Annotated in this window: 88 protein-coding genes (1 of these 88 running past the window's edge); 68 read left to right on the top strand and 20 right to left on the bottom strand. The window is 46.4% G+C overall.

Features of this window, described 5'->3' with window-relative positions; translation table 11 throughout:
- The 3 genes from MHH93_RS18530 to MHH93_RS18520 all read left to right on the top strand — a co-directional run.
- Positions 1–1225 carry the 3' portion of a helix-turn-helix domain-containing protein gene (locus MHH93_RS18530; protein WP_500055215.1) on the top strand. It extends 362 nt beyond the left edge of the window, so the window shows 1225 of its 1587 coding nt (coding positions 363–1587); the start codon falls outside the window, past its left edge; the stop codon is at positions 1223–1225.
- 167 nt (positions 1226–1392) lie between these two features.
- Positions 1393–3891, top strand: coding sequence for a beta-mannosidase (locus MHH93_RS18525; protein WP_500055344.1), 2499 nt, complete (start codon positions 1393–1395; stop codon positions 3889–3891).
- Positions 3892–4120: 229 nt separating this feature from the next.
- Positions 4121–4348 carry a hypothetical protein gene (locus MHH93_RS18520; protein ID WP_442030834.1) on the top strand — a complete coding sequence of 76 codons (228 nt, stop codon included), beginning with the start codon at positions 4121–4123 and terminating at the stop codon, positions 4346–4348.
- 117 nt (positions 4349–4465) lie between these two features.
- On the opposite strand, the gene MHH93_RS18515 is transcribed toward MHH93_RS18520, so the two are convergent.
- Positions 4466–5581: an FAD-dependent monooxygenase gene (locus MHH93_RS18515; RefSeq protein ID WP_500055213.1), complete on the bottom strand. Its 1116-nt coding sequence runs from the start codon at positions 5579–5581 to the stop codon at positions 4466–4468.
- 271 nt (positions 5582–5852) lie between these two features.
- Here MHH93_RS18515 and MHH93_RS18510 point away from each other — a divergent pair, with 271 nt between their 5' ends.
- On the top strand, positions 5853–6335 hold the full coding sequence (locus tag MHH93_RS18510) for a MarR family winged helix-turn-helix transcriptional regulator (protein ID WP_036609579.1): 483 nt from the start codon (positions 5853–5855) through the stop codon (positions 6333–6335).
- A gap of 97 nt (positions 6336–6432) precedes the next feature.
- Here MHH93_RS18510 and MHH93_RS18505 read toward each other — a convergent pair whose 3' ends face one another.
- Positions 6433–6732 carry a hypothetical protein gene (locus MHH93_RS18505; RefSeq protein WP_433752608.1) on the bottom strand — a complete coding sequence of 100 codons (300 nt, stop codon included), beginning with the start codon at positions 6730–6732 and terminating at the stop codon, positions 6433–6435.
- 214 nt (positions 6733–6946) lie between these two features.
- Between MHH93_RS18505 and MHH93_RS18500 the strand changes: the two genes are divergently transcribed.
- The 5 genes from MHH93_RS18500 (at position 6947) to MHH93_RS18480 (ending at position 11930) form a co-directional block, all read left to right on the top strand.
- Positions 6947–8971: a Na+/H+ antiporter gene (locus tag MHH93_RS18500; protein ID WP_500055212.1), complete on the top strand. Its 2025-nt coding sequence runs from the start codon at positions 6947–6949 to the stop codon at positions 8969–8971.
- 121 nt (positions 8972–9092) lie between these two features.
- The gene (locus tag MHH93_RS18495) at positions 9093–10034 is read left to right on the top strand and encodes an aldo/keto reductase (RefSeq protein ID WP_500055211.1); all 942 of its coding nucleotides are present in this window, start codon (positions 9093–9095) and stop codon (positions 10032–10034) included.
- Between the two features lie 63 nt (positions 10035–10097).
- Positions 10098–10886 (top strand): polysaccharide deacetylase family protein, encoded by a 789-nt coding sequence (locus tag MHH93_RS18490; protein ID WP_500055210.1) that lies wholly within the window; start codon positions 10098–10100, stop codon positions 10884–10886.
- Positions 10887–11103: 217 nt separating this feature from the next.
- Positions 11104–11310, top strand: a complete 207-nt coding sequence (locus MHH93_RS18485) for a YwbE family protein (RefSeq protein WP_500055209.1) — start codon at positions 11104–11106, stop codon at positions 11308–11310.
- 20 nt (positions 11311–11330) lie between these two features.
- Positions 11331–11930 (top strand): DUF4269 domain-containing protein, encoded by a 600-nt coding sequence (locus MHH93_RS18480; protein ID WP_500055208.1) that lies wholly within the window; start codon positions 11331–11333, stop codon positions 11928–11930.
- 202 nt (positions 11931–12132) lie between these two features.
- Here the strand turns inward: MHH93_RS18480 and MHH93_RS18475 are convergent, their stop codons facing one another.
- A complete protein-coding gene (locus MHH93_RS18475) occupies positions 12133–13578 on the bottom strand; it encodes a hypothetical protein (protein WP_500055207.1) in 1446 nt (481 codons plus the stop codon).
- A gap of 390 nt (positions 13579–13968) precedes the next feature.
- Here MHH93_RS18475 and MHH93_RS18470 point away from each other — a divergent pair, with 390 nt between their 5' ends.
- From MHH93_RS18470 to MHH93_RS18375, 20 genes are all read left to right on the top strand, one after another.
- On the top strand, positions 13969–15750 hold the full coding sequence (locus tag MHH93_RS18470) for a sensor histidine kinase (protein ID WP_500055205.1): 1782 nt from the start codon (positions 13969–13971) through the stop codon (positions 15748–15750).
- Positions 15743–17356 (top strand): response regulator transcription factor, encoded by a 1614-nt coding sequence (locus MHH93_RS18465; RefSeq protein ID WP_500055204.1) that lies wholly within the window; start codon positions 15743–15745, stop codon positions 17354–17356. Before MHH93_RS18470 ends, MHH93_RS18465 begins: the two co-directional genes overlap by 8 nt.
- A gap of 177 nt (positions 17357–17533) precedes the next feature.
- A complete protein-coding gene (locus tag MHH93_RS18460) occupies positions 17534–18520 on the top strand; it encodes an ABC transporter permease (RefSeq protein WP_500055203.1) in 987 nt (328 codons plus the stop codon).
- Positions 18521–18537: 17 nt separating this feature from the next.
- Complete coding sequence (locus MHH93_RS18455; RefSeq protein WP_440388153.1) at positions 18538–19446, top strand: carbohydrate ABC transporter permease; 909 nt, start codon at positions 18538–18540, stop codon at positions 19444–19446.
- Positions 19447–19579: 133 nt separating this feature from the next.
- Positions 19580–21115 (top strand): ABC transporter substrate-binding protein, encoded by a 1536-nt coding sequence (locus tag MHH93_RS18450; protein ID WP_500055202.1) that lies wholly within the window; start codon positions 19580–19582, stop codon positions 21113–21115.
- 177 nt (positions 21116–21292) lie between these two features.
- A complete protein-coding gene (locus MHH93_RS18445; RefSeq protein ID WP_500055201.1) occupies positions 21293–21991 on the top strand; it encodes a hypothetical protein in 699 nt (232 codons plus the stop codon).
- Positions 21992–22287: 296 nt separating this feature from the next.
- Positions 22288–24057: a sensor histidine kinase gene (locus MHH93_RS18440; protein WP_500055200.1), complete on the top strand. Its 1770-nt coding sequence runs from the start codon at positions 22288–22290 to the stop codon at positions 24055–24057.
- Positions 24058–24113: 56 nt separating this feature from the next.
- Positions 24114–25742, top strand: coding sequence for a response regulator (locus MHH93_RS18435; RefSeq protein ID WP_500055199.1), 1629 nt, complete (start codon positions 24114–24116; stop codon positions 25740–25742).
- A gap of 123 nt (positions 25743–25865) precedes the next feature.
- The gene (locus MHH93_RS18430) at positions 25866–27551 is read left to right on the top strand and encodes a type 2 periplasmic-binding domain-containing protein (protein ID WP_500055198.1); all 1686 of its coding nucleotides are present in this window, start codon (positions 25866–25868) and stop codon (positions 27549–27551) included.
- Between the two features lie 189 nt (positions 27552–27740).
- Entirely contained in the window at positions 27741–28631 is an 891-nt protein-coding gene (locus MHH93_RS18425) for an ABC transporter permease (protein ID WP_500055197.1), read from the top strand.
- 29 nt (positions 28632–28660) lie between these two features.
- Positions 28661–29539 carry a carbohydrate ABC transporter permease gene (locus MHH93_RS18420; protein ID WP_440388161.1) on the top strand — a complete coding sequence of 293 codons (879 nt, stop codon included), beginning with the start codon at positions 28661–28663 and terminating at the stop codon, positions 29537–29539.
- A 32-nt stretch (positions 29540–29571) separates the two neighbouring features.
- A complete protein-coding gene (locus tag MHH93_RS18415) occupies positions 29572–30657 on the top strand; it encodes a glycoside hydrolase family 53 protein (RefSeq protein ID WP_500055196.1) in 1086 nt (361 codons plus the stop codon).
- 127 nt (positions 30658–30784) lie between these two features.
- On the top strand, positions 30785–32857 hold the full coding sequence (locus tag MHH93_RS18410; RefSeq protein WP_500055195.1) for a beta-galactosidase: 2073 nt from the start codon (positions 30785–30787) through the stop codon (positions 32855–32857).
- Between the two features lie 208 nt (positions 32858–33065).
- Positions 33066–34505, top strand: coding sequence for an NAD-dependent malic enzyme (locus MHH93_RS18405; RefSeq protein WP_500055194.1), 1440 nt, complete (start codon positions 33066–33068; stop codon positions 34503–34505).
- 1 nt (position 34506) lies between these two features.
- Complete coding sequence (locus tag MHH93_RS18400) at positions 34507–35178, top strand: HD domain-containing protein (protein ID WP_500055193.1); 672 nt, start codon at positions 34507–34509, stop codon at positions 35176–35178.
- A gap of 297 nt (positions 35179–35475) precedes the next feature.
- Entirely contained in the window at positions 35476–36543 is a 1068-nt protein-coding gene (locus MHH93_RS18395) for an FUSC family protein (RefSeq protein ID WP_500055192.1), read from the top strand.
- Positions 36544–36694: 151 nt separating this feature from the next.
- Complete coding sequence (locus tag MHH93_RS18390; RefSeq protein WP_500055191.1) at positions 36695–37156, top strand: pyridoxamine 5'-phosphate oxidase family protein; 462 nt, start codon at positions 36695–36697, stop codon at positions 37154–37156.
- A 244-nt stretch (positions 37157–37400) separates the two neighbouring features.
- A complete protein-coding gene (gene helD, locus MHH93_RS18385) occupies positions 37401–39776 on the top strand; it encodes an RNA polymerase recycling motor HelD (protein WP_500055190.1) in 2376 nt (791 codons plus the stop codon).
- A 314-nt stretch (positions 39777–40090) separates the two neighbouring features.
- Complete coding sequence (locus MHH93_RS18380; protein ID WP_500055188.1) at positions 40091–41950, top strand: adenine deaminase; 1860 nt, start codon at positions 40091–40093, stop codon at positions 41948–41950.
- Between the two features lie 382 nt (positions 41951–42332).
- Positions 42333–43253 (top strand): hypothetical protein, encoded by a 921-nt coding sequence (locus MHH93_RS18375; RefSeq protein WP_500055186.1) that lies wholly within the window; start codon positions 42333–42335, stop codon positions 43251–43253.
- Between the two features lie 59 nt (positions 43254–43312).
- On the opposite strand, the gene MHH93_RS18370 is transcribed toward MHH93_RS18375, so the two are convergent.
- Positions 43313–44233, bottom strand: a complete 921-nt coding sequence (locus MHH93_RS18370) for an AraC family transcriptional regulator (protein WP_500055185.1) — start codon at positions 44231–44233, stop codon at positions 43313–43315.
- Between the two features lie 173 nt (positions 44234–44406).
- On the opposite strand from MHH93_RS18370, the gene yicI reads away from it, so the two are divergent.
- The 4 genes from yicI (at position 44407) to bcbE (ending at position 52161) form a co-directional block, all read left to right on the top strand.
- Positions 44407–46725 carry an alpha-xylosidase gene (yicI, locus tag MHH93_RS18365; protein WP_500055184.1) on the top strand — a complete coding sequence of 773 codons (2319 nt, stop codon included), beginning with the start codon at positions 44407–44409 and terminating at the stop codon, positions 46723–46725.
- 74 nt (positions 46726–46799) lie between these two features.
- Positions 46800–47810, top strand: a complete 1011-nt coding sequence (locus tag MHH93_RS18360; protein ID WP_500055183.1) for a phosphotransferase family protein — start codon at positions 46800–46802, stop codon at positions 47808–47810.
- Between the two features lie 19 nt (positions 47811–47829).
- Positions 47830–50700 carry a glycoside hydrolase family 3 C-terminal domain-containing protein gene (locus MHH93_RS18355; protein ID WP_500055182.1) on the top strand — a complete coding sequence of 957 codons (2871 nt, stop codon included), beginning with the start codon at positions 47830–47832 and terminating at the stop codon, positions 50698–50700.
- A gap of 159 nt (positions 50701–50859) precedes the next feature.
- Positions 50860–52161, top strand: coding sequence for a bacillibactin exporter BcbE (gene bcbE / locus MHH93_RS18350; protein ID WP_500055181.1), 1302 nt, complete (start codon positions 50860–50862; stop codon positions 52159–52161).
- Between the two features lie 158 nt (positions 52162–52319).
- On the opposite strand, the gene MHH93_RS18345 is transcribed toward bcbE, so the two are convergent.
- Both MHH93_RS18345 and MHH93_RS18340 read right to left on the bottom strand, forming a co-directional pair.
- Positions 52320–53663 (bottom strand): MFS transporter, encoded by a 1344-nt coding sequence (locus MHH93_RS18345; protein WP_500055180.1) that lies wholly within the window; start codon positions 53661–53663, stop codon positions 52320–52322.
- A 30-nt stretch (positions 53664–53693) separates the two neighbouring features.
- Positions 53694–54140 (bottom strand): MarR family winged helix-turn-helix transcriptional regulator, encoded by a 447-nt coding sequence (locus MHH93_RS18340; RefSeq protein ID WP_500055179.1) that lies wholly within the window; start codon positions 54138–54140, stop codon positions 53694–53696.
- Between the two features lie 230 nt (positions 54141–54370).
- Between MHH93_RS18340 and MHH93_RS18335 the strand changes: the two genes are divergently transcribed.
- Complete coding sequence (locus MHH93_RS18335; RefSeq protein WP_500055178.1) at positions 54371–54844, top strand: RbsD/FucU family protein; 474 nt, start codon at positions 54371–54373, stop codon at positions 54842–54844.
- 4 nt (positions 54845–54848) lie between these two features.
- On the opposite strand, the gene MHH93_RS18330 is transcribed toward MHH93_RS18335, so the two are convergent.
- Genes MHH93_RS18330 through MHH93_RS18315 form a run of 4 tightly spaced genes read right to left on the bottom strand, consistent with a single transcriptional unit; the run spans position 54849 to position 58820 of the window.
- Positions 54849–55970 carry a GerAB/ArcD/ProY family transporter gene (locus MHH93_RS18330; RefSeq protein WP_500055177.1) on the bottom strand — a complete coding sequence of 374 codons (1122 nt, stop codon included), beginning with the start codon at positions 55968–55970 and terminating at the stop codon, positions 54849–54851.
- Positions 55971–55972: 2 nt separating this feature from the next.
- A complete protein-coding gene (locus tag MHH93_RS18325; RefSeq protein ID WP_500055176.1) occupies positions 55973–56191 on the bottom strand; it encodes a hypothetical protein in 219 nt (72 codons plus the stop codon).
- Positions 56192–56229: 38 nt separating this feature from the next.
- On the bottom strand, positions 56230–57378 hold the full coding sequence (locus MHH93_RS18320) for a Ger(x)C family spore germination protein (RefSeq protein ID WP_500055175.1): 1149 nt from the start codon (positions 57376–57378) through the stop codon (positions 56230–56232).
- Positions 57375–58820: a spore germination protein gene (locus MHH93_RS18315; protein ID WP_500055174.1), complete on the bottom strand. Its 1446-nt coding sequence runs from the start codon at positions 58818–58820 to the stop codon at positions 57375–57377. The genes MHH93_RS18320 and MHH93_RS18315 overlap by 4 nt, the downstream gene beginning before the upstream one ends.
- A 186-nt stretch (positions 58821–59006) precedes the next feature.
- Here MHH93_RS18315 and MHH93_RS18310 point away from each other — a divergent pair, with 186 nt between their 5' ends.
- Positions 59007–59564 (top strand): GNAT family N-acetyltransferase, encoded by a 558-nt coding sequence (locus MHH93_RS18310; RefSeq protein ID WP_500055173.1) that lies wholly within the window; start codon positions 59007–59009, stop codon positions 59562–59564.
- A gap of 78 nt (positions 59565–59642) precedes the next feature.
- Positions 59643–60263, top strand: a complete 621-nt coding sequence (locus tag MHH93_RS18305; protein WP_500055172.1) for a TraX family protein — start codon at positions 59643–59645, stop codon at positions 60261–60263.
- An 87-nt stretch (positions 60264–60350) separates the two neighbouring features.
- Here the strand turns inward: MHH93_RS18305 and MHH93_RS18300 are convergent, their stop codons facing one another.
- Positions 60351–64025 carry a non-ribosomal peptide synthetase family protein gene (locus tag MHH93_RS18300; RefSeq protein WP_500055343.1) on the bottom strand — a complete coding sequence of 1225 codons (3675 nt, stop codon included), beginning with the start codon at positions 64023–64025 and terminating at the stop codon, positions 60351–60353.
- 79 nt (positions 64026–64104) lie between these two features.
- Positions 64105–65847, bottom strand: a complete 1743-nt coding sequence (locus MHH93_RS18295) for a methyl-accepting chemotaxis protein (protein WP_500055342.1) — start codon at positions 65845–65847, stop codon at positions 64105–64107.
- A gap of 510 nt (positions 65848–66357) precedes the next feature.
- On the opposite strand from MHH93_RS18295, the gene rpiA reads away from it, so the two are divergent.
- The 14 genes from rpiA to MHH93_RS18225 all read left to right on the top strand — a co-directional run bounded on the left by rpiA (position 66358) and on the right by MHH93_RS18225 (position 80744).
- Positions 66358–67029 carry a ribose-5-phosphate isomerase RpiA gene (rpiA, locus tag MHH93_RS18290; RefSeq protein WP_500055170.1) on the top strand — a complete coding sequence of 224 codons (672 nt, stop codon included), beginning with the start codon at positions 66358–66360 and terminating at the stop codon, positions 67027–67029.
- Positions 67030–67054: 25 nt separating this feature from the next.
- Positions 67055–67654: a GNAT family N-acetyltransferase gene (locus tag MHH93_RS18285; protein WP_500055169.1), complete on the top strand. Its 600-nt coding sequence runs from the start codon at positions 67055–67057 to the stop codon at positions 67652–67654.
- Positions 67655–67669: 15 nt separating this feature from the next.
- A complete protein-coding gene (locus MHH93_RS18280; protein ID WP_253433574.1) occupies positions 67670–68131 on the top strand; it encodes a MarR family winged helix-turn-helix transcriptional regulator in 462 nt (153 codons plus the stop codon).
- A gap of 282 nt (positions 68132–68413) precedes the next feature.
- Positions 68414–69508: a cobalamin B12-binding domain-containing protein gene (locus MHH93_RS18275; protein WP_500055168.1), complete on the top strand. Its 1095-nt coding sequence runs from the start codon at positions 68414–68416 to the stop codon at positions 69506–69508.
- A gap of 15 nt (positions 69509–69523) precedes the next feature.
- A complete protein-coding gene (locus MHH93_RS18270; protein WP_500055341.1) occupies positions 69524–71233 on the top strand; it encodes an ATP-binding protein in 1710 nt (569 codons plus the stop codon).
- Between the two features lie 36 nt (positions 71234–71269).
- On the top strand, positions 71270–72232 hold the full coding sequence (locus MHH93_RS18265) for an alpha/beta hydrolase (protein ID WP_500055167.1): 963 nt from the start codon (positions 71270–71272) through the stop codon (positions 72230–72232).
- A 54-nt stretch (positions 72233–72286) separates the two neighbouring features.
- Entirely contained in the window at positions 72287–72640 is a 354-nt protein-coding gene (locus tag MHH93_RS18260) for a hypothetical protein (protein ID WP_500055166.1), read from the top strand.
- A gap of 18 nt (positions 72641–72658) precedes the next feature.
- The gene (locus MHH93_RS18255; RefSeq protein ID WP_500055165.1) at positions 72659–73372 is read left to right on the top strand and encodes a class I SAM-dependent methyltransferase; all 714 of its coding nucleotides are present in this window, start codon (positions 72659–72661) and stop codon (positions 73370–73372) included.
- A 64-nt stretch (positions 73373–73436) separates the two neighbouring features.
- The gene (locus MHH93_RS18250) at positions 73437–74423 is read left to right on the top strand and encodes a BadF/BadG/BcrA/BcrD ATPase family protein (protein ID WP_500055164.1); all 987 of its coding nucleotides are present in this window, start codon (positions 73437–73439) and stop codon (positions 74421–74423) included.
- A 63-nt stretch (positions 74424–74486) separates the two neighbouring features.
- Positions 74487–74924: a GNAT family N-acetyltransferase gene (locus MHH93_RS18245; protein ID WP_500055163.1), complete on the top strand. Its 438-nt coding sequence runs from the start codon at positions 74487–74489 to the stop codon at positions 74922–74924.
- A 215-nt stretch (positions 74925–75139) separates the two neighbouring features.
- The gene (locus MHH93_RS18240; protein ID WP_500055162.1) at positions 75140–75598 is read left to right on the top strand and encodes a MarR family winged helix-turn-helix transcriptional regulator; all 459 of its coding nucleotides are present in this window, start codon (positions 75140–75142) and stop codon (positions 75596–75598) included.
- Positions 75595–78762 carry an MMPL family transporter gene (locus MHH93_RS18235; RefSeq protein WP_500055161.1) on the top strand — a complete coding sequence of 1056 codons (3168 nt, stop codon included), beginning with the start codon at positions 75595–75597 and terminating at the stop codon, positions 78760–78762. The genes MHH93_RS18240 and MHH93_RS18235 overlap by 4 nt, the downstream gene beginning before the upstream one ends.
- A 201-nt stretch (positions 78763–78963) precedes the next feature.
- Positions 78964–79590 carry an SGNH/GDSL hydrolase family protein gene (locus tag MHH93_RS18230; RefSeq protein ID WP_500055160.1) on the top strand — a complete coding sequence of 209 codons (627 nt, stop codon included), beginning with the start codon at positions 78964–78966 and terminating at the stop codon, positions 79588–79590.
- A 92-nt stretch (positions 79591–79682) separates the two neighbouring features.
- On the top strand, positions 79683–80744 hold the full coding sequence (locus MHH93_RS18225; protein ID WP_500055159.1) for a phosphotransferase: 1062 nt from the start codon (positions 79683–79685) through the stop codon (positions 80742–80744).
- A 114-nt stretch (positions 80745–80858) separates the two neighbouring features.
- Here the strand turns inward: MHH93_RS18225 and MHH93_RS18220 are convergent, their stop codons facing one another.
- The 3 genes from MHH93_RS18220 to MHH93_RS18210 form a co-directional block, all read right to left on the bottom strand.
- Complete coding sequence (locus MHH93_RS18220; RefSeq protein WP_253433605.1) at positions 80859–81536, bottom strand: tetratricopeptide repeat protein; 678 nt, start codon at positions 81534–81536, stop codon at positions 80859–80861.
- A gap of 14 nt (positions 81537–81550) precedes the next feature.
- Positions 81551–83542: a GTP-binding protein gene (locus MHH93_RS18215; protein WP_500055158.1), complete on the bottom strand. Its 1992-nt coding sequence runs from the start codon at positions 83540–83542 to the stop codon at positions 81551–81553.
- 141 nt (positions 83543–83683) lie between these two features.
- Positions 83684–84559 carry a helix-turn-helix domain-containing protein gene (locus tag MHH93_RS18210; protein WP_500055157.1) on the bottom strand — a complete coding sequence of 292 codons (876 nt, stop codon included), beginning with the start codon at positions 84557–84559 and terminating at the stop codon, positions 83684–83686.
- A 191-nt stretch (positions 84560–84750) separates the two neighbouring features.
- Between MHH93_RS18210 and MHH93_RS18205 the strand changes: the two genes are divergently transcribed.
- A complete protein-coding gene (locus MHH93_RS18205; protein ID WP_500055156.1) occupies positions 84751–86268 on the top strand; it encodes a tagaturonate reductase in 1518 nt (505 codons plus the stop codon).
- Positions 86265–87779 (top strand): UxaA family hydrolase, encoded by a 1515-nt coding sequence (locus MHH93_RS18200; RefSeq protein ID WP_500055155.1) that lies wholly within the window; start codon positions 86265–86267, stop codon positions 87777–87779. Before MHH93_RS18205 ends, MHH93_RS18200 begins: the two co-directional genes overlap by 4 nt.
- 106 nt (positions 87780–87885) lie before the next feature.
- On the opposite strand, the gene MHH93_RS18195 is transcribed toward MHH93_RS18200, so the two are convergent.
- From MHH93_RS18195 to MHH93_RS18185, 3 genes are all read right to left on the bottom strand, one after another.
- Positions 87886–88572 (bottom strand): AlkZ-related protein, encoded by a 687-nt coding sequence (locus tag MHH93_RS18195; RefSeq protein ID WP_500055154.1) that lies wholly within the window; start codon positions 88570–88572, stop codon positions 87886–87888.
- Between the two features lie 46 nt (positions 88573–88618).
- Entirely contained in the window at positions 88619–89563 is a 945-nt protein-coding gene (locus MHH93_RS18190; protein ID WP_500055153.1) for a helix-turn-helix transcriptional regulator, read from the bottom strand.
- 438 nt (positions 89564–90001) lie between these two features.
- Positions 90002–92029 carry a beta-galactosidase gene (locus MHH93_RS18185; protein WP_500055152.1) on the bottom strand — a complete coding sequence of 676 codons (2028 nt, stop codon included), beginning with the start codon at positions 92027–92029 and terminating at the stop codon, positions 90002–90004.
- 161 nt (positions 92030–92190) lie between these two features.
- Here MHH93_RS18185 and MHH93_RS18180 point away from each other — a divergent pair, with 161 nt between their 5' ends.
- From MHH93_RS18180 to coaD, 15 genes are all read left to right on the top strand, one after another.
- On the top strand, positions 92191–92991 hold the full coding sequence (locus MHH93_RS18180; protein WP_500055151.1) for an AraC family transcriptional regulator: 801 nt from the start codon (positions 92191–92193) through the stop codon (positions 92989–92991).
- Between the two features lie 143 nt (positions 92992–93134).
- The gene (locus tag MHH93_RS18175) at positions 93135–93923 is read left to right on the top strand and encodes an alpha/beta hydrolase (RefSeq protein ID WP_500055150.1); all 789 of its coding nucleotides are present in this window, start codon (positions 93135–93137) and stop codon (positions 93921–93923) included.
- Positions 93924–93959: 36 nt separating this feature from the next.
- Positions 93960–94622 carry an SGNH/GDSL hydrolase family protein gene (locus MHH93_RS18170; protein WP_500055149.1) on the top strand — a complete coding sequence of 221 codons (663 nt, stop codon included), beginning with the start codon at positions 93960–93962 and terminating at the stop codon, positions 94620–94622.
- Positions 94623–94637: 15 nt separating this feature from the next.
- Complete coding sequence (locus MHH93_RS18165) at positions 94638–95519, top strand: SMP-30/gluconolactonase/LRE family protein (RefSeq protein ID WP_500055148.1); 882 nt, start codon at positions 94638–94640, stop codon at positions 95517–95519.
- Positions 95520–95913: 394 nt separating this feature from the next.
- Positions 95914–98994: a cellulose binding domain-containing protein gene (locus MHH93_RS18160; RefSeq protein WP_500055147.1), complete on the top strand. Its 3081-nt coding sequence runs from the start codon at positions 95914–95916 to the stop codon at positions 98992–98994.
- Positions 98995–99266: 272 nt separating this feature from the next.
- Entirely contained in the window at positions 99267–100814 is a 1548-nt protein-coding gene (locus tag MHH93_RS18155; protein WP_500055146.1) for a response regulator transcription factor, read from the top strand.
- An 18-nt stretch (positions 100815–100832) separates the two neighbouring features.
- A complete protein-coding gene (locus tag MHH93_RS18150; RefSeq protein ID WP_500055145.1) occupies positions 100833–102602 on the top strand; it encodes a cache domain-containing sensor histidine kinase in 1770 nt (589 codons plus the stop codon).
- A 350-nt stretch (positions 102603–102952) separates the two neighbouring features.
- Positions 102953–104236, top strand: a complete 1284-nt coding sequence (locus MHH93_RS18145; RefSeq protein ID WP_500055340.1) for an extracellular solute-binding protein — start codon at positions 102953–102955, stop codon at positions 104234–104236.
- Between the two features lie 143 nt (positions 104237–104379).
- Positions 104380–105270, top strand: coding sequence for a carbohydrate ABC transporter permease (locus MHH93_RS18140; protein WP_036610887.1), 891 nt, complete (start codon positions 104380–104382; stop codon positions 105268–105270).
- Positions 105263–106093 carry a carbohydrate ABC transporter permease gene (locus tag MHH93_RS18135; RefSeq protein WP_500055144.1) on the top strand — a complete coding sequence of 277 codons (831 nt, stop codon included), beginning with the start codon at positions 105263–105265 and terminating at the stop codon, positions 106091–106093. The genes MHH93_RS18140 and MHH93_RS18135 overlap by 8 nt, the downstream gene beginning before the upstream one ends.
- Before the next feature lie 163 nt (positions 106094–106256).
- Positions 106257–109304, top strand: a complete 3048-nt coding sequence (gene lacZ, locus MHH93_RS18130) for a beta-galactosidase, LacZ type (protein WP_500055143.1) — start codon at positions 106257–106259, stop codon at positions 109302–109304.
- Between the two features lie 171 nt (positions 109305–109475).
- The gene (locus MHH93_RS18125; protein ID WP_062833752.1) at positions 109476–109781 is read left to right on the top strand and encodes a hypothetical protein; all 306 of its coding nucleotides are present in this window, start codon (positions 109476–109478) and stop codon (positions 109779–109781) included.
- A gap of 368 nt (positions 109782–110149) precedes the next feature.
- On the top strand, positions 110150–110587 hold the full coding sequence (locus tag MHH93_RS18120) for an Imm44 family immunity protein (RefSeq protein WP_500055142.1): 438 nt from the start codon (positions 110150–110152) through the stop codon (positions 110585–110587).
- A gap of 299 nt (positions 110588–110886) precedes the next feature.
- A complete protein-coding gene (gene rsmD / locus MHH93_RS18115; RefSeq protein WP_500055141.1) occupies positions 110887–111495 on the top strand; it encodes a 16S rRNA (guanine(966)-N(2))-methyltransferase RsmD in 609 nt (202 codons plus the stop codon).
- Between the two features lies 1 nt (position 111496).
- Positions 111497–112003, top strand: coding sequence for a pantetheine-phosphate adenylyltransferase (coaD, locus tag MHH93_RS18110; RefSeq protein WP_085981453.1), 507 nt, complete (start codon positions 111497–111499; stop codon positions 112001–112003).
- Here coaD and MHH93_RS18105 read toward each other — a convergent pair.
- Positions 111981–113318, bottom strand: coding sequence for a nucleoside recognition domain-containing protein (locus MHH93_RS18105; protein WP_500055140.1), 1338 nt, complete (start codon positions 113316–113318; stop codon positions 111981–111983). The two genes, coaD and MHH93_RS18105, sit on opposite strands and share 23 nt — an antisense overlap.
- Before the next feature lie 211 nt (positions 113319–113529).
- On the opposite strand from MHH93_RS18105, the gene MHH93_RS18100 reads away from it, so the two are divergent.
- Entirely contained in the window at positions 113530–114570 is a 1041-nt protein-coding gene (locus tag MHH93_RS18100; RefSeq protein ID WP_500055139.1) for a SepM family pheromone-processing serine protease, read from the top strand.
- Positions 114571–114783: 213 nt separating this feature from the next.
- Here MHH93_RS18100 and MHH93_RS18095 read toward each other — a convergent pair whose 3' ends face one another.
- The gene (locus MHH93_RS18095; protein WP_500055138.1) at positions 114784–115329 is read right to left on the bottom strand and encodes a nucleotidyltransferase family protein; all 546 of its coding nucleotides are present in this window, start codon (positions 115327–115329) and stop codon (positions 114784–114786) included.
- Positions 115330–115343 lie beyond the last annotated feature (14 nt).

The raw sequence follows: 115343 nt of genomic DNA, 5'->3' as shown, positions 1-115343 counted from the left end.
GATCACGGAACGTTGGGCAGAGAAGTCCAGAGAGGGACAGCTTATGCGGGAGAATCGGGAGCGGTTATTTGCCGGTTGGATCATTGACGGTGACACCGCTTCGGGCCAATTTCCTTCATTTCTGCGATCTGATGCTGGAATAGAGGCAGCGGATGATGGCCTTGATGATGAACAGATTCGCAGACAAGTCATTGTTCTTCGAGCAGAGGGTTGGGATCGATCCTCGGATGCGCTATTACGATTTGCGGTGCAGAATACACTGGAGGATATGCTACCGGGTGCCATTGCACATGTAGAGAAACAGCAAATTATATGTGTAGTTTCATGGCCACCTGTGGATCTGGAATATCCGTTCAGGCTGGAGAGTGCATTATGTCGGGTGGAGCAATTACTGAAGTGCACCCTGCGTGCAGCGGTGGGCCTGCCTGTGCGTGGATACGCAGATCTGCATGAAAGCTACAGAACGGCTTCAGTTGCATTCCGATATCGGAGTTTGATGGATGATAAAGTATGGCATTATGAGCACATTCAGGATCGTCAAGGTGGCAAAACCGTACTTACGCACGAAGAGGAGACCACACTTGGTACATTATTGCTGGATAATGATTCAGTCACGTTAACGACATGGACGCGGGAACTTGTGGCTAATTTGATTACAGAACCGGAGGTCACGCCAGAATCGTTCAGTGCTTGTCTGCACTCTGCGGTCATTGCAGGTCATCGCTGGCTTACCCGCACAATGCGAGCGACAGGGCGTGAAGAAACCGCAAGGCTCGAACCCTGGTTGCCGGAACCGGATGCCGAAGCCGTAGATCTTGGAGATATGTTGTTCCACCATCTGTATGGTCTGATGCATGTGTATCATAGCCGAATGGGTCAGGGACAAGCCGCCCATGTGCAAAAGGCTATTGGTTATATTGAGTCATCACTGGCACAGGATGTTAATCTACAGCAGGTAGCTGGACATGTTCATTTGCATCCAGGTCACCTCAGTGAACTTTTTAAAAAAGAAATGGGTGTGACCTTTGGAGATTTTGTCACCGATATGCGTATACGAAGAGCGATGGATATGCTCGCGGTGTCTCCAGCGAAGGTCAGCGAAGTAGCTGCCATCAGTGGCTACGAGGACGTGAAATATTTTAGCAGACTGTTCAAAAAACATACGGGAAAGACCCCGAGTGAATATCGCGAAGAGGCAATGTCGTTCAAGCCTTCGGGAAGTTAGAAATGAGCAGATTAGGATACATGCATTGCTTTTCTGCAAACGTTTTCGATAGGGTATTACTCAGGGTTATTGGAGAGTGAGGGCGTATTGTGAAGACACATCGTTTAATTCAGGATTTATCGGGACAATGGAAGATACAACATTTTGAAGTTGGAGAGAAGCGGGCAATGGATGTGGCAGCTGCTGCGCTGGATGACCGTTTCTGGATTGGGGCTGAAGTACCTGGGGATGTACATGCTGCACTGATTGAGCGCAGTATCATTGATCCGCCCTATTACGGACATAATGATGCCAAAAGTCGCTGGATTGAGCAAAAGGAATGGTGGTACCGTACAACCTTCAATCTGGTGAGAGATGAGGAGACGGAAGAGCACTTTGAATTGGTGTTTGAAGGATTGGACACGTTTGCAACGGTGTATGTGAATGGCCATGAAGTTGGAAAAACGGCGAATATGCTTATGTCACATACATTTAATGTAACATCTCTGGTTCGCAGCGGCTGGAATGCGATTGCTGTCAAGTTCGATCCGCTTCATCTGCATCACCGGGACAAAGAAACCTTTGATTGGTCCTCGTATACAAAGGAACGGCCATGGTTGCGCAAAGCAGCGATGAACTTTGGCTGGGACTGGGGGCCACGCATGGTGACGGTGGGAATCTGGGGTGCTGTACGGCTGGAAAAACGAACAATAGCCAAGTTGGAAAGTGTCTATGCTCGAACGGAATCAGTCCGTACAGAGCTTGCTGTCTTACGTGTCACGGCAGATGTGAAGTCCGTCTTGTCTTTTCGAAGCAGACAAAAACGTGAGCAGGCTGTGGTTACGTCCTGTAATGTTCGTCTGCTGGATCGCAACGGACACGAGGTTGCAGGTGCCACTGAACTGCCTGTAGAAGGTGGTAAGGCAGAGACCACGTTGAACGTCACGTCACCTCAGTTATGGTGGACTCATGATCTGGGTGAGCCGTATCTATATACCCTGGAGGTTACATTACACGCAGATGGCATTGAGGTGGATCGTTACAGTGAGCCTTATGGGTTACGAACGATTGAGCTGGCTCTTCACAATGAACGGGGTGAAGATGCATTTACGTTTATTCTGAACGGAGTCAAAGTATATGCCAAGGGTGCCAACTGGATTCCGGCTGATCATCTGATTGGTGCCATCCCAAACTCCCGGTATCGTGAGCTTGTCGAGCTATCGGTAGAAGGACATATGAACATGCTGCGTGTCTGGGCTGGTGGTATATATGAGAAGGATGTCTTCTACGATGAGTGTGATCGGCAAGGGGTGTTGGTGTGGCAGGATTTTGCATTCGCGAACGCACTGTTCCCGGATTTCAATCGTGATTTCATGGATAATGTACGGCAAGAGGTAGAAAACAATGTCTTGCGCCTGCGTAACCGTGCCTCGCTTGCCCTCTGGTGTGGGAATAATGAAATAGATTGGCTCTATGATATGAAGTCGGCAAGTGGAGATATTACCAGCCCGTTCTACGGCGAACTGATCTACCATGAGCTGATCCCTGAAGTGCTGGAGCGATTGGATCTGTCTCGTCCGTACTGGCCTTCTTCGCCGTTCGGGGACAGCAACGGTCAGGACGCGAATGATCCCGATGTCGGGGATCGTCACAACTGGCAGGTATGGCATGGCTCGGTCTATCCAAGGAAGCATGGAGAGCCGCCGTTGCTGGACTATAGTATTGAAGGTGTGACATTCAAAAATTACAAAAAGGATTATGCGCTTTTCAGCAGTGAATTTGGTATGCATGCCTCGGCTAATCGTTACACGCTGGAGAAAAATATGCCCGCAGGGCAGTTCTACTGGGGCAGTCCGGAGATGGCCTACCGTAACAAGGATACCAACCACCAAAAAGGCATTCTGTTGATGGAAGGTTACACAGGCATTCCACAAAATATAGAGGAGTACATGAACTATTCCATGTTGACTCAAGCAGAAGGATTGCGCTATGGAATAGAACATTTCCGACGTATTAATCACCGTAACAACGGTGCACTCGTGTGGCAATTAAATGATAGTTGGCCAGGAACAAGCTGGTCCATGATTGATTATGAACTGCTGCCGAAGGCATCCTTTTATTACGGGAAAATATTCTTTCATCCTGTCTTGTTGTCACTGGAGCATGAGCCGGGGGAGCCGCTTGCGTTGTGGGTCGTAAACGATACACGGGACGTACTGAAAGGCGAGCTTCGATTCAATGTCTATGAATTACATGGAGAGAAGATCTATTCCAGCGTACATGCTGTTGAAGTAACATCTCAATCCGCATTATGTATTGCCGAATTCACTGAAGTAGAGGTGTTACGGGGCAGACGTGCGGAGGAAGTAATGGTTGAGTTGGTATCCGAAGGGTTTGCGGCGCCGATGAATCGATATTTCTTGCGTGATCCTAAGGATGTGACCTTGCCGAAATCTCAATTGAGTGTACATGTGAATGAAGAGGAACAGTCTGTGACGGTTACGGCCAGTGGTGCAATTGCACGCTTGGTGAAGCTGGAGCTCCCTCTTGGGCGTGTCCGATTCAGTGACAATTATTTTGATCTGCTTCCCGGCGAGAGCCGGACGGTAAGACTTCGTCATCCAGAGCAATCGTCTTTGCCTCTGACAGAACTTCGGGTCAGTGCCATGAACGGCAGAGAAGGGTAAAATAATAATAATAGACTTCGATACTTATCCGAGGTTCAAGGTTCAAAATTCAAGGTGGTAATCCTGATCAGGGATGCCACCTTTTTTGCTTTTGCAGCAGGTGAGTTCATGTCGCTGTGTCAGGTGATCTTGTGCTTATTCCACAAGCTAAAATTCCAATCGGGTTCACATCTTGGATCATTAAGGTTAGTATGATAGAAAGAAATCGTTCTCAAAAGGAGGTGAATTCATGTCGTTTGTCTTTTATCCGGAGATGATTATCTTCATTTTGATGTTGATTCTGCTGATTATTGGTATCGTATATATTATTCGTAAAAGCAAACAAGTACTGCGTCGTATAAGCAATCTGGAGAAAGCGATATATGAAAAAGATAACATCTCATCCTATCCGAAGGACGTTGATACTGTACAAGAAGCACCCAGAGAAGACACGTTTGCTCCACGCAAACGAAAATGAAGAAGGCCACGGAATTACATAAAAAAGATAAACCAACAAACCAACAGCCGATTCTTCTCTAATGAGGAAGTGATCGGCTGTTTGGGCATATAGGCATTTTATCCGTATTAACTGGGTTTAGAGAAAGGATTCATAACGCTGTTGGAAAGAGGATTCCATCTCCACTTGTCGTGCAAGTTGCTGCTGTACCTTTGCACCGCGAATCTTCTGAAGTTTCTGTAGTTGTGCAGTGGAACTGAATTGATCTGTAGCCATCTGAACAAGTAATTCCGAGAGCACATCCGCATCTTCGAGCGCGGCATTAAGTCCGAACGCACCCGTTGGGGTCATGGTATGAGCGGCATCACCGATGAGTACAACATTGTCTTGTGCCCACGACTGGCAATAGCTGCTTTCGACAGATAACAGTACGAAGTCACTCCAGCTCTGAATGTTGGCAGCTACAGAATCAGACAGACAAGGAAATGCGGAGACAAGTTTGTCTACAAAAGGAGCAATCGGCTGCTCTCGCAGCTTGGAGTATGCTCCTTCGGGGATGTTCCATCCAATCTGAACATAACCGCCGAATTGTGAGAACAGGGCAAGCTGTTGACCATCCATGCTGGCCATTCGAACAGCAGGTTCCCAACCCATAGGTGCCGGAATGCGCGCCCACAGCAGATCATACCCATGCTTGCGAATTTCGGGGGTCAAACCGGAATGTTTGCGTACAGCAGAGTATCTGCCATCAGCACCGACAATAACGGATGCTTCGATGGAGGCAGGCACGCCGTTCTGCCGAATGTTAATACCAACGATATGACCGTTCTTGTCTCGTAGCATACCCGTCATAATTGTATTGAATCGTACTTGTTCGTTTGAACTGTGCTGCTCAGCATGCGACACGATGGCTTCCAGGAGATGATCTTGCGGTACATGAATACCCACATGAGATTCTCCATTGCCTGGTGAAACGGTATGAATAATGTGCCCGTTCTCCCAATACTGTATCTGCTCCAATGGCAGTGCTCCACGTTCCTGAATGAGTGAATATAAACCATGTTTATTTAAAATCGCTTCTCCGTCGACATTAAGCAGCTCCCCGCGAAACGACTTGTGCAGGTGGGGCTGCCGCTCTATAAGCATCGTGGAAATCCCTTTTTGATTCAGTAAATAAGAAAGTAAGGCACCGCCAGGGCCAGCGCCCACGATGCAAACATCCGTTTTTAATGGTGACTGTAAATTCTGATTCATGTGCATAAGTCCCTTGCAGTATAGTGGTAACTATTGTTTACTTTATAACAACAAATTTATTAAAATCATTAAGTAACTAAAAGTAACTTTTAAGATATAGGTTATTATAAACAAACCTGTTGCCATAATGCAATAGGTGTAACCCAAAATAAAAACTTAAGTCTTCTGATTGTATAAAGCTTGTCCAATACAAGCGTATTTTTCACAAACAACATAGTGTAAATATGTTACAATATGAGGTAGGTTATGAACAAAGGCAGGAGGAACGTTTATGAGCCCGGATACGGAGCGAAACTCTCAATTGGCAAATGTAGATCAATTGTTGGAGGCCTTCTTCAGATATAAAAATAAAGTATTGGATCAGCAGCAGAAGACCGAAACCAACTGTAAACTGAATCCGACAAAAAGTCATATATTGGGCATGATTTTACGTGAAAAACGCTGCATGGCAGTGGATGTAGCCAGACAACTCAGTTTGTCTTCCGGCGCAACCACCATTGTACTGAATCAACTGGAGACGGAAGGGTTGATCCAGCGTGTGCGCAGTGAAGAAGATCGCAGAATTGTGTGGCTGTCCTTAACGGATGAAGGGGCACAGCTTGCGAAGACGCTTAATGCGAATCGTGGCCGAATGACGTGGGAATTGTTGCAAGCACTTTCCGAAGAGGAGCAACAGCAGATGTTCGGTATGCTGAAGAAAATTGAACTTAAACTGCTGGAGAACATGAAGTCGTTTGAGCAGATCCACCGATAATGCATATATGACTTGATTCCTTGAAGACGTCAGTCCTCATGAGTTCGTCCCTAATTGCGGGGGGATGAGCCTTGAAGACTGGCGTTTTTGAGTTGGTTTACAAATGAAAGCGAACCACATGTTCCATCAAGCCTTCCTGAATCAAAACTTCCTTTTGTTTGCGGCCCATCAGGTCAAAGTGGGGAAATGGCTGCCGTTGATGAATATATCGCGGGTCCAGCCCGTGATCGTGACACCAACGCTCAAGGCGTTCCAGATCTGCACAGCCAACTTTGGTGACACTGGTGATGCCAGGGAATCGGTTGTCAATCCAGAAATGAGTGAGGTACGCAATCTCACCGCGAGCCACTTGTTCTTTCCACGCAGCAAGCTCCTGTCGTTTAATTCCAAATGCCATAGATGAAAGTTCCTTTCCAAACGGGTATTGTCCTGAGCATATTGTAACATCTTATATACAGAATCCATCAGAATTCTTCAATTTAGACTAGTCTGAGAGCAGTTAAATGGGTATAAGAATATGACAACATTTTTATAACAAAGTTTGGATTATGTTAAAATAAACCTATACAACAAAGGTATCACCACATCTATTGCGGAAAGGAACTGTCATCATGGAAATATTTATAGCCGTACTTGTCTTACTGGTACTCATCGGTTTATCAAACATCCTGAACCGGTTTGTACCTTTTATTCCCGTTCCGCTCATTCAAATCGTGCTTGGTGTAGCCATAGCTCTACTTCCTGCCGGGGTACATTTGCCGTTGAATCCGGAATTATTCTTTGTGCTTTTCATCGCACCTTTGTTATACAACGATGGGAAGCGAACACCAAGGAATGAATTATGGAATCTGCGTGCACCGATACTTCTGCTTGCGCTGGGACTTGTGTTCGTGACGGTGGTTGTAGCGGGATATGCCATTCATTGGTTGATTCCTTCGATTCCGTTACCCGCGGCTTTTGCTCTTGCAGCCATACTGTCCCCGACAGATGCAGTGGCCGTTGGCGCCATGGCTGGACGGGTCCATCTGCCCAAAAGCATACATAGGCTTCTTGAAGGAGAAGCATTAATGAATGATGCATCCGGCTTGGTCGCCTTCAAATTCGCGATTGCAGCCACGGTTACAGGTGTGTTTTCCCTCGCCCAGGCTACTTTCAGTTTTATTCTGATTGCGATTGGTGGACTACTCGTCGGTGCCTTGTTATCTTTTCTGTTAATCAGGCTCGGGGTATGGATTCGCAGGTTGGGTATGGAAGATGTAACGATTCACATGCTGTTGCAAATATTGACCCCGTTCGTTATCTATCTGGTGAGTGAAGAAATTGGCGTATCAGGAATTCTTGCGGTAGTGGCAGGCGGTATTATCCACGCCATTGAGCGTGACCGCGCTGAATCGGTTCAGTTAAAAATGCAGGTCGTATCTGCGAGCACATGGTCAGTCATTTTATTTATATTAAATGGTCTGGTGTTCGTTATTTTGGGTGTACAGGTCCCGGATGTTTTGAGTACCATTTTCGAAAATGTTTCGTTTAATAATCTGCAGGTGCTGGGCTATGTTGGCCTGATCTCGGTGTTATTGCTGGTTCTGCGCTTTCTCTGGATATATCTGTTCTGGCAGGGGAATGAACTGCTGCGAACCAAATCCTCCATCGGCCGACCGCGGTTTAAGGAAATCACGATTATTTCTCTCTCTGGCGTGCGGGGGGCCGTGACATTGGCGGGTGCCTTTTCGATTCCTTACGTGCTCCAGGATGGATCACCTTTCCCTGAACGGGATCTGATCATTTTCCTGGCGGCAGGAGTTATCCTCTTCTCCTTGATTGCGGCGAGTGTGTTTCTTCCTGTTCTGGCCAAAGAGGATGGAAAATCCACTGAGGAAACCCCTCAGAAGTCCGAACGAAAAGCACATGACATTATGCTGAATGCGGCGATACGAGCTGTCAAATCCGAAATGAATGATGAGAACAAAGCTGCGGCACTTGCGGTTGTCTCCGACCTGTCCAAATATATCAGGCAAGCCGCAGGTCAACTCACCGCCGATAAACGCAAACATATCCAGAAACAGGAAACGGCTATTAACCTGATTGCTACCCGTGCGGAGCGCAAAGAAATCGAAGCGATGCTGGATGAAAATGAAATTGCATCCGATGCCGCCTTCAAATGTGACAGCTGGCTGGATCGCAAGGAAATGATGCTGTCCAATCGCGCCAACACTCAGATGATGACCTCAATCAACGAGATCGGGCGTGTGTTGGGTCATCTGTTCACCAATCGATCCCAGAAGCCCAGTCAACCATTCATGCTTGAAAATGCAGAACTGTTCCGTCAGGTGAAGCTACGTACCTCTGAAGCGGCAATCAAGGCTATTCGTGCCCATATGAATGATGGGAATCGAGTTGTAGCCTTATCGGTCATCGCCAAGTATGAGCGTGTAATTGCCAAATTGCGAACCTGGAACCAAGGGAAAACAGAAGATCCGTTTAATCAGGAGAAGCTTGAATTGCAGATGGTGGCGATTCAGGAGCAGCGCAATACAGTGCAACAATTATATGAAAACGGAGAAATTAATCGTGATGTGGCTGCCAAGCTACGCCGATTCATCAATGACGTGGAAGCAACTGCGTTGAAAAATACCTAGAATGTTTGCTAATCCGATAAACCCGATATTTTAAATATGCTAAACAGTTTGATATAATATGGGGCAAGTAAAATGTTACGACCAGATTGTACTTATTCGATCAGCGAGGGAGAGATAAGACATGGCAGAACAGCAAATACGATTGGGCAAGACGGATCTCATTGTGAACCCCATTGGACTGGGGGCGAATGCAGTAGGTGGACATAATATCTATCCGGGCATGCTGAATGATGAGACAGGCAAGGAAGTAGTTCGAACCGCCTTGAAACAAGGTATTAACTTTCTGGATACAGCATATATCTATGGACCTGAGCATTCCGAGCGATTGATCGGCGAAGTATTGAAGGAAACCGGTCAGCGTCAGAATACGATCATTGCAACCAAGGCAGCTCATACATTTGTAGATGGCAAGATTGTTATCGATAACTCACCGGCTTTCCTAAAAACGGCTGTAGATGAGGCATTAAACCGACTGCAAACCGATTATATTGACCTGTTCTACATCCACTTCCCGGATGAGCACACGCCTAAGGATGAAGCGGTAGCTACGTTAAAACAATTAAAAGACGCTGGCAAAATTCGTGCCATTGGCGTATCTAATTTCTCCATTGATCAGTTACGTGAAGCCAACAAAGACGGGCATGTAGACGTATTACAATCTGAATATAATCTGTTCAAAAGAGAAGCGGAGAAAGAGCTGTTGCCGTATACGGCTGAGCATCATATATCTTTTGTTCCCTATTTCCCACTGGCAGCGGGACTTCTGGGCGGTAAATATAATCGTGATACAACCTTTCAAGATGGACGGGCGAAGAATCCACTGTTTACAGGTGAAGCTTTCATTAAAAATTTGGATAAAGTGGAGCAGCTGCGCAGCATAGCCCAATCAAAGGATGTTGAAGTTGCTCATCTGGTTCTGGCCTGGTACCTGACTCAGCCTTCGATTGATGCATTAATCCCTGGTGCCAAGAGACCGGAGCAGGTCATTAACAATCTGCAGACATTGAATGTGGAATTAACTGCTGAAGAAATTGCAGTTGTGGATCAGATCTTTCGTTCATGAGTTCGGGTGATTCGGGAAATGCTAACAGGGAGTTTACGTATGAAGACAAAGTGAGGACACCACATGAACCTGAAGGCAGCCCGAGTCATCGGAATGTTCACGCTAATTATTTTGCTGGGTAGCAGTTCTGCCTATGCGAAGCCTGTACAGAAGAACCGTCAGTATTATGAGGAACGAGGAGAGATCGTTTGGGAGGTTCCCACACAGGATAAACTCATCGCCCTGACCTTTGATGATGGACCAGATCCGATTCAGACTCCCCAGATTCTGGCATTGCTTCAGCAATACCAAGCCAAAGGAACCTTTTTTGTACTTGGCAAATGGGCAGAGAAATTTCCTGAACTGATTAGGCAGGAACAGCTCGAAGGGCATGAAATCGCCAATCATACGTATGCGCACACGTATGCAGTCCGATCGACACGTGCGGACAAGTACATGAAGGATATGAACGCAGCGGAAAGTTCCATCATTGAAGCAGGAGCGGAGCGCCCCCTGTTGTTCAGGCCACCGGGCGGCTATTATAATGACATGGTCATTCAGGCTGCCAAACAAAAAGGGTATACCATTGTACTCTGGTCCTGGCATCAGGATACACGGGACTGGGCTTCTCCAGGTGAAGCGGCTATCGTTAAAAAAGTATTAAATAACGCACGTAATGGGGATATTGTACTCTTCCATGATAAGGTGGAAGGCAAGTCCCATACGGTGGCTGCACTCAAAACGATCCTGCCGAAGCTACAGCAGCAGGGATATCGATTCGTGACGGTATCTGAGCTGCTTGCTGTGAAGGCACGTGAAGCTGCGAAAGATGGAACGTCACCTTCTTCTTCGTTGAAGCATGTGAAGCCCTAGATATCGCAATTCAATTAGAAACCGCAGGCCTCGGGATATAGAGACCTGCGGTTTCTTTATATTTGATTTCCATATGAAACATGAAGCCAGGAGTGTAAGGTTGTTGTCTGTCTCCCTTTTGTTTTGAAACCAAAACGTCTACAATAGATGGAGCTTTGTGTTTAAGGGTTATATAGTATACAAGATATGAATGACGACATAGAGGAGAGCGAATACGATGAATGGACAACAACGAGTGAATATTAAACCGGGTCTTGAAGTGGATATTGTACTGAAGCAGGACCAAGCTACTGGCAAATTGACCCGGGGCATTGTGAAGGATCTGTTAACCAAGTCCCCTACACATCCACACGGAATCAAAGTACGACTGACGAGCGGCCAAGTGGGACGTGTGAAACAGGTCATTACCGAAGGTTCGAACTAACTGTGGCCCAAGGCGGTGAAATGAGCACAACCGCTGAAGTCATGGCACATCTGGCTTCGGGTAATGCACGTCAACAAGACGCGTATCACGTGTTACAGAGTAGTGGATTGCTTGAACTATTAGCTGCCTACCATCCCTATCCGGCGGGGACAGTACCGATTGATATTGATGTTCAGGGCAGTGATCTCGATCTGCTGTGTTATGCGGAGGATTTGGATGTCTTTGAAGCTGAAATGTATGATCAGATCGGAGCGATTGGTGAGTTTCAATGTGTTCGTGGTGGGAATCTTCCAGGCCAACATCCTTATGTGACTTGTAATTTAAAAGTGGGACATTGGCCAGTGGAGATTTTTGCCCAATCCGTGCCAGTTAACAGGCAGAATGCATACCTACATATGATCGTTGAATGGAGATTGTTGCAACTGTGGGGAGACGCGGGACACCGTGAGATCCGTAGACTGAAACAGGCAGGGTGGAAGACGGAGCCTGCTTTTGCTTCTGTACTTGGATTACAGGGAGATCCATATGTGGACATGCTGCATCTGGCCGAGATGAAACGTGAAGATCTCTGGAGATGGGCGCGTTCACGCACGTTTTTTAAAAATGTCTATTTGAGATGAACTAATCATTTACACGATAACGGAGAGGACAGAAAAAACCTGAAAAAGCGAAGCGTTCGCCTAAAAGCTTTCTGAAAGAAAGCTGCATCGGAAGCATACGCTATTACCGGATTTTCCCTTTATCAAGGGAATCAAAAAATCTGGGAATAACAGCGATTGGAAGGTGCTTCTGTCATAGTAGTGTCAGTGTAATAACCTTTGCTCAGATCAGAAAGATAGCTACAATCGTCGTTACTGTGAGTCCCAGCACGACTGGCTTCAGGTTGCGTCTTGCAAGTTCAAAAGGGCTGACTCCGCAGATTGCAGCAGCAGGGATCAATGCCCATGGAATCAAGGTTCCACCACCTACCCATATGGCTGCGACCTGACCTAGTGCTGTCAGTACAGGGGCGGAATCTGTCGAACCTGCGAACATGGACGCAATCGAGCCAACCAAGGATATCCCCGAGAACCCCGAACCATCCATTCCGGTCACTGCTCCGGTCACCGTCATTGTAATTGCGCTCACCGTATCATTCAAGGGCACCAGTCCAGCGAGTGCGACCCCAAGATCATTCACAATCCCATGTGAACCTTCAGGAAGAGGGTTGATGAACAACTCCGTAATGGCAGCATCTCCTAAGTAAAAAAACGCGGCTATGGGAATAACCGGTCCAAACACCTTGAAACCGAACTGAAATCCTTCTATTAAATAATGGGTCGTTTTCTCTGGTCCGGCCTGACGATGTGCGGCAAGGGTAACAGCAATCAGTATGACCACAGCGGTTCCGCCAATCAGAGCAGTTGCGTCGCCGCCTTGCAACTTTAATACAAACATCAGAACCACATCAACTGCGAATAACAGAGGAATAAGCAGTGCGAAACCTTTTTGCAGACGGGGTGACATCACTTGACGTTGAGCAGGCTGATTAGCGGGTAGGGTGGTGGTGGGCACAGTCTCAGATGAGGAAGAAGGTTCCGTACTCACGGTACCTGATATGGCATCTGGGGAGTGAACAGGTGAGCCTGATCTCATCTCTTTGCGCAGCATCCAGAAGGCTGTAAGGGTAGATACGGTTCCCATGACAATAACTAAAGGAATGCTTGCCGTCATGACGGAAGTAACGGGGAGACCAGCTGCATCAGCCGTAAGTTTGGGAGCCCCTTGAATAATGTAATCCCCTGACAGTGCAATCCCATGTCCGAACAGGTTCATGGCAATGGCAGCTCCAATCGGAGGAAGTCCCACTCGCACCGCGACAGGAAGAAGTACAGCACCAACCAGTGCTACGGCCGGAGATGGCCAGAAAAAGAGCGATACGACCATCATAATCAATCCGATCCCCCAATATGCGACTTGAGGAGAACGGATAAATCGGGTGACGGGTGTCACCATGACCTCATTAATGCCAGTTCTGATTAGAACACGGCTCATTGCCACAATAATCGAGATGATAAAGATCGTACTTAGCAATTCTTTCGTTGCATAGATAAAACTGCTGAAGATGCCGGCAACTGAGCCACTTAAGGTTTCCGTTGCCAGAAGTCCAATGGTCATAATACCCGCGACACAGATGATCGTGGTGTCCCTGCGCCGAATCATTACGGCGATGATCAAGACGATATATGCCATATAGACATAGTGCAACGCAGTGAGTTGAATATTCATCGAACAGGCCTCCCTACATCCTGGTGACAAATCCCTAGGAGTGATATATCGTATGCATGTCAAGATCGGGCGTTCGTGGAGTCCGGGGCTTGCCGCAGCATTTATTTTCAGGGAGAAGCTTCTGAGCTATAAATGAAGGATTTTTTTTACAACTGGAGAATTTATTACAATATGAAGCGCGTTATCCAAACTTGGAGCGGATGAAAGTCACCAGAATTGATATATGAAGGTCACGTGGCCCCATAGACAATGGCAAGCAGGGGTGATTACAATAAACATGCCATCATAAGGAAGAAAATAGAAAAACGATGTGAACTAAAAAGTGTGTGTTCAAAAAGTATGGTTTTTATTTTTTTGAACCACCTCTAAAAGGGCGGGAATCCATAATCCATGAGTATGATCCGTTCACTCCGTTTTAAATTTATTGTGGGTCTTACATTGATCATGCTACCATTGTTCATGCTGCTATATTACAACAATGTCTACGCCATGAAAGTCGTACGTGACAAGGTATCCCTCACCAATATGAATCATCTCGCCAAGAGTGTAGAGCAGAACGAACGAGTATTACAGGAGACGAATCGGTATTTATATAGTCTGGGCGAAAGGGACCCGGATATTATCTCTCTCTTTTTTCTGGAATACGGCAGCGGCGATTATATCATTGCCAAGCAACGGATTATGAACAAATTCATGACAGATATTGGTTTCTATAATCTGATTGATTCCTTTTTTCTATATGATGCCGTGAATGATGATCTGCTGCTCGCCACTTCAGGCAATTATGATGTCAAAAAGTCGGTTGTGCAGGAGAGCATGCCAGTCCAGATGCAGCAATTGGAAGGGGACATCCAGAAGCCGGAATGGAGCATTGTACGTGGAGGAACGTGGAATGCGCTCGTGAAAACGGTGCGAATCAACCAGCAGTTCTATGCAGGTGCCCTTGTCGATATGAACGCACTGAACCATACACAACAATTCACTGAATCCGGAGATCGGGGAGGCGCAGTTATTGTTGGAGCGGACGGCGGGGCATTATCAGATTCCACATTGAATACGGCACAGATTCAGCTGGCTGCAGCGCATCTTCCCGGCCTGGAGAATCCCTATCAGGTTATCTCTGAAGTGGTGAACAAGGGAGAAGCACGTCAATATCTGATGTTGGGTATTGCCTCGGCCATGTCCCGGATGAATTATATTGTGCTGCTGCCTGAGGAAGACATGATGCGTAACCTCCCGTTCTTCCAGCAGATCATTCGTTTACTTCCCATTGGTGCGGCAGTAATTCTGGTTACTGCACTGATCTTTTTGCGGCATCTGTTATTCCGCCCGATGAATGCATTGATCCGAGGCATGAGAAGGGTGAGTCGTGGAGATCTTGATGTGAAGCTGGACCCGCCCTCTTCTTCGGAACTCGAATTCATGACACGAAGTTTTAATCAAATGACCAGTGAGATCAGGCATCTGAAGATTGATGTGTATGAGGAACAGTTGAGGACGCGGGAGGCTGAGTTTAAACAATTACAGATGCAGATCAATCCTCACTTTTACCTGAATTCACTCAATATTATTCATAGTCTGGCTTCTTTGCAAAAGCATGAGTTGGTGCAGCAGATGGCTGGTCATCTGGCCGATTATTTTCGATTCAGTCTGCGTGCAGGTAAACGTGTTATTCATCTGGATGAAGAGCTGGAGCACATTCGTCATTACTTAGAAATTCAAAAGCTGAGGTTTCCAAGCAGATTCGATTTTGAACTGGATGTCGAACCGAATTTGGGACATTATGTAATTCCTCCATTAACCATTCAGCCCTTTGTCGAGAATGCCATTATCCATGGATTTCAGCGCCGGACGCACGCCTTTGTCATTCGGATCGTGGCGCGCCTTGAAGAGACATCATCCGTTCATGTCGATGGAACGGTGCTTCAACTGATGATTATCGATAATGGTGTTGGATTTGATGAGGAATTGTTGGAGCGTCTGCAACATGGACAATACGCTGAAGACCCGAGTGGACAGCATATCGGTATATGGAACGTGGCTCATCGGCTTCTAGTGAAGTATGGTGATCAAGCCAGTTTGCAGTTTGGAAATGAGGCGGATCATGGCGCCAAAGTCATCATTGATTTACCCGCTCAGACCGAAGAGGAAGAAGGGGGAGCCCATGCGTAACCTGTTGATCGTGGATGATGAAGTATATGCATTACAAGCGATGGTGGAAGGAGTAGACTGGCAGGCAGCTGGTGTCGACCAGGTATTCAGTGCTTGTGATGCAGAAGAGGCAAGAAAAGTTCTGAAGGCAAGTTCCATCGATATTATGATCTGTGATATTGAGATGCCTGGCGAAACCGGACTTGATCTGCAGAGCTGGGTACTGAAACATGATCCAGGCATGCTGACCATTTTCCTGACGGGGCATGCGTTGTTCGATTATGCCCAGACGGCAATTAAGCTTAACAGCTTTGATTATGTACTAAAGCCTGCTCCGGCCGATCAGTTGATCAAGGTGGTAAGCCAGGCGGTGGAGAAAATCAAGGATGGAGAGCAGCGCACCCGTACCAACGAAGTTTATGAGACCGTATACAAACGCTGGAAAACGCATAAACCGATACTGACAGAACGTTTCTGGAAAGATGCCATCTCTCAGCGTATCACGTTAACTAAGCAACGACTGCAAGAGCTCGCAGAATTATATGGTGCCGAGATTGATCCGCAGGCCCGTGTATTACCTGTAGTGATCTCGGTAGAAGAGTGGGTGCGTGAATTTGATTTGCGAGATGAAGAGGTATTAGAGTATGCCCTTCGTAATGCAGCCAGGGAAATGTTGCTTGGCGACAAACCGGGTGAAGTGTTTCAGGATCATGGTGGATTAAATATTGTTCTTGCTTACGAGCAAGACGGAATCATACCGAGTGTTAGTGAAGTGGCACAACGCTGTCAGGATTATATTCGGAAATGTGGTACGTATTTCTATTGCCGGTTGTCCTGTTATGTGGGTGCTCCGGTTGCTGTAACGGAGCTGCAAGGCATGTTGAATGAACTCATGGATATGGAGCGGCGCAATATTAAGGAGCTTGAAGAAGTTTTTGTCTATGATGAGCAAGGCAGAGTTCAGGAAGATCGCTTTTTGCCTATTCCTTGGTTCTCGGAGTTATCCATCCTGTTTGAGACGGGTAAAGTAGGGGACTTGCGAGAACGTGTGGATGAGATTTTTGAATTGCTTGCTGCCCAGGAGGGATTGTCTCCCGAAATGCTGCATCTCTACTATCATGCCATGCTGCATGTGGTCTACCCGCTGCTGCATCAGAAAAACGTGTCCATACGCAGCCTTTATCCGGGTGAACGGGAGCCGGAAGAGAGTGTTGTGACGAGATCGCTACCACAGTTGAAGCAGTGGACGTCGGATCTGATTGATCGTGTTATCCCGGTGTTGTACCCGGACGATCATAGTCCCATGACCATTGTGGATCAGTTATGTGTTTATATTGAAACTCATATTGGTGAAGAACTTATGCGAGAGGAACTTGCAGCTTTTGCCGGATTCAATCCCGCTTATCTATCCCGTCTGTTTCGGAAAGAAAAGGGGATGTCCCTATCGGAGTTCATCCTGCAGGGCAGAGTAGCTAAAGCGAAGACGCTGCTGTCCCAGTCCACCGTCAAAGTGACGGATATCGCTGGCAAGGTAGGGTATTATAATTACTCGCATTTCACCAAAATGTTCAAAAAGTGCACGGGCATAACGCCACAGGAGTTTCGTAAACAGTCACGTACCGTATAGTTCAGGGCGCAGCATGCTGCGTCTTTTGCTTTTTTTTCGGATGTCATAATTTGATAAGTCAACAGGTCACCACAGCAGATAGAGGTCTTACCCGCCCCGCCGTATACTTGAACCACAGGAGCCGCAACGGAGCTTCATCCTGAGGAAGAATTCAAGAGGAGTGAGGGAGAACACGTTATGAAGACACAACCCCAGGCGGGTAAGGGAGTACGGATATCGGAAATACCGGAAGGATCAGTCCGAAAGCGCAAGTCTGTGTGGCACAATCTTGGCAAATTCAAGGTGCTGTATCTCATGTTCTTGCCAGGGGTCCTGTTTCTGCTGGTGAACAACTATATGCCGATGTTCGGCGTTCTGATCGCATTCAAAAATGTAAACTATGCTGATGGTATTTGGGGGAGCCCGTGGAGTGGATGGGACAATTTCAAATATTTGTTCTCAACCAGTGATGCTTGGGAAATTACCCGAAATACACTCGCGTATAACACCGTGTTTATTGCACTTAATCTCTTAGTCGGTGTTGGGCTCGCTATTCTGCTCAATGAAGTGAAGAACAAGGCAATGTCGAAGTTATATCAATCACTTATGCTATTGCCATATTTCCTGTCTATGATTGTAGTCAGTTATCTGGTGCTGGCTTTCCTGGGCAAGGATTCAGGATTCATGAACTCAACGATTCTGCAGATGTTCGGCGGTCAGCCGATCGACTGGTATTCAGAGCCGAAGTATTGGCCGTATATTTTGCCACTGGTGAACACATGGAAGAATATTGGATACTACGCCGTCATCTATCTGGCAGCTGTTGTGGGTATCGATGAAGAATATTATGAAGCAGCTGTGCTTGATGGAGCAACCAAATGGCATCAGATCCGCTTCATCACCATTCCGTTCCTCATACCACTGATCGTCATTATGACGTTATTGCAGATTGGCCGTATATTCTACGCAGACTTCAGCCTGTTCTACCAGGTTCCATTGGAATCCGGAGCGCTGTTCCCTGTAACAAATGTACTGGATACCTATGTATATCGTACGTTCCTTATCGGTGGAGATATAGGAATGTCATCAGCAGCCGGTCTATATCAAGCCATCGTCGGATTTGTGCTGGTTCTTGTATCCAACACTATCGTAAGGCGAATAGATAAAGATAATGCATTATTTTGAGAGGGGGCAAGTCAGCTGTGAAATCACATGATCCACTAGCCGTATCGAAGCGTTCCGCATCCGTTATTCATGCGATGTTTCTATTCTACGCCATTGCCTGTATCGTGCCGATCCTGCTTGTCTTTGCCATCTCATTTTCGGACGAGACAACTGTAATTGCCAATGGATATAAACTTATTCCAGAGAAGTTCAGCCTGACGGCTTATGAGTTTCTGTTCAGAGATATGGATCAGATCCTTCACTCGTATGGTATCTCCTTCATCGTTACTGTCGTAGGTACCATTACCAGTGTTGCGCTGACCGCACTGTATGCATATCCGCTCTCGCGAAGAGATCTGCCTTACCGGGGTTGGTTCGCCTTCTTCATCTTCTTCACGATGTTGTTCAATGGAGGTCTGGTACCTTGGTATCTGGTCTATGTCAACGTATTGGATCTGAAAAACTCCATACTGGCACTCATTCTGCCACTACTGCTATCCCCATTCTTTGTACTGGTTATGCGTACATTCTTCGCGAACTCCATCCCGGTCTCCATTCTGGAATCGGCTCGGATTGATGGTGCGGGAGAATTGAGAACGTTTGCACGTATCGTACTTCCGCTCTCTCTTCCCGTAATGGCAACCGTCGCGTTGTTCAGTACATTGAATTACTGGAATGATTGGTACCTTAGCATGATTTTTATATCAGATAACCGGACGATCAGCCTTCAGTACCTTATGTACCGGACGCTGCTCGATATTCAATATTTAACAACCAACTCCAACGTCTCTTCACAGATTTCGTCGCAGGGTGGATTGTTGAATCTGCCTAACAAAACTCTGCAAATGGCGATGGCTGTAGTCGGTATTGGTCCAATCGTACTGGCATATCCGTTTTTCCAGCGTTATTTCATCAAAGGTCTTACGGTTGGCGCTGTGAAGGGATAACTCTGAACCGGTTAGCAGAGAGGGAAAGGGAAATGAAGATGGACTGAAAGGGCATATACAGAAGTAGCTATAGGTTTAATTGTGAATTGGGGAAATCGGTTGTAGGGTTCAACACATGACAGGAGGGGTTCAATTGGTAAGATCATTAAAGGTATGGTCACGCATGATGGCAACGGTTATGGCGCTGAGCCTGGTGCTGGCAGCTTGCTCATCAGACAAAGGTGGAACAACAACAACACCTGGCGCAGAAGGCGGAGGAGCAAGTGAAGGTGGGGGCAAACCCTATGAAGTGACACTGTTCTATCCAGGGACACCACAGAAGGATGTCGCTCTGGTGGAGGCCGAGATTAACAAAAAGATGGAACCGAAGATCGGGGCAACACTTAAGATCAATGCGATTGACTGGGGACAGTGGGATAACAAGTTGAATCTCATGATCTCCTCGGGTGAAAAATCAGATATTATCTTCACAGCAGCTTGGCAGAACTACACGGTGAATGTAGCTAAAGGTGCATTCTTGCCATTGAATGATCTGCTTGATGCACATGGTCAGGATATCAAGAAAAACCTGGATCCTGCCTTTCTGGAAGGTTCCCAGGTGGACGGCGTGAATTACGGTGTTCCTACGAATAAGGAACTTGCTGCGACACGTGGTGTGTTGGTACGTAAAGACCTGGCCGACAAGTATAAGCTGGACCTGACAGCTGTAAAGACTTGGGCTGATCTGGAGCCACTTCTCAAAACAATCAAGGAAAACGAGCCAGGCATTACTCCATTCTATATGTCCAACACCAATGGTAACGGGCTATTGGAGAATCTGGATTGGGATTATCTCGGTGACGCTTCCGTACCTGGAGTGATCTCCAAAACAGCAGGCGGAACAACGGTGCTGAATGAAGTGGAGACTCCTGAATTCAAAGAAGCTGCTGAACTCGCCCGCAAGTGGTATCAAGCAGGATATATCAACAGTGATGCTGCTACGTCCAATGTGTTCCCGAAAGACCAGGCGAAGGCTGGAAAAGCGTTTCTCTGGACCGATGGCATGAAGCCAGGCAAGGATAAAGAAGAAGAAGGGTATGTGGGTTTCCCACTGACTCAGATTGAGATGACACAGCCGACGATCACGACAGGTGATGCATCTGGAGCGATGCTTGCGATCTCCCGTTCTTCCGAGCAACCGGAGAAAGCGATGCAGGTCATTAACCTGCTGCATTCTGACAAGGAAATTAACAACTTGCTGAACTTCGGAATTGAAGGCACTCATTATGTGAAAAAAGACGGACAGGATAATATCATTACTCTTCCTGAGGGCGTTGATGCCAACAGTCGTACCTACAACCCAGGTGCCCAGTGGCAGCTTGGTAACCAGTTCCTGAACTTCCTCTGGGATAATGAAGACCCGCAGAAGTGGGAGAAGTTCAAAGAATTTAACGCCAAAGGTGTGAAGTCCCCAGCACTGGGCTTTACGTTCAACAGCCAATCTGTCAAAAATGAAATTGCTGCGGTCAACAACGTGAACAAACAGTTCAAGCCGGGCATGACATCGGGCGCGGTTGATCCGAATGAGATGATTCCGAAATATCTGGAGAAACTGAAAGCAGCGGGAATTGATAAAATTATTGCAGCCAAGCAGGAACAACTGGATGCATTCCTTGCCAAAAGTAAATAATCATTAGCTATCATAGAGGGACTTGTGATCTACAAGCTCTTGTCGGTGGCAAATATGGAGGACGTTTTCGGTGAACAACCGAAGGCGTTCTTTTTATTGTTATTTTTTTGATTTGGATTTTTAATCATAATTAGGAAAAATATGATATAATCAGGTGGTTGATTAGGGGGTGTTCGTGTGTCGAGGACCAGACTTGTGTTCTCAGGGGCTTTATTGCTATTTGCTATCATCTTTACATTTAACCATCATCTTGGTTTTTCGGTTGGAGATACAATGCTGTCAGCAATAGGTATATCACCGTATACTACATCTTACTTAAGTGGTGTACATATCACACTTTTCCTCGGATTGGGGATCTTCGCCTGTGGCTTTTATCTTACTCGCAAAGAGATTGGTCGGTCGTTTCCGGGACTTGCAAAAGGGTTGTGGATTGTCGTTCTCGCTCTTGTTCTCAGCTACTCGTACATGACGGATAAATTCATGTATATAGCCAATTGGGGAGCTAAAGGCATAGATGCAGTATCCTATGTACAGAACGCAAGCTCTTGTACCTTTAACGTGTTGAAGACGGGGGAGACCCGAGCAACCTGTGAGCTGAAACTCAAAAATTACGGCAGAGATCCCGTATCTGCTCTGTTATTGCCTGATCTCGCACGCAGTTATAAGTTCAAGGACGATCCGTTATTGGAAGCCTTGCGGTCTGTCCAATTAGGGCCAGTACATGTTGAGATCGAACCCCATGGAACGTTTACAGGTGAATTGGATTTTTATGGGAAAGCAGAATCCCCACTGTACGTCAGTGGGAAACTTAAGGATATTGTACTGGATGTAGGCGTGGATGGAGCGAATACGGTATTTGATTACGATATGCCATAGTTGTTATTTTTATAGAAATAAAGAATTACATAAACAGAAGTGGAATAAGGTTAATCTAAATAGAGCGTTCAAAGAGATAAATTAAAATCAGATCGAGAGCTGGCTAATGGCTGGCTCTTTTTGTGCGTGGAAGTTGCAATTAGTGCTGAAATATTGGTTTTATCTCCTTCCCCCTTGAATTGGTAACGCTTACGCTAGATAATGAATCGGTTTGTCTCAAAAAAAATAGTTTGTCTTTAGCGCTTACATCATTAAAATTAATGTCACGACAAATTAAGACAAGGTGAGATGAAAAGATGTCATATCGGACAAACCTGTTTTCCAAAATGGTCATTCTTATTCTGATTATGCTGATTCCTGTAGTGCTTTTGTACTGGTACTCCAATCACAAAACAACAGCTGTTCTCAGAGATGAGTTGAATCGATCGAATAGTAACCAGCTTGAATTTTTCCAAAATCAAGTGAACACACACATCGAACTGTTATCCTCATGGCCGAATCTGCTCATACATGATCCTGATATTGGCAGCTTCCGGCGAATCTATGCGGACAGTAACTACTTTGATCTGGATACGATCAACCTGGTCAAACGTATCCAGAATAAGCTGAGTATTCAGGAAAGCTCATCTAATTGGGCCACGAAATTATATCTGTATTCTCCTTCGCTGGGCAGGGTGGTTTCCGAAAGGGACGCACGTTCTTACGATAAAGAAGCGCTAAGGGAAAATATCATTTCCGGCTGGGATGTACGCAAAATTCAGGATGGGGAAGATGATCGGTTCATGTTTAGCTGGATTACGGTATCCCCATACGGTATTAAAGACCCGGCTAATAATGCGGAAACGATTATTAAACTGGAGTTTGATAGCGATAACATTCGGGATATGCTGGACAAATTCAAGGACGATGGCAGGCATGACCCCTTCTATTTCCGTGAAGAATCGGGAGTTATCTATAACCGGACTTCAGATCGTTCATTAACGAATCAGTTGATGGAAGAACTGTCCATTCATAAACTTCAGGACGTTGATAATCGTACCGTGGTGATCGGGAACGAGCCTTACATGGTCAACACGGTGAAATCCAGTACAACAGGCTGGTATTTGGTGGACTATATGCCGCTATCAGATATTCTGAAGCCCATTCATCAATCAAATATGCTGTTCTATTCTTCCATGATTTGTTTGGTGTTAATGAGTTTTGGTGTGGCGTATTTGTTCTATGTTCAGGTGCAGGTACCAGTGAAACAACTCATTCGCGGGTTCCAGCGGTTGAAGCAGGAAGATTATTCAGTGAGGATCAAGCCAAAGGGCCGCAATGAATTCAGTTTCCTTTCGGAACGTTTTAACTTGATGGTGGAGCAGATTCAGCAGTTATTTGAACACGTTTACCTGGAACAGATTCATGTGCGTGAAGCCCGGTTGAAGCAGCTGCAATCGCAGATTAACCCGCACTTCTTCTATAATTGTTTCTCCTTCATTACGAGTATGGCGAAGCTGAAGCGTATGGACGCCGTTGTAGCGATGTCGCATAACCTCTCCCGATATTATCGGTATACGACAAGACAGGAGCGGGACGTGGTACCGTTGACAGAAGAGATTGAATTTGTCAGTTGTTATCTGGAGATCCAACGAATGCGTATGGACCGGATTCATTACAAGCTTGATCTGTCCGAAGAGATGCTGAGACAGGAAGTACCGCCGCTGATTGTGCAGCCACTGGTGGAGAATGCGGTGATTCATGGTATTGAAGCGGATGCGGAAGCTGGAGAAATAAGAGTGTCTGGAGAAAAACAGGGTGGTGTCATGGTTCTTGTCGTTGAAGATGATGGGCAAGGCATGACACAGGAGGCACGTGAGGCACTTCTGATTAAACTCAGGGGAACGATGGATCAGGAGATGGGCTGTGGCCTGTGGAATGTGAATCAGAGACTACAGCTTCGATATGGGGAGCAGGCAGGGCTTGATATAACGGAATCGGAATTTGGTGGATTACGGGTTACACTGTCGTGGCCTGCTGAGAGAGAGTTTCTCCCCGATAGCCAAGATAACATCGATAACATGTGAGAGCATGGTGGGACATTGAATGTAGTGCATAACGAACGAGATAGGGAGTGACTTGCTTGATAGATATACTGCTAGTAGATGACGAAACGTATGTAACAGAAAGTCTGGAACTTACAATCCCCTGGGGAGAGCTTGGAGTAACCACTGTACTTCGTGCCGCTTCCGGTAAAGAAGCGCTGGAGATTATGGAGGAAAATGCAGTAGATATCGTGGTAACCGATATTCGCATGCCTGGTATGTCGGGACTGGATCTGATTGCAGAGGTAAGCAAGCGTTGGTCCCATATTCGCTGTATCTTGCTGACGGGTCACAGCGATTTTACTTATGCGAAGAAAGCCATTCAATTGCAGGCAGCAGATTATATCCTGAAACCTGTAAACGATGATGAATTTATGAGTTCCGTGTCGGCAGCCATCACATCTCTTCGTGATGAGTGGGATGAATTCGACAAATATCACCGACTCTTATACAGTCGAAAGTCTGACTATAAGATTTTACGGGAAAATCTGATGCATGATCTGCTGCTGGGTCGTGAGATCACGGCGCGGGCACTTCGGGAACAACTGCAACAATATGAGATTCATATTGATCCGGAACAATCCGTTGTCATGATGCTTATTCGCCTGACAGGACGCTTCTCATCAATGGACCAGCAGTCTCTGGATCTGATGGATTTTGCGGTAGGTAATATCGCAGAGGAAGTGCTTGGAGAGCAATTTAATGTATGGTTCGGTCGCGGACCTCATGAGTGTTTGGTCATGTTTTTACAGAATCAGGGACAGATCGAAGCTTCGCAGATGGACTTGGAGACGTTCAGAACCTCAGCTGAAACTTTCCGTGAGCATGTCATTCGATATTTACAGGGAGATCTGTCCATGGTCGTTACACCGTCATTTCCCTTTAATGAATTGACAGCGGCTTATCGAAAAAGTCTGGGTTCCCTTGTCCTTTCAGGACCGGAAGAACACAAGATTATATATATGAACATGGATCAGGCACTCGGCAAAAGACCGGAGAATGATGCGACGCAGGCGCTTGAAGAGCTGTATAAACCGCCTGTGCTTCCGCAACTGCTTGAGACCAAGCAATGGGAAGCGGCGGCGCGTAAGCTGAACATGGTCTTTGATGCGGCAGAACAGGTACGATTGTCCAGAGAACATGTGTATGAGATGTATCTGTCCGTAACCAATGCATTCATGTATATAGCCCATAAACAGGGGCATCTGGTACATGAGATTGATCATGCGGGATTCGACCTGCTTCTCGCTCATCAGTTGATTCAATCCCCTGAGAAGCTGCGACGCTGGGCAACCGAGATGCTGTCCAAGCTGCAGGAGGAATTGTCGGATCAGGAAGGTGTGCAGAGCCGCAGACATGTGATCAAGCAGGTTCAGGAACTGGTGACAAGAGACACCGGACAGGATCTGTCGGTGAAGATGATCGCCGACAAGGTGTATTTGCATCCCGTATATCTATCAAAAATTTACAAGGCAGAGACAGGGGAAGGTCTTGGGGACTACATGATTCGTATGCGCATGGAGCGTGCGCTGTATCTGCTTAAGAATAGCAACAAAAAAATATACGAGATTACGAGTGAACTTGGCTATCAAAATCCGCAGTATTTCAGCAAAATGTTCAAAAAACATTATGGTATGACACCCAATGAATTTCGGGATCAGTCATAATTACAACAACATTCCAGAATATAGGTTGGCAAAGGTGCAGAAATCTTGATTTCGTATCATAGGCTCAAAGGCCTGGTCAGCCTATAATGAAAGGGTAACCAAAACGATTTAAGGGGGAACAACATGAGAGCGCAATCAACGAAAAAGAGATTCTTGACGCTTCTCGCTACAACGCTGAGTCTAACTGTCGTTCTTGCAGGATGTTCAGGAGACAGTGGAAGCGGAAATAGTGCAACACCAAGTACATCTGGAACCCAAAACGAATACAAAGAAAAGTATGATCCGGAAGTAACCATTACAACAGCATGGGGAATCGACCCTGAGTTGAAGTTTAAAAATGGCGAATCCATGGAAAATAACGTGGCTACCAAGTGGGCCAAAGATCAATTCGGGATTAACATTAGCTCGCTCTGGTCTGTAACGGATACGAATGGCGCATTTGCAACCAAACTTCGCCTGGCGATGTCTTCTGGTCAGGATATGCCTGAAATTGTAACGGTGGGTGACAACTTGCTTGCTCAGGATCTGATTGATTCCGGCATGTATCAGGAAGTTGGTCCACTGTTCGACAAATATGCTTCAGACACATGGAAAAAAGCAATGGAGCAAGATCCTAACGTATGGAACCAATATAGCCGTGATGGTAAAAGAATGGGTATCCCTGTTCTGGACTATGCCTACAACAATGATTACTTGCTCTGGATTCGTCAGGATTGGCTGGATAAGCTGAAGCTGGAAGCTCCAAAAACAATCGATGAGCTGGAAACCGTTATGGAAGCATTCAAAAACAATAACCCGGACGGATTGGCTCCTGAAAAAGTCACTCCGCTCAGCATTGGTTTCAAAACATCCATGAATACATGGATGGGAGACCCATCCTGGATTTTCGGAGCATACGGAACATTACCGTTCCAATGGAATCTGGCTGCGGATGGCAAGCTGGAGTATGGTTCCATCAATCCAGGCATGAAGCAAGGATTGGTCAAATTGAGCGAATGGCTCAAAAAAGGGTATATCCCGCAAGAAGCAGCGCTATGGGATGAGAACAAAACAGCAGAGCCAGCAGTTGCAGGCACCGCTGGTATTATCCCAGGTCCTTACTGGATGAGTGGATGGCCGTTGACTGACACAGTGAAGAATTCGCCTGGTGCCGTTTGGAAACCGATTGAAATTCCAACGGGTCCTGAAGGTAAAGCAATGCGTCATGGAACACAATTCGTAAACGGTGTTACGTTGATCAAAGCAGATATGGAACACCCTGAGGCGTTCTTCACGTATCAGAACTACCTGTTTGACAATTATGCTGATCCTGCACCGGGTAGCCCGTATGATAACGGTCTATTCGACGGATATGACTACCAGCTGGACGCGAACGGAAAACAGAAAAAGCCAGACGAAATTGATGGCGGATATGTCAATGTCGTACGTTACCTGTTAGTTCGTGATGGTGCACGTATTCCAGATGCACAGATGAAAGCGTTGCTTAATTTGGCTGATGGCAAAGAGCCTGAAAGCAAGCTGGAAAAAGACGTGGCCGTAAACTATGGACCAGAAACTCCTGCAGCAGCGAAAGTGTTGCTGAGCCAAGAAGAAATTTCCTTCAAAAACATGTTCACAGGTCCAACAACACAGACGATGAAATCCAAGTTGGACTATTTGAATAAAATCGAGAATCAAGCATTTAACGAAATTATCTATGGCAAAAATCCGGCTGATGCGTTTGATACTTTTGTACAAACGTGGAAATCCGGTGGTGGAGATCAAATCACACAAGAGGTCAATGCGTGGTATGACGGTGTGAAAAAATAGTTTTAAGCAGCGCCCAGACGATATCGTCTGGGCGCTTTTTTATGTTAATTCAAGCTGAAGCAAAGTGGTTGAATTTGTGCCATTTATATTGCTTTTATGTGCTGTTTGGACCCCGTAAAAGGTTGATATAATCGCTTTATAAGCCACTCAGGGAGTACTTGAGTAGGAAGAAATACAGGGGGAGCAATCATGAGAACTTTGAAACGTACTTGGCCATTCCACGTAATGCTGCTGCCAGCGATCGTCTTTCTGATCATCTTCAGTTATGTGCCTATGGGCGGGATTGTTATGGCATTTCAGAACTATAAGCCATGGCTTGGAATTAACGGATCTGAATGGGTCGGACTGGACAACTTTAGATATTTGTTTGAACGTGAAGACAGCTTACAAGTTATCTGGAATACATTGATCATTGCTGTGCTTAAACTGATCTTTAACTTATTTGTTCCATTTGTCTTTGCCATTCTTTTGAATGAAGTTCGCAAGATGGCGATACAGCGAACGATACAGACGCTTGTCTATTTACCTCACTTCTTGTCCTGGGTCATTCTGGGCGGGATTCTGATAGATCTTTTGTCAACAGGCGGCTTGGTTAACCGGGTTCTGGGGACCTTCGGACTTGGGCCATACTTCTTCCTCGGGGATAACAGTTACTTCCGTTCTACGGTCATTCTGACAGATGTGTGGAAGGAATTTGGCTATAACATGATTGTCTTTCTGGCTGCCCTTGCCGGAATTAATCCAGCATTATACGAGGCAGCAGAGATTGACGGAGCAGGGCGCTGGAAACAGACACTGCACATTACAGTTCCTTCGCTTGTCCCGATGCTGATGGTTGTAGGAACACTGGCACTTGGTAACGTACTGAATGCGGGATTTGACCAGATTTTCAACCTGTATAACCCGCTCGTATATCAAACGGGTGACATCATAGATACCTTCGTATATCGTTCTGCGATGCAAAACGGTGAGATGGGCTTCGCAACCGCGATCGGATTATTCAAATCGGTCATTAGCATGATCTTGATTCTTGTATCGTACAGCTTAGCCAAAAAATACGCTGGATACCGCATATTCTAATCGAATGAACAGAGAAAGAAGGGACCACGATGTACCATAAATCATTGCCTTATCGCGTGTTTAATATAGTCAATACCTGCTTTCTGATTCTAGTTGCCATCATGTGTATCATACCGATGGTTCACGTACTGGCGGTATCCTTTAGTACAAAGGCTGCTGCGGATGCGAATCTGGTCAATCTCTGGCCCGTAGGTTTCTCACTTGAGGCATACAAAAAGACGATGAACAATCCAATTTTCTTGAACTCCCTCTGGATCTCACTGTTACGTACAGTAATTGGTACAGCTATCACTTTGCTGATTACGTTCCTGGCGGCGTATCCGTTGTCCAAAGAAAATAGTGAGTTCAAAGGCAGAACGATTTACTCCTGGATTTTTGTATTCAGCATGATTTTCAATGGAGGATTGGTTCCATTCTACATGGTTATCCAGAAGATCGGGTTGATGGATTCCTTCTGGGTACTTGTACTCCCAGGGGCGGTTAATACATTCCTGGTCATCCTGATGCTGAACTTCTTCCGTGGTATTCCGAAAGAGCTGGAGGAAGCGGCGTTGATGGACGGTGCTAACCACTTCAGAACACTGTTCAGTATCTTCCTGCCGATCTCTTTGCCGTCGATTGCAACGATTGCATTGTTCAGCATGGTGTTTCATTGGAATTCCTGGTTTGATGGATTGCTGTATATGAATAATGCCAAGGATTATCCACTGGCTACCTTTATGCAAACCGTTATTATCGGACGTGACATGAGTAGCATGAGCATGAATCCCAAAGAGATGGAATCTCTCTCTCAAACGACGGTAAGAGCGGCTCAGATCTTCATTGGAAGTGCACCAATCTTGATTGTGTATCCTTTCCTGCAACGTTTCTTTGTCAAAGGTATGACGTTGGGCTCAGTTAAAGGCTGAGCCTGTACCCCAAATTAATGGAGGTTGATACAGTGAGCAACTTGACGGAAAAGACATTCGTTCTGGGAATGGATGTGTCTTTTATGGATGAAATTGAACAGCATGGCGGGAGTTACAGTGATGTGGATGGCAAGGAACAAGACTTGCTGTCCATCCTGAAGTTCAATGACACTAACGCGATTCGACTTCGAATCTGGAATGATCCTGTTGGTGGATTCTGTAATCTGGAGCGCACGGTGGAGATAGCCAAACGGATCAAGAAACAGGGATTGCAATTTTTGCTTGATTTCCATTACTCTGATCGCTGGGCTGACCCAGCCAATCAATGGAAGCCAAAAGCATGGGAGAATCTGTCCTATGAAGAGCTTCAACGTGCGGTATGCATGTATACGGCTGATGTCCTCAGAACGTTGAAGGAACACGATGCGCTTCCAGACATGGTGCAGGTCGGCAACGAGATTACGCCAGGCATGTTATGGAATGAGGGGCGTGTCGGTGGAGAAGAGCATGATACGGATGAACAGTGGGAGCGTTTTGCCGGCCTTGTGAAGTACGGAATTGCTGCGGTCAAATCCGTTGACCCGGATATTCAGATCATGATACATATTGATCGTGGTGGAGATAACGCCGAGAGCCGTAAGTTTTACGATCGCTTTGAAGCACTGGGTGTGGAGTTCGATATCATTGGTCTATCGTATTATCCTTGGTGGCACGGTACACTTGATGCATTACGCGACAATCTTCATGATCTGGCTGAGCGTTATGGCAAACCTATCAATGTGGTTGAAACCGCTTATCCGTGGACGCTGGAGCAGCCGGAAGGCATTGAATGGATTCTGAATCAAGAAGAATTGTTGTTGCCAGGATACCCTGCAAGCGTAGAGGGACAGACCAAATATCTGAAAGATTTATTGCAGATTATCCGTGAAGTTCCGGGTGGATTGGGGCACGGATTCTATTATTGGGAACCTGCCTGGATACCAAGTAAAGAAGAGTGGTCTGTCGGACATCCGAATAACTGGGGCAACCTCACCATGTTTGATTTTAAAGGTCGCAAGTTGGAATCGTTTACAGCGCTAGCTACTACAGAAGAATCGGATGTCGTGACCTACGTGTAATATCATACAGGTTATCGGTTGTATCTGATGAGAATATGAAGTCAATGCCAGATGATGCTGGATAATTTGAGCCGTGAATCTCGTTGTATTAATAAAAATTGTAATCAAAAGCAAGGGAGTTGTCCTTATGACATACAAATTTCCACCTGTAAGTTCCAAAGCCCCGCACATGTTGCATGGCGCAGACTATAACCCGGAGCAATGGCTCCATTATCCTGAAGTTTTGGAAGAAGATATTCGCTTGATGAAGCTTGCCAAGTGTAACGTAATGTCCATCGGTATCTTCTCGTGGGTATCTCTTGAGCCGGAAGAGGGCGTGTACACGTTTGAATGGCTGGATCAGGTGTTGGATCGTTTTGCAGCAAACGGCATCTATGCCTTCCTGGCCACACCAAGTGGTGCGAGACCTGCCTGGATGTCCGCGAAGTACCCGGAAGTACTCCGCGTATCCGAGAAACGTGTCCGCAATCTGCATGGCTTCCGTCACAACCACTGTTATACTTCCCCCGTATACCGTGAGAAGGTTACTGCGATCAATACAAGACTGGCAGAGCGTTATTCGGATCATCCGGCTGTGATCGGCTGGCATATCTCGAATGAGTTCGGCGGAGACTGTCATTGTGATTATTGTCAGGAAGCATTCCGTGGTTGGGTTCAGAAGAAGTATAAAACACTCGATGAACTGAATCATTCGTGGTGGACCACATTCTGGAGCCATACTGTTACAGATTGGAGTCAAGTGGAATCTCCGGCTCCACATGGAGAGACACAGGTACACGCGATGAATCTGGATTGGCGCCGTTTTGTTACGGATCAGACAGCTGATTTTATCGTGCATGAAACGAAACCGTTGAAAGCTCAGAATCCCGATCTGCCAGTCACAACCAACCTGATGGAATTCTATGGTGGTCTGAACTATTGGAAGTTCGCTGACATTCTGGATTTCCTCTCCTGGGACAGTTATCCGACTTGGCATGATGCAGATGACGATGCAAAACAGGCATCCCGAATTGCAATGATGCATGACATCGTTCGTTCCATCAAAGGTGGTCAGCCGTTCTTGCTGATGGAGAGTACGCCAAGTTCGACGAATTGGCAAGATGTCAGCAAGCTGAAAAAACCTGGCATGCATCTGCTCTCTTCTCTCCAAGCTGTGGCACACGGTTCAGACAGTGTTCAGTACTTCCAGTGGAGAAAGAGCCGTGGGTCCAGTGAGAAGCTCCATGGCGCAGTCGTAGACCATGTTGGAACGGAACATACTCGCGTGTTCCAGGATGTGACGGATGTAGGTACGGCTCTTGAAGGCATGGAAGCGATTGTCGGAACAGCAGTTCCGGCAGAAGTTGCGATCATTTTCGATTGGGAAAACCGCTGGGCCGTTAACGATTCGCAGGGTCCGCGCAATATCGGTGTGAAGTATGAGCAGACGGTGGAAGAGCATTACGAAGCGTTTTGGAAAAAGGGAGTCGCTGTAGACGTTATTGATATGGAGGCAGATCTGTCCAAGTACAAGCTGCTGATTGCACCAATGCTCTATCTGGTACGTGAAGGTGTTGGGGAACGCATTGAGAAGTTTGTAGAACAGGGCGGTACGTTTGTAGCAACTTACTGGTCTGGTATTGTTAACGAAAACGATCTGTGTTTCCTGGGTGGATTCCCGGGCCCACTTCGTAAGACACTTGGTATCTGGTCCGAGGAAATTGACGGATTGCATGATCGTGATCTGAACGGAATTATCCCGGAGAAGGGCAATGAGCTTCAGCTCAATACAGCGTATGATGCAATTGAACTGTGTGATCTGATTCATCTGGAAGGCGCGAAGTCCCTGGCTACGTACCGTTCTGACTTTTATGCCGGACGTCCGGCATTGACGGTTAACCAGTTGGGTTCAGGAAAAGCATATTATGTAGCGACACGTCTGAAAGCACCATTCTATGATGATTTTTATGCGAAACTAATCGCTGACCTGAACATTGAGCGTGGACTTGAAACCGAGCTGCCTGCCGGAACAACGGCACATACGCGTACAGATGGTACGGCTGATTATGTGTTTGTACAGAACTACACGCCAGATGAGAAGCTGATTGAACTAGATGGACAGTCCTATACCGATCTGCTCAGTGGTGATGCCGTGGAAGCAAGTCTCAGTTTGAAGCCATATGACATTTGTGTTCTGCGCAGACCGGCTGCCCGGAAATAATATAGGTTCATCCTTACTTTATAAACGGAGTGAAGATGCAAAAAGAGTGCCTTGAACGCCTGAAATTGGTGTTCAGGGCATCTTTTTTATTTTATGTATTTGGCTGTTGAACCACTTTTTCTGGACAAGATAAAGGATAAACGTGTCCGCGTATCGAAGACAAACACGTAACTTGTAACTCAAGACTTTCAGTCTGGGAGGAATGGAAATGAATCAAAGAAATCTGGATGGTAACAGCATTATTATTCGACTGGAAATGACAACTAAGGATATCAAGTTTGGCGAAGTGGCCTCGGCCATCTCGGAAGCTGGGGGAGACATCATTGCCATCGACGTGATTTCCACCAATCAGGATGTAAGCGTGCGCGACTTGACGGTCGCCGTTACAGATGCGCAAGATAACAGTAAAATTATAGAAGGGGTGCGCCAACTTAAAGGTGTGTCCATTATTAACGTATCGGATCGGACGTTCCTGCTTCATCTGGGCGGTAAGATCGAAGTAACACCAAAGACCCCGATTCAGAACCGGGAAGATCTATCACGTGTGTACACCCCGGATGTGGCTCGTGTATGTTCAGCCATTTCAGAAGAACCCGGCAAAGCCTTCTCACTGACGATTAAACGGAATACCGTGGCCGTCATATCTGATGGCAGTGCGGTGCTGGGACTTGGTAATATTGGTCCTCGTGCAGCGATGCCCGTCATGGAAGGTAAAGCAATGTTATTCAAACAGTTTGCAGGCGTGGATGCTTTCCCAATCTGCCTGGATACACAGGATACTGAGGAAATCATACGTACTGTGAAAGCGATATCACCTGGCTTTGGTGGCATTAATCTGGAGGATATCTCGTCACCGCGTTGTTTCGAAATTGAACGTCGTCTGAATGAGGAATTGGACATTCCGGTATTTCATGATGACCAGCATGGCACAGCGGTTGTGTTATATGCCGGTCTAATCAATGCGCTCAAACTGGTGGGCAAGTCCATTGAAGATGTGAAAATCGTGGTCTGTGGTATCGGTGCGGCAGGTGTAGCATGCAGTAACATATTATTGTCTGCCGGAGCCCGTCGGCTTATAGGTGTCGATCGTGAGGGTGCGATTGTACGGACACAGACCTATGAGAATGAAGTATGGAGTGATTATGCAGCTCGTACCAATCCCGAACTGGAAACCGGTTCATTGCGTGATGTCATTCGTGGAGCTGATGTATTCATTGGCCTGTCCCGTGGAAATCTGTTAACTCGTGAAGATGTGCAGACCATGGCAGAAGATCCGATTGTGTTTGCGATGGCGAACCCGGTACCTGAAATTATGCCTGCATTGGTGGAAGACATTGTAGCGGTAATGGCAACAGGACGATCCGATTATCCGAATCAGATCAACAATGTGTTATGTTTCCCGGGCATCTTCAGGGCAGTTCTGGACTGCCGAGCCACCGAAATTAATGAAGAAATGAAGCTGGCAGCTGCTCAAGCGATTGCTTCGGCCATCACGGACGAAGAGCGTACACGTTATTACATTATTCCGAGTGTGTTCAATGATAAAGTGGTTAAATCGATGCGCCGTCGCGTGATTGAAGCAGCTGTTAAAACGGGTGTGGCGCGACGTATTCCTCGTGAACAGGCCCGTGAAGGCGGGGAATCTTAAGATGTCAGAGCTAGATGGAATAACGACAGGAGAGGCTGTTCTACGAGCCGCCCGATCGTTTGTTCAAGGTGACTCATCCAGGCATAGTGATGGTCATGACTGGCCGCACATCGAACGGGTAACGGCACTTGCAGTCGAACTTGCTCATCGCATGGGTGCAGATCCATTTGTCTGCGAACTGGCCGCATTATTACATGATGTACCGGATGAGAAGCTGAATGAGAGCTTGGAAGCCGGGATGGCCAAACTGAATGACTGGCTGGATACCCAGCCGCTTGACCCGGATATACGTAATAAGGTTGTGGGTATTATTAGCACCATCTCATATGCGGGAGGCCAGCGTCCTGCAGTCGGCTCGCTGGAAGCACAGGTTGTACAGGATGCGGATCGACTGGATGCACTGGGTGCGATTGGTATCGCGCGAACCTTTACCTTCTCAGGAGCCAGAGGGCGCGAGATGTATGATCCTTCCCTTCCCCCACGGGAGCAGATGACCCGTGAGGAATATCGCAATGGGCGCAGCACAACGATAAATCATTTTTACGAGAAGTTGTTCAAGCTCAAGGATCTGATGAATACCTCCTATGGCAAGGAGCTGGCGGAGCAGCGTCATGATTATATGGTGCAGTTCGTGGAGCAGTTCAAAAAGGAATGGGATGGCACAGACCGTTAAGCTGGCACAATAAGCGTGTATTCCACAGAGTATAATAAGTAACGGAGGCGAATCTTTGAAGTGGTGAAAATCCATTTTGAAGATTTGCTTCTTTTTGGGTTAATACTGTGTATTAACATACATAAACGAATTCATTTCATAATACCTCTGACTTATGGCATGGCAACGGAACACCTTACATGGTACAATAAATCGTTCTCCTGAATGAATTCAGGCAAAAAAAGAAATATGGGGTAATAATGAAAATGATCATCAAATGTAAAATTAAAGGTTCGGTAAAGAGGAGGAGTCACCACCATGTCGTTTGGTGCACGTGTACTTAAGACGGGGATCGCGGTCACGCTTGCCTTGTACCTAAGCAGCCTGTTCTTGAACCCGCAATCTCCCGTGCCTGCCGCAATCGCGGCCATATTCGCCATGCAGCCTTCCATCTATCGTTCCTGGAAATATTTTCTGGATCAGCTGCAGACCACCACGCTCGGAGCTATTGTGGCCCTGGTCGGAGGCATGGTGTTGTCCAATGAGCCAATCGCTGTTGGATTAATTATAGTACTTGTCATCATGATTTGTCTTAAATTGAATATGGGTGAGACGGTTGGCCTGACACTGGTCACGGTTGTATCCATTATGGAAGCTTCGGGTGACTGGCATTTTGCACTCAATCGTTTTCTGTTGACACTGGTTGGTATTGTATCGGCGTTTCTCATCAACATTACGGTATTTCCTCCGAAACCGAAGATTCAGTTCGTGAAGCAGATCCAGAGTGTGTTCAGCGGCATGTCGTTGCTTCTGCGAACCTCTATTTCGGATGAGATTAAGGAAGTCGTATTCCGGGAGGAGAAAAGCAACCTGGGCGGTTCAATTAAGTCTCTGTCCGACAAGTATAACTTGTTCGAAGAGGAACAGAAAAAGATGAAACGTTCGAAATTCAGCGAAACTCGGCAGATGGTAGTCTACAAACAAATGCTGCTGAGTCTGCAAAAAGGCTATGAGGTGCTGGATTCGGTGGAACGTCACTATTTCCAGGCACCGCGGACAACGGCCATGGATCAGTTTTTTGACTCACATCTTGAACTGGTTATCAAATTCCATGAGCATGCACTGCTCAAGTTCGAGGATAAGCTTAAACCTAATGGGGGAGAGGCCGCACAGTTTGTATTGGATAATGACCATTTCATGGAGCAGGCGATCACCCAGTTTGATATCGACAAGGAAGGAATGTTGCGATTATCGATCGTGGCTGCCGCGATCTATGATTACGGATATCAGTTGGAACGTCTGAACCGACTTGCCGAGCATGTGCATAGCTCCAGTGAAGACAAAGAATCACAGGACAAAATCTTGAATTGGCTCAAGTGGCCTTAGATGCGAATTGCGTACCTGCTTCACGATCATATACAATAGAACTACAACATTGCCCGGACAATCGTGTCCGGGTTGTTTTGTCATACATAGGACTTAATCGCATGAACGCTTGAATGAATATGAATGAATTTTAACGAACTGAGGGATAGACATGATTATAGAGGAATTGGACGTTGAACTGATGGAGTGGTTGAGTGGGACAAATCTGGAGCATAAACAACATGAAGCCATGCAACTGCTGACCGTATCCGAGGATCAGTGGCCGCATCAGGCGATGATTAGTATGGGGGAAGTGATTGCGATAAGTCCCCGACAGCTAAGACTTGCTCTGTGGCAAGGTACACAGACCAGTATGAACATGAGCAAAACAGGCAAGGCTACCTTGATTGCGGTTCAAGGACATCGCTTGCTGCATATCCGTATAGAAGTAGAATTGCTGCCTGAGATGAGGGGGGCTGTTCATCCGAGAGATCGTTTTGAAGCGCAGGTGCTCCAAGTACGTGTGGATCACGCGCCATATGCGGAGATCACTTCAGGAATAACCTTTCAATTAAAAGATGAACGTGGAGCGATTACACGTTGGCAAGAGACGATTGAGGAATTACGAAAGTAGGTATAAGCAGTTTTATCAGTTGAGGACCCAGTGATTGGGTAATAATGAAGAATAAAACAACAAAAAACGCCTCCGCTTGCATCGGGACGTTGTCACTGGTACAATAAAAAATGGTTTTCAGAAAATTAGAACTAATTAACATATGATTAAAATGTTTACTTTCTAATAATTATACCATTGCCTTTTCGGGCTTGTCAAATGGGATTTTGAGGACACAATCCGGGGAAAGAGGGGCTATTAACATATGAGTACAGAGCAGCAATGGAATGAGGAACAACAACGGGTCAATACGGTGACCGACCAGATTGAACGGAAGATCACAACGTTAGAAGACGAAGTTGGCTCCTTCCGTGATGAAGTGGTTGGCATGAGAAAAGACTTCTGGGATGAAGTCACAATGAACTTCAGTGAAGCGGATGATGTCGGGGAGACTTCAACCAGTATGCGGCAGCAGTCACAGGTCCTGTCCGATCGTGAGCGCAGCCATCTGAATACAGCGGCTGCCCTGGACAAAATGAAACGACTGCATCATTCGCCGTATTTTGGCCGTATTGATTTCAAGGAAGACGGTTATCCGAACTCGGAACGCATCTATCTGGGTATCGCATCGTTATTAGACGAGAAAGAGGAATCCTTTCTGGTCTACGACTGGCGTGCTCCAATCTCTAACCTGTATTATGACGGGGCACCGGGCCCAATCACATATCGTACACCAAGCGGGGAGATCAGCGGTGATATCGAGATGAAGCGGCAGTTTGTCATTCGGGACGGACGTATCCGCTTCATGTTTGACACGGGAGTTACGATTGGTGATGAGTTGTTGCAGGCTGTGCTCAGTCGTACTTCGGATGCACAGATGAAGAGTATTGTAGCAACCATTCAGAAGGAGCAGAACCGGATTATTCGCAATGACCGGACACGTATGCTTATTGTTCAAGGTGCAGCCGGCAGTGGCAAAACATCCGCGGCACTCCAGCGTGTGGCTTATCTTCTCTATAAATATCGCGAGCATCTGCAAGCGGATCAGATGGTTCTTTTTTCACCAAATCCAATGTTCAACAGTTATGTCTCCACTGTACTGCCTGAGCTTGGGGAGGAAAATATGTTGCAAACGACCTTCCAGGAGTATCTGGAGCGCCGTTTGGGTCGTGAATATCAACTGGAAGATCCGTTTATTCAGCTCGAATATGTACTTACGGGAACGGAAGATCCCGATTATGATGTTCGCATGTCCAGCATCCAGTTCAAGTCATCGGAATCTTTTCTGAAAGTGATTACGCGATATAAGGAAAGCATGCTGTCAGGTGGCATGAAATTCAAGCCGGTTCGCTTCCAGGGCCGAGCAATTGTCACGTCAGAGGCTATGGCTGAGAAATTCTACAGTTTTGAGTCATCCGTTAAGCTGGTCAGCCGACTGGAGATGTTGCGAGACTGGATGCTGAAAGAACTGTCTGCCTTTGGTAAAGGTGAACTGGAAGCGCCTTGGGTCGATCAGCAGCTTGATCTGATGGAACCGGAGGATCTGCAACGTGCATACCAACGGTTAAAGCGCAAGCAAAAGGGAAAGACGCATACGTTTAATGACTTCGAACAAGAAAGAGAAATTCTGGCCCGTATGGTGGTCAGTGACCGACTCAAACCGTTGCGGAAATGGATCAAGTCCTTGCGATTCGTTGATATTAGACAATTATATGCACATCTGTTCAACGATGAGGGTCAGATGGTACGACTACTGGGTGACGAGGCGTTGCCTGCCCAATGGGATGAGATCTGTAGGATGACTTTACGCAGATTGAAGCTCCAGGAGTTGGCATACGAAGATATTACGCCATACTTGTACCTGCGTGAGCTCATGCTTGGATTCCATATTAACTCCAATATTCGTCATGTCATTATTGATGAAGCTCAGGATTATTCTGCGTTTCAGTTGGCATTTATGAAGAGATTATTCCCTCGGGCGAAAATAACAGCACTCGGTGACTTCAATCAGGCGATCTATGCCCACTCTTCAGTCCTTAGTGGAACAGGACCATTGACTAACCTGTACGGCCCAGACAACACGGAAGTGATTGAGCTGACCAGGAGCTATCGATCTACCCGGGAGATCGTGGAATTTACTCGTGGCATGGTGCCTGGTGGGGAAGAGATTATTCCATTTAACCGTAGCGGCGAGAAGCCTAAAGTGATCGTTTCTTCTGATTCCGAGCGTCATATGAACGTCATCACGACAGACCTCAAGCACTTGATTGAGGAAGGGTATGAATCAGTTGCAGTGATCTGTAAAACCGCCGAAGAGAGCAGAGACGTACATGCTGCATTGAGTAAGACACTGCCGACAGCACCGAAGTTAATCAAGAAAACGACGCTGGCTTTTGAGCAGGGTGTTCATGTCATTCCGGCGTATCTGGCCAAAGGTGTGGAATTCGATGCTGTCCTGATCTATGACGGCTCTGCGGAGCAGTACGCGCATGAGCATGAACGCAAGTTGTTCTATACGGCTTGTACACGAGCGATGCATCTGCTGCACGTTTACTGCGTAGGTACACCGAGTCCGTTCATTACCTCCCAGTCGGAAGAATGGTATGAGCTTGACCAGGTATCTGCTGCACAGGTGGACTGACATAACGAGTTCATAATATGAATAAAGAGGCTTCCGTTCGATGGAACGGGAGCCTTTTCTGTATATGATACACATATCCGGAAAAAGCTAACTTAACGAGGGAAGTATATATGTTGAGGTTCTAACCATACAGGTGATCATATTGAATGAAAATATCTAACGTGAATTCGTAAGGATTGGGTTCAGTGGATAAATATGACTTCATAATTTGTATTCAAGCACAATGGATGTGATTTTTCTTTACACAAGAGGTCTAGACTCATATAATCGTAACAATATATTTTTTTTGGTCGTTTATTAAAGGAGGCAATACTATGAACAAATCATCTTTTGAACGGCCACTTATGGCCGATTGTGTACCGAATCTGGTCGCTACAGCACGGGGAGATATGCCGGCGACTTTGGTCATTCGGGGAGGAACGCTGGTAAACGTGATATCCGGTGAGATTTTACCTGAGATGTCCATAGCTGTACAGGGAGCTCGAATCGCTTATGTCGGTAAAGATGTAAGCCACACCATCGGAGAACATACCCGGATTATTGAAGCGAACGGTAAGTATATCGCTCCTGGTTTGCTGGATGGACACTGCCATATCGAAAGTACACAGATGAAAGTAACCGAGTTTGCGAGAGCGGTATTGCCTTCAGGCACAACTGGAGGTTTCTTTGACCCGCATGAGATCTCCAACGTGCTTGGTCTCAAAGGTCTGAGACTGATGCTGGATGAAGCGCGAACCACCCCGATGGCTGCTTATATGCAGGTGGCTTCCTGTGTGCCTTCCACCCATCCAGGACTGGAGACAACAGGTGCTTATATCGGCCCTGAAGAGGTTGCTGAGGCTCTTTCCTGGGGGCCGGACATGATTGGTCTTGGTGAAGTGATGAACTTTCCTGGAGTAGTCTACGGGGACGAGACGATGATCGGTGAGATACAGGCGACCCTCCGGGCAGGTAAAGTGGCTGATGGCCACTTTACCTGGGCTGCAGATGACTGGCGTCTGCCAGCGTATGCAGCGAGTGGGGTTACAGGGGATCATGAATGTGTGACTAAAGAAGATGTGGTCGAACGTCTGCGACTCGGGATGTACGCGAAGATGCGTCAAGGTTCGGCATGGCATGATGTGGCTGAGACAATCAAAGCCTGTACTGAGCTTGGACTGGATACACGCCGGATGATGCTGGTAACGGATGATCGAAGTTCTGAATCCCTGCTCAAAGAAGGGCATATGGACTTTGTTGTTCGTCTCGCCATTTCCCAAGGTGTGAAGCCGGTCACGGCTTTCCAGATGGCTACCATTAACACGGCTGAGCGGTTCGGGGTTGCACGCGACATTGGTGCGGTTATTCCGGGCAATATAGCGGATATTATTCTGCTGGACGGCCGACTGGCTGATGTACGTGTGGGCATGACAATTGCTGCCGGGCAAGTCGTAGCCGAGAACGGGAAAATGACGGCGGTCTGGGACAGCTTCACATACCCGGAGGAAGCGCTGAACACGGTGAAGTTGGAAGCTAATATTCAGCCAGAAGATCTGGAACTTGCTGCACCGATTGCAGAAGGTACGATTGGTGCCAAGATCATTCATGTGACAGAGAATCATGTGGATACGAAGGAGAAACACCTGCCTGTCACGGTGCAGGACGGTAAGGTTGTGGTTTCAACTTCCGGGGAAGTATGCAAAATCGCGGTATTGGAGCGTCACAAACAAACCGGGAATCGGGCGGTTGCTCTTGTTGGAGGCATTGGCTTCACATCACCTGCAGCAATTGCGATGACGGTGGCTCATGATAGTCACAACCTGTTGATTATCGGTAATGATGATGCCCTGATGGCTGAAGCTGGTAACCGTGTTATTCGCATGCAAGGCGGGGTAGCTGTAGTAACAGCAGCAGGTGTAACTGAGTTCCCGCTGCGGATTGCAGGTTTAATGTCAACCGAGTCTTTCGAAGTCGTTGCAGCCCAATCGGCAGCAGTCAGTGAAGCATTGCAGTCGGCGGGATGTACGTTGAATAATGCGTTTATGACCCTTTCCTTGCTTGCACTGGTGGTGATTCCAGAATTACGATTGTCCGACAAGGGGCTTGTGCGGATCTCGGCAGAAGGCATTGAACTGGTGTCCCTTTTCGATGAAGTGGTTGACAATACAATGGTAGTTCCACCGGGCAATGAATGATTGAAAATGACGAATAGAGCATAAAAATAGGATAGATGCAAAACCGCCTTAGGGCGGTTTTTTGTGCTTATTGGAAGAAACCGCTTTCTGGGTCTTCTGTATCTTGGTGCACATATGACAATAATGACCGAAGTCATGCTGAAAAAAGGATTGATTTAGAATATAGTGAATAATTGTGACTTTTGAACTATACATACAGAACTACGAATTCCCGAAATATAGTTATATGATTCTTTCGTCGTAAGTCTTAAAGATGATATTGCATATAGAAGCAATCCGAATTCGTCGTACCTAAAAAGGTTCCATTAAATGAATATGAAACGACACAATTTCATCCAGATTTGCACGTCAGAGCTGATAACTTCAGAGGGAGTGTATAAATATGAAAAGCAAAAGAGGTTACCGTTTTATCGTATTGCTGAGTTGTTTGATCCTGTGTGCGAGCACAGCCTGTTCTTCCAAAGCCATTGCGGATGGTTCAGTCGACAGTTATGCAACAATTCATGGAAAACTTGATGCACCCGTGAGAGCGACATGGGTGTGGGATACCACCCAGATCCGAAGTAATCCTCAAGAGGTGTTAAATTACGCCACAGCGAACAAGATCAATACGATCTATCTTCAGATGAACCGGGATATAAAAATTCCTGAGTATAAAAGTTTTATTCGCCAAGCGAGAGCCAAAAATATTGCGGTTGATGTTATGGATGGAAGATCAGCTTGGGGGTTGACTGAAAGTCGGGGACAGATTGCATCTTTCCTGGACTGGATCGAGGCATATCAAGCACAGGCGTTGCCCAATGAGAAATTTGCCGGTATTCATCTGGATATTGAACCACATGTGCACCCACAATGGAAAATCAATCAAGCAAGTGTGATTACCCAGTGGCAAGGCAATGTGGAGTACATTGTTGAGAGAGCCTCACGTATGAAGATGCCGGTAGCGGCTGACTTGCCTTTCTGGCTGGATAACTACAAAATTCCGGGTTCAACGATGGCGGTAAGCAGCTGGATGATTCGCAAGTTTGATTCCATCACGATTATGGCTTACCGTGATACAGCTGCTGCAATCTATAGTGTAGCGAAGGATGAACTTGCAGAAGCGGCTCTGCTTGGCAAAACGATCTCCATAGCTGTGGAAACGAAGCAAAGTAAGGAAGGTGATTTTATTACTTTTTATGAAGAGGGATCTGCCTATATGGAAGCACAATTGAAGTTGGTCGAAAAAATGGCTTCAGTACATGCGTCCTTCAACGGTTTCTCCGTACATGAGTACACTTCCTGGAAGACGCTGAAAAAGTGATTCACGAGTGTTAATAAAGAAGGTGTTCACAGCTGAATAGCTGTGGGCACCTTCTTCTTCTAAACCTGAACCAAAGCAGATTCCATAGCCACGTTCTCATAGAACATTTTGCGATACTGTGAAGGCGTAGTGGACTTATGCTTTTTAAACGTAGTGATGAAGTAGCTCAGATGCTCAAAACCCACATCCATGGCGATATCAACAATCTTGTGATCCGTATTCTCAAGCTGGACGCAGGCTTGTTGAACGCGGTAATAGTTAATGTAATCAACCGGGGTTTTCTGCACCATCTGTTTGAAGAAACGGCAGAAGTGTCCTTCGCTCATATTGGCTTCATCGGCCAGTTCTTTCAGCTTCAATGGTTCAGGATAACGCTTGTGGATATATCCGAGCACGGATTTCAGCCGCTCTACCTTGTCATGACTCCCTGTTGCAACAGTGCCTTTGAGCGGAGCGGTACTCATATGTTCGAACATGCGGGCAAATATGAGGTACAGGTACGCTTTTGTTGACATTTCACACGTTTCGGTACGGGCAGCATGGTCGGCAAATATACGTTTTAGGAGATCCAGGATTTCGTGTCCCCAATCCTCATCTGCCTTAATCTGATTGGGGGGAATCACCATTTTGCGCACCAGTGGACCGATGAATTTCTCCTGAACCGTATCGAAAGTACGGCTGCCAAGCAGCTCGGGATTAAATACAATGGAAGAGAATACACAGGGAACATCACCCTTCAGATACCCCGCATGTATCTCGCCTCGATTGATGAAAATGGCTTCTCCAGCTTGAACCTCAACGGTGTTCATATCGATCTGAAAGACAGCGCAGCCCTTGGTCACCATAGTGAACTCCATCTCATCATGCCAGTGGCAATCCAGAATGCTGTCTCCATTCAATTGCTGAATATCCGGGTACACACTGACTGGATACATGGCATTGCCGTGAATCCGGTCTTCCCGTAATCGTTCACGCTCCATATCCGATTCTCCTTTTTCTATCGTCATTAATGTAATCGTTTCCATAGATTGGTGTTGATGCTCAAGAAACGGATGGTTATTATCAAAATCGTGATATAATTGGTCAAAATAAGAGAAGAAATTCATTATTAATATCAATATTATTATAATATAACCAAAGGGGGAAAGAAAACATGAAATTTACTGATGGATTCTGGATGACTCGTGAAGGGTATCAGATTCAAAACCCGACTGACATTCGTGATATTGTACAAAAAGAAAATTCCTTGACCGTATATGCGGCAACTAAATATATTCGTAGCAAAGGCGACACATTGAACGGTACATTGCTGAAAGCAACGTACAGCTCACCTATGCCTAACGTTATTCGAGTAACGTTGAATCACCATAAAGGCGGAGTGAAAAAAGGCCCTGTATTTGAGCTTAATACGCAAGATGCAAACGTTGACATCTCGAAACATGAACAAGGTGCTGTGTTGAAAAGCGGTAACCTGGAAGTTCAGATCGACAAAACAAACGGGTGGGACGTTAGCTTCCTGTATGGAGGAAAACGGATTACAGGTAGCGGTCAACGAGCGGCTGGTTATATTACAGGTCCGAGCAAGGAAGCGTACTTCCGTGAGCAGCTTGATCTCGGTATTGGTGAATACGTTTACGGACTCGGGGAGCGCTTCACACCGTTTGTTAAAAATGGTCAAATCGTAGATACCTGGAATGAAGATGGCGGTACAAGCAGTGAGCAGTCTTACAAAAACATTCCTTTCTATCTGTCCAATAAAGGATATGGCGTATTTGTAAACCATCCGGAACGCGTATCATATGAGATTGCATCCGAGAATGTATCTAAAGTGCAATTCAGCGTAGAGGGCGAGACGTTGGAGTACTTTATCATCGGCGGTGACAATCCAAAGGATGTACTTGATAATTATACGAAATTAACTGGTAAACCAGCGCTTCCACCAGCATGGACATTTGGTCTGTGGCTGACAACATCATTCACAACGGATTATGATGAAGCAACCGTTAACCATTTCGTAGATGGCATGGCTGAACGTGATCTTCCGCTGTCTGTATTCCACTTTGACTGCTTCTGGATGAAGGAATACCAATGGTCTGATTTCGTCTGGGATGAAGCGATGTTCCCGGATCCGGAAGGCATGCTTGCACGTCTGAAAGAAAAGGGCCTCAAAATCTGTGCTTGGATCAACCCGTATATTGCAGAAAAATCCTACTTGTTCGATGAAGGGTTGGAGAACGGTTATCTGGTCAAAACAGCCGATGGCAGCGTATGGCAATGGGATATGTGGCAAGCAGGTATGGCTCTGGTTGATTTCACGAATCCGGATGCTGTGAATTGGTATAAGAGCAAGCTGGAAGTCCTGCTGGATCAAGGTGTAGATTCCTTCAAGACGGACTTCGGCGAAAGAATTCCGACAGATGTCGTGTACTTCGATGGCTCTGATCCGGTTAAAATGCACAACTATTATACACAGCTCTATAACAAAGCTGTATTTGAATTGCTCGAAGAGAAAATTGGCAAAAACGAAGCTGCCCTGTTTGCACGTTCTGCAACAGCCGGTGGTCAACAGTTCCCGGTTCACTGGGGCGGTGACTGCTCTTCCACGTATGAATCCATGGCTGAATCGCTTCGCGGTGGACTCTCACTTGGGCTTTCCGGTTTCGGATTCTGGAGCCATGATATCAGCGGCTTCGAAAGCACAGCAAGCCCTGACGTATACAAACGTTGGGTACAATTCGGACTTTTATCTTCACACAGCCGCCTGCATGGCAGCACTTCGTATCGTGTGCCTTGGTTGTTTGACGAGGAATCCGTGGATGTTGTTCGTGACTTTACGAAACTCAAAATCAGCCTGATGCCGTACCTGTACAATTCTGCGGTAGAGTCGACGGTAAAAGGTATTCCGATGATGCGCGCTATGCTGCTGGACTTCCCAGAGGACCCAACAACATACAGCCTGGATACGCAATACATGTTCGGTGATTCGATTCTGGTGGCTCCAATCTTCAATAAGGAAGGCGATGTGCGTTACTACCTGCCTGAAGGAACTTGGACGAACTATCTGACAGGAGCGAAAGTACAAGGTGGACGCTGGATCAGTGAAAACCATGACTTCAAAACGCTGCCAATGATGGTTAAACCAAACAGCTTGATCGCTGTGGGTGCTGTGGATAACAAACCGGATTACGACTTTGCCAATGATGTGTCCCTGCACTTGTTCGAACTGGCTGATGGTCAAACGGCTCAAGCTGTCGTTGTGAACCAAGCTGCTGAACAGGAACTGACAGTTAACGTTACACGTAATGGATCAGTGCTGGATGTTCATGCTGAAGGTGCAGGTAAACCTTGGAACATCGTACTTCGCGGTATTGAAAGTGTATCCAGCGTTGAAGGGGGTTCCCAAGTGTCTGGTGCAACTGGTGTTGTTATTACGGCAGCTACAGGCGCAACCTCACTTACAATCCAACTGTAACATGATAGAGTAGACGAAAGGACGGTGCCGCAAGGTGCCGTCTGTTTGTCTACAAGGATAGGAGATTGAATGAAATGAGTACGATGAATTCGGGTTTGCACTGTACGATATCAGCTGAGATGCTGCATCAATTGGTAGATATTCATTTTGGAAGCGATACCAAAGTGAAGGAGTTTGGACTCCTGCAAGGTGGACTTTTTAATACAACCTATCGGATTCAACTTGAACATGCACTCTATACGGATGTGATTTTACGTTTGGCTCCAGAGCGGGGAGAGATGGCGGCTGGTGCTGCGAGTGATTCCCTTTTTTCGTTCGAACGTACCATGATGGCGGCTGAACCGATTGTATATGAATATTACCGTAAGGCAGGCATTCCAGCTCCAAATATTATCGCCTGTGATGATAGCGGATCAATCATTCCAAGAACGTACATGTTTATGGCATTTATTCCGAGTAAGCAGCTGGATCACGCATCGATTTCAGACATGGATAAAGAACGATTGTACCATCAGCTTGGGGTGTATACCGCCATCATGCATCAGATCGAGGGTGCATCGTTTGGCTGGCCGCAAGGAGATGGGACGATTAAAGGCTCGGAACAATGGTCCGAGGTGCTGCACTCTTTTGCAGAAGAAACGGCACTTAAAGCGGCACAAGCCGAGTATATGCCAGGTGTGGGGGAAGAGATCGCCGCTATTTTCATGAAAAATAAAGACTTATTTGATCAGGTGATCCGTCCAGTACTGGTTCATAATGACCTGTGGGAAGCAAATGTACTTGTTCATGAGGAAAAGGGTGAGTTAAACATTGCGGCTATCATCGACGGGGATCGTTCCATGTTTGCTGACAGGGAGTATGAGGCCATATTGTCGACAGAATCGGTGGCTTTTCATGAAGGATATGATCGTCCTCTGGACCCGTCAGCTGAAGGACAGGCACGCAGGCTTGCGTACCGAATGCTGTCGTCGTATTTTAATGCCTACGTGCATGAACATCAGGTCAATCAACCTGAAGATGGTCAGAAGTATCGCCAACGTACGCTGGAGTTACTGAAGCAATGGAAGCAACTTGGACATCACTAATTCGCAGGAGGAATGAAGGATGAAGGAGTATCATCAATACCCGATGTGGGATGCGTCACTTTCGCTTGAGGAAAGGTTGGATGACCTGATTGCACGATTGACAACGGAAGAGAAGATCAGACTAATTCCTACACGTGAAGCAGCTGTGCCAAGACTGGGCATTCCAGCCTACAACGTTGGAGGCGAAGCTGCTCACGGGGTTGCATGGAAAGGGGAGGCAACGGTATTTCCGCAACCTCTTGGTCTATCCAGTACCTGGAATACGAGACTCATGCGAGAGATTGGTTCAGTCATTGGCGATGAGGCGAGGGCATACCATCACCGTAATCCTGAGGTTCACGGGTTAACCTTGTGGGCACCCACGGTTGATCTGGAACGTGACCCACGCTGGGGCAGAACGGAAGAGGGGTACGGGGAAGATCCAGTCCTCACAGGAGAGATGTCGGCAGCACTCGTCAAAGGCATGCAAGGAAATGATCCTTTTTATCTGAAAATGGTCGCGACATTGAAACACTTTTTTGCCAATAATAATGAGAAAGATCGGCTGAATTGTTCATCCAGCATCGATCCGCGCAATCTGCGGGAATATTATTTAAAAGCCTTTGAGACGCCATTTGTGGAAGGTGGGGCTTTGTCCATGATGACAGCTTACAATTCCATCAATGGTACACCTGCCATTGAAAGTCCATATGTGAATGATGTGGTTAAGGGCGAGTGGGCAATGCCAGGTTTTATTGTATGTGATGGGGGGGATCTGTCTCAGACGGTGAACTATCACGGTTATCACACCAGTCATGCCGAATCAGCAGCAGGTGCGTTGAAGGCAGGGGTGGATTGTCTCACGGATGAGGTTGATCTTGTCGTATCTGCTCTGGAAGATGCTCTTGAGCAGGATTTGTTGGAGATAGCTGATTTGGACCGAGCGATTCGTAACATTTTTGGTGTACGGATGCGACTTGGACAACTGGATCAATCTGGACGCAACCCCTATGCGTCTATCCCCGAGTCGGTATTATGTGCACCCGAGCATGCCAAACTTAGTTATCGTGCCGCTGCCGAATCCATTGTTTTACTCCAAAATGATGGATTGCTTCCCTTAGAGCCAGAAGCATTACAGAAGATCAGTGTCATTGGACCGCTTGCCGATGTGGTCTATACCGATTGGTACAGTGGCACATTGCCTTATCGTGTATCCGTCCTGAATGGATTGCGTAATCGACTACCCCAAACCGATGTAACGTACACGGATGGCAATGACCGTATTCAGCTCCAGACAGCAGACGGACAAGTTATAACCTTGGGTGTGGAAGATACACTCGTCGCTGTACCAGAGGGCAGTACACCTGCAGCTGAGTTCGTGCATCAAGATTGGGGCTGGGGAAGTCATACGCTGAGAAGTGTGAACAATAACCGATACGTTAGCTTAACCGAGCAAGGCATTTATCAGGCAAACGCACCGGAGATTGGCGGCTGGTTTGTGAAGGAAGTTGTTCGAATAGATCCTCTATCGGATGGAAGTAACACCCTACGGACGTGGAACGGTATCCCCATTGGATTGAGCGAATATCAGGGACAATCTGCTTTATCGCCACTTCCCTCACAAGGTGAACAAGCTACAGGATTTAATATTGATACGGTGACACGCGGAATCGAACAAGCCGTAGAAGCTGCACGAAGCAGTCAGGCATCTGTCGTTGTTGTAGGCAACAGCCCGTACATCAACGGCAAAGAAGAAATTGACCGCCCAAGTCTGCTGCTTCCACCGAGTCAGGTTGAGCTTGTCAAAGCTGTGTGTGAGGTTAATCCTAATACGGTGGTTGTCATCATGGGCAGTTATCCATTTGCTCTGCAGGAACTGAAAGGTATAGCCCGGGCAATTATTTATATGACTCATGCAGGTCAGGAATTGGGGAATGCGCTCGCAGATGTGCTGTTAGGCTATTATGCGCCGGCGGGCAGGTTGAATATGTCATGGTATGCAGATGAATCCCAGCTTCCTGACATCATGGATTATGACATCATTCAGCGTGGCATGACCTATATGTATCACCAAGGACCGGTTCAGTATGCATTTGGTCATGGCCTGACCTATTCGGAATTCGAATATGAAAATATTCGTGTAACTCGCAGTGCTCCAACGAAGGCCACCGCCACAGATCTATTGCAGATTGAAGTGGAGGTAAACAATAAGGGTGAACGTGACAGTGATGAAGTCGTTCAGATCTATGGATCTTCACATACCTCGCGTGTGAAACGAGCTCAGAAGCAACTGCTTGCTTTCCGTCGTGTTCATATTAAAGCAGGGACGCGTGTTACGGTAAGTTTCGAGATCCCTGTTCAGAAGCTGGCGTTATGGGATGTTACCCGAGATCGATACTGCCTGGAGACAGCGACCTGGGCCATTCGGGCAGGGCGTTCTTCCGCAGATATCCGCCAGTCGATTGATATTGAGATTGAAGGTGAGACGATTCCTGATCGTCCGCTGCATCTGCTTACCTTTGCTGAGAATTATGATGCTTGTGCAGGTGTTCTGTTGGATGAATGTTTGGAAGGACGTTCGGCAGTTCGGGCCATCACTCGGGAAGAACCCTTATATCGAGAGGGTCAGTCATCATGGATCGTTTTTCACCATAATGGTGTTCAGGAAGTGCAAGGATTTGAAGCCAGAGTGGCAGCTTTTGGGCAAGAGGGTCGACTGGAGATTCGTTCTGGAGGACTGGAGGGTGAGCTGCTTGGTGTGTGTGAAGTTCCTGGACCTGGAGGCAGTGTGAACGGGAAAGATATGGAGTGGACAACGGTCCAGTCTTTGCTTGAGGCATCACATAAGGTAAAAGAGTTGTATATTGTTTTCAAAGGCGGAGCAGCATTACGGCACTTTAATTTATTCTAGTTGTAGACATATTGAGCCAAAGAAGCTGTCTTGCACAAATACGCGCAGGCAGCTTCTTTGTGTGAACAAGTGGTAACATCCCGCATGTCCTGAATAATCAACCTCCGAAACAAGCACAATAATGCTGTTGTGTGTAGAATCTGTAAAGGTGGTTGTGGTATGAATGATAAAAAGTGGGACCTCGTCGCACTTGCTTCCATCCCTTTAATTATGACCTTGGGTAACTCCATGCTGATACCGATCTTGCCACAGATTGAACGTGAATTGAAGGTTTCTGCATTCAAGGTCAGTATGCTTATTACAGTCTACGCTGTAGTTGCCATCCTGCTTATTCCACTCGCAGGATATCTGTCTGATCGTTTTGGGAGAAAAGCAATCATTATTCCCAGCCTCATCATTGCAGCCGTCGGGGGAGCTGTTGCTGGTGTTGCTGCATGGATGCTGAACGGAAATATAGCCTACTGGAGCATTTTAGGTGGCAGGTTACTGCAGGGGGTTGGAGCCGCTGGCGCATTCCCTATTGTCATTCCTTTGGTTGGAGACATGTTCAATGATGAAGATCAGGTGAGCAAAAGTCTGGGAATCATTGAAACCTCAAATACGTTTGGTAAAGTGTTAAGTCCGATTCTGGGGGCAGCACTGGCTGTTTGGTTGTGGTATTTACCATTTATGGCGATTCCGGTTCTATGTGTTCTTTCGCTGATTCTGGTTATTTTCCTGGTAAAAACACCCAAGAAAAAAGAAAAGCCACCCACCTTTAAGGAATTTGTAGCTTCCATTCGGGATGTACTCAAAGTAAAAGGACGATGGTTGTACGCCTTGTTTGCGATCGGCGGAATCTGTATGTTTATTCTGTTTGGTGTGCTTTATTATTTATCTGAGACGTTGGAGAGCGAGTTTTTCATGGAAGGGATCGTAAAAGGTCTCGTGCTCGCCATTCCGCTAGCGGCACTGTGTCTGTTTTCTTTTTTCTCAGGAAAATGGATCGGAAAGATTAAGCCTCGTATGAAATGGCTTGGGTTCGCAGGACTTATTCTTGTAACCGTTTCGCTGGGTGTTATTGGAATTTTCGATAATATCTACGTTGTGGTGGGTCTTTTCACACTGGGAAGTGCCGGAATAGGTGCAACCTTACCATGTCTGGATGCCCTAATTACTGAAGGTGTGGACAAGAAGCAGCGAGGCACAATCACGTCTTTGTTCAGTAGCATGCGATTCATCGGTGTATCGCTTGGGCCGCCTGTTGTTTCTTTGCTGATTGGTTCACAACATTTTTTGCTTTTTGGTGTGCTCGCCGCGTCTGGCGCAGTAGGCGGATTGCTGACATTATTTGCAGTTAAGCCGGATAAGGGAGATCAGCCTACTTCAGGAAGCGGACAGAAAGAGGATGAAACACATATGGATGTGATCGAGACGAGTAGAGGGTATGCTTCCATAGGACGCAAGAAAAGTCCATTTTAGATAGACGGTACAATATGACAGGTGCATTCCCATGCTGTCTTAAGTTTGATTAATATTGAGAGCTATTCCTATAAAAAAACGCGTTTACGTCTAAGAAAGCGGATGAATTGGCTTTCTTAGTGTAAACGCGTTTTTATGTTCAGAATGATTTTAACCCATCATTCGTGTTTGCTTTTATTCGACTGGCTAGTTTCGGTGTTGCCGGCTCCAGATTCTGAATTCCTGGATTGACCTTGAGGTGGTTCCGTTGCGGTGATATGAGTATGAGCGAGCAGAGCATGAGGTTCAATGGAGAAGCTGCCGCTTCGTTTTCCCTGGATCAGATATATAAGCAAGAACAGAATCATAAACATCACGGAATATCGATACATATCGGTATAACTGGTTATGGCAGCAATAGCGCCAAGAAGAAGGGCACCGGTCGCAATCCCCAGATCCAGCGAGTTCAAAAACATACCATTAGCCATACCCCGTTGAGTAGGAGATACAACTTGAATCATCCAGGTCTGAAGAGATGACTGCATGGAACCATAACCGATTCCGTAGATAAAGGCAGCAATGAACAGAAGGGACATGGAGGTTGCGTACGAGAGCAGGATGAGGCCGACAGCAACGAATATTGCCCCTGGAATGAGCAGTGCTTTTGGACCTTTATTGTCATAGATCCGCCCTGCAAATGGTCTAACCAATAACACCGCGAGTGCATTGAACAAAAAGAACAGCGCAGGATTGGCCAGATTGGCTTCCTTGCCATACAAGACGATAAATCCGACAAGCCCACCATAGGTGATGGATAATAGGCAATTCAGCACACTGGGCAGAATCAGCTTGCGGTTGAAAGGTGTCTTCTGTTTCGGGTTGGCCCCTGAAGCACTTGTTGTGGCTTGTGGCATGATGGTTGTACTGTTATCGGTTCTGACTGCTTTTTTGCGTGTCAGTGAATAACTCAGTGGATAGATCACAGCGAGGACACCCGCGGTACATAACATCAGGGTTACAAAACCTGCACCCTGGAGCAGAGTGACCCCAATGATTGGCCCCATAGACATAGCCAGGCTAGTCGATAGACCAAAGTAACCCATACCTTCACCCATTCGTTTGACAGGCACAATATCCGAGGCCATCGTTGGAAAAGCGGTACTGCTCATACCAAACCCGATACCAAACAACATTCTCAGCAACAAGAGCAAAGCTATACCCGCAGCAAAATAATAGCCGAGTGTTGCCAGCAGGGCTACGGACAGACCTATATAGATCATGGCGTTACGAAGACCCTTCTCCAACGCTTTAGCGGAGTAGAGACGGGCTGCTATGGCACTTAGTGCAAACAGACAGGTGAACAAACTTACTTCAAACGCATTGGCGTGAAATCGCTCCTGAACGTAGGACGGAAGTGGAGAGACAATCATGTGCAGTTGCAAGAACAACAAGAAGTTGCACAGCATCAGCAGTATAAAATCGGTAGTCCATAGTCTAACTTGTTGTGTAGATTGTTCTTTCATGATGATGTATTCCCCCTGAGTTGTGATTCATTACAAGTTGCGGTTAATGAGGGAAAGAGTATGTTTAAATGCTTCCATCTGGTCTTCGGATATACCTTCAGCAAGTTCTTTATTCATTTCTCTTTCAATCGGAACGAGGATATCAATTAACGCTTTGCCTTCCGTGGTGAGATATAACAGATAGGCTCTGCGATCCTGTTCGCTGGTCCGGCGTTCTACCCAGCCTTTTTTCTCAAGCAGATCAATAATCCGGGCAGTGGTGGGTTGGTCTTTGAAGACCCGTGCAGCGAGCTCCTTCTGATTCACACCTTCACCGCGGTCAACATTAAAGAGAACAGAAAATTGCTCTGTCGTAATATCATAAGGTTTGAATCGCGTCGCAAGTAAAGCGACTGCTTTACGGTGTGTGAAACCCAGCATGAATCCGACAGATTGTTCCAGGGTGTAGTCCATATAATTGTGAATCCTCGCTTCCATAATAAAATGTCTCAATTAATTAGTTGTTATAACAACTATATGTTAAACAAGTAATATTGTCAAAATGAAATATCTTATCTGGAACAACATGTACGCTGTACAATGATTAAAAAATACTGGTAGAATAGAAATGAAAACGCTTCTATGAAATGAAATTCAGATTGCTTTTGAAGAATGGAGAAAACCAATTCGCTCTAACCGATGTTGGAGAAGATCAAGGAGAGCTGTGTATGCTGAAGAATATTCCCGCAATCATTCCTCCAGAGTTGCTCAAAATCATGTCTGAAATGGGGCATGGGGACGAGCTGGTACTGGCTGATGGCAATTTTCCGGCAGCGAGTCATGCCAAGCGACTGGTACGCTGTGATGCACTGGGAGTCGTCGAACTATTGGAGGCCATCCTGCAATTATATCCACTGGATACCTACGCTGAGCGTCCTGCTGCTGTCATGCAGGTTGTCAAAGGGGATCAGGTGGTACCGATCATATGGGAAGACTACCGTCGTTTAATTGAAGAATACGAAGGCATCACGGATGCTTTGGATCATGAAGAGCGATTTGATTTTTATAAACGTGCTTCGAATGCCTATGCGATTGTTGCTACTGGTGAGCGTGCACAATATGCCAATCTGATTCTGAAGAAAGGCGTCATTTTCCCTGATGCTGATCCTGCTCAGCAACAACAGAACGCTGAATCAAACTGAATCCCTAGGATGGCGACGGAGCACCTGATGCTTTGGTCGCCTTTTTATTTTTGCCATTACGTAGCCAGTATACCAGAACGTACAGAATGGGCATGGATTCAATAAGAACAGTGTAAAGTGGAATTGCGTACGAACGAATGGCTAGCTCGTACGACGCAGCATCTTTGGCATATTGAAGCACAATGGCTGCAGCCGTTCCCCCAATCAGATACACAACAGATTTTTGTTGCCTAACCCCACTCAATTTGGAAAGACAGACGGAAGCTACGTACAACAGAAATGAGCTGCGAGTGAACATCGTTGTTGACCATATCGCAATCAGAACAGGGTCCAGATTATCCAGAAAGTCTCCGTATCGGGCAAAACGGACCATCTCAAGCAAAGGGTAGCGGAGACCTGCGGCAACATAAGGGCCAAAATTCATCAGAGTGAACATCCAGAATATAATGATAAATACAACAACGGTGCTACCGGCGAATAACATGCTTTTCAACATAGGACGCCTGAAAGCAATGACCGGTGCGAGGAAAAGGAAGAACATCCATTCAGAGAACCATGGCATGGTAGATAGAGATCCCATCACGATCTCCCCCAGATCATGATGGGTAGCCATTGCAAGCAATATTCCTGGATTGCCCCCGCCCCCAACCGCTGGAATAAGTAAGGTGGACGTAAACAGCTGCACCAGAAAAATACCTTCTGCCATAAATACAATGGTAACCAATCCTGAACGCGCAGTCAGGCAGATGCACAGTAGAGTAAGGGTGGATGTTAACCAAATCGGAGTTTGTGGCAGATACATCGATTGCAGGAAGACAATGAAATTTTCCACATCAATCGATAACAAGTAGATACATAACAGTACAATTAATCCGATATAAAAGCGATGCACAACCTTGCCCACAATATCCTCTCCATAGGAGAGCCAGGCTTTGTCAGGGTTAATGGAACCCAAACGGTATGTAAAGAACAGAAATATCAGACTAATTAAAAAACCGCCGATGGTGGACAACCATCCCTGATAGCCACTCATTTTGAACAAACGTTGCAGTAGGAAGGCAACAGGTTCGGAATATAGGTAAACAAACATGAAGCGGTAAGCCTGTCCCGCAGTCAGATGGTTCATGGTTAATCCCCTTCCTTATGAATCATGGGATCAGCCCAGCCAAAAGCCCATTGAATTACATCATTGGGATTAGGCCACGCTGACCAGCTTACTGCGAGCGTATTCCATACGAGGAATAGACCAAGCAGGATGAAATAGGTACGTCGGATTGCTTTTTTGCTTGTTTTTACAGATGACCAATCCAGTAGATACAGTCCCGCAAATACGATAACGGCTATCACGTATGTAACCTCCTTGGTAAAAGCCATTCCCGTGCAAGCTAGAAGCTTGACTCCGAGCCGACAAATTGAATGTTGATATTCGTGTTGACGGTAAATTGCAGATCGTTTTTTACATAGTTGACCCATGTGGGCCGGAGCTTCTTCCATACCTGCGGGTGTCTCCATTCCAGTCGGTATCCGAGCCTGAGTATATCGGCACCTTGTTGTTTTGCGGTTTGCAGGGCACGGGTAAGATGAGCATTTAATTTTTCGTTAGCGGCTTGTTCAATGTCCTTTGTACCGACAATGTCTTTGGCCTTGAGAACTGGAATGACCGAGTTCAACTCGGCTTTGCCCGTCAAGTTAATGATGAAATGTGGTTCACCATTCTGAAGTTTTGCTTGAATATCAGAATGCATGTTGTACAATGTCATGCTTGCTTTTTGTTTTTTGGTTCTAACGGAGATGGTCATTGAATCCAGATTCTCCCCTGCCCACGCAACGGCACGTGCCTCATCGGCTGAGAGTGTGCCAACCATGTGCATCTGTCTGAATATGGTTCCGCCGATCTGACTGACCCACTTTTTGGATTCGCCTTCTTCACTGACCATGGCTGTTTTTTTGCTGCCTAACATTGATGTGGCGTATCCCTGATTCATTTTATCTGCTGTAAATATGCTTAACATCTGGGTTTTTAAGAGATTTTCCTCTGTGGAAAACTCCCGTAGTACATCACTCGGTGTTTCCTCAAATACAGGAGTCAGATCAGAAATATCCTTGGCTCTGCCACTAGTAACCATTACGTAGCTGCTCAGGTGGAACAAGGGCTGGCGTGCGATCCATTCCATCGTATCTTCAATTCCTTCTCGTGCGTAGGCTTGTCCAAACACAATCACACGCGTATGTCCCCAGGAGATTTTACGGGTAAGGTCTGTCTGGATTCTCTCTATGGCGTCTGCAATCGTTGGTGCTGTTGCGGAAACGGCTGCATAGGGCTCCTTACCTGATCCGCCCCCTTCGGGAGAAAGACGATTGGGGAGCGGCATGCTCAGTGTAACTTCGATTTCTCCTGGAGTGGCCGCTTTATCCACGTACATGGCGGTTATGAAGGTTCGCTCGTTAATCTCAACTTTGGACCAACACCCGGTGCATAACAGACAGCAGATTAAAATGATTGCAAGATGTAGAGGAGGCCTTTGAAATATCATGGTGTATCCTGCCTCCTGTCATTATCGGTCGTATAGGCTTTGGTTCGTTTTTTCATCATGAACCAGGGCACCCGAATAAACGTATCCTTAAAATCACGCAGTATGAGTGGGGCAAAAGGCTGCATGTATGGAACACCAAATGAACGCATGCTGACCATATACCAGTACAACAGGTAGATTGAAATGACAACACCGAACAGGCCCAGTGTTCCACCCATCAGCAGTACCGGAAAGCGGAGCAGCCGGAAGGCCAATCCCAACTCGAAATGCGGGATTATAAAGGCTGCAATTCCTGTAATAGATACAACAATAACCAATGGAGCAGAGACAATACCTGCCTGTACAGCTGCTTGTCCAATGACAATACCGCCAATAATAGAAACCGTCTGTCCAAGTGGCTTGGGAATCCGTATGCCAGCTTCCCGTAATCCTTCAAAGGTAATTTCCATGATGAGGGCTTCAATTAATGCCGGAAAAGGAATATTCTCTCTTGCGGATGCAATGGTAATGAGCAGATTGGTGGGAATAATCTCGGGATGAAATGTAGTGACTGCTACATATACAGAAGGCAACAGGAAAGCAATAACTGCAAACAGCAAACGGATCATTCGTATAAATGAAGCGGAATGGAACCGCTGGTAATAGTCTTCGGAAGATTGCATCAATGAGAAGAATGTGACGGGAATGAGCAGGGAAAAGGGGGTTCCGTCCTGCATGATTCCAATACGTCCTTCTACCAGTGCTGCGGCAACAGTATCAGGTCTTTCGGTATATTGATACTGTGGAAAAGGAGAGAGCGGGTGATCTTCCAGAAATTCTGACAGATAACTGACGCCAAGGCTGCTATCCATATCAATCTCACCCAGACTGGTTAATACATTCTCCAAAATGTCAGGTTTGCATAAACCTTGAATATAAATGACAAACACTTCGGTTTTGGTATATTTGCCGATGGTGAATTTGATCATTTTGAAATCCGGATGTTTAATTTTGTGTCGCAATAGAGACATATTTACATTAATATCTTCGATAAACGCTTCCTGTGGGCCAACGACGACGACTTCATTTGTTGATTCAGGTACGGAGCGCTTCTGATAATTCTGGATTGAAAAAATGATCATGCCAGACATGCCTTCGACATGGAGTGCTGCATTACCGATTACGATATCATCTACCAACGTATCAGCTGAATCTCTGTGCTGGCTTTCGAGTGAAAAAAAAGTTCCACTTACGACTTGCGTAATAAAATCGGGACCCACTTCGTTCCGTGCGACCTCATCAAGCAAAGGTTTCACAATGGCTTCTCTCATAATCTGTGTATCGACAATGGATTGGATATAGAGCAAGGTACAATGTAAAGGACCAATCTGAAGCGGTTGGTAGATCATGTCTGCCACACCGATCAGGCGTGATTGCACTTGTAGAAGAATGTTTTCTTTCATAAGTTTCTTCCTCCTATATGAATGAATAGTCCAGTCTCTGTCAGTTATGAGCGATACTATAGTGTGCAACGCTTCGACTGAAATATACTCCAAAGTGTGAATGTTTGATATCGCCAGAGAATTGCCCAAGATACTACAAACTTTGATGCAGATGATGAATGGGGAAAAGGAAAGGGTTGTTTTACAATGAAAAGATACACAAACGATGAGACGCTGGTCTCGATCCTAGAGGAGTTGAGTGGGGTGCATCACCGAATTAGACAAGCGGGTCTTCCTGATTGTGATGAAGTGGGAGGATTATTCAATGAGTACAGGATGTTCTATAACCAAAATGCTGACATTCAGGCAGCACGTCAGTATATTAAAGAACGAATGGAACGCCATGAATCGGTGATTTTGGTAGCAGAAACCGATGTGGAAAGAGATTATGGGTCAGATGAAAGCAACGGTAGGCCAATCTCGAAAGGACAGAAATGTACGGGATTCGTTCAGTTGTATCCCAATTATAGCTCGGTATCAATGGGGCCGATCTGGGTACTTAATGATCTATATGTGCATCCTGATTATCGTCAGCAAGGTATTGCAAGGAAGCTGCTGCAAGCAGCCAAGCGATTGGCATCTGAGCATGGCGTTCTTCGGATATCACTCTCGACTGAGTTAAGTAACACGCAAGCGCAAGCTTTGTATGAGTCCGAAGGATATGCACAGGATACCAAATTCATGTATTATGAACTTAATGTATAAGAGGTTGCTCCAAAAGACGCACTAATATATATGAATGGCAGACTTGTGTATTCGGGAAAGAGGGAGGGGAGTCGCAACATGATGCAGTGGATTGCCATGATCACAATGTTAATTGATCATATAGGGGCTGTCTTTTTTCCACATATTATAGAACTAAGAATCATAGGTCGTATCGCTTTTCCAATCTACGCGTTTGCAGTGTATATTGGTTACAAACATACACGAGATGTACAAAAATACATATGGCGTCTGTTCTGGATTGCGATAATCTCACAGGTGCCGTTCATGGCTGCGTTTAACCATTATTCTCTGAACGTGGTATGGACATTGTGGTCAGCCCTGCTGGTACTATTCGTTATTGATAAATTGCCATCCCGCTTACTGGGTATTCCCATTGTGATTGGAGCAGGTTGGTTTATGGAAATTAGTCAAATGGATTACGGGATGTACGGGTTGTTATTAGTTCTGTTATTCCGTTATTTCCAGGGGCCTGTACTTGTCGTGGCACATGTTGTGTTAAATGCACTGTATCTTCTGCTACATAACAGCTCTGTGCAAATGTATAGTGTAATGGCAACCGCCGGCATTGCTATTGCCCAGTATTACCAAGCAGGGTTCCGTATGAAGGGGCCGCGTTGGGTCTGGCGCTATTTCTATCCAGCTCATCTCGCCATCATTGCCATCATTCGATGGATCTAATAGAATGATCCGGATTAAAGGCAAAACAAAGAAGCCACTTTCATCGTCATGGACTGACGAGAAGGTGGCTTCTTTAATAAAGTGAACTCACTCCATTGCTGTAGAAGTGCCATAATGTGGCCGAATTGCTGCGGGGAAGTACCCAATCTGAACAGCATAGTCTAACATGGCGGAGATGAATCGATCATCTGTTTTCGCACATGAGATTCCGGCAGGTTCTACATAAGCCGTTGTGACAGGGCAAGCATAGACATAAGCTGAATCCTTCGCCCCGTCGCCTTCAAGCTGTGCAATAGCCAACTGAAGAGCTTCCGGCTCCTTGATGATGCTGGCATCGAACAACCAACGGGTGTAATCTGCAAAAGGAAGTGTTTCGACATTGTAACCAGCCCGATTCACAGAACGAATCAGCTCATCATAGCGGATTGGCTCCGGATTACAGATGTGGAATACACGACCGGCTGTATCCTGACGCAAGGCCAGGTGAACAATCGCTTCACTTGCATAGTTGATCGGTGTAAAATCAACCATCCAATCAGCCGCAGGAGCCTTGCCAAGCAATAACATCGCTTTGATCATGCGATAGAAGGCATTGCTGTCAATATTGGACTGGAAACGTCCAGTATCAGAGTGGCAAGTCAGATTACCTGCACGATAGATGCTGACGGGTACACCATCTTCTGCGGCAATCATGAGCACTTTCTCGGCTTCAAGCTTACTGTCCGAATACAGGTTGTCCACATGCAAGTCAGCCGGGAACCGATCATATTGCAGGGAGGATTCCCATTGTCCGCTGAGTGCGAGATCTTCCGGAATACCCATCGTGGACACATGGTGGAAGGAGGCTCCAGGTTTGCTGCGAATCAGATCCAGCAATGCGACTGTTCCTTCCACATTCGTTTTGGAGAACTGTTCGGCATCCCCGAAATGTCTTACGTCTGCAGCACAGTGGATGACACGGTCAATTCGTTCCTGAACATAAGCCGTTTGTTCTGCGGACAGACCCAGATGAGGTTGTTCGAGATCGCCTTCAATAATCTCCACGCGCGCAGCCAGTTGGTCAGTCAGTTGTTTGCCGAAATATCCTTCCAGCACGTTAGTCAAACGTTCCATCGCAGTTATTCCATTGGTCGGGCGACGAACCAGAGTATAGATTCGAGTGCTGGAATTCAGAATTAACTGTTGCAGCACATGAGAGCCCAGATAACCGGTTGCTCCGGTCAGTAACACATGTTCAGGTTCACGAATGACTGGATACCCTAACTGGGACGTTAGTTCCACAGGGTGTTCGGATAATTGGGTGATCATGCCACCCGTCACCGCCGAATGGGTCACTTCTGCTGAACTTTGAGACAGTTCTTCCACGCGACGAGCGAGAGCACGGACTGTTTTCTCGGCAAAGAAGTCGGCAATTTTCAGCTGCGGGTAATGCGGCTTCAGAATAACCAGTACATGAATGACCCGGAGTGAATCACCACCGATGTTGAAGAAGCTGTCTTCGACACCAAAGTCATCGTGTTGAAGGATTTCTTTCCATGCGTCCAGGATAATGGATTCTGTCTCCGTCTCCGGCATGACCCGGTCTGGGCGATCTTCATGTCGTTCCACATGCGGCATGGATACCATCGCTTTGCGATTGATTTTTCCAGTCGGTGCAATCGGCATTTCATCCAGCTGACAGATCCACTTCGGTACAAAATAAGAAGGGAGTTTCTCGGTTAGTGCTGCCTTGATGTCGGGAACAGAAAGGGTGCTGCCATCTTTCGATGTAAAATACCCAACCAGCATATTCTGTCCATCCGATTCTTTCTTAGGAATAACCGCAACGTTCTGGATCTGATCAAGCCGTGCAAAGTGATCTTCAATCTCTCCGATCTCAATGCGGTGACCACGAATTTTTAGCTGCGAGTCACTGCGACCGACATATTCCAATAGCCCTGTATCCAGCAATTTGGCAATATCGCCAGACTTGTAGATTTTCTCACCTATCGCAAACGGATTCTCAATGAATGCTTGCTCTGTACGTTCTGGCTGGTTCAGATAACCTTTGGCCAGTGCCGGGGTAGAAATATATACCTCACCAGGAACACCTACGGGACAGAGCTGATGCTCTTCATTTACAATGTATACTTTGTAGTTATGAATCGGTTTACCGATAGGGATGTTCACCACATCTTCGGGAACCTGCTTACTAATGCGGTGAGTGGCTGTGGCTACGGTACATTCGGTAGGTCCGTACACATTAACAATATCAATCTGGTTTCCGAATTTCCGCTGGAAGGCACGAACCTGTTCACCGTAGAGCGCTTCTCCGGCTACGGTAATAATTCTGACTTTGGCCAGCTTGTGGAAACCTTCATCAGACAAATAGGAAGCAAGCTGATTGAAGAAAATGGTAGGCAGTATCGTGATGATGGTTGTTCCTGTCCGTTCAATTGCACTTGCGAATTCTTCAACAGATACACGTTCTTCCGCAGACAACAGATATAATTCTGCTCCATAGAACAAGGCGCCAATCGTATCCCACACGGATGCATCGAAGCTGTATGTAGCAAATTGGGTTAATACATCGCCTGGTTGAATGTCACAATCACGCTGAACCACACTGCCAAGATTAGTTACACCCCGATGGGCAATCAGTGCACCTTTCGGCTTACCTGTTGACCCTGAAGTATAGATAATGTAAGCAAGGTCATCTGGCTGAATATTCAGATTAGGGTTGCTTGCTGCAAATCCGGCTAGGCGACCATCCACAGCGAGAATCTGACGGACCGTAGTTATACTGGAGAACAAGCTGGAAGCCTGGGCAAAAGAAGCTTCCGTTGTCAGCACGAATGAGGACGCTGTATCTTCCACAATATAACTGTTACGTTCTTCTGGATGCTCAGGATCAATTGGAACATATGCACCACCTGCCTTCAGAATACCGAGCAGGGAGATGATCGTCTCCAGACTGCGATCCATAAAGATACTGACGAATTCACCTTTTTGCAACCCATTGGATAACAGAACACGTGCCACTTGATTCGCTCGTTCATTCAATTCTCGGTACGTATAACTTTTGGATGGCGATGTTATCGCCGGTGAATTCGGATAGGCCGCTGCCGTTGCTTCAAACCAGCCGTGAACCGTCTGATGCTCTGGTTCGAGAACGTAAGTATCATTCATTTCACGGTAAAGCAATCGATCTGAGGCGGATAGAATATCTACCGAACCGATTGCTTTCTCACTGTCACGCACAAGGGCAAGTAGAATAGTCTGATAATATTCTGCATATCTCAGCACGGTAGACTCTTTCAACAGTGAACTGTCATAGAACAGATCGAGGATGAGCATGTTCTGATCATCTCGAACGTTCCAATTTAATACTTGAGGTGCTTGAGGCAACTGTACGCTATTCAGCATAAAGAAGGTTTCAGGGTATCCGCCGGTTTGCAGCATGTAGTCAATCTTGAGCTGCTCTGAAACCTGATCACATAGTTGGCTGAAAGCCAATTGTCCCTGAATCTGTAATGAAAGATAAGAAGCTGCCTGATCGGGTGCGAGTATACCTATGGCAAGTTCCTGTTCAGCTGACAATCGGAATAACAAGGCTGCATAAGCTGAGAGGAGTACCGGGTACACCATCTGTTCTCCAAACTTCTGTTTAAGATCACGACTTAGAGAAGCCTGTAGTGTAACTTGAGCAGACTGATAAGAGAATGATTGTTGACGTCGCCCAAAATCCAGTGGAATCTGCATAACCGGCAAACTAGATTCCATGGAATGGGAAGATGATGGTTGGTTTTCAATCACTTCAGTTATTCCTCCTTGGTTCAAACCGAATGTTTCTAGATTTGAATTATTGTTTGCTTACATTGAAATGAGAGATCAGTTCTGTCAATTCCTCAGACATGCTGTTAAGACGTGTGGACGAGTCTACCAGTGTAATCAACGATGCTTTTTGTTCATCAACCGATGAGGAAATTTGTTCACTGCTGTTTGCTGTCTTACTCACGCTTGAAGACAAGTCATCTGCTGTAGCAGTCATCTCCTCCGTACCCGCAGAGATTTCTTCTGTTGCGCTCGATACTTCCTGAATCTGATTAGATACTTTTTTAGCTGCTTCCAAAATATCTTCGAATAATTGTCCTGTTTGGTCAGCTACGCTGAGCCCTGTATCTACTTCTGACGTACCTTGTTCCATAGCACGTACAGCTTGTTTAATTCCAGCCTGGATCTCTTGAATCAATACGCCAACCTGGCTAGTCGCTTGTTCAGATTGCTCGGCAAGTTTGCGCACTTCACCTGCGACAACTGCAAATCCTCTTCCTTCTTCACCGACACGTGCTGCTTCAATGGATGCATTAAGGGCAAGCAAGTTCGTCTGGCTGGAAATTCCCGAGATGATATTGAGGATATCGCCGATTTCCTGTGAACGACTCTCCAGAACTTCAATGGCAGAAGCGGTGTTCTTCACCGATTCCGTAATCAGATTCATCTGTTCAGATACCTGACGGACAACGCTGTTACCTTGCTGTGAACGACGTTCCATTTCATAGGCTTCATCTGCCACACTTGCAGAGCTGCTGGCAATCGTCTGGATTACGGTAGCCATCTCGGCCATGGCACGTGCACTATCCCGGGTTGCCTGTTCTTGTGAACGAATATTTGAAGTGATTTGAGTCACATTGCTATTGATAGAATCTGCATTCTCACTATTTCGTTCGGAAACTTCATAGAGCTCTTTAGCAGATTGATTCACTTCTTGTGATGTGATTTGCACTTTTACGATCGTATCGTTAATTTTACGAACCATCGTGTTGAACTTCTCATTCACGAGTCCCAGATCGTCCTTGCCAGTCGGAATGTTGACATTCAAATTACCCCGACTAACGTCATCAATCCCTTTGATCAAGTGACGGATAGGGGACAGTGTGTTTTTAACCACAAGGTATTGGATAATCAGGAATAACAGCAAGAAGGCCACAAGGATGATAATTCCGTTTTTGAGCAAGGAGTTAAGTCCTGCAGGTACGGCTGATGCATCCGCATCGACGGCAAAATAGGAGAAAATCTTACCGTTGCTGTCTTTGATTGGATATGCAATGGTTGTCCAAGTTCCGAAATCATCGGAGTAGAATGTTGTGAATGTTGGGCGATCCGTATTAAGCATTTCTTTCAGTGCATTGGCTACAACGACTGGCTGCTCATACATGTCACCGATATTTACGTTCTCACTTTGAAAAGCCTCTCTTAGGTTAGTCGGCATCGCTACAAGGGAAGTTAATCTCTTGTTATCGCCACCGAGTTCAACACCGAAGATGTAGGCTTGTGCAATGTTAGGATAATATTCTTGCATTTCATCGAAATACGCTCGTAATTTCGTTTGTGATGCTCCATCGTAGCTACCTTCCGCAATAGCAGCTTGTACATCAGCAGAATTGATATCTTCAGCCCATTTTTTAGTGATTTGTTCCACCTGTCCATGCAGTTGATCAACAAGAACTGTTTTCTGGAAATAGTAACTGCTTGCGATTAGTGCTACCCCAATGATAATGATATTGGTAAATGAGAGTAGCAGATTTTTGGAGAAAAACGACATGCTTTTCCAACTTAATGATTTCACTTAATTCCACTCCTGATCTTCTTTAAATTAAGAAACTTTAGGGTTGCTTTGGTACAGTGAACTAGATCATTCCGTGATCCCCTCCAAAGGAAATTTATGCGACCATGGTCTTGGTTTATCAGTCGCTTTCGTAGAGACTTATGTACCGTATGAACCATAGGTGTCTAATTATTAAAACACATCTATAATTAATATGTCGTATAAAATGTCGTTAAATTGAATAGTATTGTTAAATATTTTTTAATATTTTACGTATTTATGGACATATCAGATGGTTTATAGGTATTTAGAACTGTTTATTTTAAAATTTCCCATTTTTTAGCTTCATTCTGTATTCTATAACATGGTGGGTAAAAATACATCCTTCAACAAAACAAAAATTAGATGTCAAAGATGCAACAGAAGGCACGGATATACATCGGAAGCGGTTTTATCTATAATAACTACATATGCAATTCTCAAATTATGAGCAGCGGGGGTTTATAGATGAATCTTAAACAGATAGCAGCAGAGCGTGCGGCAGAATATGTTGAAGATGGAATGAAGGTTGGATTGGGTACAGGTTCAACCGCTTATTATGCGATCTGCCGAATCGGTGAGCGGGTACGTGAAGGATTGAACATTCAGGCGGTTGCCACTTCAGAGGCTTCGGACAAGCTTGCCCGTGAATGGGGAATTCCTATCGTCCCATTCGACCAGATTGGACGTCTGGACCTGACCATTGATGGTGCTGATGAAGTAGATCCCCAATTTAACCTGATTAAAGGAGGAGGCGGGGCTCTTTTGCGTGAGAAAATTGTGGCGGCTAATAGTGACAAACTGATTATTGTAGCGGATGGCAGCAAATCCGTGCAAAAGTTGGGGAAATTCCCGCTTCCAGTGGAGGTTGTTCCATTTGCATCTGAATGGACTTTCCAAGCGCTCGAAAAATTGGGGTGTCAACCACAGTGGCGGATGGATGGACAGCAACGTTATCTGACAGACAACGGAAACCTGATAGCAGATTGCCATTTGGAAGCGATTGATCATGCCGCGAATCTGAATGTTCAATTGAACATGTTACCAGGTGTTGTTGATAACGGACTATTTGTGGATATGGCTAGCACGGTCATTCTTGCCCATGCGGACGGTAGTATCGAAGAGCTTCATCGTTCTTAATATGAGAGAGGGTGCGTTGCATCGTATGAAAGAACTACCCATCGTGGATGGTGAACTTGTTCTCCGGTGTGTGGAGAAAAAGGATCTGCATGAACTCTATGAACTGATATACAGTGATGACGTACCTGAATGGAAGCAATGGGATGCACCTTATTACCCACTTAAACATGAAAGTTATGAAAGTTTCGAACGAGGTATGCTCAAACGTATGAGCGTTGATCCAAGTGATTCCAAACCGGTATCGATCCGTATCATTGAATCCGACAGACAGATCGTGGGCACGATCAGCTATTATATAGAAGATGAGTTATCCATGTGGCTGGAAATGGGGATTGTAATATACAGATCTGCCCAGTGGGGACACGGGGTCGGCACACGTTCACTTGTCATGTGGTCAACTTATTTGTTTGAACATCTGCCATTGGTTCGGGTGGGACTAACCACATGGTCCGGCAATGAACGAATGATGCGTGCGGCTGAAAAAGCCGGATTACAGGTGGAGGGGCGAATGCGGAAGTGTCGTATCGTTCGTGGGGAGTACTATGATTCAATTCGTATGGGGATGCTTCGTGAGGAGTGGGAGCAGAAGCTGGCCTCCCATACGAGCCGAAATGTAAACAACTGATGGAGGATTATTGAAATGCTGAACACGGAGGACAACCGGGAACTGTCTTTACAATTATTCGTGGTTCTTGTTCGGGCCTACAATTCTGTGACCTCACGTTCCAACCGGGACATTCAGAGTCACGGACTGAATACGACAGAATTTGGTGTGCTTGATTTGTTATATCATAAAGGACCGCAGGCATTGCAAAAGATTGGTGAAAAAGTGCTAATGTCCAGTGGTAATATTACGTATGTTGTAGATAAGTTGCAAAATAAAAATCTGCTGTTTCGTCGACCATCCAAGGAAGATCGGCGTGTCATTTACGCGGAGTTAACCGATGAAGGAAGAGAATTGTTCACACAAATATTTCCTCAACACCATCAGGTCATCATTGATGCTTTGGAAGGACTTGATCCTGCGGAGAAAGTGGATGCGATTCGGATGTTGAAGAAGCTGGGACTGGCGGCAGAAGGGAAAACTGACTTGCGTTCATAACGCAGGTCAGTTTTTTTGTGGAACCCTATAGTACAGGTATACTGGCTGACTTACTTGCAAGGCCCTCCATAATATAGGAAGATTGTTCTATACATGCATGGCGTTAAACACATGATCATCAGGAATTCATGTATAATGGAACAGAACTTTTAAGAACGGAACGGATGGATTGGAACAAGTAGAAGAACCTATCCCGATTGTAAGTTAGCTAACATCGATCTCATTCTGGATTCGTCACGAATGATGATGGAGATGTGATGCGGATAGAGGAGGGGTGCATCTATGAGTCATCAAGAAGCAGGGGAACGTTTACTCCAGGAATCGGGGAACTTAGCTGACAAAATAACGGAGAAACAGTATCTCAGACAGCCCGATTTACTTGAGCGATTTGGTGAGAACGGAAAAATGCGAACCAAACAGGATTCTCAGTATAGCTTGAACTATTTGGCAGAAAGTGCGCTCGTACAGAGTCCAGGCCTATTTACTCATTATATTGCTTGGCTGAAAGTTCTACTTGAAGGTTATAAGGTATCGCAAGAAGACCTGGCGATTAATCTCAATCTGATCAAAGAGACATTGGAAGAAGAATTTGACCATCCGTCAAAGGCGCTTCTGCTCGATTATCTGGATATGGGAATATATAGAACAACACAATTGGAGTCCCATGCGGGATACATCAACGAATCCATGCCATATGGAGATGCCGCGCAATCATACTTGCAGTGTTTGCTTGAGAATAAACGGAAAGAAGCATTCGAGATCATTGAAGCCCAGTTAGAAGCTGGGGTGACGATTCGTGATATTTATCGATATATTTTTCAGCCTACCCAATATGAAGTTGGGCGATTGTGGCAATGCCATCGAATCAGTGTGGGGCAAGAACATTTTTGTACGGCAGCGACCCAGTCATTCATATCACGTCTCTATTCTCGCTGGTTGATTCATACAGGTCAGGGTAAAAGGTTGGTTGCCACCTGTGTAGGCAGTGAACAACATGAGATCGGACTGCGTATGCTCACAGATGTGTTCGAGATGGAAGGCTGGGATACGCACTATCTGGGAGCCAATGTTCCTAATGGAAGTGTAGTCGAGGCTATAGAGCGCCATCAGGGGGATGTTGTTGCGATTTCAGTTACGATGACGTATCACCTTCATCTGGCCAAAGAATTGATTCAACTGATTCGTCATCATCCGGCAACGGCACATGTGAAGATTATGGTCGGGGGATATCCTTTTAATATTGATCAGGATTTGTGGAAAACGATAGGAGCCGACGGTTATGCTCCGGGAGCCGATGAGGCAGTTGCGGTTGCAGAACAATTATTGGCTCAGCCAGCTACATGCAATCATCTGGATCTGGATATGGTTAGGGATTAGGAGAGGGATGATGTGATGTCTAATGAGAGCGGAGAGATACAGAGGCTACGCAGAACGATTGAGCAGTTATCGGATCAGATGATCCGAAGCAAAGAGCAAGAGGAACGGACACTTGCGGAATTCTCGGAGATGAATAATGAACTGGTGACACTACAACGTCTGCTTGCGAAGAACAATAACAGTCTTGAAAGTGCACGTCAGCAAGCAGTAGATGCAGGTGAATCCAAAAGCGCATTTATTGCAGGCATCAGTCATGATTTTCGTACGCCATTAAATGGCATATTGGGGATGGCTGAGATGCTTAAGCTGTCTCCCTTGTCTGAAGAACAGGAGAATTCCGTTTCCGTGATACAGGATGCTGCCAAACTACTGCTTAAGCTGATTCAGGATCTTCTGGATCTGTCCAAACTTGAGGCCGGTCAGATGCGCCTTGAATTGGGAGAAGTGAATCTGCAAGAGACGATAAGCTCTATTGTTCGTTTGCTCGAACCCCAAGTCAGAAAGAACGGAAATAAGTTATCGGTAGACTGTGACCCCAGAATTTCTACTCTTCTTGAAGGGGATACAACGAGGATTACGCAGATACTGATCAATCTAATTCAGAATGCGAACAAATTCACAACAGAAGGCATTGTACAGATACGAGTCAACCTTATTCAGGATAATGAGAGCAAACAAATTATTCGGTTTGAAGTTGAAGATACAGGGATTGGCATTTCTGAAGAAGATCAGACCCAATTATTTCAACCATATGTGCAGACTGAACGAGGACGCTCGAGAGAGTATGAAGGGACAGGGCTTGGATTATCCATCTGCAGGTCACTCGTTATGCTAATGGAAGGTGAGATTGGAGTAGAGAGTCAGGAGGGTGAAGGATCAACATTCTGGTTCGAACTTACACTTGGCAAGAAACAAGTTAACCAGGCCGTTAATCGGTCTGCTGCTTCCACTCAAGAGCATCAGGGACAGGCTTTTCATGATCAAGCCCCTTCGGTATCTGTATTGTTAGCCGATGATAATGTCATCAACCGACAGCTTGTTATGTTGCAGCTCAAAAAATTGGGAATAACCCAAGTGGATGCTGTTGTGAATGGGGAAGAGGCAGTTGCTGCTTTTCTCAGCAAAGAATACAGTTTGATTCTCATGGACTATATGATGCCAGTGATGGACGGTTTGGAGGCTGCACGCAAAATCCGCTCGATCGAAATGGATGAAATGCGCCATACCACACCAATCATTGCAATGACAGGGAATGTTATGCAGGTTGAGAAAGACAAGTGTATGGAAGCCGGGATGAATGACTTTATTGGCAAACCCTTTACGCTGGAAATGTTGAGTAAGATGATCCAGAAGTGGCAGCAATCCTCTGAAACGACAGAGGTTCTCAATATGAGCATCGTGCATGAGATTGCGGAACTAAACACCGATGGCGATCGTACACTCCTCGGTATGTTGTTGGACATGTATCGTACCGAAACACCTGGCAAGATTGAGTTGCTGCGCAGACATATTGTGTCTGGCGACCATGTTGCTGCAACCGAGGTAGCTCATGATCTGAAATCAGGAAGTTTGAGTCTGGGGATTCGTTATTTGTCATCTTTGTTTGCCCAGATAGAGCAGTTTGCTAAGGAAGGTCAACCACGGAAAGCAGAACCTTTGCTGGATGCTTTGTTACCTGCCTATCAAGCAGCATGTGCGTCACTGCAACGAGTAAGTAAAGATTGAACATATCTTAATAAGGAAAGAGGGTTGGACCCGTTCATGTTATTCTATGTACTTGCAGCACTGATACTGATCGTTCTTGCTCTTATTTGGACAGGTGGACTTTATTTTTTCAAAACCGCCATTCGCCGGACGCCCAAAACGTTTTTGGTGGATAATCCGAATCTGATGCCTGAACCGGACAATGAAATCATCAGCAGTGCTTCTGACCTGAAGTGGCTGGATGCTCAGCCGATAGAAGAGGTATCTCTTCTATCGCATGATGGATTAAAACTGCACGGTACATGGCTTAGTTCCAATAACGGGTCAGATCAGACAGTGATTCTGGCACATGGCTATTCTGGCAAAGGTAGAGAAATGGCTGGTTTTGCCCGATTCTATGCGGAAAAACATGGGTATAACGTGTTAATGCCGGATGATCGGGGCCATGGCCAGAGCGAAGGTGATATCATTGGTTTTGGCTGGTTAGATCGGAAGGATTATGTCCAGTGGACCAACTGGGTGCTTGAAAAAGTGGGTACAACTGGAGAAATCATATTGCACGGCATATCCATGGGAGGAGCAACCGTACTGATGACAGGTGGTGAGGTCTTGCCGACTCAGGTTAAAGCGATTGTGTCTGATTGTGCGTATACATCCGTGGAAGAAGAACTGACGTTCCAGTTAAAGCAATTATACAAGCTTCCAGCATTTCCGTTTATACCTGTCACGAGTCTGATCTCCCGGTGGAAAGCAGGGTATTCCTTCAAAGAGGCTTCGGCTCTCAATCAACTTGCCAAAGTCAACGTTCCTGTGCTGTTCATCCACGGTGAGGCTGATACGTTTGTACCCACCGAAATGGTGTACAGATTGTATGAAGCTTGTCCAACCGAAAAGGAATTGCTGACTGTCCCCCGCGCGGGTCATGGCACAGCGTTTCAAGTGGATCGCACCGGATATGAGGCGGCACTGGAATCCTTTTTGAACATGAATCTGTCGCATCCGGAATTCGTAATCAATTGATGCTCATATTGTCTTGTGAGTATTCATTGATAGGACAGATGTGGAAGGAGGCGGATGATGGCACGCACGCAAAGGAAGTGCTCTTACTGCCATGAAGGAATGGCAGAAGATGAATTTAAGTGTAAATCATGTGGTAATCTGGTTGCCACCAAAACGGCATTGCCTGAACAACCTTATATGACCGAATATGAAGAATCGGTATTGGATCGTTATTCTATCACGTTGCTTGTACTGATTACACTTTTTCTCGCTCCGGTGGCTATTTCCATTGGTGGGATCATGTTATTTAACGACAGTTCATACAAGAGGGATACGGGGAAACTGCTCGTAACGGCTGGATTGGTCATCATGATCATTTTTTCTATCATACTATTCGCCGGTACCGGGACTCTGACGTTTAACTTCTAAAACTATGGAGGTGTCTTGATGGGAAATGAACAATTTGAGGCTGCACGAAAAGCAGAGGCAGGTTATCATTCCAACTTCTATCAGAATAATGAATTATTTGCCTCAGGAACCTGGATGTCTAGGCCCATGCCTATGGTTATGGATATGCTGGAACGTCTACTTGCTCACAAGCAGGAACTGCGTGTCCTTGATCTGGGATGCGGAGTAGGAAGGCACACGATACCGATTGCACAGGCTCTTGCACAAACGAACAGTGAAGTCATCGGTGTGGATTTGCTGGACGAGGCGATAGATGGACTTCGCAAGTATGCAAAAGAATATCAGGTTGATCATCTCGTGAAGGCTGTAAAAGCAGATGTTGAACATTATGCAATTGAGCAGGATTATTTTGACTATATAGCTGCTTGTTCATGTCTTGAACATGTATCAAATAAGCAAGCTTTCATGGAAGCGTTAGAGCGATTGCAAGCAGGAACTCGAACAGGTGGCATTCATTGTATTACGATGAGTACCAATGTGGAAGAAAAAGAAATGAATTCAGGCCGTGAGATTGAGCCGTTAATTGAGCTGAACCTGCCAACAGCCGAAGCGATTGCTATACTGGAGAAGGCTTACAAAGGCTGGAATATTCTGCTTCAGGAACATGTCACACAGACGATTGAAGAGGAAAAGTATGATGAGCCGACACAATTTCGTTGTGAACTGCTTCGTTTTGCTGTGCAAAAGCAATAAATGATCTGCCGGGTCCTGATAATGCCCGGCACTTTATTGTTTAACGGGGAGGAGATAGTCAAGGATGAATACATACATGATTGGGATGGATGGAGGAGGGAGCCACACCCGTGTGGCTGTCGCTGATCAGCATGGAAGGCTTTTATCCTATGTGCAAAAGGGAGGTTGCAATCGTTATCATGACATCCATGCGGAGCAAAATGTGTTGGAAGGTATTGCTGAGGCCATAGCACAGGCTGGACTCAAGCCAGATCAGATCGGCTCTATACAGGCAGGGATGGCCGGTCTGAATAAGCCTGAAGATACGCTTTGGGCGGAAGCTTTAATTGCCCGAACCGGGATTACAGGCAGAATCAGTGCAGTGAATGATACACATATTGCACATACAGCCGCCTTCGATGGCGAGCCAGGCATTGTTGCCATTGGAGGTACAGGCTCCCTGATCCTTGGCAGAACGGAACAGGGCGCTTGGCTCCGTAACGATCAGTTCGGTCATTATGCGCCGACAGCAGCAAGGTTTTTGGCTTATGACACGGTGCATTCCATTCTCGCGGGACGTTATGAGTTGCAGGATCAAGAATGGATTGAGCAGGTTTTAACGTACTGGCATGTAAACTCTATTCGGGAGCTTGCTGCACTGGGAGTTTCCGGTTTTGCTGATAATCAGCAGGCTATCAATCGGAGGTTTGGTCAAATGGCACCTCTGGTGACCGAAGCTGCAGCCCGGAATATTCCCCTTGCGGTTAGAGTATGTGACTCTGCTGCTGATACGGCTGTTGTCGGTATCCTTCTGCTGGCATGCTGTTTTGATCAGCCAACCGTATCCTTGGCGATGACTGGAAGCTGTCTGAGTTCACCATATATGGTGGGGGCTGTTCAGAAAGGGCTGGATGCTGCTTATCGGTCCGAAGGGAAAAAAATTCAGTACATAACCAGTAACTTGCAAGCAGTTGGGGGCGCATTGCTGGGTGCCTATCAACTGGCGCAGATTAACGCAACGGATAACCTCCCGACAATCCTTCAATCGGAGCTAAATGGTTATACGACTTGAACTTTGAGGGGTTAACGACTACAATACGATAGCGGAAACAAGCAAGGTATAGGAGGAATAAAGGTGTTAATTAATTTGAAATCACGCATAGAAGAGCCGGTAGTGCAGGAGTTGTTATCTTACTCTGTCTTTCCTGACCCGGATCACCTGAAACGTGCGTTGAAACAATATGTAGAGAATGACGAACTATATCTGGCCGGATACGAAGCAGAGGAGCAATTGATCGGTCTGATTGGATATGAGCATACTGGCTCCAGTGAGATCACCATCCACCATATGGCTGTTCTGCCGGAGAACCGCTTCAAAAATTATGGTCGGGGCATGATTTCACAACTGCTGGAAAAATACAATCCTGATACTTTGATTGCAGAGACGGATCTGGAGGCCCTGGAGTTCTACCGGAATACGGGATTTGTCGTATATAGTCTGGGCGAACGGTATCCAGGTGTAGAGCGGTTCCGTTGTGTACTTGAAAAAGAGGAAGATACAGACGAAGAGTAATGCAGATGCATTCTACTACTTTATAAAATATATAGAGCATATACTTTACAGGATGTTGGATTTGGCAATGAGCTGAGTCGGACGTCCTGTTTTTTTGTCGTTTTTATCAAAAAAAGCAGGAAAAAAGGTTTGCTTTTCAATATAGTTTCATTATAGAATAGTTTCACAGAAGAATAGTTCGTTAAGTGAACTATATTGCGAAAGGAGAATGCTGAATGAACACACCGGATGCTGGAAGTTTGGTTAACCGCTATCTGGATGCTTCTTTTCTGGTAACCAAACGGTTTGATACTCAGATACGTGAACGTGTAGGGCAGATTTTGACGATGGATCAGTTCTGTTCACTTCGACTCATCAATGAGAAGCGGACTTGTACGCCCTCGGATCTTGCAGAGCTCTTGTGCATCGGTAAGAGCAGCATAACTGCGTTGGTCAACAAGCTGGTGGATCGCGATCTGGTCCATCGTGCCGGAGATGAACGTGACCGCAGGGTCGTGTATCTAACTCTGACAGAGACCGGAAGCCAGGTGTACAGGGAGACCGAACAGGAAATACAACAGATTCTGGAGCCATATCTGGTTCATTTTACGCCGGAAGAGGTTCGTAATTTCATTGAATCTTTTGAGAAGCTTGCAGCTTTGTTATCGCATGAAGGAGGACGGGAGAACGAATGAGAACGATATTAAAAGCACGATGGTGGTTAATGGGGTTATGGGTAGTTGTAGCTGCCGTATTGATGTTTACCGCCCCTAATATGAGTGAACTGATTCGGGAAAAGGGACAGTTTTCAGTTCCTGAAGGTTACTCTTCCACCCAGGCAGCAGCGATTTTGAATGAAGCTGCAGCACAAGAGGGAGAACAGCAGGGCAGCCAGATTGCCCTTGTATTCTATAATCCCGATGGTCTGGGTACCACGGGGAAACAAGAGGCAGAGAAGGCCGTTAAGCAATTGGAGGCCGACAAGGAGAAGCTGGGCATTCTGTCCATTCTGGAACCATTCTCTCAGCCCGAATTATCCGAGAAGATGATCTCGGCTGATGGCAAAACGATTCTAACATCGCTTTCCATTGATCAGGGAGATCGCACGGTGAAAGAAATGCGGGAAGACCTGAATGAAGCATTGAATTCCGTCAATGTGGAGCACTACATAACCGGTAAAGGTCTGATTGATGAAGACACCATTGAAAGTTCCCAAGAGGGGCTTAAGAAATCGGAATATATTACAGTTGTCTTTATTTTACTCATTCTGTTCCTGGTCTTCCGTTCATTCGTAGCCCCGTTTGTACCGCTGCTGACGGTGGGGATCAGTTACATTGTATCGCAACAGATTGTTGCATTCCTCGTGGACGGAATTGACTTCCCGATATCGACGTTTACACAGATCTTTATGGTCGCCGTCATGTTCGGGATTGGTACAGATTACTGCATCCTGCTGATCAGTCGGTTCAAAGAAGAACTGGCTCATCATGACAATACATGGGATGCCATTATTGCGACCTATCGTACTGCTGGTAAAACGGTACTCTTCTCCGCACTAGCTGTGCTGGTTGGATTCATTGCGATTGGCTTTGCCCAGTTTATGTTGTATCGTTCGGCGGTTGCCGTAGCTGTGGGTATTGCTGTGATGATGCTTGCGTTGGTGACAATCGTTCCATTCTTCATGGCGGTACTGGGCAAAAAGTTATTTTGGCCGTCGAAAGGTTCACTTGAACATGCCGAGAGCAAGATTTATGGTGCAGCTGGTCGCTTCTCGCTGAAACGTCCATGGGCTGCGCTACTCATCGTTGCAGCTGTCTGTGTGCCTCTTCTGGCAACCTACGATGGTAAACTGTCGTTCAACAGTCTTGATGAGATTGGGGAGAAATATGATTCTGTAAAAGCATTCAACATTATCTCCGACAGCTTCGGTCCGGGTGAATCGCTGCCAGGTCAGATCGTCATCCAGAACGATGAAGCGATGGATAATGCGAAGTATATGGCGGTTGCTGAGAAAATTAGCCGGGAAGTAGAGAAAGTAGCTGGAGTCTCTGGTGTCCGCAGTATGACACGACCTACGGGTGATGAGATCAAAGATTTTGAAGTTACACAGCAAGTAGGAACATTATCGGATGGACTGGGTGAAGGCAAGACGGGGCTGGACAAAATCCGGGATGGCCTGAGTGAAGCCAGCAGTCAACTAAGTAAAAATGAACCACAATTAAAAGAAGCTGCCGATGGAGCAGGGGAACTTACCAAAGGAACTTCCCAGTTGCAGACGGGCATCACACAACTCAGTGAAGGGCTTCAGCAGATTGAAAAGGGGATACGAGATGGTTCCGCAGGTGCAGGGGATCTGAAAGCCGGACTCCAGCAAGCCAAAACGAGTGCAGATCAACTCGCGCAAGCGAACAATCAGTTACTTGAAGCCTATCGTCAGGCGGGAGCTGGTGTCGCTGCACTGGGGGAAGGCACTCGTGAACTGCAGGAACAGCTGAGCGGAGTTTCAACGGCTTTGACCAGTCTGTCCGAATCCTTCACAGCACTTGAAGAGCGATATCCTGAATTACAGCAAGATGCTGACTACCAGCGTATCAAAGGTACGATTGGTGAGACAGGTTCTGGTACAGCTCAGCTCGCTCAAGGTTTGGGTCAGATTCAGACCAAGCTGGGAGAAGCCGCTGCTGGAATTAATCAGGCCAATGAAGGGTTTGCCTCCGCAGCAGCCGGACAGAAGGCGCTTGCCGATGGTCTGGGACAGATTGTAACGGGAATCAGTCAGCTTGAGACAGGTCTGAAACAGGCTGCTGATGGTCAAGGTAAAGTGATTAAGGAGATACCTTCCATCCAGAACGGACTTGGCCAACTTCAGGGTGGTCAGGAGAAAATTCAGAAAGGCTTCTCGGATCTGAGTGGCCAGCTGACACAACTGACCGATGGATTGAATCAAAGTGTCGATGGTATTAAACAGGTATCCGGGGGACTGGATTCAGCACAGGACTATCTGACACAATTGCAAAATTCACCAGATTCCGATCTGGCAGGCTGGTACGTTCCGGAAGAAGCACTGAGCAACAAAGACTTCAAACAGGTATTTGATAACTATCTGTCCAAAGATCGTAAAACGATGACCATTGACGTTATTTTCGCAGAGAATCCATACGGCACGGAAGCCATTGATCGGGTTCCTGACATTGAAGCGGCTGTACATCGTGCAGTACAAGGCAGTACGCTTGAAAAAGCAGACATCGCCATAGGCGGAGTTACCAGTACGTTTGCTGATCTGCAAGAGATCTCGAATAACGACTATACACGGACTGTAATGCTTATGCTGGCGGGCACATTCATTATTCTGGTCGTGCTGCTTCGTTCGGTCATTATGCCATTGTATCTAATCGTTTCCTTATTACTGGCTTATTTTACATCGATGGCGTTAACCGAAGTGATATTCGTTAATATTCTCGGATTCGCAGGCATTAGCTGGGTTACTCCGTTCTTCGGATTTGTTATGCTGATTGCACTCGGTGTGGATTATAGCATCTTCCTTATGGACCGTTTCAATGAGAACAAAGGCATGAAAGTACAGGATGCGATGTTGTATGCGATGAAGAACATGGGGACTGTTATTCTATCCGCAGCGGTCATTCTGAGCGGCACATTTGCTGCCATGTATCCATCCGGTGTTCTCTCGATGATGCAGATTGCTACAGTAGTCCTTAGCGGACTGATCTTGTACTCTCTGTTGTTCCTGCCATTCTTCGTCCCAGTGATGGTGAAGATGTTTGGCCGGGCAAACTGGTGGCCGTTCCCTAATAAGGAACAGGCGGATTCCGTTGAGTCGGATCGGACCATAGGCATGTAATATAATGCATTGCAATGAATGGAATAGGCTCTGCCGCGTTATGCGGCAGGGCTTTTTTTACCTCCACAGAAGAACTGCGGTCTTATGCAAAAGAAAGGTGCTTGCCTAAGGACACCATCCCGCGCCTTGTCTTACCGCTCAACATAAGATATAGAGCAATTCATTATTGTTCAGGAAATCACAGCAGAGAGGGGCGACGGGATGGTATATCGATATGTGGCTATTGGAGATTCATTAACGGTCGGTACAGGAGCGTTGCTGGGCACCGGCTTTGTTCCTTTATATCGACGAATGGCGGAAATGAATGTTCGTACATTTGTATCCATGGAAAATATGGGCGTAAACGGACTGACATCGGGGGGCATGTTGCAGATGATCTCTTCGCATCCCCGAGTGCGGCAATCGCTGCGCGAAGCCGATATCATTACCATATCCATTGGCGGCAATGATCTGATTCGTACGTTCAAAGCAAGTGGCGGCATACCAAATGCCAGCAAAATGACGCAGGTACTTGGAGAAACCCGCAGTAATGTATCCCAGATCATGAGGCATATTCGGCAGTTAAAAAGTAACCAAGAGTATATGGTCCGATCCATCGGATTGTACAACCCGTATCCACAAGCGACAGAAGCTGCTTATTGGGTACGCCAATATAATTCCTTTTTGAATGGAGCCGGATCGGGCAATTACGCGTGTGCTCAGGTCTATGACAGGTTTGAAGGTCGTGAACGTGAACTGTTGTTCTGGGACAGGGTGCACCCCAATGCAAGAGGATATCGTGTCATTGCAGAGCAGCTCAATCGGACCGGATATTATCCGTTCTCTTAATCACTTTGGAACAGAACTAGACCGAGCGATGGACTTCCTTTAAGATAAATAGAAGACCGTTCCATTTTGTGAGATAAAGGAGTTAATTTTTGGTGCAAAACATCGATTCCGGTTCCCTCCATCATTCAGAAAAGCAACGTATATCCGAAGTGTTGGCCTCATATGGTTTCACATCGGACTGGAAAGGCGAGCGTGGAAAGGGTGGAATGAATAATTCTACCTTCATGCTTCATATAGATGGGACTAGTTACGTAATGAGACAATATGAAACACATAATGATCCAATGAAAATTGCCTTTGAACATGAGGTGTTGCAAGCCCTCCAACGTTCGAATTTTAAGCTTGATACACCTTCGCCTGTAAGGCGATTACCTGGCGAGACAGGTACATTTCTTCCTGTAAAAGATACTCTCACAGGTCATACTAAAATTGCGACTCTATTTCATTATCGGGAAGGTGTCAATCCGATCTGGGATAAGCCAGATCAATTATATGGTCTCGGTAAAGCAGCGGGAGCACTGTCTTCTGCTATGGCAACGCTGGATATAACACGTGAACCTGTGTACCCACCGTACTATCAAATTCAGGATGCGTATCCACTCTGTTCACCAGAACGATTATTACAACTGTGCGCCTCGCCGCTAGAGTCATTAATCGCATGTACACATGAGCTTAAGCAACTAGGAAATACGCTGCCGGAACTGTTTGAAGCCCTGCGGGGAATGGAACAGCTGCCGCATCAATTGGTCCATGGAGACGTGAATGCTTCGAATGTATTGGCAGATCAGCAGGATGGTGAAATCTGTGCCATTTTGGATTTTGAATTTGCGACATGGGATTTGCGGGTCATGGAGTTAGCTGTTCCGATGTCTGACCTTCTGACCATGGACAAGAGTGAAGATTGGATGTGGCAGGCACAAGAGGGATTGATCAGGGGATTTCGGGAACAGGTCAGCCTGGAACCGGAAGAGTTGTTAGCCATTCCTCGATTGATTCTGCTGCGCAGTCTGGATGTCGTCATGCATTTCATCAGTCGGATGTTTGAGGGTACAGATAAGCCGGAAGTGGCTGTGGATCAGATTGTGAAGCTCAAACAGCGGATGGACTGGATGTCGCTTCATGAAGTTCGACTGCGTGAGATATTGGTATATTAATATCGTTATTATGAATAAAAGTGCACTGTTTCTGCTCATACGAGGGCAGAGATCAGTGCACTTTTGTTGGTTAGAAGAGTGATATATGAAAATTACAGCGTATAGCGGATGACATTACAATCCACGTTTGCGGAACCAACTGCGAACAGCCCAACGGCGCTCCTGACGTTTTTTGTATTTGGGCAACGAACGATAAACGTTCAACGATTGCTCATAGGCCTGCTTGGCATCTGCATTACGTCCCAGGGAACGATGAACCGAGCCGAGCAGATAATACGCTTCACTGGAAGAGGAATGAATCTCCTGAAATTGATGCACATAATCCAACGCTTTGTCTTCATGCGTATCTTTGAAGGCACCAGCAAGGGTTAGATACGGGCGTCCGTACTTGACTCTGGGGTTGATCTCGAGGGCTTTCAAAATGTGACGTTCTCCCTGTTCGATGTTACCCAGATGAAGCTCCGTCGTTCCAAGTGCCTCCCAGTACTCCGCTGATTGTTCGTATGGGCGCTCCAGTTCAAGCAATAAGGCATGTGCCTCACTGTAACGCTTGCGCTCAATTAACAGGCGAGCCAGTTCCAGCTTGGAAGAAACCTCGTTGGGACTCATGGCAAGCTGTTGCCGAAGCCGGGAGATGTTACGCATACGCTTGAGAGGTTTGGTGAAGCTCGGGAACACACCCACGTAACGACGATCCAGGAAATACAGGATCACGAGTAAAATGAGGATGGCAATGAACGGATTACCTACAATCCGCCATAGAAGGCCAAAGATAAGAAATTTAATAAGCACAGGTTCAACTCCATTTATGATGTAATCGCATTTCGTACACTTAAAATATATTTCGACTGATCCAACGGGTTAACTCCTCTACGTTTGCGAGCAGAATTCACATCCGTAGGACAATCTTGGTATCCGGCAAACGAAGTGGTAAGCACCCCGCGGCCACTAGTCTCGGAACGCAGCTTCACCGGATAATCCATTGACGTTGCAAGAGGCATAAGCCCTTCAATGATACAACGTCCGCTACCAATGATGGGGGCTTCAAAGGTTGCCCGCATATGTACCAGATCGCTGAGGGCCTTACCGCCATATTCCTCCGGAACCGTGAGTCGGAACTGAAGAAGGGGTTCCAGCAACGTGGTACCTGTTCTCGCTAATCCATCCATGATTCCCATAGGCGTGGCAACGACAAAATCTAGCGGATGGGTATGCCAGACATGATGTTCCCCTTCCACCAGTGTGATGCGCAGATCGGTTACTTCCCAGCCAAGCAGACCTTGAGACAATGCTTCCGGAATCCGCCGTTCAACTTCATTCTGATAACGTAGTAGCAGATCATCGGTCCTTACGGTTGAAGCATAGATCAGACCGCTTCCACGAGGCAAAGGTTCAATCTTGAAGCGGAGGATGGCCCAGCAAGGCTTGGGCATCGTATAAGCGATGTAACCTTCTCCAGCTGCACGAGGCGTTTCCTTATAGATAACGGATGGCGGATCAAACATAACATCCAATCCGAAACGACTCAGCAACAGGCTGGATAAAATCTCAAGCTGAATAGTTCCCATAACCTTGAGATGCAGTTCTCGTTCCTCTGGCAACCATTGCAGGTCGAGTAAGGGGTCTTCGTCCGTCAACTCCTGCAATGCTGCCACAAGATCGGGGTAGCGTGCCGGGTCCTTGCCATGTACTTGTACGGTCAGTAAAGGCATAGCCATCTGTGGCAGAAGAGGTACACCTTCAGGACTGCCGATAATGTCCCCCACATGGGTGTCGCTCAGTCCGTACAGCGCAGCAATCTGTCCTGCGTGAACGCTACCTGTGTCGGCCCATTTACGTCCATCCATACGGCGAATCTGTGTTATTTTCTCTTCAAGTTCCCGCGTCGAATTATGGATGGTATCCCGGTTATGGAGACTACCACCATACATGCGGACATAAGCTGTGCGTCCCATGGTGCGGTCACGTTCAATCTTGAAGACAACTCCTGATACGGGAGAATCCACAGGTTGTGCAGGTGGAGGTAGAAATGCAAGGACTGCGTCGAGCAATGCCGTGACGCCAATTCCTTTGCTGGAAGCACCATAACATACAGGGAACATCTCACCCTGATATACATAGCGAAGGAACGCTTCATTTAATTCCCTTTGGGATAACGAAGTCTCTTGGATGTAGGCTTCCATGACTTCTTCGTCCAGTTCAGCAAGGATCTCGAATAGACCTGGGATGGAAGGTATGTCATGGGACCGCGTATCTGGATTCAAATGATTCCAGAGGGAGTCGATACCTTGAAATGAATCTTCATGGAGCTGATAAGTCTGGATTTCGCATGCGAAAGGGGACAGGGTGGAACGAATCTGCTCCATGACTGCTGGGGCAGATGCGCCAACCCGATCCATTTTATTAATATAAATGATAGTTGGGATGCGAAGTGAACGAAGAGCATGCCAGATGGCTTCACTCTGGGATTGAATTCCCTCTACTGCCGACAGAATGAGAATAGCACCATCCATCACTCGAAGTGTTCGCTCGACTTCAGAGCTGAAGTCAATATGTCCAGGCGTATCAATGAGGTCAATGATGGTGTTCTTCCAGATCAGAGAGGTCATGGCTGCCTGAACGGATATGCCACGTTCTTTCTCAATGTCGAGTGAGTCTGTGGCTGTTGTTCCGTCATCTACACGTCCCGGACTGCGGACGACACCACTCTCATATAACATGTGCTCGGTGGTCGTTGTTTTCCCTGCATCCACATGGGCGAAGATGCCAATATTCCTGCGATTCAATTCGTTTAACATGGAATGCCAAGCTCCTCTGACAACGGAATGCAATGTTTCCGACAAGTAATAATCCAGATTATCATACCACATCTTCCATATGGAAGAATATGTGGATATATATGATTCATGCCAGGGACCTACGTCCAGGCTGGTTCGGTTTTAACGTGAACTGTTCATGGTTCTGCGGTAAGCTGCGGGCGTTGTACCGGTTAATTTTTTGAATTGACGGTAAAAGTGGGGCAGACTGTCGAACCCGCATGCATCGGCCACGGCGGCCATCGTCTCATCGCCTTGCACCAGATGCTCTTTGGCCATAATCACCCTGCGCGCTAATGCGTAATCCGTCAGAGTCATACCGGTGTATCGTTTGAAGGCACGACTGAAGTGGGCGGGTGATACGGCAGCATACTGAGCGAGTTCATGCAGGGAAAGGCCATTCCGCAAGTTATTGTCAATATGAGAGATCGTAGAAGAGAGCCATGAGGGACTCTGAGCGGATGTACCCGGATTTGCAGGTCCCGCAGCTTCCAGCCGTTCCAGAAAAATGAGCAGCAGTTGTAGCCTTAACAGGGCCGCATGTGCGCTAAGATGATGACCCAGCTGGAATTCGGCCTGAATATCATCAATAAGGGCTGCCACCTGTGATTGCTCCTCTGTATTCAGATGTCTCTTATACACTCGTTGTCTGCGACAACGTTCAAACAGGCTTAGCAAGGAAGAAGCAACCCCTCCAGCGGTCGATGCCAGCAATCCTGGGCTGAAGAACAATGCGGAAGAAGTGACGGGATTTCCTGCATCCGGCAAGGCTCGATGAACCGTGCTGCCCGGTATAATGAACAGATCTCCTTCCTGCATATTTTCAAGTCCCGTATCAATAAAGATGCTTCCTTGACCCCGATATACATAGATAATTTCATGCCAGTCGTGAAGATGATCTGGCAGTTCGTTCTGAGGGGATTTGGTGTCGCTGTACACCAGGCGGAACGGAATACCGGATTCTGCCTGAATAGTCGTACGAACAGGTGAACGTTCCATAAAGACTCCTTTCCATACGATCTTCTTCACCGGGAGGGATACCTGGTCATGAGAGAGTATATTTACCGCAATATAAGCAATTTAATTTCCTTTTATTGATGATACAATGAATTTAAAGCGTTTACAATAAAAGGGTGCAGAGCCTTTGAACTGCACTCCGACAGTACAAATAATCGATGAGGTGAGTGTCCATGTCGGCAAGCACGAAACGGCCAAGGTTGAAGCTGAATTTACTTGGGAGCGATGGTCAGCGCAAGTGCAAGGAGATTATGGAGCGTCCCGTGAAGGTTTTGCAGATCGGAGAGGGTAATTTTTTACGGGGATTTGCAGACTGGATGCTTCATGAGAGTGCCAGACAAGGCAAATTTCATGGAAGTGTAGCTGTGACGCAACCACGACCGGGTGGCAAAGCCAAACTGGAGCAGATTCGTGATCAGGACGGGTTATATACGATGATTACGCGAGGGCTGTCTCAAGGGAAACCAGTTGAGCGGACAGAGTTGATCTCCATTTTCTCACAGTGTATTAATCCGTATGAGGAGTGGGGTGACTTTCTGAACTTGGCAGAACTTCCTTCACTTGAGTTCGTTATTTCCAATACAACCGAATCAGGATTGAAATATACGTATGCGGACTATGTCGAGGGGGAACCCGTTCAATCATTTCCGGGGAAATTAACGGTTTTCCTGCATCGGCGATATTTGAAATTTGATGGTGATCCATCCAGAGGTTTGATTCATCTGCCATGTGAGCTGCTTGAAGGCAATGGTGATGTGCTGCGCAGTTGTGTCCTCCGGTACAGTGAGGATTATGGGTATTCAGATGGTTTTCGCTCATGGATCGAGAACCATAATCAATTCTTGAACAATCTGGTAGATCGAATTGTCACAGGTGCGCCGACTCAAGAAGAAGCCGATTCCCTAACGAATCGCTGGGGGTATGAGGACCAGCTGATTAATACGGCAGAACCATATCATTTTTGGGCCATTCAGGGTGATGAATCATTGGACAAAAAACTTCCTCTCAAACAGGCAGGCCTCAATGTCCATTGGGTGAAAGATCTGAAGCCTTTTCAGGTACGCAAGGTTCGTATTTTGAATGGGGCACATACCTTAATGTCATCCCTCGGCATTCTGCAAGGCAAGCAGCATGTGAGAGAAACGATGGAAGATCCACAGTTTGGCTCATGGATCAGGGAAGCTGTGCATCAGGAGATCGTCCCTGCTCTGAATATGCCCGATCATCAGCTGGACCAGTATGCGGAAGAAGTGTTCGAACGATTCCTTAACCCGCATATTGATCACAAATTGCAAGATATTGCACTGAATACGATCGGAAAATTCAAGGTTCGTGTGCTGCCTACACTTTTGTCTTACGAGCAAAATCAGGGAGGTTGGCCAGAACGTTTAATCCAGGGATTCGCTGGATTACTGTGTCTTTATCGTCCTGTAAATACGACAGATGGCTACAAGGCACAACGATTGAATGGGGAATACATTCTGCTGCGGGATGATCCGGATGTCCTGGCTGCTTTGGTAGCACACTGGGAAGGTTATGACACGCTTAACAAGGATCAGAAGCAACTGGATCACTGCGTAGCGGCTGTGTTGTCAGATACACTGATCTGGGGCGAAAATCTGGATGAAAGAGAAGGGTTGCGTGCAGCACTTGTTCGTGAAATCGGTATGTTGGAAGGTGAAGGTAAATGAACACGACAAGTACAATCAATGACTGGATTGCCATTCAACCACAGGATGATGTTATTATCGCGCTTCGAGATTATGTTATAGGGGAACACATTACACTGCCAGACGGAGTATCTTTTACTCTGCTGGATGACGTACCCAAAGGGCATAAGATAGCTGTGCATACGCTGGCACCGGGTGATGATGTGATGAAGTATGGTTTCTCTATCGGGATTGCAAAAGAGCAGATTGAGCAGGGAAGCTGGATTCATAGTCACAACTTGAAGACGGGTCTGCACGGATTGCTTGAATATAAGTACCAACCGGGAGTCCAGGTTCAGACGGACATGCCTCCGGAACATCTGCGCTCATTTGATGGATATTTGCGCCCCAATGGTGAAGCTGGTATCCGTAATGAAATCTGGATTGTGAATACGGTTGGATGTATCAATAAAGTGTGTGAAGCTTTGGCACGTATGGGGCAGACCCAGTTTGGAAGCCGGGTAGATGGTGTGTTTCACTTTCCGCATCCATTCGGATGTTCACAGCTTGGGGATGACCTGAAGTATACACAACAGCTGCTGGCCTCCTTGGTGGAGCATCCGAATGCAGGAGGTGTACTCGTCATCGGATTGGGCTGTGAGAACAATCAGGTCGATGAATTTCGTGAGTGTATTGCTCCGGAATATCGAGGTAAAGTACGATTTCTCAAAGCACAGGAAACGGATGACGAGCTTGAGGAAGGGCTCCGATTAATGGAAGAACTTGTGGAGATCGCGGAACGTGAACAACGGCAGCCGCTCCCGCTCAGCAAACTCAAAATTGGCCTGAAGTGCGGGGGTTCGGACGGGTTGTCCGGCATTACTGCGAATCCGCTGGTTGGTTCCGTTGCGGATATGCTGGTTGCTGCCGGGGGAACTGCGATTCTGACTGAAGTTCCCGAGATGTTTGGTGCGGAGACAATCTTAATGAATCGGGCTGCCAATGAACAGGTATTTCATGATTTAGTGGATCTTGTGAATGGTTTCAAGCAGTATTTTGTGAACCATGGGCAGAACATCTATGAGAATCCCTCACCTGGTAATAAGGCTGGTGGCATCACAACACTGGAGGAAAAGTCACTTGGATGTACGCAAAAGGGAGGACGTTCTCCGGTAGTCGACGTTCTGCGCTATGGCAAACGAGTGACTCAAACGGGTCTGAACATTGTGGAAGCGCCAGGTAATGACTTGGTATCTGTTACGGCACTGTCTGCGGCCGGAGCACATATTGTGCTTTTCACCACAGGGAGGGGGACTCCATTCGGAGGTCCGGTACCCACCGTGAAAATTGCAACCCAATCCGATCTTGCGAACCGCAAAAAACACTGGATTGACTTCAACGCAGGCCAGCTGTTGGAGGGGCGTACGATGGATGAGGTCAAAGTACAGCTGTTCAGCCAGCTGATTGACATTGCTTCAGGACGATCACATACACTCAGTGAGCAGCATGGATTCCGGGAGATTGCCATATTCAAGGATGGCGTGATTCTCTAGATCCATTCTAGGTGGAAGGGGTTTACCTTCTGCGAGACATTATATGGTGAACCACAGCCACTCCCGGTTGAAATGTGCACGACAACCGGGAGTGGCTTTACTTTATTTATAGTTCACGGATGCCTAGCGCTTTGGTAATGCTTGATAATGCAGCGGATGATGCGTGTTTCTGCAGTTGCGCAAACAACAGTTCACGTGCCTCTTCTACGCTGCCTTCAAACGGCTTAATGCCATGACGTTGCATCCAGTGATCCGAGGTCTCATAGGAGGAGCTGTTCCATGCCACTTTGCCTTCTGCGAGCCCCTCTTTTTCTTTGGTTCCACTGATCACAATGGCTGCACAGCCCTGAAGGTCCAGAAGCCCTCGGTCAAATGCTTTTTTGTCCTCTTTTGCCCCGAAACCGGCTTGTGAACGCAAGGCACGTCCATCAATGGCTTCCTGTTCTGCAACTAACGCATGGAGTTTAAATGCTTCACGGGAGAGCAGACCTGCTTCATACTGTTCCTTGATCGTTCTGGAATCGGCAAGCAGTCGGTGTACCCAGGGAAAGTATTCACGCGAGACAAGAAGCGCTTTCTTTTTGACGAATTTTCCATATGCAGCAATGCCTTCTTCAGCCAGGCGTGAACGCCATAACCAGGGATCGAGTTCATCATCCTTGTGCCAATGTTCTTTGGGTGTCAGCGAGGACAGAGAAGGATAGTCGGCGAATAGGGGGGCTAGAGGGAGCAGCCCTATAGACTGGATACGCTGTACTGCTTGTTCATACGTTATAACGGGTTCATATGTCATGATATCAGTAGGCTCCTTTTCGTGTGTAGTCAGGCTACGACTTGTTCTAAGCGAGGTATCTTCGGCTCACTTCTTCGGCATACTGACGTATCTCGCTGCGAAGTTTGAGGGGTTCAATCACTTCAGCTTCACGTCCCAATCGGTAAAAGAATCGTACGGCCCATTCCCATTCCCCCGGTGGACAGAGAAAGGACAATTCCCAGAGATCCGGGGCAATTTCAGTCATCTTTTCACCGATATGCTCGTCCTGTTCAGCTTCAATCATGCCCCGATAACTCAGTCGCACTCTAACCAGAGTTGGCGGCTGTTCTGGGGGGATCGGTTTGCTGCACTGTTGCTGCATCTGTTCGTTAAGCATCTGTGTATCCTGGGGTTCAATCGCCTTGACCTCGATAATGCGGTCGACCCGGAACAGACGCTGTTCACCATGTTCGATGGAATATGCTTCACAGTACCAGAAGCCGGAGGAAGCATACACCCGTGTGGGACAGATCTGCAACCATCGCTGACGCGACACGGAACGATACAGTACATTGAGCCACCCGTGTTCGGGAATGCATGCCAGCAGTACGTCTAGATGAGGAAGAATGTAATTGCGGTCAGGAATATGATGCTGCAGCTGTTTGAGCATGGGATCGATTCGGGCCATGATGTCATCCGGAATGATAGCTTTAACTTTGTTCATCAGGGTCCAGCGTTTCTCATGAAAGGGCGTATCCGCGTAACGACTTAAACCCTCAAGAGCGAATATGAGCGTGGCGGCCTCTACCGGGTCCAGCTGTAATGGAGGCAATACGTAACCCTCCATAAGTCTGAAACCGCCTCCTGGGCCAGAAATGGCAATAATGGGCACATTCATCTCGGAGAGGGATTGAATATCCCGGAGAATCGTGCGACGGGAAACTTCAAATTTCTCACCTAATGAGTGTGCCGTTTCGTGACCATGCTGTAATGCCATTACGATGGCAGCAAGCCGATTTGTTCTGTTCATGTCAGCCACTCCGTTTCGATCAATGCGCCGCCGGAAAGTGGTGCCGTAGTTATATTTCTATTGTAACAGCTCATTGGTGACATCATGAATGTCACTAATATTTTAGCTGCATCCTTTTTTCCAATGGATCATCTACTTCATGTACAACAGCATGTTCCGGCGGGCTTCGTTAAATGTATGTTTCGTCCAATTCGCTCTGCCTGCTGATATTTCCTTCTATCAAAAAGACGACAGATAATACCAAAAACCCGTATCTGATGTGGACAGATACGGGAAGTAGCAGCTTTGGGCTTATTAAAGAACATAAAGGTCTGGAATCTATACCAATATTCTCGATGAAGAAAAAAATAAGCATAATAGAAATGAATATGTGACACTTTGTATCAAGCGTTTCCTTTTGAGTAAAGGATTCCATTATTACCAATATAGCGAAGTGTTTTATTTCATTTGGAGCAATTGTACCCCTCGTGCTTCAATCTCAACGCTGCCTGAAAGTTCGTGATCGGTGAGCAGATCATGTGCCTTGGTTGTACCGAGATCATAGGATTGTGTGGTTGCGTTATGGTTCATGACAAACAGGTAGGGTTTGCCGTCTTTGGTCCGAGCGCTAACTTCAACACCTTCTGGTGTCTCAAGCAAGGATTTCACGTTCTTGGCTGCTGCAAGCTGTCCCAGCAAATCATCCAGGAAGCGATCTTCCGGGTCGGATGCAACGTACCAGGCTTCACCTTGACCAAAGGTATTACGTGTCACAACAGGCATGCCTTTATAAAAGTCGTCTCCATACTCCGCGATGACTTCGGCTCCTTCACTGTGTAGCAGGTCACACAGCATACCACATTCATATTCTCCTTGAAGATCACCGTAGGCTTCTTTGAGGACAAGGCGGTTTTTTTGCTCAGGCAGCAGCGCATCAATCTCTTCCACCCAGATTCCAAGCAGTTTACGGAGTTCACCCGGATATCCACCTGTGGTCACGAGATCGTTCTCGTTGACAATGCCGCTGAAGAAGGTCGTCAGGAATGTTCCACCTGCTTCAACATACTTCTCCAGTTTGGCGGTGAACCCTGGTTTAACCATGTAGAGGACAGGGGCAAGGACAATATCATATTTGCTTATATCCGTATCCACACTAACGATATCTACCTGAATGTTGCGGCGGAAGAAGGCGGAGTAATATTTATGAATCTGATCCACATAATTCAGGGCAACCGTAGGTCCGCTTGATTTTTCGATGGCCCACCAGTTATCCCAGTCAAACACAATCGCTACTTTGGATTCAACAGATGCATCCAGCGTGGTGTCACCAAGACTCTGCAATTCTTTGCCAAGCTCAGCGACTTCGCGGAATACACGTGTATTCTCGTGTCCGGCATGCTCAATAACTGCACCATGATACTTCTCACAGGCACCGATGGAGCGTCGAAGCTGGAAGAACATGATGGTATCGGCCCCGTGCGCAACAGATTGATAACTCCAAAGACGCATGACACCTGGACGTTTCAGTGAGTTATAGGGCTGCCAATTCTGCTGACTTGGTGTTTGCTCCATAAGCATGAACGGTTGACCATCCTTCAGTCCGCGCATAAGGTCATGAGCCATGGCCGTGAAACTGACAGGTGTTGCGAGACCGGGATAGCTGTCCCAGGAGACGATGTCCATATGTTTTGCCCATTTGAAATAGTCCAATTGCTTGAAGAATCCCATCAGATTGGTCGTAACAACGGAGTCCGGAATGTGTTTTTTGATCGCATCGTATTCCAACAGATAACAATCCAGCATGCTGTCGGAGTTGAAGCGAGAGTAGTCCAGCGAGATTCCCTGGAATGTTGAATTGTTGTTACCCCAATGTTCGCTCAGGTTGCTCGGTAGTACAATCTCATCCCAATCGTAGAAGGTATGCCCCCAGAAATTCGTGTTCCATGCTTTGTTAACCTGTTCCAGAGTCTGATAGCGTTCTTTCAGATACACGCGGAACGCTTTCTCACAGTTATCACAGTAACAGTCACCTCCATATTCGTTGGAGATATGCCATACGAGAACTGCGGGGTGATCCTTGTAGCGTTCGGCCAGTTTATCTGCAATCTTCTCGGCATATTTACGGTAGGTCGGGCTGTTGGGACAGGAATTATGGCGCCCACCGAATTTGCGTTTGCGTCCATCAGCATCTACACGAAGCACATCTGGATATTTCTTCGCCATCCAGGCCGGATGGGCAGCCGTGCTCGTTGCAAGGCATATATAGACACCATTCTCATATAGACGATTAATCAGTTGGTCGAGTTCTTCAAAACGGTAAGTAACTTCATCAGGCTGAATCAGTGCCCATGAAAATACGTTGATTGTAGCAATATCAATGCCTGCCAATTGGAACATGCGCAGGTCTTCAAGGTGGGTCTCGTGATCCCACTGTTCCGGGTTATAATCTCCCCCGTAGAACATTTTGGGCAGTTTGCTGCTAATCAATGTGTTCACCTCTTGTATAAGAATAATCCTATACTATATGATACATATGACTTTTAAAATATAATAAAAGTAATGAATCATATAAGAATACGGAAGTCTATTTTAGCTTATATTCAAGGAGGCTGCCCATTTTTATCTCACCCCGACATCAACGATATTTCATGACATCACGTGATCAGCCACTGCCCCTTTATATTGAGAGCCTCGGTTATAACGGCAATCAGGAGAAGGTGTTCAGACCCGTGGGGTATCCATGTTATCACTGGCTTCAGACCGTCAAGGGAGCCGGAGAATTCAAGTTTTCCGGGTCCACGGTCATACTGGGGGAGGCATCGGGTATTTTGCTGCCGCCGAATGAACCGCATGAATATGTGCGCGCCCAGGGAGAGTGGGAGACACTTTACATTACATTTGGCGGTTCGCAGTGTCCGGCAATTATGGAATCGCTTGGCTTGGGTGAAGCGGCGTTCCATCAGTGGGAGCGAAGTAGCCCGTTCAATGATTACGGTCAGGAAGTGCTGGATTCGATTAGAAGTGATCAGGATTTGTCGGGACTCGAAGCGTCAGCTGATATATACCGATTTCTGATTTTGCTCAAAAAACATGGCATGACGGGCAATCGTTCTTCCATCTCACATGCCGTGGAGAGACTTGCTCCGCTCATTGCATTCATGGAACAGCAATATGCGAATCCCGAGATCGGGCTCGAACATATGGCTGTTGTAACAGGGATCTCATCCAGACATCTGAACACCTTGTTCAAGCAGTCCTTTGGCATGACAGCCTATAGTTATTTCATTCTGCTGCGTATTCGCAAAGCCAAGGAAATTATGACCGGGGATACCGCCCTGACGATTAGGGAAACCGCAATCCGGGTGGGCTTTCGGGATGCAAGCCATTTTGTTGCTACCTTTCGCAGGATTGAAGGTGTCACTCCTGAACAGTTCCGTAATTTGTACTAACATGTACCCAAATGAACAAAAAGTGATGCCAGGAAGGTATTGATGCGTTAGGGTCATTACCGTTATGATGGTATCGATTCCTGAGATTCGAAAACGTTTAAACGGAACCATGGTTCCGTTCTATTTGGAGAGGATGATTGAAGATGACAACAACGATACCCTTATGGGATCATGCTGCACCTTATGCAGCGCAGGGCCATGAAGACGAAATGCCACATTTGATTCCATTTATTCAGCCTGGTTCCGAGAGCGCTGTCATTGTATGTCCAGGGGGCGGTTATGGATTTTTGGCTGATCATGAAGGTGCTCCAATAGCCGAATTGTTGAACAGAGCGGGCATAAGCGCATTTGTCCTGAAATATCGGGTGGCGCCTCACCAGCATCCTGCTCCGATAACAGATGGTCAGCGTGCTATCCGTTATGTTCGTGCAAATGCCGAGCAGTACGGTATCAATCCTGCCAAGATTGCAGTGCTCGGTTTCTCCGCAGGCGGACATCTTACAGCAACAATGGGAACGTTGTATGACGAGGGACAACCGGATCACGAAGATCCGATTGAACGTCAAAGTTCACGTCCGGACCGGGTTATCCTCTGTTATCCGGTCATTACGATGGAGTCCTATGGACATGCCGGTTCCCGTGAAAATTTACTGGGGGCCAATGCGTCAGCTGAGCAGATCAAGGCTGTCAGCGCTGAGCAGCAGGTAAGAGCGGATGCTCCGGAAGCGTTCATCTGGCACACCAGTGATGATCAGGCAGTACCTGTGGAAAATAGCTTGCGTTACGCACTTGCATTGGGCGCGCACGGAATTCCTTATGACTTGCACGTTTTTGAGAAGGGCTCCCATGGTCTGGGATTGGCTGAAGATAACCAAGCGGTTCGTGCCTGGTCTGATCTGTGCTTGACGTGGCTTAAGAATCAAGGCTGGTAATGATATTAGCGCTTTGGAGCGAAGGAGAAAACGACGATGAAATTGCAGAAAAATGACAAGCTTCTGTTTATCGGAGATTCCATTACGGATTGTGGTCGGGAACACCCTGTAGGCGAAGGCAGTTCAGGTCTGGGCCATGGTTATGTTGCGCAAGTTTATGCGCTCTTGCGCTCCATCTATCCGGAATTGATGTTGCGCATTCAGAATGTGGGTAATGGTGGAAATACGATTCGTGATCTGAAACAGCGCTGGGATCGTGATGTATTGGACCTTAAACCGGATTGGTTAACGATCATGATCGGCATTAATGATGTATGGCGTCAGTTCGACAACCCATTGTCAACAGACTCCCATGTGTTCCTGGAAGAATATGAATCCACATTGCGTGAACTGGTGGCTTCGGTTCGTCCCAACCTGAAAGGTCTGGTACTGATGACGCCTTATTATCTTGAGGCCAATTCGGAGGACCCGATGCGGGCAACAATGGATATCTACGGAGAAGCCGTACGCAGGGTGGCCAGTGAGTATGATGCGGTGTATGTGGATACACAGGCTGCATTTGCTCCATTTTGGGACCATTTCTATACGTCTGTGCTGACTTATGATCGGATTCATCCGGATGCAACGGGCCATATGGTACTGTCCAAAGCATTCTTGGATGCGATCGGATTCGAATGGTCTGGCGGCGTCAAATCTTAAAAAGGACGTGATGGCATGAGCGAAGTAACAATAGCAGTACACACCCCGGCATTACTTGGGGAAGGCCCAAGTTGGGATGCGGAGAACAATCGATTATTGTGGGTAGATATTGAAAGCTTCAAGGTGCATGTATATGATCCGGTCACAGGGCAGGATCAAGCTTATGATGTCGGTGAACATGTCGGTGCTGTTGTTCCCTATCGTGGGGACGAAGTTGTAGTTGCTTTACGCAGTGGATTCCACACGTATCACTTGCTTACGGGTGAGCTGCATGCCATTGAGGACCCTGAACAAGATAAGGATACCAATCGATTTAATGATGGCAAGTGTGATGCGAAGGGCCGCTTCTGGGCAGGCACCATGAGCATGAATAATCAGAGCCAAGCCGGATCGCTGTATTGTTTGGAGGAAGGACAACCTGTGCGCACGATGGTACAAGGTGTATCTACATCCAACGGCCTGGGTTGGAGTCCGGATCGGCAGACCATGTATTACATTGATACCCCGACACGTTCTATTGACCGGTTTGATTTTGATCTGGAAGAAGGTACGATACAGAATCGGACAAGCGTCATTCACATACCGGAGGAATTCGGTTATCCGGATGGCATGACGGTCGATGGTGAGGGTATGCTGTGGGTAGCGCACTGGGGCGGAGGAAGAGTCATTCGCTGGAACCCGGATACATCCGAACTGTTGCAACAGATCGATGTACCGGCAGATCAGGTAACATCCTGCTGTTTTGGTGGACAGGACCTCGAAGATTTGTACATCACAACAGCACGTATAGGGATTAAGGAAGAACGTCTGAAAGAGACACCGGATGCGGGCTCACTTTTTGTCATTCGACCGGGGGTTAAAGGGCAAAAGACTCACGCCTATGGTAGCTCAAAATAAACAGGTACCAATCATGTGGTGAACCGCTACTTGGATTTCTAGGAAAGCAACGGTGTTATAGTTTAGACTTTTACATGCCATGTCGAAAGATGCTGTTATAACAGCATCTTTTTTGTTGTGTAAACAAGATAAAACACTAAAAATATTTTACATAAATAGGAATTTTAACGGAGGTGTTCTCCGTTTTCCATCGAATGTTATTTAATGAAAGAATTATCCATATGACGACGATTTGAGAGTTATTTTGTAAGCGCTTAATAATGTGACTGGAAGGGGGTGAGGCTTCTTGTATCAAGGGATGCATTGAATCGTCTGGCACGCCATCATCAGCACGATGAGTCAGCGGGGATAGACCGAAATGCAGTAACCAAGTTAAAGAGGAGGATAAGTTGATATGAGAACGTTTATGGGGAAATTACGAATCATGAGCCTGACAGTTGCTGTAGTAACTGCTTCGCTGGGAGGACTTGCTGGACCTACTTCGGCGGCACCGAGTGAAGCTTATGAGTGGAAAAATGTGGTGACTGGTGCAGGAGGCGGGTTTGTACCTGGCATTATTTTCAACGAGTCGGAAAAGGATCTGATCTATGCTCGTACGGATATTGGAGGAGCCTATCGCTGGAATGCGGCTGACGAGAGCTGGATACCCTTAACGGATTTTGTCGGCTGGGATGATTGGAACAAGAATGGTGTGGACGCACTGGCTACGGACCCGGTTGATCCTGATCGCGTGTATATGGCAGTTGGGACGTATACGAACTCGTGGGACCAAAATAATGGTTCCATCTTGCGTTCTACGGATCGGGGAGATACATGGCAGACCACAACACTTCCGTTCAAAGTGGGCGGTAACATGCCAGGACGTTCGATGGGAGAACGTCTGAGCGTGGACCCGAATGATAACCGTATCTTGTATTTCGGTGCACGAAGTGGTCATGGATTATGGAAAAGTACCGATTACGGTGTGACCTGGAACGAAATCACAAGCTTCCCGAATCCGGGAAATTATGTGCAAGATCCATCGAATGAGTATACCAGTGACATTGTAGGTCTGGCATGGATTACATTTGACAAAACAACAGGTTCGCAAGGACAAGCAACTCAGACCATCTATGTGGGTGTTGCGGATAAAGCTCAAAGTGTATATCGCAGCACGAATGGCGGCCTGACCTGGTCAGCTGTTGCCGGTCAACCTACAGGTTATATCCCGCATCATGGTGTGCTAGATTCAGATGGTAGCCTCTATATTACGTACAGCGATGGTGTAGGACCGTATGATGGGGAGAAAGGCGATGTATGGAAACTGAATACCTCAACAGGTGTCTGGACCAACATCAGTCCTGTTCCGAGCAGCAGCACGGATAATTACTTTGGATATGGCGGATTGGCTGTTGATGCACAGAATCCAGGTACATTGATGGTTGCGACATTGAATTCCTGGTGGCCTGATGCCACGTTGTTCCGTAGTACAGATGGCGGAGCGACGTGGACACGCATATGGGAATTTGAAGGATATCCGAACCGGAAGTTACGGTATACTCAGGATATTTCGGCAGCTCCATGGCTCACTTTTGGCACCAACCCTGCCCCACCCGAAACAACCCCAAAACTGGGCTGGATGATCGGTGATTTGGAGATTGATCCATTTGATTCGGATCGCATGATGTATGGAACGGGTGCTACGATCTATGGAACGAAGAACCTGACAGACTGGGATGATGACGAAAAAATCAATATTTCAGTGATGGCGAAGGGGGTTGAAGAGATTGCCGTACTGGATCTGATCAGCCCGCCAAGTGGTGCACATTTGGTAAGCGGATTGGGGGATGTCTCCGGATTCCGTCATAACAATCTGGACCAGGCTCCAGCGACCATATTTACGAGTCCGAACTATCCTTCCACAGAAAGTCTGGATTTTGCAGAGTTAAGTCCAAATACGATGGTTCGCGTAGGTAAAGCAGATTATGCTGCTGATCCAAATGCAAAATCCATTGGTTTGTCCAGTGACGGAGGCACTACGTGGTATAAGGCCAATGCAGAACCTGCTGGCACAACCGGAGGAGGGACCGTAGCCATCTCTGCTAATGGTAACCGGCTCGTATGGAGCACGTCAGATAAAGGTGTACATTATTCGACTGGCGGCAATTCCTGGACGGCAAGTACGGGCATACCTGCACAGGCGAAAGTGATTTCGGATCGTGTGAATCCAAACAAATTTTATGGATTTGCAGCGGGTAAAATCTATGTAAGTGTGAACGGTGGTGCTACTTTCACGGCATCGCCAGCGACCGGACTTCCGATGGCAGGAAATGCCGATCTGGATGCCGTTCCAGGTGTTGAAGGCGAACTCTGGTTTGCAGGTGGAAGTGAGGAAGATGGTCCTTACGGATTATGGCATTCCATGGATTCGGGAGCGACATTCACGAAGCTTGCCAATGTAGAGGAAGCAGACAGTATCGGATTTGGTAAAGCTGCCCCTGGGCAGAGCGTTGTTGCGTTATACACGGTTGCCCAGATCGATGGAACACGTGGATTCTTCCGCTCCGATGATGGTGGGGCCAATTGGGTTCGCATCAATGATGATCAGCATCAGTATGCTCGTGTAACCACAATTACGGGAGATCCGCGTCTGTATGGCAGAGTATATCTCGGAACGAATGGCCGCGGAATTTTGTATGCTGACCGTGTTGGAGGTAATGGCGGAGGAGACGGCGGGGGTACAACACCAGTAACCAACTCTTCGATTACACCGGTTACAGCAGAATTTGATCGTAAAGCAGGCAATCAGGTTAATATTCCAGTCACGTTAACACTAAACGGCAATGCACTTGTATCCATTCGTAACGGGAATGCAACGCTGGTTTCAGGTACAGATTACACATTAACAGGTAATGATATCGTATTGAGTAAAAACTACCTGGCTTCTCTGCCAAATGGCGCAGCGTCACTAACCTTCCAATTCAGCGCAGGCGCTCATGCGACATTGAATCTGTTCATTAAAGACACGACAGTTGCACCAGCTGGAACCATACGCATCGAGATGTATAATAGCAACACATCGGCAACGGGTAGCTCCATTAGCCCCAAATTCAAACTGACGAACACAGGCACTACAGCACTGAATCTGTCCGATGTGAAAATCAGATATTATTACACCATTAATGGTGATCAGCCACAGAATTTCTTCGCTGACTGGGCGAGTGCTGGCAGTTCGAATGTGACAGGCACATTCAGTGCGTTTAATCCAGTCCGGCCAGGTGCTGACCACGTGCTTGAAATCGGCTTTACGGCTTCTGCCGGAACACTGAATGCAGGACAAAGCACGGAAATCCACACGCGCATCTCCAAGAGCAATTGGACCAATTATACGCAAACAGATGATTACTCCTTTGCAGATAGTCAGACTTCCTATTCCGAATGGTCCAAAGTCACCGGTTATATCGCTGAAAGTCTACAGTGGGGCATTGAACCGTAAGTGAGGGATTAAACGAAATAAAGGATTGAAAATAGGGGTCCTGCTTCGCCAATTGATCGAATGGCGAGTCAGGACTTCTTATTTTGTCGAAATATAGTGTAAACTATAGATAGTTACCATTGAATAAAGGACCATTTTAGGATATAAAAGAATGTACAATTAATTTAAAACTAATGTAACCGCTAACACTGGAAAGTGTTTATAACCGATATATAATAGTGGGTATAGCCTGTACAGATATAGAGGAAAGATTAGACAAGGGGGTCGCGATCATGAACCGGCTGTGTAAGGTGCTGATTGTTGACGATGAGTTTCTGGTAAGACAGGGCATAAAGCATCATATGAACTGGGAAGCAGAAGGATTTCTCATTGTGGGTGAAGCTTCCAACGGTGAAGAAGGATTACAGCAGGTGAGCCTGTTAAAGCCGGATATTGTGATTACTGACATTGTCATGCCTGTCATGGACGGCGAAACATTTGTCCGTACACTTAAAGCCAGTAATCCACAGATTGAAGTTATTGTATTAAGCAGTTTCAGTGAGTTCGAGTATGTACGTTCTACACTTCAGCACGGGGCAGCCGATTATATACTGAAGCCGAAGCTGGATACGAATGAATTATTGCAGGTCCTTCAACGCACAGCAGGTAAAATTCCCGAGCTACAGTTCGAGCCTTCGCACGATGGCTGGAGACTTGGACAACTGATGGAGAAGATGTTATCTGGATTTACATTGGATGAGGATAGCGAAATGCCGATGATACGAGATACCTTTCCACACGAATCCTTTCGGATGCTTGTGTATAGACCCATGGATGCTGAGGGCAATCCGCTGAAGCTGGATCAGGAACAGATCGAATCGAGACTACGCAGTGATCTGCCTGAAGTGGAATGCGCAGTAGTTCCGGCAGAGGGTACATTACCGGTTGTGCTTCTTAATGTTGATCCTGCAAGAGACGGCTGGATGCTTGACCGGATTAGACAGTTGGCCAGTGAAAAAGGAGCAGGGGAAGGCAATCCTGGTTGGGTGCTTAGTGAAAGCTTTACTTCATTTGAACAGATGGGTGTTGTTTACCGGGAACGCCTGATTAAGCTGATGGAATATCGTTTCTATTATAAAGATCAGCCCATTCTGGTGTATGGTGAACTGCCTCCAATGCATCCCGCAGGTTACCAGTTTAATGTAAATATGTTCTTGCAGCATGTGAAGCGTAACCGGGTCGAAGCGGCAAGAGAGTATTTGCAGGATCATGCGACAACACTTGGACGGGATTATATTGCCGATGTGTTTGAGATCAAATCATTCCTGGGCAACTTGATCTTCAACGTAACCATTACCCTCGCGGATATGGATGTGCAGTCTTCCGGGCTGGAAGAGAGCAAATATACGTATTTTAAAAATGTGGACGGGGCTTCGAGTCTGGACGAAGTCATGACTGTACTTGATCAGTTTATGACGGAAGTTCAGGAGTGCATCGCCGGTGCGGGTGGAAAACGAAGTGATCCCAACATGAAGATGCTGCTGGATTACATGCATGAGCACTTTGACCAGCCGCTTGGTCTTGCTGAGGTAGCCAAACACTTTCATTTTAATCCATCGTATTTATCCAGTTATTTCTCATCTCACAAAAAAGAAGGATTTAATGAATATTTGAATAAAATTCGGATTGAAAAAGCGGAGGAACTGCTGCGATCCGATGATGTAACGATCTCAGAGATTAGCAGTATGGTTGGTTATTCCGATCATAGTTACTTCTGCAAAGTGTTCAAAAAATTCACCGGGTTATCACCAAGCCGATATCGGCGCAAATTCTGGGCATAAAGTCAGAAGGATAAGATCATGAAGAAATGGATGAACCAATTATCTCGTCTCGGATTGTTTCCTAAGTTGTTTCTGGTTATGGTCATCAGTATTGTTCTCGTCTCTGTACTCATCTTATGGACGACCATTCACATGTCTACGAATCTGTTTACCGAGACATTTAGTATCACGAACTCCAAGGTGCTTAATCAGATCAAGACAAATTTTGAATCCTTTAATGAGGCCATTGCTGCGGTATCCAATAATGTGACGCAGAGTGGAGCGATTCGGGGATTCCTGTCTGAAGGTGATGCCGATTCCCTCACGATGGCCAAATCCTTTTATAATATGAGGGAAACGATGGATCGAGTTCAATCTATAACAGAGTCCTACGAAGTAGGGATAACGATTATCGGGATTAATGGACGGAGCTATTCCACGAATCGTGCTCACCTTCAGATGTCAGTGGATGAATTGAAGCAGGAGCCAATCACGATGGAAGCCGCTGAGACGCCGAGCCGTCTTATCTTTGATGATTACCAAAACGAGGCAACGGTCGGGAGTCAGCAGATGATCTCCGCGACGAAGGCATTGACGGATCGAACACGTAGCCGAATATACGGTACGCTCTATGTTACCATGAGGGAAGATATATTCCGGCAATTTTACAGCAGCTTTACAAGTCGCGGCAATGATGTGGTCATTATGAATGAAAAAGGTGAGATTGTATCATCGAATCGTGAAGACTGGATTGGAACAACTCAGCTGGATCTGCTATCGTATGCCCGAGAAATGAACAGCAACACTCCAAGAAGTATTAATGCTCGTGTGATGGATCAGGATAGCGTTGTTCTATCCGAGTATTTACCATTCTATCGATTCTATATTGTCAATGTAGTGGATAAGGATCTGGCGATGGGGCAACTCATCGACATGAAGACAGTTGCCCTGATCTGTGCAGCTATCGTTGTGGGGGCACTTATTCTCGTGTTTCTCATCACCAGCCAAATTACCAAGTCACTGCGCAGACTGGTGAAGCAGATGTCCAATATTACGAAAAGTGATCTGGACAACTATATTCCTGTGAGTGGAAGCTACGAGAGCAGGCAGCTTGGCCATGCTTACAATTATATGCTTGATGAGCTGCATGATTATGTGGATCAATTGGTGCAGACCCAGCGTGAACAACGTAACGCAGAGCTTGCGGCTTTACAGAGTCAGATTAATCCTCACTTCTTGTACAATACCCTTGCTTCGATCAAAGTTCTGGTGCAACAAGGTAACAAGGACAGGGCAGCAGAGACCATTAATGCATTGATTGGACTATTGCAAAATACGATTAGTGATGTGAGTCAGACCGTGACAGTCGAACAAGAAGTCGAGAATCTGAAAAATTATGTCTTCATTAATCACGTTAGGTACGGTGGCCGGATTAAAGCAGCGTTCTACATTGCTCCGGATTGTACTCACTATCATGTACCCAAGCTGGTGATCCAACCGTTTATCGAGAACGCATTTTTCCATGGATTTATCAAGAAAGAGATGGGCACGATTCATGTCATGGTATCCAGAGCAGGTGAAACACTTATCTGTGAGATCATGGACAATGGTGATGGAATTGAAGGACTCGTTATGGGAGAAACATTGCCTAATCCGAAAAACAATCGTCAGCTATTCAGCGGGATCGGTATTCGCAACGTACATGACCGTATTGAGTTATTATATGGTTCACCGTATGGTGTCAGCATTATGAGTACTGTCGGGGAAGGCACGAGAGTAACGGTGACACTGCCTTTGATCACGAGTTAATCGAAACCCGATTCAAATGAATACACTCAAAATAGAGATCCCCCGTTTCTGCATTACTACAGAAACGGGGGATCTTTGTATATCGGAGTTGAAGTGAAAATACATATTTGTACGATTTCAAGATCAAGATAATACAAAATCAAAAGAAATTACAAAAAACCAAATTTAATGCAAACGGTTTCTGTAAAGGTTTTCATTGTGGTAATAAGATGACAAATCCGTACAAAATTATTACTAACGAATGGAGATATGGGAATGATAAGATGAATACATCGAAAGCAACCGCTTTCAGAAAACGCAAACAAATTACACACAAAGAGGTTAAAGGGGAGTTGAATGTTTTGAAAAAAATGTGGGTATTGATGCTCGTTACAGTATTGCTGTTGTCTGCATGTTCATCCGGTGGTGGAGGTAATTCTGCTAGTGGTGGTGACGAAAAAACAAACGAAATTACGGTTTGGGCTTGGGACAAAGCTTTTAACGTTGCTGCTATGGAATCAGCCAAAGAAGCATATCAAAAAGCAAATCCTGATGTGAAAATCAACATCATTGAATACGCTCAAGCTGATATCATTCAGAAACTGAACACGGGTCTTAACTCCGGAACTGCAAGCGGTCTTCCAAACGTAGTTCTGATCGAAGACTATCGCTCACAAAGCTTCCTGAATGCATATCCTGATGCGTTCAAAGATCTTTCTTCAAGCATCACGGCTTCCGACTTTGCAGATTATAAACTCGGACCAACAGCGTTTGATGGCAAACAATACGGAGTACCATTTGACTCCGGCGTTGCTGGCTTGTACTACAGAACAGACTTGCTGGAAGAAGCAGGCTACAAATCTGCTGACCTGCAAGACATCACTTGGGATGATTACATCCAAATTGGTAAAGACGTAAAAGCTAAAACAGGTAAAGAGCTTCTTTCTCTTGACCCGAATGACCTTGGTTTGATTCGTATGATGATCCAAACTGCAGGTAAATGGTATTCCGCAGAAGATGGTAAAACACCTGATATTGCTAACAATGCCGCACTGAAAGAAGCGTTTATTACTTACAAAGCAATGATGGATGCCAACATTGTTAAATTGCACTCTGACTGGAGTCAATTCGTTGCCAACGCCAATAACGGTAGCGTAGCAACAATTCCTACAGGCAACTGGTTCTCACCATCTGTACGTCAAGAAGCTTCCCAGTCTGGCAAATGGGCTGTAGCTCCAATGCCGAAAATGGCTGGTCAACCAAACTCTGTTCACGCATCCAACTTGGGTGGTAGCTCTTGGTATGTAATGAACAATGTTCCTGGTGCAGATCAAGCAGCTGATTTCGTAGCTAAAACATTTGGTTCTGATAAACAATTGTATCAAGATTTGTTGAACAACATCGGTGCAATCGGTACGTACAAACCAGCAGTTGATGGAGAAGCTTATGCCAAAGAAGACGAGTACTTCGGTGGACAAAAAATCTTCACAGACTTTGCAAATTGGACGAAAGAAATTCCAAGCGTAAACTACGGTATCAACACATATGCCATTGAAGATATTCTGGTTGTAGAAATGCAAGCATTCCTGAACGGTAAATCAATCGATGACGTTCTGGCTGATGCACAAAAACAAGCTGAAGCACAATTAAACTAAGATACCCAAGGTAACTTATAGAACCCTAGGAAACATCGGAGCCATCTCCCATGTCCGGCGCAAGTCGTACCGGATATGGCGAGAGGCTCCGTGGGTTCTACCCATGTTCCATGGAGAGAGAGAGGAGCCATACTGTGAAAGCCATGAATACAGGAGACAGTCTCCAAAAGAAAAATAATTTGACTGGATGGGCTTTTGTTTTGCTGGCTGTTGTCGGGATTGTTGCATTTTACTTCTACCCGATGATTCAAGCGCTGCTCTTATCGTTCAAGTCTGGTGTAGGAGCCAATCTTGAATTTTCGGGCCTTTCTAACTATAAAAGATTGTTAGTTGACACAACGTTCCGTACAGCATTGTCGAATACATTTATCTACTTGATCATTCAAGTACCTGTAATGATTATTCTTGGATTGTTTATTTCCGTATTGCTGAATGACAGCACACTGCGCTTCCGGAGCTTCTTCCGTACAGCGATTTTCTTGCCTTGTGTAACTTCATTGGTAGCATACTCTGTTGTATTTAAATATTTGTTCGCACCAGATGGAATGGTGAATCAATTCCTGATGGGTTTGCACATTATTGGCGACCCAATCCAATGGATCACAGACCCGTTCTGGGCTAAAATTACGATCATAATCGCCGTTACTTGGCGTTGGACCGGATATAACATGATTTTCTATCTGTCATCCCTCCAAAACATTGATCAATCGATCTATGAAGCTGCAAGAATTGACGGAGCGAATGCTTTTACACAATTCTTCAAAATCACAGTACCTTTGCTTAAACCGATCATCCTCTTCACGTCCATCACATCAACGATTGGTACACTGCAAATCTTTGATGAGATCATGAATATTACCAAAGGTGGTCCAGGTAATGCGACCATGTCGATTTCACAATACATCTACAACCTTTCGTTCAAATATTCACCGGACTTCGGTTATGCAGCAACCGTTTCGTATTCCATCGTAATCTTGATTATTGTATTGTCCATCATCCAGTTTAAAGTGGCAGGTGATAATAAAAATGGCTAAATTTAAAGCAAAACGGATTTTCACTTATGTGTTCCTGTCCATCGTCGCTTTTGTATCCATTTTCCCATTCTTCTGGATGCTGGTCAGTTCAACGAATGCATCTGTCGATGTAACCAAGGGTAGATTGCTGCCGGGTTCAGCCTTCCTTGATAACTTTAACAAACTGATTGATTCGACGAATCTGGTACAGGCTCTCGGAAACTCGGCCATTATCTCTGTCATCTCCACTGTCTTGGCGCTGTTTATTGGTTCTATGGCAGGTTATGGCTTCGAGGTATATCGCACGAAGTCCCGTGATGTCGTGTTTAATATCCTGTTGTTATCCATGATGATCCCGTTTGCAGCGATCATGGTACCACTGTATCGTATGTTCGCAACAATCTCAGGAGTTGCACCAGTTATCGGAATCAACACGATGGCAGCGGTTATCCTGCCAACCATAGCAACAGCGTTCCTGATCTTCTTCTTCCGTCAGAACACCAAAATGTTCCCGAAAGATTTGCTGGAAGCTGGACGTATTGATGGGTTGAGTGAGCTCGGGATCTTCTTGAAGATCTACATGCCAACGATGAAAACAACATATGCAGCAGCAGCAATCATTACATTCATGAGTAGCTGGAACAACTATCTGTGGCCACTCATTGTATTGCAAACGCCTGATCAACAAACGATTCCATTGTTGATCTCGAATCTTGGTGCTGGTTATTCTCCGGATTACGGAGTAATCATGACAGCAATCGTTATTGCAACACTGCCTACAGCAATCGTATTCTTCATCATGCAGAAACATTTTGTAGCAGGTATGGTAGGTTCCGTGAAGTAATGAAAACAGCATAATCCGTGTAAATGACGGGTTCAGGAAAGAAGAGAGGACGCCAGTTATGGCGTGCCTCTGTCTTTTTTGTTTGTTTATGTAAAGCAAAAAGGAAATTCAATTGCAACCTTGAATAAGTCAAACTATAACGTTTTAAAGGGAGAGAGAGCCGATGAAAGCAACAAAGGCAGATATCAACTGGTTGGGAGACGTAAGTGTATTTGAGGTGAACCGTCTTCATGCCTATTCCGATCACCGTTATTACCAAACGATGGAAGAGGCTGTAGGTTCAGGAGCAATGTCCATGCGTTATGATCTGAATGGAACGTGGAAATTCAACTATGCGATCCGTCCAGACAGCCGTTCTGAGTTTTTCTATACATCCGATTTCTCCAGTGAAGGCTGGGATGATATTGAAGTTCCGGGGCATATCCAACTTCAAGGATACGGACAGATTCAATATGTAAATACACAATACCCTTGGGATGGCTTGAACGACATTCGTCCACCGGCATTGCCACAGGATAAAAACCCCGTTGGAAGTTACATTCGCACATTCCATCTGCCGACAGGTTGGGAGTCGAATCCGGTATATATTTCTTTCCAGGGTGTAGAGTCTGCATTCTATGTATGGCTTAATGGACAATTCGTAGGATACGGGGAAGACAGCTTTACGCCATCTGACTTTGACCTGACACCATTCCTTCAGGATGGGGAGAACAAACTCGCAGTTGAGGTGTATCAACGCAGCACAGGCAGCTGGCTGGAAGATCAGGATTTCTGGCGTTTCTCCGGTATTTTCAGAGATGTGTATCTGTATACGGTCCCTGCTGCACACGTACGTGATGTTCATGTTCGTACAGATCTGGACAAGTCCTATACGAACGGTACATTGCAATTGGATCTGAAACTGGAAGGAAAAGCAGTTGCTGGAGCACGTGTAGAGGCTGAACTGCGTGATCGGGAAGGCAATACTGTTAAAACGTTTGAATCCAAAGTTAACGATGGACAAGTAAGTCTTCGTGAAGATATCGGTACAGTGAATCTGTGGAGCGCAGAGATTCCATACCTGTACCGTCTCTATATTCGTGTGTATGATGCTGCGGGTGCACTTCTTGAGGTTGTTCCTCAAGCTGTTGGTTTCCGTACATTCGAAATGATTGACAAAGTCATGCACATCAACGGTAAACGTATCGTATTCAAGGGTGTGAATCGTCACGAGTTCAACCCGCGTCGTGGACGTGCGGTTACGAAGGAAGATATGCTCTGGGATGTTCGTACGATCAAACAAAACAATATGAATGCGGTACGTACGTCACACTATCCAAACCAAAGTCTCTGGTATGAGCTGTGTGATGAATATGGATTATATGTTATTGACGAGATGAATCTGGAGACACACGGATCTTGGCAGAAACTTGGCGCCGTTGAGCCTTCTTGGGTTATCCCAGGAGACAAACCGGAATGGCATGATATCGTTATGGATCGTGCTGTATCCATGGTGGAGCGTGATAAAAACCATCCGTCCATTCTGATCTGGTCTTGTGGTAACGAATCACACGGTGGTGAAGTCATCTACAAAGTATCCCAATACTTCAAATCGGCTGATCCAACTCGTCTGGTACATTACGAAGGTGTATTCCATGATCGCCGTTTCGATGAGACAAGTGATATGGAAACACGCATGTATGCCAAACCGGCGGACATTGAGGAATTCCTGAATGCCAACCCGACCAAACCTTATATTAGCTGTGAGTACATGCATGCCATGGGTAACTCTATTGGTGGTATGCACAAATATACGGAACTGGAAGACAAATACCCGATGTATCAAGGTGGATTCATCTGGGATTACATCGACCAATCCATTTATAAAAAAGATCGTTACGGCAAAGAATTCCTCGCCTATGGCGGAGATTTCGGTGATCGTCCATCAGACTATTCGTTCTGTGGTAACGGTATCGTCCATGCTGACCGTAAAGTAACTGCGAAAATGCAGGAGGTTAAATTCCTGTACCAAAACATCAAGCTGTTCCCAGATCGTGAAGGTGTCAAAATCGTTAACGGTAACCTGTTCGCAGATACATCTGCATTGGAACTGGTATACAGCCTAGAGCGTGAGGGACATGAAGTGCTGCGTGGAACATTGGAAGTGAACGTGGATGCGCAAAGCGAGTCAGTAGTTAAGCTTCCGCTGGGTACAGAATCCCTGGTGGGCGGCGAGTACGCTGTGAACACCGCATTTGTGTTAAAAGAAGCTACACTGTGGGCTGACAAAGGCGAAGAAGTGGCATTTGGACAGTTTATTTTCACACAGGATCAGGTAAATGATGCAGTTGAAGTCGACTTGAACCTTGTAAGTGATGTACAAGTGGTTGAAGGTGACGTTAACATCGGTGTTCGTGCTGGCAAAACGCATGCGCTGTTCTCCAAACAGTTTGGCACACTGGTTTCCCTAAAATTGTCCGGTCGTGAGACCATTGCTGTACCACCTGCACCGCTCTTCTGGCGTGCAATGACGGATAATGACAAAGGTATGGCGATGGGCTTCGAACTGGGTGCCTGGTATGCAGCGAGCTTGATGCCACGTTCTGTGGATTGGAAAGCAGAACAGAAACCGGATCAATACCGGATCGAGTTCACGTACAAGCTCAACATTTCGGAGGATGTACAAGTGAAAGTAGTCTATACTGTACATGCAGATGGAAGTGTGCGTGTGCATAATACGTACAAAGGTACAGATGGATTGCCTAACCTGCCAATTCATGCATTGTCCTTCAGAACATCACCTGACTTCGAAAACGTGGAATGGCTCGCGATGGGACCCGAAGAAAACTATGCAGACCGCGCATTTGGCGCACGTCTGGGCATCCATGGAAGTAAGGTAGCTGATACCGTGGCTCCTTATCTGGTACCGCAGGAATCGGGCAACCGTACGGGCGTACGTTGGGCCAAATTGACAGACAACGCGGGACGTGGCTTCAAAATTGAAGCATCAGGAACTCCGGTTGAGCTGAATGTATCACCATATACAGCATTTGAGCTGGAGAACGCACAGCATGCGTACGAATTGCCTCCTGTGCACTATACGGTCGTGACTGTAGCGGGTAAACAAATGGGCGTCGGCGGTGATGACAGCTGGGGTGCTCCGGTTCATCCGGAATACCTGATCCCTTCGGACGGCGTACTGACATTTGAATTTGTCATTCGTGCACTGTAAGCAGCGCAATCGTTCAGAATAAAGAATATATTTAAATAAAGAACAGAGGTCTTCGCTCGTCGGAGACCTCTGTTTTGTTATGTCCATGAATGGCTTGAGATGTGATCTATGAAACCGTTCTCTCTCCGGCCACGTAATGTAAAAGACAGGAAACATAAGAGGGGGTTCAAGATGAGTAGAAAAGCAAAGACAGGTATATGGGTGACGGTGTTAGTCTTCTTGGGCATCATTGTTGGATGTTTCATATGGTATTTCAATACGGCTTCGGGTGAACGTGCACTCAAAACGATGAGATCCAATAACTCGGGCGGTCTGGAGAGAGTTGTTAAAGTGTACAGTAATAATGGTGAATTGATTCAGACCTATGATGGCAAAATTGACGTGGAAGATACGGAATACGGCAATAAAGTATTATTCGATCTCAATGGCAAACGTGTCGTAATCTATAATGCAACGATCGTTGTTGAAGAGAAGTAAAGCAAAATTAAGGAATGATATAAGGGTCGGGTGAGATTTTTATGGTGGATATGTACCTCATAATCCTTGTTGCTATCTTGGGAATGATTCTGTTCTATGGTTTAATTGCTTATTTCTTGGTTCGCTTCATTTCGAAAAAAGCATTCAAGCTTACATTAACCAAATATGAAATGATGGAGATTATGACTTGGCTTGCTGTGCTGTTTATCACCTTCATGATGATTAAGAATGGTTCAATAAATCTTCTCTTACCGGTTGTTGTACTCATCATTCCATTGATCAATTTGCGAAGGTCTAATCGGAAGCATCGAGTGATGAAATAGTATAGTCTTGCTAAGCTAGGGTAATGCACAAGGAGGAGTTTTTTAATGATGATCCTGGACAAATCAACAGATACTTCCGGCTTAACGCAGGTTGCCAATCTGTCGGATGAGCTGCAGCCTGTTTTTGATAAAGTAAAAAGCAAGTATCAAGTCGTTGATATAGAACTCTTCTTTGTTTTCAGGTGCCTTCCTGAAGAATACGATAGAAGATCAACGGTTAGGCATGTGAAGAAGGAGAATGTCATCTATTTTGATCTGGTGGTCAGTGAGGATCGGTATAAGACATTAAGCAAAAGCAAACAACGGCATGCGTTAAGTCATGAGTTTTATGCTTTTTTGAGTGAAAAAATACAGAAGTATAAGATTGAACATCTAAAAGTGAATGAGTTTATCGCAGATATGGGCATGTGGCTAAGGGAGATTGGATGGCTGCAGACCGAAGAGGAAGCTGACATAAGTGAATTTGAAGAAAAATATAACTAACATAATAAATTAACATAAACAACAAAAAGAAGCCCTCTTTCGAGAGCTTCTTTTTCATGGGAGAGGAGAAACCGGACGAAGAGCTTATGGGGAAACGTAAGTCTTCTCCGCGGTTGTCTACGACACTTGTGATGTCGATAATTATAGAATCGCCCGATTGTTTCCTTTTTATACATATGCGTCAATAATTCGTCAACAATTTTCCAAGGCATATCAAGACTGAGTATTTTTCAAACCGAACCCGAGTGTGGTACGATAGCCGTATCAATAAATTTACATAGAGAAAAGGTGACTCGTCAGTGAGAGTGGTATCTGGGAGTGCGAAAGGCAGGCCGCTGAAGGCTGTTCCTGGCACAGGTACGCGGCCGACCACCGACAAGGTGAAGGAAGCGTTATTTAGCATGGTTGGTCCTTATTTTGAGGGCGGTGCAGCATTGGATCTGTTTGCAGGCAGTGGAGGTCTCGGTATTGAGGCGCTGAGCCGCGGCATGGACAAGGCTGTTTTTGTTGATTTGGAATCGAAAAGTATTGAAGTCATCCGCATGAATCTGAAGGCAACCAAGCTGGAAGACCAGGCGGCCGTATATCGTAATGATGCAGGTCGAGCATTGAAGGCACTCGCCAAGCGAGGCACAACGTTTGATCTGGTGTTTCTCGACCCGCCATATCGTATGAAGAACGGGCACGAGTTGATGATGACCATGCACGAATTGGAACTTCTGGAACCCGAAGCAACGATCGTGCTTGAATATGAATCCAAACATGATTACCCTGAGCAATTCGGCCCGTTTGAACAAACGCGCAAGGCTTTGTATGGGGAGACGGCAGTATCCATCTATTATTATGCGCCTGACGCAGTTGAAGATGGAGAATCCATTACACCGGAAGAGGAGGCTCCTCATGACTGAAATGATACATCGACAGGAACGGATCGCCGTATATCCTGGGAGTTTTGATCCCGTAACGATGGGGCATCTCGATATTATCGCAAGAGCATCGAAGCAATTTGATCGCGTCATTGTGGCTGTTCTGAACAATATGAGCAAAAATCCGCTGTTTACAGTGGAGGAACGCAAGGAACTGATTACAGAAGTAACCCGCCATCTACCGAATGTGGAGGTGGACAGTTTTCGAGATCTGACAGCCAATTATGTCCGGCAAAAGGAAGCGCAGGTCATCGTTCGCGGTATACGCTCGGTAACTGATTTTGAATACGAGCTGCAATTGGCGTCGACCAACAGCAAGTTGAATCCGGATGCGGAAACGATATTTATGATGACGAATCCGAAGTATTCCTATTTAAGTTCCAGCATTGTGAAAGAAATCGCTCATTATCATGGAGATGTTACAGATCTTGTATCACCTGAGGTGGAAGCTGCGCTTCGTCAGAAAATCAGCGAGAAAACCGGCGGTTAAACCAGAAGGTAAGACCCGATAGACTAATCATGACTGCAAGAAGTAACGCAAGACCCATGCATGCAGCAGGGAAGATGCTCCAAATGGTGTTGATCGTGTATGTGTTACCTGAACTATGTATCCATAGCCAACCGAATGGTGCCGAGAGGTCCTGCGCTGCATTGGGCTGAAATGTGGTCCAGGCTTCTGAGCTATAACGGTTGAACGGCATCCATAGGAACAGACTGATGAAAAAAGCGATTAATCCATGAATCAGACGAACTCCGGCAAAGTACAACATGGATTTGCTGTTTGGACTCGTTGTTTTCAGGACAGCAGAGACTTGCAGATGGGAGCATAAACCACTCCATCCCAGAACGGCTGCAAGTAGAGGTATGAGCAGGGCGGATGTAATTGTAGTCTGACTCAAATGATAGGTTCCCAGGTGAAGCTCAAAGAAGGCTGGCCACAGCGCAGCAGAGGACCCCGGAGTCAGGTAAAGGGAGACCAAACGGATAAACACGGCAAAACCGATCATGTATCCTCCAGTCATCATCAAGGTCTGCACAGCTTGGGATACGGTGTCACCGAGCAATTTGCCAAACCCTCTTCCATCACGACTATGGGCTTCCCTTGCTGCAATCATCATATTAGACCACATACTGCGTCTTTTGAACGTAGAGTGTTGAGGTGCAGATGAGCGACTTATGGAACTAGGAGGACTTGCAGGCTGAGAATCAAGAGAGCTGTCATTTGCTTGCACGGCTGTCGAGCCAACCTTGTCTGTCTGGTTACCCGGTGCAGGCAGGAGACGCGTGGCCAGAATGGCGGCGATCCAGCCGCTAATCCAGTGGACCACGAGTAAAAAATATCCGGCCGCTGGCTGGTGGAGAAATGCAGCACCGACGACCAGTATGATCATCATTGGATTGGCAAAATGAGATGCCGCCGCAAGGACAACCGCCTGCTTGGCGGTAATTTGTCTATCCTGAAATAAACGGGATACCGCATCTGCTCCTGCAGGGAATCCGCCGCACATGCCAACGGCAATCGCCAGACCTGCGTTGCCTGGAAGTCTGAACCATCGTTGCATTAACGGTCCGAGCAAGGCGCCGATCGCATGGGTGAAGCCAAACGCAGTGAGCATTTGGGATAACATGAGGAACGGGAGCATGGCAGGGAAGATAATTTTCCACCATATATCCAGGCCTTGAATAGAGGCATCAAACGCTTCTTTGGGGGACGCCACTACTGCAATGACCAACATTAAAGCGCTAGTACTTAGGATTATCGTTCGTAACGGGCCAGTATCTCTAACCTCGCTCTGTAGTGTCATCGTTTCACCTCATATCAGATAACGCCAATTCGGCATTTGAATCGTTATGGACGGCCGAATGACGCCCGAAGGGCGGTTCGGCCTTGGCCGGACAGGCTATTGTATACAGCGGCCTATCCGGCCTGTACCATTGTATGCACAGGGACCAGAGTGTTAGACTTGAAATAAATGTACAGCTTATATAGAGATACAAAGAACGGAGGCTCATGCGATGAATCGGATTCGGAAATCTGGCGGATTCAGAGCTTCGATCTTTGTGATCGTGGTGGCTCTGGTCGTCTATGTTGCCGTGTACATGCCAACGCCGTATATCATATATATGCCTGGCAGTGCAGATGAAGTAAAACCAATGGTAACCGTTAAGGGTGGGGACCAGGAAGAACACGGTGTGTTCATGATGACAACCGTGTCGGCAACATATGCCAATGTGTTTTTGCTAGGAACCTCTCTGTTCAATAAAAATGCTCAAGTGGATAAAAAAGAAGACCGACTGCGCGGCAAAAGCGAAGCGGAATACTCTGCCGAACAGGTGTGGTTCATGAGTGACTCACAATCTTCCGCAATGGAGGCTGCATATGAGCAGGCGGGTGTGACTTACTCTATCGTACCTGAACATATCTTTGTATTTGGACTGTCCGAAGATCCAAAACCGGAAGGAGACATTGCTCCGGGAGATATCATTCTGGGAGTGAATGGAACAGCTACGCCGGATAATACGGTGCTTTCTGCCCAGTTAAAAGATAAAAAGGTCGGAGATACCGTCGAAATGCAACTGGAACGTGGTGGAGAGACCATTAGCCGGGACGTGAAACTGATTCAGGTCAAAGACAATAAAACAGGTGAAACCCGCCCGGGACTCGGTGTAATGATTGGTGCGGTTCAGAAGGTGAAAGCTGAGGACCCGAATAAACAGATTTCCTTCACAGATACTCAGGTGGGGGGTCCGTCTGCGGGCTTGATGTTTACGTTGGAGATCTATAACCAGTTAACACCTGGAGATCTGACCAAAGGGCATCGAATTGCGGGTACAGGTACCATTACCAAAGAGGGTGTTGTGGGTGCCATTGGTGGTGTAGTGCATAAGATTGTAGCCGCTGACCGAAAAGAAGCGGAGATTTTCTTTGTGCCGAAGGATAACTATAAGGAAGCAGCAGCCAAGGCTGAGCAGATCGGCACCAAAATGAAACTTGTACCTGTGAGCACGGTGGATGATGCACTGGCTTATCTGAAAACGTTGTCCGTGAAATCATAGATTATGATTGGGCCGGAAGAGATCGAGTTTAAAGAATTAAGAGAACAAGAGAAGTGAATAAGGGAATCCCCTTGTTGCGAGGTGCCTGAGCGGCGCGCAGCAAGGGGATTTTTTTAATTGTATAGTTGAGTTTTCAGTAGTCGATATCAATGACCTGTTTGATGATGGAATATAAAGCTCCTTAGGAAATGAAGCCTTGTGGTCCAAAGCGGATTACAGTCTTACAGGTGACTCATAGTAATCGCTGAACATCCTGCGTGTGTCCCTATGCTCGCAAGCGAGCCCATACGCAACCTGGGCTTGGATATCCAGTTCCAGTTGATTGTGGGTGAACGTCGAAGGTTTCAACACAACAGGCAACGACGCTGTCTTCTTCATCTGTTTAAGCAGGCTCTGCCCTTGAGTATTGAATCCGAGGACTCGGAGATATCCGGGTCCGGCAGCCAATTGCTCTGGTGAACACTCGGCTTTGGTGTGATTCAGGAGCAGGTGGGCGAGCATGCGCTGGAGTTTGGTGCGTGTGTAGCGTTTGGTCTTCAATGCATTCAGGAGTGCTTCAACTGAAGGCTCCGAGAGCTGAGCGAGTGCACGGCTCAGCCGGTGTTCCAGGCCTTCCGTAACTTCGACGATGCGTTCCAGCTCGGAGGCACGGCGGGTGGCCGCAAGGTGCAACAGCGGCTGTGCAAAGCGCTCCCAGTGTATGGGAGCGCGCCCCTCTTGCCATTCACGATGCAGAATGGCAAGGGTTGCCGCCGGCACGTATGGCGCGGCGG

It is taken from the genome of Priestia sp. FSL H7-0729 (assembly GCF_038005685.1).
Lineage (GTDB): Bacteria > Bacillota > Bacilli > Paenibacillales > Paenibacillaceae > Paenibacillus.
This window is presented reverse-complemented; position numbering and strand designations above follow the sequence as displayed.

Coding starts and splice junctions, on each gene's coding strand:
- MHH93_RS18525 (WP_500055344.1), top strand. CDS start 1,393: ATGGATGTGGCAGCTGCTGCGCTGGATGACCGTTTCTGGATTGGGGCT.
- MHH93_RS18520 (WP_442030834.1), top strand. CDS start 4,121: ATGTCGTTTGTCTTTTATCCGGAGATGATTATCTTCATTTTGATGTTG.
- MHH93_RS18515 (WP_500055213.1), bottom strand. CDS start 5,581: ATGAATCAGAATTTACAGTCACCATTAAAAACGGATGTTTGCATCGTG.
- MHH93_RS18510 (WP_036609579.1), top strand. CDS start 5,853: ATGAGCCCGGATACGGAGCGAAACTCTCAATTGGCAAATGTAGATCAA.
- MHH93_RS18505 (WP_433752608.1), bottom strand. CDS start 6,732: ATGGCATTTGGAATTAAACGACAGGAGCTTGCTGCGTGGAAAGAACAA.
- MHH93_RS18500 (WP_500055212.1), top strand. CDS start 6,947: ATGGAAATATTTATAGCCGTACTTGTCTTACTGGTACTCATCGGTTTA.
- MHH93_RS18495 (WP_500055211.1), top strand. CDS start 9,093: ATGGCAGAACAGCAAATACGATTGGGCAAGACGGATCTCATTGTGAAC.
- MHH93_RS18490 (WP_500055210.1), top strand. CDS start 10,098: ATGAACCTGAAGGCAGCCCGAGTCATCGGAATGTTCACGCTAATTATT.
- MHH93_RS18485 (WP_500055209.1), top strand. CDS start 11,104: ATGAATGGACAACAACGAGTGAATATTAAACCGGGTCTTGAAGTGGAT.
- MHH93_RS18480 (WP_500055208.1), top strand. CDS start 11,331: ATGAGCACAACCGCTGAAGTCATGGCACATCTGGCTTCGGGTAATGCA.
- MHH93_RS18475 (WP_500055207.1), bottom strand. CDS start 13,578: ATGAATATTCAACTCACTGCGTTGCACTATGTCTATATGGCATATATC.
- MHH93_RS18470 (WP_500055205.1), top strand. CDS start 13,969: ATGAGTATGATCCGTTCACTCCGTTTTAAATTTATTGTGGGTCTTACA.
- MHH93_RS18465 (WP_500055204.1), top strand. CDS start 15,743: ATGCGTAACCTGTTGATCGTGGATGATGAAGTATATGCATTACAAGCG.
- MHH93_RS18460 (WP_500055203.1), top strand. CDS start 17,534: ATGAAGACACAACCCCAGGCGGGTAAGGGAGTACGGATATCGGAAATA.
- MHH93_RS18440 (WP_500055200.1), top strand. CDS start 22,288: ATGTCATATCGGACAAACCTGTTTTCCAAAATGGTCATTCTTATTCTG.
- MHH93_RS18430 (WP_500055198.1), top strand. CDS start 25,866: ATGAGAGCGCAATCAACGAAAAAGAGATTCTTGACGCTTCTCGCTACA.
- MHH93_RS18425 (WP_500055197.1), top strand. CDS start 27,741: ATGAGAACTTTGAAACGTACTTGGCCATTCCACGTAATGCTGCTGCCA.
- MHH93_RS18420 (WP_440388161.1), top strand. CDS start 28,661: ATGTACCATAAATCATTGCCTTATCGCGTGTTTAATATAGTCAATACC.
- MHH93_RS18410 (WP_500055195.1), top strand. CDS start 30,785: ATGACATACAAATTTCCACCTGTAAGTTCCAAAGCCCCGCACATGTTG.
- MHH93_RS18405 (WP_500055194.1), top strand. CDS start 33,066: ATGAATCAAAGAAATCTGGATGGTAACAGCATTATTATTCGACTGGAA.
- MHH93_RS18400 (WP_500055193.1), top strand. CDS start 34,507: ATGTCAGAGCTAGATGGAATAACGACAGGAGAGGCTGTTCTACGAGCC.
- MHH93_RS18395 (WP_500055192.1), top strand. CDS start 35,476: ATGTCGTTTGGTGCACGTGTACTTAAGACGGGGATCGCGGTCACGCTT.
- MHH93_RS18390 (WP_500055191.1), top strand. CDS start 36,695: ATGATTATAGAGGAATTGGACGTTGAACTGATGGAGTGGTTGAGTGGG.
- helD (WP_500055190.1), top strand. CDS start 37,401: ATGAGTACAGAGCAGCAATGGAATGAGGAACAACAACGGGTCAATACG.
- MHH93_RS18380 (WP_500055188.1), top strand. CDS start 40,091: ATGAACAAATCATCTTTTGAACGGCCACTTATGGCCGATTGTGTACCG.
- MHH93_RS18375 (WP_500055186.1), top strand. CDS start 42,333: ATGAAAAGCAAAAGAGGTTACCGTTTTATCGTATTGCTGAGTTGTTTG.
- MHH93_RS18370 (WP_500055185.1), bottom strand. CDS start 44,233: ATGGAGCGTGAACGATTACGGGAAGACCGGATTCACGGCAATGCCATG.
- yicI (WP_500055184.1), top strand. CDS start 44,407: ATGAAATTTACTGATGGATTCTGGATGACTCGTGAAGGGTATCAGATT.
- MHH93_RS18360 (WP_500055183.1), top strand. CDS start 46,800: ATGAGTACGATGAATTCGGGTTTGCACTGTACGATATCAGCTGAGATG.
- MHH93_RS18355 (WP_500055182.1), top strand. CDS start 47,830: ATGAAGGAGTATCATCAATACCCGATGTGGGATGCGTCACTTTCGCTT.
- bcbE (WP_500055181.1), top strand. CDS start 50,860: ATGAATGATAAAAAGTGGGACCTCGTCGCACTTGCTTCCATCCCTTTA.
- MHH93_RS18345 (WP_500055180.1), bottom strand. CDS start 53,663: ATGAAAGAACAATCTACACAACAAGTTAGACTATGGACTACCGATTTT.
- MHH93_RS18340 (WP_500055179.1), bottom strand. CDS start 54,140: ATGGAAGCGAGGATTCACAATTATATGGACTACACCCTGGAACAATCT.
- MHH93_RS18335 (WP_500055178.1), top strand. CDS start 54,371: ATGCTGAAGAATATTCCCGCAATCATTCCTCCAGAGTTGCTCAAAATC.
- MHH93_RS18330 (WP_500055177.1), bottom strand. CDS start 55,970: ATGAACCATCTGACTGCGGGACAGGCTTACCGCTTCATGTTTGTTTAC.
- MHH93_RS18320 (WP_500055175.1), bottom strand. CDS start 57,378: ATGATATTTCAAAGGCCTCCTCTACATCTTGCAATCATTTTAATCTGC.
- MHH93_RS18315 (WP_500055174.1), bottom strand. CDS start 58,820: ATGAAAGAAAACATTCTTCTACAAGTGCAATCACGCCTGATCGGTGTG.
- MHH93_RS18310 (WP_500055173.1), top strand. CDS start 59,007: ATGAAAAGATACACAAACGATGAGACGCTGGTCTCGATCCTAGAGGAG.
- MHH93_RS18305 (WP_500055172.1), top strand. CDS start 59,643: ATGATGCAGTGGATTGCCATGATCACAATGTTAATTGATCATATAGGG.
- MHH93_RS18300 (WP_500055343.1), bottom strand. CDS start 64,025: ATGGAATCTAGTTTGCCGGTTATGCAGATTCCACTGGATTTTGGGCGA.
- MHH93_RS18295 (WP_500055342.1), bottom strand. CDS start 65,847: ATGTCGTTTTTCTCCAAAAATCTGCTACTCTCATTTACCAATATCATT.
- rpiA (WP_500055170.1), top strand. CDS start 66,358: ATGAATCTTAAACAGATAGCAGCAGAGCGTGCGGCAGAATATGTTGAA.
- MHH93_RS18285 (WP_500055169.1), top strand. CDS start 67,055: ATGAAAGAACTACCCATCGTGGATGGTGAACTTGTTCTCCGGTGTGTG.
- MHH93_RS18280 (WP_253433574.1), top strand. CDS start 67,670: ATGCTGAACACGGAGGACAACCGGGAACTGTCTTTACAATTATTCGTG.
- MHH93_RS18275 (WP_500055168.1), top strand. CDS start 68,414: ATGAGTCATCAAGAAGCAGGGGAACGTTTACTCCAGGAATCGGGGAAC.
- MHH93_RS18270 (WP_500055341.1), top strand. CDS start 69,524: ATGTCTAATGAGAGCGGAGAGATACAGAGGCTACGCAGAACGATTGAG.
- MHH93_RS18265 (WP_500055167.1), top strand. CDS start 71,270: ATGTTATTCTATGTACTTGCAGCACTGATACTGATCGTTCTTGCTCTT.
- MHH93_RS18260 (WP_500055166.1), top strand. CDS start 72,287: ATGATGGCACGCACGCAAAGGAAGTGCTCTTACTGCCATGAAGGAATG.
- MHH93_RS18255 (WP_500055165.1), top strand. CDS start 72,659: ATGGGAAATGAACAATTTGAGGCTGCACGAAAAGCAGAGGCAGGTTAT.
- MHH93_RS18250 (WP_500055164.1), top strand. CDS start 73,437: ATGAATACATACATGATTGGGATGGATGGAGGAGGGAGCCACACCCGT.
- MHH93_RS18240 (WP_500055162.1), top strand. CDS start 75,140: ATGAACACACCGGATGCTGGAAGTTTGGTTAACCGCTATCTGGATGCT.
- MHH93_RS18235 (WP_500055161.1), top strand. CDS start 75,595: ATGAGAACGATATTAAAAGCACGATGGTGGTTAATGGGGTTATGGGTA.
- MHH93_RS18230 (WP_500055160.1), top strand. CDS start 78,964: ATGGTATATCGATATGTGGCTATTGGAGATTCATTAACGGTCGGTACA.
- MHH93_RS18215 (WP_500055158.1), bottom strand. CDS start 83,542: ATGTTAAACGAATTGAATCGCAGGAATATTGGCATCTTCGCCCATGTG.
- MHH93_RS18210 (WP_500055157.1), bottom strand. CDS start 84,559: ATGGAACGTTCACCTGTTCGTACGACTATTCAGGCAGAATCCGGTATT.
- MHH93_RS18205 (WP_500055156.1), top strand. CDS start 84,751: ATGTCGGCAAGCACGAAACGGCCAAGGTTGAAGCTGAATTTACTTGGG.
- MHH93_RS18200 (WP_500055155.1), top strand. CDS start 86,265: ATGAACACGACAAGTACAATCAATGACTGGATTGCCATTCAACCACAG.
- MHH93_RS18195 (WP_500055154.1), bottom strand. CDS start 88,572: ATGACATATGAACCCGTTATAACGTATGAACAAGCAGTACAGCGTATC.
- MHH93_RS18190 (WP_500055153.1), bottom strand. CDS start 89,563: ATGAACAGAACAAATCGGCTTGCTGCCATCGTAATGGCATTACAGCAT.
- MHH93_RS18180 (WP_500055151.1), top strand. CDS start 92,191: ATGACATCACGTGATCAGCCACTGCCCCTTTATATTGAGAGCCTCGGT.
- MHH93_RS18175 (WP_500055150.1), top strand. CDS start 93,135: ATGACAACAACGATACCCTTATGGGATCATGCTGCACCTTATGCAGCG.
- MHH93_RS18170 (WP_500055149.1), top strand. CDS start 93,960: ATGAAATTGCAGAAAAATGACAAGCTTCTGTTTATCGGAGATTCCATT.
- MHH93_RS18165 (WP_500055148.1), top strand. CDS start 94,638: ATGAGCGAAGTAACAATAGCAGTACACACCCCGGCATTACTTGGGGAA.
- MHH93_RS18160 (WP_500055147.1), top strand. CDS start 95,914: ATGAGAACGTTTATGGGGAAATTACGAATCATGAGCCTGACAGTTGCT.
- MHH93_RS18155 (WP_500055146.1), top strand. CDS start 99,267: ATGAACCGGCTGTGTAAGGTGCTGATTGTTGACGATGAGTTTCTGGTA.
- MHH93_RS18150 (WP_500055145.1), top strand. CDS start 100,833: ATGAAGAAATGGATGAACCAATTATCTCGTCTCGGATTGTTTCCTAAG.
- MHH93_RS18145 (WP_500055340.1), top strand. CDS start 102,953: ATGTGGGTATTGATGCTCGTTACAGTATTGCTGTTGTCTGCATGTTCA.
- MHH93_RS18140 (WP_036610887.1), top strand. CDS start 104,380: ATGAATACAGGAGACAGTCTCCAAAAGAAAAATAATTTGACTGGATGG.
- MHH93_RS18135 (WP_500055144.1), top strand. CDS start 105,263: ATGGCTAAATTTAAAGCAAAACGGATTTTCACTTATGTGTTCCTGTCC.
- lacZ (WP_500055143.1), top strand. CDS start 106,257: ATGAAAGCAACAAAGGCAGATATCAACTGGTTGGGAGACGTAAGTGTA.
- MHH93_RS18125 (WP_062833752.1), top strand. CDS start 109,476: ATGAGTAGAAAAGCAAAGACAGGTATATGGGTGACGGTGTTAGTCTTC.
- MHH93_RS18120 (WP_500055142.1), top strand. CDS start 110,150: ATGATGATCCTGGACAAATCAACAGATACTTCCGGCTTAACGCAGGTT.
- coaD (WP_085981453.1), top strand. CDS start 111,497: ATGATACATCGACAGGAACGGATCGCCGTATATCCTGGGAGTTTTGAT.
- MHH93_RS18105 (WP_500055140.1), bottom strand. CDS start 113,318: ATGACACTACAGAGCGAGGTTAGAGATACTGGCCCGTTACGAACGATA.
- MHH93_RS18100 (WP_500055139.1), top strand. CDS start 113,530: ATGAATCGGATTCGGAAATCTGGCGGATTCAGAGCTTCGATCTTTGTG.